Genomic DNA, 111,715 nt, shown 5'->3' with positions numbered 1-111,715 from the left:
TTCAGCGAGGCCGGCATCGACAGCCAGCTGCTGGGCGACGAGCCGGTGCAGGTGATGACCCTGGCCAATGGCTGCGTGTGCTGCAGCATCCACGGCGACCTGACCCGCGCCTTGTACCTGCTGCTCGAACGCCTGGATGCCGGCGAGATCGCCTTCGACCGCCTGGTAATCGAATGCACCGGCCTGGCCGACCCGGCGCCGGTGGCCCAAACCTTCTTCATCGACGAAGAGTTGCGTGAGTGCTACATCCTCGACGGCATCATCACCCTGGTCGATGCCGCCCACGCCGAGCTGCACCTGACCCAGACCATCGCCCAGGCCCAGGTCGGCTTTGCCGATCGCCTGCTGCTGAGCAAGACCGAGCTGGTCGAGCCCGCTGCGGTCGAGGCCCTGCGCGAGCGCCTGGCCCGCATCAATGGCAGGGCGGCGATCCGCGTGGTCGAGCATGGTCGCATCGACCTGGCCGAGCTGCTGGATGTGCGTGGTTTCAACCTCAACCCCGATCTGGGCGCGAACCTGAAGCCAGCGCTACGCCCGCTGCTCAAGCCCGCTACCCCGGACCGGATCTCCACCTTGGTGCTGCGCACGGAAAGCGCGCTGGACATCGACCGCCTCAGCGACTTCATGAACGAACTGCTGGAAACCCACGGCAAGCAGCTGCTGCGCTACAAGGGCGTGCTGAACATTGCCGGTGAAGCGCGCAAGCTGGTGTTCCAGGGTGTGCTCAAGCTCTATGGCTTCGACTGGGACGCCGAGTGGGCCGAGGGTGAAACTCGCGAGAGCGTGATGGTGTTCATCGCTGACGAATTGCCCGAAGCTACGATTCGGGCTGGGTTCGAGGCGCTGGCTGCGGGCTGAGCTGACGCGGCGTCTGGGCCTGGAACCACTGCGGCCATGAGCTGCGGTGGCGTGTCTCGAGCTCGATGCACGGGATCAGGCGCTCGGTCAGCAGCGCCGTCTGCCGCACCGCCTTGGCGGTGCGGTACTTGACGCTGTGGATGCATTCGCGGTCGCCGAACTCGCAGCGGTTCAGCGCGGTGCCGCCGCAGGGGCCGTTGGCCAGGCCCTTGGGGCAGGTTTCCGGGCAGATGTACAGGGTGTCTTCCAGGCGGCAGCGGCCACAGGTGTCGCAGCCTACCAGCGGGTGCTTCACCGCGTGTTCCACCTTGTGCAGCACCTGTGCGCCAAGGCGGGTAGCCCACATCGGTTGGCGTACGGCCCAGCCAAATGCCTTGCTCAGGCTATTGCGGCGGCTGAACAGCAGCGAATGCATGCCGTGCATCAGGTGATAGCGCGCTTTCTCCTTGAACGAGGCATCGACTCGTGACTCGCCCTGGCGCCAGCTTGCCTGCGGCGGATGGAAGCTGACTGCCGGCAGGCCGGGCATCTGCCAGCTGGCCTGCCAGGCCGGCGCCCATTGTTCCAGTGTGTGGATTTGCGCCTGCCAGTGCTCGATGCGTGCCTCCAGGGCCAGCAGTTGCTTGAGTTCATGAACCCCCGACAGATGCACGCCGGCGTAGCCCATCAGCTTCACGCCGATGATCTGCAAGGCCAGGCGGTCGACGCTGCGCGCCAGGGCAAAGGCCTTGGACTGCGCCGCTTCCGCTTCCAGCATGTCGCGCATGGACGGCGTGACGGTCACGCCGGCCACGTGCTCGAGCATCGTCGCACGCCCGTGGGTGAGGCTCATCAGGCAAGCCAGCATCGGCCTGGGCGTGGCCTGGCAGCTCATCCAGTGCATGGCTTCCTGGTGTTTGCCGGCATCGAAACCCAGTTGCAGGGTGAGAAAGTCGGCGCCCGCCGCCAGTTTTTTCTCGGCCTTGAAGTATTGGGCGCCGCCTTCTTCCTCGCAGTACTTGAACGGGTTGAGCGCCGCGCCAAGCAGCCAGTGCGGGCAGGCCTGGCGGGCGATCTGCAGGGCTGCGACCGATTCCAGGTAGCGTACCGGGCGCTGGCCGGGCTGGTGGCCGGGCAGGCGGTCGCCGGTAAGCAGCAACAGTTGGTCGAGGCCGGCGGCATCCATGCGTTGCAGTTGGGCGAGCAGGTGGTGGCGTTCGCGATCCTTGCCGGAGAAGTGCGGCAGGGCGGGTACCGGGTTGCTGAACGAGGCGAGGGCGTCCAGTGGCGACATGTCCAGCGGGCTGCCGACGCGGTCGCCGATTGCCACGGTCATCGGCCAGCCGCACAGGTGCGCACGGGCCAGGATCGCGTCCATGGCGGCGAAGCGTTCTGTGGAGGGCTTGGGGACGAACTCCATGACGCAGACGAAGGTGTTTTCGCGCAGCGCGGTTTTCAGCAGGCTCATGGGGCCGGGTACCTGGTTTGGTCAGGCTGGCATTGTGCGGCAGAAGGCGGGTGCGGTCATGTCCGGATGCGCAGGGTGGTGCTCTGAATGAGACATCCGGGTTTGCCTGTGCCGGCCCTTTCGCGGCTAAAGCCGCTCCCACAGGGTGGCGCGGTACCTGTAGGAGCGGCTTTAGCCGCGAAAGGGCCAGTACAGGCAGTACAAATTCACAAACATGAGAAAATCTTGAGTTCATCTCAAATTTAATGAGTTTGTCTCAAGATGCCGGCGCCGGGAAAATCCCCTCATTCATTTATGCATGCTGAGGGACAAGACATGGCACTGGCACACAACCTGGGCTTTCCACGTATCGGCCGCGACCGCGAGCTGAAAAAGGCCCAGGAAGCCTTCTGGAAGGGCGAACTCGACGAAGCCGGCCTGCGCGCCGTCGGCCGCGAGCTGCGTGCCCGCCACTGGCAGGTGCAGAAAGACGCCGGCATCGAACTGCTGCCGGTTGGCGACTTCGCCTGGTACGACCAGGTGCTCACCCACTCGCTGACATTCGGCGTGATCCCGCAGCGCTTCCGCAGCCACGACGCTGCCAGGCCCACTCTCCAGACCCTGTTCGCCATGGCCCGTGGCGCCGTGGGTGACAATTGCTGCGGCGGCGCGCACGCCCAGGAAATGACCAAGTGGTTCGACACCAACTACCACTACCTGGTCCCCGAATTCACTGTCGACCAACAGTTTGCCCTGAGCTGGGAGCAACTGTTCGAAGAAGTGGCAGAAGCCCAGGCCCTGGGCCATGCGGTCAAACCGGTGGTAATCGGCCCGCTGACCTACCTGTGGCTGGGCAAGACCAAAGGTGGCGATTTCGACAAGCTGGAGCTGCTCGACCGCCTGCTGCCGCTGTATGACCAGATCCTCAACCGCCTGGCTGCCCAAGGCGTGGAATGGGTGCAGATCGATGAGCCGATCCTGGCCCTGGACCTGCCTCAGGACTGGAAGAATGCCTACGAGCGCGTCTACAACATCCTTCAGCGGGCGCCACTGAAGAAGCTGATCGCCACCTACTTCGGCGGCCTGGAAGACAACCTGGGCCTGGCCGCCAACCTTCCAGTCGATGGCCTGCACATCGACCTGGTGCGGGCGCCCGAGCAGTACCCGACCATCCTCGACCGCCTGCCGGCCTACAAGGTGCTGTCGCTGGGCCTGGTCAACGGCCGCAACGTCTGGCGCTGCGACCTGGAAAAGGCGCTGGAGGTACTGCGCCATGCCCATGAGCGCCTGGGAGAGCGGCTGTGGGTGGCGCCGTCCTGCTCGCTGCTGCACAGCCCGGTGGACCTGGACCGTGAAGACCAGCTCGATGCCGAACTGCACAGCTGGCTGGCCTTCGCCGTGCAGAAGTGCCAGGAAGTTGCGCTGCTGGCCAAGGCCATCAATGCCCCGCACGCCGCCGACGTGGCCGCCGCATTGGCCCAGAGCCAGGCCGTGCAGGCCAGCCGCGCCGCTTCGCCGCGTATTCACAAGCCTGGCGTGCAGGCCCGGCTGGCAGCCATCAAGCCCGCTGACAGCCAGCGAAAATCAGCCTTTGCCCAACGTATCGTCAAGCAACGTGCGGGGCTCGACCTGCCGGCGTTCCCGACCACCACCATCGGTTCGTTCCCGCAGACCTCGGCGATTCGCCTGGCACGCCAGGCCTACAGGCAGGGCAAGCTGACCGAGGCCGATTACGTCGAGGCCATGCACAGCGAGATCCGCCATGCGGTGAAAATCCAGGAGGACCTGGGCCTGGATGTGCTGGTGCACGGCGAGGCCGAGCGCAACGACATGGTCGAGTACTTCGCCGAGCAGATCGATGGCTATGTATTCACCCGCTTCGGTTGGGTGCAGAGCTATGGTTCGCGATGTGTGAAGCCTGCGGTGATCGTTGGCGACCTGAGCCGGCCGAAGGCCATGACCGTGGAGTGGATCACTTATGCCCAGGGCCTGACCAGCAAGGTGATGAAGGGCATGCTGACCGGCCCGGTGACCATGCTGATGTGGTCGTTCCCGCGTGAAGACGTGAGCCGCGAAGTGCAGGCGCGCCAGCTGGCGCTGGCGATCCGCGACGAAGTGGTCGACCTGGAAGCGGCGGGTATCAGGATCGTGCAGATCGACGAAGCGGCGTTCCGTGAAGGCTTGCCGCTACGCCACGGCGCCTGGGCCCATTACCTGGAGTGGGCCACCGAGGCCTTCCGCCTGTGTGCCTCGGGGGTGCGTGACGAAACCCAGATTCACACCCACATGTGCTACAGCGAGTTCAACGACGTGATCGAGTCGATCGCGGCGATGGATGCCGATGTGATCACCATCGAGACCTCGCGCTCCGACATGGAGCTGCTGGCGGCTTTCGAACGGTTCGCCTACCCCAACGAGATCGGCCCGGGTGTGTATGACATTCACTCGCCACGGGTGCCGACCCGTGAGGAAATGGTCAAGCTGCTGCACAAGGCTGCCCAGCGTATCCCGGCCGAGCGCCTGTGGGTCAACCCGGATTGCGGGCTGAAGACCCGCGGCTGGCCGGAGACCGAGGCAGCGCTGGTGAACATGGTCGCAGCTGCCCGCGAGCTGCGTGCCACTGCCTGATTTTTCGCTGGCTGTACCGGCCCTTTCGCGGGTAAACCCGCTCCCACAGGGTCCCCACTGGATTCAGCTTCAGTGGGGTTCCTGTGGGAGCGGGTTTACCCGCGAAAGGGCCAGGCCTGTTCAATTCAATCTGTGATCACCGCTCGATTGCCAGGGCCACGCCTTGCCCGCCACCAATGCACAGGGTTGCCAGGCCTTTCCTGGCGTCCCGCTTGATCATCTCGTGCAGCAGGGTCACCAGCACCCGGCACCCGGACGCACCAATCGGGTGGCCAAGGGCAATCGCCCCGCCATTCACGTTGACCCGCGTGGCATCCCATTCCAGCGCCTTGCCCACGGCCAGCGCCTGCGCGGCAAAGGCTTCATTGGCTTCGATCAGGTCCAGCTCGGCCAGTTGCCAGCCGGCCTTGTCCAGGCAGCGCTGGGTGGCCGACACCGGGCCGATGCCCATGATCGCCGGATCTACACCGGCACTGGCGTAAGCCGCGATCCTGGCCAGCACCGGCAGGCCCAGAGCCTTTGCCTTGGCGGCGCTCATCAGCAGTACGGCGGCGGCACCGTCATTCAGGCTCGAGGCGTTGCCAGCGGTGACGCTGCCGTCCTTCTTGAACGCCGGGCGAAGTTTGCTCAGGGATTCAGTGGTGGTATCCGGGCGTGGCTGTTCGTCCCGCGCGAACACCTTGGGTTCTCCCTTCTTCTGCGGCAGCACGATCGGGGTGATTTCATCATCGAAGCGGCCGGCTTCCATCGCCGCCACCGCCTTGCGCTGCGACTCGGCGGCGAAGGCATCCTGCTGCTCACGGCTGAGGCCGTACTGGTCCACCAGGTTTTCGGCGGTGATACCCATGTGGTAGTCGTTGAAGGCATCCCACAGGCCGTCGCTGATCATGCTGTCGATCAGCTGGCCATGGCCCATGCGCTGGCCGGTGCGGGCCGACGGCATCACGTAGGGGGCAAGGCTCATGTTCTCCTGGCCGCCGGCGATGACCACCTCGGCATCACCGCAGCGAATGGCCTGAGCGGCCAGGTGCAGTGCCTTCAGGCCCGAGCCGCAGACCTTGTTCAGGGTCATTGCCGGCACGCTGAAGGGCAGGCCGGCCTTGATCGCGGCCTGGCGTGCCGGGTTCTGCCCGGCACCGGCGGTAAGCACCTGGCCGAGGATGACTTCGTCGACCTGCTCCGGGGCCAGCCCGGTCTGTTCCAGCAGGCGCTTGATCACGGCGGCACCGAGGTCTACTGCAGGCACAGTGGCCAAGGCGCCCTGGAAGCTGCCGATGGCGGTACGGGTTGCGGCGACGATCACCACGTCGTTCATGTTGTTGTTCTCCGTGCGATGGGCGTAATGCCTCAAGCATCGGTGGCTTTGGCTCATTTGTTAAGTTTGTTTTTCTTTGCGATTGATGTGTAAAGCAAATGAATGAGCGCGAAGCGACCTGCGGAACTATGCTCAGGGATGCGCTATTACACTCATCTGGATGGGAGCACATGCCCATGCGTATATTGATCGCCATGACCCTCCTGATCGGCAGCAGCGCTGCATTCGCCGCCACCGAATGCACCACCGCTGACAAAAGCACCTGGCAGGATCAGGAAAAATTCCAGGCGCAGCTCAAGGAGCAGGGCTACAAGATCAACAAGTTCAAGGTCACCAAGGGTAACTGCTACGAGATCTACGGTTTCGACAAGGATGGCAAGAAGGTCGAGATCTACCATGACCCAGTGACGGGCAAGGCAGTCAAGACCGAGTACCACGATTGAACAGCGACGGCACGGTACAGCTGTGGGACCCCCTACTGCGGCTGTGCCACTGGTCTATCGCCGTGGTGTTCTTCGCCAACTACTTCTTCAACGAAGAGGGTGAAGACTGGCACCAGTGGCTGGGCTACTACGCACTGGCCGTTGTGGTGGTGCGTGTGGTCTGGGGCTTTGTCGGGCCACGCAGCGCGCGCTGGGCCGATTTCTGGCCATCCCCGGCAAGCCTGGTCGGACATGCCCGTGCGCTGCTGCATGGGGGGCTTGACCATCATATGGGGCATTCGCCGATTGGCGCCCTGGTGATGGTGCTGCTGCTGACTTGCATCGCCGGCCTGGGCCTTACCGGGTGGGCGTCGCAGGAGGTGGACGCACTGTTTGGTGTCGACTGGCCGATGGACCTGCACAGCTGGCTGGCCAACGCGCTGCTGGTGCTGGTTTGCGTCCATGTGCTGGCGGCCATCTACGAGAGCGTGCGCATGCGGGAAAACCTGCCGTGGTCGATGATCACGGGGCGCCGTCGGCACCGCGATTGACGTTGGCAGCCACTTCCCGGCTGAACCTGCTCCCACAGCTGCTGCGCAGCCCTCAAGATCTGCGCGGTCCCTGTGGGCAGGTTTACCCGCGAGGAGGCCGGCAGAGGCAAACCTCGGTTTTGAATCCCTTTGATCACCCCGTAATATGTGTCGGATAACCTGCGGGGGTAGTCTCACCCTCTGATCAACCGGAATCGCCCATGGCGGCGCTTCCCCCGGCATAAACCTGACGAGGTACAGACATTGGCCATCATTCATCCTAAGGTCCGCGGTTTCATCTGCACCACGACTCACCCGAAGGGCTGCGAGCTCAACGTCCGTGACCAGATCGAAGCCACCCGCAAGCTGGGCGTGCGCGAGGATGGCCCGAAGAAGGTTCTGGTCATCGGTGCTTCCAGCGGCTACGGCCTGGCAGCCCGCATCACCGCGGCGTTCGGCTTCAAGGCCGACACCCTGGGCGTGTTCTTCGAAAAACCAGGCACCGAGACCAAGGCCGGCACCGCTGGCTGGTACAACGCTGCAGCCTTCGACAAGTTCGCCAATGCCGAGGGCCTGTACAGCAAATCGATCAATGGTGACGCCTTCTCCGACGAAGCTCGTGCCAAGGTCATCGAGCTGATCAAGAACGAAATGGGCGGCAAGGTCGACCTGGTCATCTACTCGCTGGCCTCGCCAGTACGCAAGCTGCCGCAGACCGGTGAACTGGTGCGTTCGGCCCTGAAGCCGATCGGCCAGCCGTACAAGTCGACCGCCATCGACACCAACAAGGACACCATCATCGAGGCCAGCATCGAGCCGGCTACCGAGCAGGAAATCGCCGACACCGTCACCGTCATGGGTGGCCAGGACTGGCAGTTGTGGATCGACGCCCTGGCTGGTGCCAACGTGCTGGCCGAAGGCGCCCGCACCGTGGCCTTCAGCTACATCGGCAGCGACATCACCTGGCCGATCTACTGGCACGGTGCGCTGGGCCAGGCCAAGCAGGACCTGGACGAAACCGCCCTGCGCCTGGACAAGAAGCTGGCCGATGAAGTCAAGGGCGGCGCCAACGTGGCGGTGCTGAAGTCGGTGGTTACCCAGGCCAGCTCGGCCATCCCGGTGATGCCGCTGTACCTGTCGATGGTGTTCAAGATCATGCAGGAGAAGGGTGTTCACGAAGGCACCCAGGACCAGCTGGACCGCATGTACCGCGACCGCATGTACCGTGCCGACGGCGCGCCGGCCGAGGTCGACGAGAAGGGCCGCCTGCGCCTGGACGACTGGGAACTGCGTGATGACGTGCAGGACGCTTGCAAGGCGCTGTGGCCACAGGTGACCACCGAGAACCTGTTCGAGCTGACCGACTATGCCGGTTACAAGAAGCAGTTCCTCAACCTGTTCGGCTTCGAGCGCGCTGACGTCAACTACGACGAAGACGTGGCTACCGATGTGAAGTTCGACTGCATCGAGCTGTAATCGCTGCCGGCCTGTACCGGCCCTTTCGCGGGTAAACCCGCTGCCACAGGGATCCCTTTTAACTTGAGGGGAATGGAGTACCTGTAGGAGCGGGTTTACCCGCGAAGAGGCCGGTACAGGCTATAAAATCTTTGCTAGCTTTGGCGCACAACAACAGGGAATGTGCCATGAGCAGCCTCACCCAACCCGCCACTGCCTTTCGCCACACCGCAGCCGACGGCTACAGCCTCGGCGGTTTCCGCTGGCGCCACGCCCGACCTGACCCCCAGCGCCCGCTGGTGATCATCAACGCTGCCACTTCGGTACGCTGCCACTACTACTCGCGTTTCGCCGACTACCTGTTCGCCCAAGGTTGCGATGTGCTGACATACGACTACCGTGGCATCGGCGAATCCCGCCCGGCATCGCTGCGTGGCTTCCAGGCATCATGGAGCGACTGGGGCCGGCTGGATTTCGAAGCCATGCTGGTGCATGCCGCAGAACATTTCCCCGGCCAGCCGGTGGACGTGGTGGGGCACAGTTTTGGCGGGTGCGCAGTGGGGCTGGCACCGTCGGCGAGCAAGGTTCGCCGGGTGGTGATGGTTGGCGCGCAATTCGCCTACTGGCGTGATTATGCGGCTGACCAGCGTTGGCAGCTGTTCTGCAAGTGGCATGTGGTAATGCCGCTGCTCACCCGCGTGTTCGGTTATTTTCCCGGCAAGCGCCTGGGTTGGCTGGAGGACACGCCATCCGGCGTGGTGCACGATTGGACCACCCGTACCCCGCGCTATGAGCACCGACCCAGCGGGCTTGCACTGGAGGCACTACCGTTCGCCCAGGTGCGGGCGGCGACGCTGGCCATCAGCCTGACCGATGACCCCTTTGGTACCGTGGCGGCGACCGAGCGTTTGCTGGGTTATCTGCAGGGCGCCGAGCGCCAGCACCTGCGTATTGCGCCTGTGGATATCTCGGTCGATGAAATTGGCCATTTCGCGTTCTTCCATGACCGCTTTCGCGAAAGGTTGTGGCCGGTGGCCTTGCAGTGGTTGCAGCAGGGTGGGTTGGCGGGTGAGGTCCCAGGAAGGATCATGGGTTGATGCTGTCTGCGCCGGCGAAAGGGCCGCGGAGCGGCCCCAAAATCTCAAGCCTTGCGCGCAAGCGGCAGCTCGGCGAACTTGACGCCCGCCAGCCCATGCTTGATCAGCGCCCGGATATTGCCATGGTCGCTGCCCTCGGGCGTGGCCACCACGTCACGGTAGTGCTCGCCAAAGGCCAGCAGCGCTTCCTGGTCGCTCAGCCCTTCCAGCAGCGCCAGGCCCAGGGTCTTGCACGAACCTTCGTTCTGCCCGGCTGCATTCGCCACGCCGCCATTGTCGAAGGCCTGTGGCTGGTAGCTGTAGTTGTCGGCAATGAACGCCAGGGTGTCGGCAAACACGTGTTGGCCGCTGGCCAGGCTGGCGCGCAGTGTGTTCAGGTCAGTCACGAGGTTTTCCTTTTTCGAACGCCGCTTGTTGGTCGGCGCTGGCTTCTTTCTGGTATTGGGCTTTCCACTCGGCGTAAGGCATGCCGTACACCGCTTCGCGGGCGTCATCCAGGCTCAGGTCGAGCTGGCGCTCGTCAGCCGCGGCCTTGTACCACTTGGAGAGGCAGTTGCGGCAGAAACCGGACAGGTTCATCAGGTCGATGTTCTGCACGTCGGTGCGCTTCTGCAGGTGTTCGATCAGGCGCCGGAACGCGGCGGCCTCGAGTTCGAGCTGTTGCTGTGGGGTCATGGGCTTCTCTCAGGTCATGCGGTTCTTCAGGTGGCGGCCACCGTTGATGACCACCTGGCTGCCGGTGCTGTACTGGCTGGCGAGCAGGTACTTTACCGTCTCGATCAGCGGGCCGGCGCCGGGTTCGAACTCCAGCAGGGCCTTTTTCAGGGTCTGCTGGCGGTAGGTTTCGTCACCCCCTTCCTTGAGGATCAGCAGCCCGGGCAGGATACCGTTCACACGCACCTTGGGCGCATATTTTTCGGCGAACGACAGCACCATGTTCTGCAACGCGGCCTTGGTCGCGGCGTAGCCGATGTGGCTTTTGCTGCCGCGCGAAGAGGTTTCGTCGCAAATGTGGATGATGTCGGCCTTTTCCACCTTGGCCAGCAGGTCGCCCAAGGCCAGGTTGAGGTGGTAGGGCGCTTCGACGTGAAGGCGGAACATGGTCTCGAGGTTGTCGAGGCCATCGTCGAGCCACAACGAGGCGTTGTGGATGACCGCGCGCAGGCCGTCGTAATGGTTGTGCAAGTAGTCGATCAGGGCCTGTCGATCGGCCAGCTGGCACAGGTCGGCCTGGAACTGCACGATGTTCGGGTGGGCCGCCTGTGGCTGGATGCTGCGGCTGGCACTGACCACCGTATGGCCGGCCTGTGCCAGTTCAAGGGCCAGGGCCAGCCCGACGCGCTGGCTGGCTCCGGTAACGAGAATGGGGCTGTTCATGTTCGGGGCGGTCAACTTGTCTGTCCTTTGGTTGCCGCCCAGCATACCCGAACTGTCTACCGCGTGTACGGCCTGGCCTCAGCGGCTGCGCAGGGCGCCGGCAGGGGCGGGGGACGCATGCAGCCAGCCGGCCAGCAAACGGGTGGACAGGGGGATGAACAGGTAGACCATCACCGGCGTCAGGCCCAGGGTGCTGAGCAGTACCCGTGGTACCAGGTCCAGCGCAGCGAGCCAGTGGCCGAACACCAGGTTGAACACCAGCGAGACCGGGAAGAAGGCCAGCCAGATGGCCACAGCCTGCTTCCAACGTGGTGGTTTTTGCACCATGTTGGTGCCAAACCAGTCGTCGATGCCGCTCACGCGCGCTTCCTTGGGGCGTTCGAAGAGCCCGTTCCCGCGTTGCAACCAGGCCCGACGCGAGGCGGAATGTTCCCAGGCATGCAGAGTAGGCTCGTCGCTGAAACGGAAGATGATCTGGAATTCGTCGCTGTCGTGGGGGGGCGCGAGGATGCCCGAGCCAAGGTAGCCGGGGAAGTCGGTGGCCAGCTGCTCGCCTTCATGCAGCCAGGCCAGCAAGTCCTGGTAGCGGCCATGGGCGGCGCGGCGCGACACCATCAAGGTGACGGGTGGGGTAGACATTGTGTATCTCCTGGCAACGGGGCTGGCGGGTAGCCGGCCCCTTTGGCTGAGTGGCCCGGGGTGGTGGGCGACACAGGCATGCATGCAAGAATCGGGCGCGGATTATCGCCCATCCGCGATCTTCGGCAACTGTAAGCCGGCAAACGGTTGCGCCCCAGCGTCTGGTATTGCCGTAGTAGACTAGGTGTTCAACTTGGACACACAGGGAACCCCGTGCAGATGAACGAACAGGGACTGAATCCGGTAATCGATGCGGGCCTCGCGCAGGACCTGTTTCCGATCCGTGAGGTTTCCCGCCTGACCGGCGTCAATGCCGTGACCTTGCGCGCCTGGGAGCGCCGCCACGGTCTGATCCAGCCAACCCGCACCGACAGCGGCCACCGCCTGTATTCCCAGGCCGACATCGATGACATCCGCCGCATCCTTGGCTGGCTGGAGCGCGGCGTGGCGGTAAGCAAGGTTGCCAGCATCCTCGCGCGCGACCATGCCCGTGCCGGGCAGGCAGGTGGCGCGACGGGCGCCTGGGGGCGCTGGCAGCAGCAGATTCGCCAGGCGTTACAACGTTTTGACCTTGTCGGCCTGGACCGCCTGTTCGACGAGGTATTTGCCGCCTGCACCCTGGACCAGGTATTCAGTGAAGTGTTCATGCCGGTGTGGCATGACCTGGCGGCCGGTCAGGGCGGCTACGGGCAGGCCAGCGAGTGGCTGTTCCTCGATCAGTTCCTGCGTGGCCGGGTGTATACCCGCTTGCAACTCGCCCGTGCGCCGCGCAGCCGCATGGTGCTGCTGGCGCCATTGCCGGGGCAGTGCCACGAGTTGGATTTGCTGGTGACCAGCCTGACCTTGGGCAGCGATGAAGTTGGCGTGACGCCACTGGCGAGCGGGCAGCCGCTGGCAGAACTGGCACTGGTCTGCGAACGCCTGAAACCGGATGCCCTGGTGCTGTTTTCCCATCAGCCGCCCACGGCGGAGCTCACACGGCGGCTGACGCGCCTAGTGGCAGGGCTGGAGTGCCCGTTGTTACTGGCGGGTGAAGCGGCGGAACTGGCACAGGACAGCCTGGCTGGCAGCCCGATCGCTTGCCTGGGTGCGCAGGGTAGCGTGATGCGCCAGCGTTTGCGGCAGTTTCTGGCCGGTCAGTTCGATACCTGAGTGTGTAGCTCGGGGTGGGCCCGGCGATGGGCCTGGAGGATGTAGTCGCGCAGGCGTTCGATCTCTTCGGCCGGGCTTTGGCTGAGGTCGTAGGCTGCCAGGTCCGGGCCGATGCGCCGGCCCAGCACGCCATGCAGTTCGATGGGGGGGATGCCATCAGGGGCGAAACGCAATTCGAAGTGGGCTGGTGCCGCTGGCAGGCCACGGACTTCCAGCAATGTGCCCTTGAACGAGATCTCGCGAACCCACAGGCCAGTTTCCTGCCCATGGGCATCGAGCAGTGCGCTCGGCTTCTCCATCGACAGGCGCCAGGGGCGCAGCATGGGGCCGTCCTCGTAGATTTCCGGTGAGCCCAGTTGCAGGTGCAGGGCGTGGAACTCGTCTTCCACCAGTTGCAGCGGGAAGCTGATTTGCTGGTTGTTGAACTGGGCCTGCAGAGTTACCTGCTCGTTGGCCACCAAGCGGGTGAGCAAGCTCTGGATGCGATGGTCGCCATTGACCAGCAGGCTCGACATGGGGTCGGCCAGGTTCAACTGCGGCGTATGCTGCATGTTCTGTATGAAATCCAGCTCGTCCTGGGTCAGGAGCGCTTCTGCTTGCATGATCGAACTCGATGGCGATTTCTTCAACGGGATTGACCGTGCGTGGCGAACTTGGTTCAGGTGCGTTCGTCGGGTTTCTGACGAACGCGCAGTTGTGCCAGTTCCCGCTCCAGTTCGACCTGGCGAGTGACGTCTTTCTGGATACCGATGAAATAGGTGCGCTGTTCAGTGTCGTGCCTTACCGGGGTGATCGACAGTTCGTTCCAGAAAGGGCTGCCATCCTTGCGGTAGTTGCGCAGCACTTCGCGGCACGGGCGGCCTTCGGCCAGGGCCTTGCGGATGCGGGCGCGGCCAAGCTGGTCGCGATCGTCGGCCTGCAGGAAGCGGCAATCCTGATAGAGGATTTCGTCACGGCCGTAGCCGGTCAGGCGTTCGAAGGCCGCGTTCACGTAGATGAGGATGGTGTCGTCGCCTTCCTGTTCGGCGACCACGATGCCGTCGTTGGACGCATCGACCATGGATTGCAGTAGTTGCGCATTGATCATGTTCGGGCCATTGAGTGAACAAAGGTGCGAAGCAGGGTTGAGGATGGTGACTTTGGTAGAGGCGGCCTTTTGCCAGCGCCGGATGCTAGTATCCTACGTTTTCACTCAGTTTCGGAATCCTCTACCCGATGAAAGTCGCCATTATTTCCGGATCGGTCTACGGCACCGCCGAAGAAGTCGCCCGTCACGCTGAATCGCTGCTCAAGGCTGCTGGCCTGGAGGCCTGGCATGCGGCGCGCGCCACCTTGCAGGACCTTGAAGGTTTCGCCCCCGACGCCTTGCTGGCCGTGACCTCGACCACTGGCATGGGCGAACTGCCGGACAACCTCATGCCGTTGTATTGCAGCATTCGCGATACCCTGCCTGCGGCCTGGCGTGGCCTGCCGGGTGCGGTGATTGCCTTGGGCGACAGCAGTTATGGCGATACCTATTGCGGTGGAGGCGAGCAGATGCGCGAACTTTTTGCCGAACTGGGCGTGCGCGAAGTGCAACCGATGTTGCGCCTGGATGCCAGCGAGACGGTGACTCCGGAGGCGGATGCAGAGCCTTGGTTGGCTGAGTTGGTGAGTACACTTAAAGCCTGACGGGTATTTTTCGCCTGTACCGGCCTCTTCGCGGGTGAACCCGCTCCCACAGGTACTGCACAGATTTCAGAGGCTGTGGTGTTCCTGTGGGAGCGGGTTTACCCGCGAAGAGGACGGCAAGGGCAACTCATCCCTTGCTGCCGAGCACCGGCCACCCGCTCACCAGTGCCAACCACGCCTGCGCCGCCCGTGACAGATACGCCCCGCGCCGCCAGATGAACGCGATATCCCAACGCAAATCTGCCGGCGAGCGCAGCGGCAAGCGCACCACACCGGGGCGCTCCAGCGCTTTCGCCACCACACGGGGCAGCAACACCACGCCCTGGCCCGCCGCTGCCAGCGCTGCGAGGAAATCCGCCTGGCCACTGCGCCCGCCTTCCTTGGGGGTAAAACCCTGCTGCTGGCACGCCTTCAGCAGCCGGTCATTGAGCACGAAGCTGCGTTGGTAAAGCAGGAACGGCGTATCGGCCAGCTGCCGCAGATCTACCACTTCCTGGCCTGCCAGCTCGTGCCCGGCAGGCAACAGGGCATCCATTGGCTCGTTGCAGAAGGGCTGGTAGTCGAACGCCTCGTCACTGGGCGTCAGGCTGCCACCCAGTTCCAGTTCGCCACTCCTGACCGCCTGTTCGATGCTGCGGCTGCCGCCTTCGAGCAACTGGATCGCGATGTTCGGGTGACGCCGCCGATATTCGGCGAACAACCCGGCGAACAGCGCGTCGCTGCCCAGCATCGGCAAGCCCAGGCGCAGCTCACCGCGGCCCATCTGGCTGAGGTCGTCCAGTTCGCTGAGCAGTGCCTGACGCTGGCGCAGCAAGGCTTCGCCACGCTCCAGCACGATGCGCCCGGCAGCGGTCAGGTGCAACTGCGAGGCCTGGCGCTCCAGCAGCGGCTGGCCCACATCTTGCTCCAACTGAGCCACCTGCTTGCTCACCGCCGACTGGCTGATGTGCAGGGTCTGCGCGGCCTGGGTAAAACCGCCGCGGTGGACCACTTCGATAAAGCTGCGCAGCTGTTTGAATTCCATGATCACCATTCCATTCTGGAATGGTGTTCAGTCTAACAATTCGCTTCTGGCCTAGGCAGCCAAATCTTAAAATGAGGGCCTGTAGAGGAACCCCCCATGAAACCCGCGTTGTTGAAAAAAGCCCTGCGCCTGCTCGTCGAGTTGGCGATCCTCTGTGCTCTGTTCCTGCTCGGTGGCCAGCTTGCCACTTGGCTGGGCTGGCCGATTCCTGGCGGCGTGATGGGCCTGGCATTGCTGCTGTTGCTGTTCGCCTCGGGTGTGCTCAAGCCGGCCATGCTGCAACTGGGCGCCGGCTGGCTGATGGCTGAGATGCTGCTGTTCTTCATCCCGGCGCTGATGAGCCTGCTCGATTACGGCGCCCTGATTCGTGACGAGGGCTGGCGCATCCTGCTGGTGATCGCCGTGAGCACCCTGATGGTAATGGTTGTGACCGCGTTGACCGTGGAACTGGTGTGCCGCTGGAGGTTGCGCCATGAGCCTTGAACCTATGCCGCTGTTCTGGCTGGCCCTGACCTTGCTGGCGTACCTGGGCAGCCGCTGGTTGTACCGGCGCAGCGGGCGCTACCTGCTGTCGCCGCTGATCCTGGTGCCGGTTTTGTTGCTGGCGGTGGCCGTGCCGCTGCACACCGCCTATGCCGAGTACGCCCGCAACACCCACTGGCTGATGAGCGTGCTTGGCCCGGTGACCGTGGCCTTCGCGGTGCCGATCTGGCAGCAACGGGCCATGCTGGCGCGCCACTGGCCGGCACTGATGGTGGGCATGGTCGCCGGCAGCAGCGCTTCGATCGCCAGTTCCTGGGGGTTGGCTCATATGTTGGCGCTGGACAGCGCGACCAGCCTGTCGCTGGTGCCGCGTTCGATCACCACGCCCTTTGCCATGCCATTGGCCCATGACCTGGGTGGTGTACCGGAGCTCACGGCGGTGTTCGTGATGTTCACCGGCGTGCTGGGCGCCATGTTCGGCGGTGTGCTGCTGCGCTGGTTGCCGTTGCGCACGCCGCTGGCGCGGGGCGCGCTGTTCGGCGTGGGCGCCCATGGTGCCGGTGTCAGCCGGGCACAGGAGGTAGGCCGCGAAGAGGGCTCGGTGGCCGGCCTGGTCATGGTCCTGACCGGGCTGCTGAACCTGTTCGCGGCACCGCTGCTGGCCATGCTGCTCTGACCGTTCGTGCCACTGACTCGCCAAGTCATCAAGCTGGCTGGCAACGCAAGTTCCAGCCCATGGGCTGCTGGCTAGACTCAGCCTCGACATAGAGAGCACATGTAAGTGCCGAGGTGACATGCAATGACCGCAGCCTTGCTCTATTCCGCCAACACCACTTCACCGGGACCGTTCTGATGCCCATGGCCGAAATTCCATTGTGCGTCTGGCGTACCCGGGGACAGAGTTTCAGCTTCCGGGGCCAGAGCATCCGCTACTGGACCGCAGGGCAAGGAGAGCCCCTGCTTCTGTTGCACGGTTTCCCCACCGCCAGCTGGGATTGGCACTACCTGTGGGGGCCTTTGGCCCAGCGCTTCCGGGTTATCGCCTGTGACATGCTCGGCTTTGGCGATTCGGCCAAACCGGTCGATCACGTGTATAGCCTGATGGAGCAGGCCGACCTGCAGCAGGCTTTGCTCGCCGAGCTGAAGGTCGACCAGCCGGTGCATCTGTTGGCCCATGACTACGGCGGCAGTGTGGCCCAGGAAATGCTGGCGCGGCATCATGAACAGCGCGCCAGCATTGCCAGCTGCGTGTTCCTGAACAGCGGGCTGTTCCCCGAAAGCTGCCGCATGCTGCTGGTACAGAAGCTGTTGCTCAGCCGCCTGGGCTGGCTGGTAGGGCGCTCGTTCGGTCGCGACGACCTGGTGCGCAACTTGACCCAGGTCTACGGCCCTTGCACCCACCCCAGTGAAAGTGCGCTGGATGACTGCTGGAGCCTGATAGCCGCCAACCGTGGCACGCGCATCCTGCACAAGCTGGTGGGTTACATGCCAGAGCGCAGGTTGCACCGGGACCGCTGGGTTGGCGCGATGCAGCACGAAGGCGTGCCGCTGCGCTTTATCAATGGCGTGGACGACCCGCTTTCCGGCGCACACATGGTGGAGCGCTACCGGCAACTGGTGCCGGAGCCGGACACCGTGCAGTTGCACGGCATCGGCCATTACCCGCATACCGAAGCGCCGGTGCAGGTGCTGCGCCATTACCTGGCCTTTCGTGAACAACCGTTGAGCTGTTTCCAGCAGAAAGTGGCGTGGTCCTGACAGGGCCTCATCGCCGGCAAGCTGGCTCTCATCAAACAAAATGCAACCCGCTGTTTTTTAAGCACCTTAGGCTGCCACCAATTGATATCCCAGCTTTCGGGCTTTGCGAAGCAAAGCCCGAAGCTGTCGGTCTTGGCTTTTGGCTTCGAATGCTTCGAGCCCCTGTTCAACATAAGTCTGTTTTTTTGTCAGCAGTGTGTAGACCAGTCGAGCCAGTTGGTGTGCAGTGGCTTTGATGGCGCAACTGGTGTCCATGCGAGTCAATCTGGCTCGATGCGATGCCCCGATGAAACCCTTGTCGTTGCGTGCATTTGAAGCGGCCTGCTTGAGCGCCTGTGCCGCTCGGTTAATGACCTTAGGACCGCCCCCTGATAGCTGGCGGCCGCCTGAGATACGAGTCGGCGGGGCCAACCCTAGCCAGGAGCAAAAGTGCTGGGATGATGGAAATCGTGAGAGATCAGAGCCGATCTCTCCCGCCAGCACCAGGGCGGTGTCCACGCCAATTGTTGGAATAGCGGTCAAATCGACCCCTAGCACCTGCCAGAGGGCTTGGTGTAGCGCTGCCTGTTGAGCGCTCGTCCGGTGTGGGCTTCGCAGCGCTTTCCTGGGTGGTTGTGGTTCATGCTCTAGTACGGGTAGTTGTTCCAATGCCTTTCCGATGACGGCATCGCATTCAGCGATCTGTTGCTCAAGAAAGTCATAGGCTGCGAGCTCCTGCGCCAATGCATGCAGGTGCTCTCGTCGCCAATTGCCATGCAGGCTACGCGCAATGGTGTCTTTACCTGCCTTGATGCGGCCATCGGTCAGCTCAGCCAATCGAACAGGATCTCGCTCACCCGCGATGATTGCTCGCAAAATTCTCATGCCCGTCACGCCTGAAATATCACTGATGACATTGGCCAACTGGATGTTCATTTGGCTCAGTGCCTTCTGTATCCGGTTCAAGGTTTGAGCCTGGTCTTTCACTTTGAAAGCCCGTTGCCTGACCAGTGAGCGAACGCAGCATGTTGGGTCGCTTGGGCGAAAAGCGCCTCGCAAGAGACCATGAGTCATCAGTTGCCAGATCCATTGGCAATCCAGCACGTCAGACTTGCGTCCAGTTATTTGCCGGGTAGCTCGGGCATTAACAAGATAGACCTCGAATCCCCGTTCGCTGAGGATTTCGTAAATCGGAATCCAGTAAACGCCTGTGGACTCCATGGCTACGACCTTGATGGCCAAGCTATCGAGCCAATCGGCCAGCTTGTACAAGTCGTCGGTAAAGGACGTGAATGACTGAACGGCGTTCTCGTACTGGGGATCAACCGCGACAAAGTGTTCTCGACTACCTACATCAATCGCAGCGCAGTCGGGATGAACGATGGTGAAGCGTTGCTTGGAAGGCTTGCGCGCCATGGTGAATACTCGCAGGATAAAGGGCGCGCGGGGCACACGGTGGCGAAAGGGTTCACTCTCTCATACGTGGTCACAGCTGATTCAGCTGATGCCTACAGGGACTTCACGCCGATACCGTGCGGATCACTCTCCCACGCGGGTGTGCTGACACACACCAGTGCTGGCTACGATCTCTGTCCCGCGCGCTCAAACCCTAACAAAGCGAAAGGCGGCTGGCCCTAATAGGCCAGCCGCCTTTTCTTTTTCAAAATGTCAGCGCTGCCACAGATCTGAAGTCATGCGCCTCATGTTTGCTGCGCGACAGCGCAGCCCGGAAGGGCTGGGTGATCTCCCACAGGTACAGCGCATGCCTGGAGGCCGGCGCGGTTGGTTTGGGAGCTGGCTTGCCGGCGATGGGCCGCAAAGCGGCCCCGTAACCATCGTGCTGCGTTATTGCCAGGCATTCAGCCTGCGTGAGCTTGATTGTCCACCCGCCGCTGGCGGCGGACACTCGGCCTACCTGAATCTGCCTGGAGCCATGAGCATGAGCGAGCCTGTCTGTCTGCAAGATCGCGTGGTGATAGTCACCGGAGCCGGGGGCGGCCTGGGCCGTGCCCATGCGCTGCTGTTCGCTGCCCGTGGTGCGCGGGTGGTGGTCAACGACCTCGGCGGGTCCACCCACGGTGAAGGTGCCAGCGCCTCCGCCGCCGACCGAGTTGTAGCGGAGATCCGCGCCGCTGGTGGCAGTGCCATTGCCAACCATGATTCGGTCAGCCAAGGCGCGCGTATTGTCGAGCAGGCCCTGGACAGCTTCGGCCGGGTCGATGTGCTGGTGAACAATGCCGGCATCCTGCGTGACAAAACCTTCCACAAGATGGAAGACAGCGACTGGGAGCAGGTGTATCAGGTGCATGTCGAGGGGGCTTACAAGGTCACCCGCGCCGCCTGGCCGCACCTGCGTGAGCAGAACTGGGGGCGGGTGATCTTCACCGCTTCCACATCCGGCATCTACGGCAACTTCGGCCAGGCCAACTACGGCATGGCCAAGCTGGGCCTGTATGGGCTGACACGTACCCTGGCGATCGAAGGGCGCAAGCATGGCATCCTGGTCAACGCCATCGCCCCCACGGGTGGCACCCGCATGACCGAAGGGTTGATCCCGCCCCAGGTGTTCGAGCGGCTCAAGCCTGAGCTGGTCAGCCCGCTGGTTGTGTACCTGGGCAGCGAGCAGTGCCAGGGCAGTGGTGAGTTGTTCGAAGTGGGTGGCGGTTGGGTGGGCAAGGTGCGTTGGGAGCGCAGCCTGGGGGTAGGCTTCGATCCGCGTGAAGGCTTTACTCCGGAGCAGGTGGCGGAGAACTGGGCACGGATTGGCGACTTCGACGGGGCAGTGCACCCACAGGACAGCTTGCAGGCGTTGCAGCAGATGATGGCGAACTTGCAGAAGTATCCGCTGGGCTGAAACTTGTATGCCTGTGCTGACCTCTTCGCGGGTAAACCCGCTCCCACAGGTACACCACAAGCCCCTGGGGTAGTGATATCTCTGTGGGAGCGGGTTTACCCGCGAAGAGGCCAGCACAGGCGAAGAAATTTTCAGGGCAGATAAAAAAGGCCGCTGCAAGCCGCAGCGGCCAATCGAGACGTCAGATCAAGGAGCTTCAAAATCTACGTCGGTGAACCTCGCAGGCCTGAAAGGCGGGGGGGAGAGCCCTTCATGCCGGCCAGTGAGGTAAGAATAAGCGCCTGATCCTGCAGGAAAAATAGCCGCTTATGACATTCACCTTTACGTATCGGGCAATAGTGCCGAAGGCGCTCAGTTGGCGGGCGAATAGCCCATGCGCCAGCTGGTTTCCCGTGCTGCTGCCAGCAACCGTTGCGCCGCCGGACCATGCTCGTCGGCATGGAAGATCGAGGTCGGCCCGACCACCGTCATCACCGCGGCGATCTGCCCCATGGCATTGAACACCGGGGCCGACAGCGCATCCACGCCCGGCATCAACAGCCCGTGCACATGGTGCAGGCCACGTTCACGAATGCCCGCCAGTACTGCCTGGTAGTCGGCGGCGCTGTGCTGCAGGGCGGCCAGTTCCCGGTCACGCAACTCCACGGTCTCGCGCTCGGGAAGATAGGCGGCGAACACCAGCCCGGTGGACGAAGTGAGTAGCGGCAGAACCGAGCCGATCTGCGTTACCACCGTGACCGCGCGTACTGCCGGCTCGATGCTGACCACTGTCGCGCCTTGGTTGCCCCATACGGCAACGAAGCAGCTCTCGTTCAGTTCATCGCGCAGCTGTGACAACGGCAGCGCGGCAATCTTCAGCACATCGATACTACCCAGCGCCGCCAGCCCTACCCGCAGAGCCTCGCGCCCCAGGCCGTAATGGTTGGTGGCCGCATCCTGTTCGGCAAAACCGCTGGCGATCAATGCCTGAAGGTAACGGTGCACCTTGCTCGCTGGCATCTGCACATGTTCCGCCAGGCGCGACAGAGAGGTGGACGGGGAGAGCTCGGCAAGAGCCTTCAGGATGTCGGTGCCGACCTCCGCCGAGCGGACTTTCTGCTTGCCGTTGTCGGCGGGGGAGCTGGCTTTGGCCATGGACATCTTCTTCCGGATTCGTCGAGTCGCGCCTTTATAGCTTGACGCATTGCCCGTAGCAAATTACGTTATTCGTAATCTGATTACGATAAAAACAATGCAGACGCGCTGCCACCCCGCCCCGGGCCAGCAGCCAGCTGCCAGCAACGGCTCGGCCAGAGCCCGGAGGCATCGATGAATCGCGATACGTCACCCGACCTTCACTACCTCAGCGGCTTCGGCAACGAGTTTGCCAGCGAAGCGCTGCCTGGGGCCTTGCCGGTCGGGCAGAACTCGCCGCAGAAGGCGCCCTATGGGCTGTATGCCGAGCTGCTCTCGGGCACGGCGTTCACCATGACCCGCAGCGAGCTGCGCCGCACCTGGCTGTATCGTATTCGTCCGTCTGCCTTGCACCCGCGTTTCGAGCGCCTGGCGCGTCAGCCGCTGACCGGCCCGCTGGGGCCCATCACTCCCAACCGCCTGCGCTGGAACCCCCAGCCGATCCCCGTCGAACCTACCGATTTCATCGAGGGCTGGCTGCCCATGGTGGCCAACGCCGCTGCGGAAAAACCGGCCGGCGTGAGCATCTACATCTACCGCGCCAACCGGTCGATGGAGCGGGTGTTCTTCAACGCCGACGGTGAACTACTGCTGGTGCCGCAACAGGGCCGCCTGCGCATTGCCACCGAACTGGGGGTGATGGAAGTCGAGCCGCTGGAAATCGCGGTCATCCCGCGTGGCATGAAGTTTCGCGTCGAACTGCTCGACGGCGAGGCCCGCGGCTATATCGCCGAAAACCACGGCGCACCGCTGCGCATCCCGGACCTGGGCCCGATAGGCAGCAACGGCCTGGCCAACCCGCGCGACTTCCTCACCCCTGTGGCGCACTACGAAGAGGCCGATGGCCCGGTGCAGCTGGTGCAGAAGTTCCTGGGCGAACATTGGGCCTGCGAACTGCAGCACTCGCCGCTGGACGTGGTCGCCTGGCACGGCAGCAACGTGCCGTACAAGTACGACCTGCGTCGCTTCAACACCATCGGCACGGTCAGCTTCGACCACCCGGACCCGTCGATCTTCACTGTGCTGACCTCGCCGACCAGCGTGCATGGCATGGCCAACATGGACTTCGTGATCTTCCCGCCACGCTGGATGGTGGCCGAGAACACCTTCCGTCCACCATGGTTCCACCGCAACCTGATGAACGAGTTCATGGGCCTGATCAATGGTGCCTACGACGCCAAGGCCGAGGGCTTCCTGCCGGGTGGCGCCTCGCTGCACGGGGTTATGAGCGCCCATGGCCCCGACGCCGAAACCTGCGAAAAGGCTATTGCTGCCGACCTGGCACCGCACAAGATCGACAACACCATGGCCTTCATGTTCGAGACCAGCCAGGTGCTGCGCCCGAGCCTGCAAGCCCTTGAATGCCCGCAGTTGCAGGCCGACTACGATAGTTGCTGGGCCACCTTGCCGAGCACCTTCAACCCGAACCGGAGATAACCCATGAATCAGACCGCCATTGCCCGTAGCTGGGTCGAGCACGCCAACGGGCACAGCGACTTCCCGCTGCAGAACCTGCCGTTGGGCATCTTCAGCCGGCCGGGTGAAGCCAAGCGCTGTGGCGTGGCCATCGGCGACGCGATCCTGGACCTGGAGGCGGTGCTGGCCGCCGGCCTGTTCGACGGTGCAGCCAAGGCCGCGGTCGAGGCCACCCGTGGTGGGGTCTTGAACGCATTCTTCGCCCTCGGCCGCGGTGCCCGCGTTGCCCTGCGCGAGCGCCTGCTGGTGCTGCTGGGCGAACACAGTGAACATAAGGCGGCTCTGCAGGCCGCACTGTACCCGGCAACCGCCTGCCAGCTGCATGTACCGGCGCAGATCGGTGACTACACCGACTTCTACGTGGGCATCGAGCACGCCAAGAACGTGGGCAAGCTGTTCCGCCCCGACAACCCGCTGCTGCCCAACTACAAGTACGTGCCGATCGGTTATCACGGCCGCGCCTCGACCATCCGCCCATCCGGCACCGATGTGCGCCGGCCCAAGGGCCAGACTCTGTCGGCCGGGCACACCGAGCCAAGCTTCGGCCCCTGCGCGCGCCTGGACTACGAGCTGGAGCTGGGTATCTGGATCGGCCAGGGCAACGACATTGGCCAGGCGATCCCGGTAGGCGATGCCGCCGAGCACGTGGCTGGCCTGTGCCTGCTCAACGACTGGTCGGCGCGCGATATCCAGGCCTGGGAATACCAGCCGCTGGGGCCGTTCCTGTCCAAGAGCTTCATCACCACCATCTCGCCTTGGGTAGTTACCGCCGAAGCGCTTGAGCCGTTCCGCTGTGCCCAGCCGTCACGCCCGGAGGGCGACCCGCAGCCACTGTCGTACCTGCTGGACAAGCGCGACCAGGCCGCAGGTGCATTCGATATCGAGCTTGAGGTATTGCTGCTGACCGAGCAAATGCGCGAGCAGGGCCTCGCCCCGCACCGCCTGACCCTGAGCAACACCCGCAGCATGTACTGGACCGTGGCGCAGCTGGTCGCGCACCACAGCGTCAACGGCTGCCAGCTGCAACCGGGCGACCTGTTCGGTTCGGGCACGCTGTCGGGCGCCACGCCAGGTTCGTTCGGCAGCCTGCTGGAGATAACCGAAGGTGGCAAGCACCCGGTGGAACTGGCCAGTGGCGAGGTGCGCAAGTTCCTCGAAGACGGCGACGAGATCATCCTGCGTGCCCGCTGCGTGCGTGAGGGCGTGGCCAGCATCGGTTTCGGCGAATGCCGCGGCAAGGTCGTCGCGGCCAACTGAGGAGGCAGGGGCATGGAGCTGTACACCTATTACCGTTCCACCTCGTCCTACCGGGTACGCATTGCTTTGGCACTGAAGGGGCTGGGTTACCAGTCCCTTCCGGTCAACCTGCTGCAGGGCGAACAGCGCGGCGCGGGTTATGTCGCGGTCAACCCGCAGGGGCGCGTTCCGGCGTTGCGTACCGATGGCGGTGAGCTGCTGGTGCAGTCGCCGGCGATCATCGAGTACCTGGAAGAGGTTTATCCACAACCTGCGCTGTTACCGGCCACGGCCGAGGCGCGTGCCAAGGTGCGGGGCGTGGCGGCGATCATCGGCTGCGATATCCATCCGCTGCACAACGTCAGCGTGCTCAACCGGCTGCGCCAGGCCGGCCAGGACGAAAGCCAGGTCAACCAATGGATTGGTCACTGGATCAGCCAAGGGTTGGGGGCAGTTGAGCAACTGATAGGCGATCATGGCTTCTGCTTCGGCGATGAGCCGGGCCTGGCGGATGTCTATCTGATCCCGCAGTTGTACGCGGCCGAACGTTTCAACGTCGACCTCGACAGCTTCCCGCGCATCCTTCGGGTTGCCGCCCTTGCGGCCGAGCACGCGGCGTTCGCCCAGGCCCACCCCGCCCGGCAGCCGGACAGCCCGGCTCAGTGAATGGAACGGTTCGCCGCCGGAAGCTTGCCGATACGTTCGGAAAGCTTCAGGCGCTGGACCGGGTCCTCTGTCAGCAATAACGCATGCTCCAGATCGAAGCGCTCGGCCTGCGGGCAATCCAGATGCTGGTATAGCGAAGCGCGAGTCACATAGTCGCTGACCTGCACCGGGCCCAGTTGCATGACCCGCTCGGCATCGATCAGTGCCGCCAGGTGGTTGTCGTTGCTTATATGCAACTGGCGCAGGTTGCGTGACAGGCGTTGCAGCATCTGCAGCGGGCTGGCACTGCGCATGTGCTCGGCAGTCAGCGCTACATGCGGGCCGAACTGGCGAGCCAGCAGCTCACGGCAGTCGTTGGGGTAGAGACGCCGGCCGCCACAGGGGTCAAGCAGGTGATCGGCACCCGGCACGCGCAGCAGGAAATGGCCAGGGAAGCCTACGCCCTCAAGGGGTATGGACAGACGCCGGGCCAGTTCCAGGGCGAGGATGGCAAGTGTCAGCGGTTGGCCACGTCGGCGTTGCAGCACCTTGTCCATCATCGCGGCATGCGGGCGCAGCGGGTGATATTCATCCTGCTGGAAGCCCAGGGCATTGAGTTGGCGCAACAATGGCTGTGCCAGTTCGCACAGCGGCAGCATCGGCAGATTGGTGCTTATCTCACGCTGCAGGTCATGCAGCTTGGCAAGGCTGGCCGCGGGCTCGACGCTTCGGTCGTGCTCGGCAGCAATCCATAATGCGGCTTCCAGCAGGGCGACGGGCTCGCGTTCCAGGCAGGCCAGGCAGGCTTGACGTGGCTTCATGGGGCTTCTCCACACACGCTTGAGTATTAGCCGCGGTGCGCGGTTTCGTCCAGTGGTCCGGCGGCGCTACCAGCCCAAGGGCCGTGCCTATACTGGAAAGAGCACCTCGTAGGGGAGCCTGTCGATGTTCGCGCTGATGCAAAGCACCCGTACCCAGTCGCTGCACTTGTTCACCGATCCGCCTACCGGCCTGAAGGCTGTGGTGGTGATCCACAGCGAGCAGTTGGGCCCCGCCATGGGCGGTTGCCGCTACCTGCCTTATGCCGATGATGAAAGCGCCATGACAGACGCCATTCGCCTTGCCCAGGGTATGAGCTACAAGGCGGCGCTGGCTGGCCTGCCATTGGGGGGCGGCAAGGCGGTGATCATGCGCAACCCGCATGTGGAAAACCGTGCCGCGCTGTTCGAGGCCTTCGGCCGCTTCATCGACACCTTGCAAGGGCGCTTCATCATCGCCGTGGACAGCGGCACCTCGACCCTGGACATGGACTGCATTGCCCAGAGCACACCGCATGTGACCAGCACCACGGCCTCGGGTGACCCCTCCCCGCATGCGGCGATGGGGGTTTTTGCCGGCATTCGTGCCACCACTTCGTTCCGCCTTGGCAGTGATGACCTGCAAGGGCTTCGGGTTGCGGTGCAAGGGCTGGGCAATGTCGGTTATGCGCTGGCGGAGCAACTGCATGCGGCGGGTGCTGACCTGCTGGTGAGCGACCTGGACCCCGGGCGGGTGCGGCTGGCGGTGGAGCAGTTCAATGCCCATCCGGTGACCAACGATGCGTTGATCAGCACCCCTTGCGACATCTTTGCCCCTTGCGGTGTGGGGCCGGTGTTGAACGGGCAGAGCGTGATGCAGTTGCGTTGTGCGGCCGTGGCGGGGGCGGCGAACAACCAGCTGACCACCTTGCAGGTAGCCGACCAGCTGGAGTCGCGCGGGATACTGTATGCGCCCGATTACGTGATCAATGCCGGTGGGTTGATCTACGTGGCACTTACCCATCGTGGCGAAGACCTGGGCAACATCACCGCGCACCTGGCGCGGATACCTTCACGGCTGACCGAAGTGTTTGGCCATGCACAGGCAGAGAAGCGCTCGCCGGCGCGGGTGGCGCAGATGTTGGCAGAGCGGTTGCTCTACGGCTGAGGGGCGATACCGGCTTTGCTGGCCTCTTCGCGGGCACGCCCGCTCCCACAGGGATAGCGCCCGAGCTCAGCGCTTGTGCCGTACCTGAAGCAGCAACTGTTCTGCCCAAAACTCTGAAAACCTGCGCGGTCCTTGTGGGAGCGGGCGTGCCCGCGAACACGGGCGCAGCCCGTGCCATCCACCTTGACCGCGCTGAACCTCAAGCCATGCGCAATCCTTGCAGAAGCGGCCAGTGCAGGTAATTACTCGGCCGCTGGCGCTTCGAGCAACTCGGCCAGCGCATCCGGCTGGCTCTTGAACGCCCGGGCGAACACATCGCGGTTCTTGGCCATGTAGATACCGGCTTCCTCAACCTGTTTCTCGCTCAGCGAGGGCACTGCCTTGTGCAGTACTTCGGCCAGGCGCTCGGCCAGTTCGAGCATCTTGTCGTGACGGTCTGCTTCGGCCTTATCCATGAACAAGCGCTCCGGGTCGCGGCTGCTGCGGTACACCACTTCGACGGCCATTCATCACCTCTATGCCTTTTGCTGGTTGCGTTTCGATTTACTGTATCTATATACAGTAATAGCAATGTTGATTGCTTCGCAAGCAGAAATTGTAGCGTGGTGCAGAGGGCTTACGGCTTCATGCCCAACTCAACATCATCCATCAGCGCCTTAGCCATCCGGGCCCTTTCGCGGGTGAACCCGCTCCCACAGGTACGGCATCTACCTCAAGGCCTGTGGAGATCCTGTGGGAGCGGGTTTACCCGCGAAAAGGCCAGCCCAGACAACGCAACACTCAAACCTCAGTGCAAACTCCGAGGCTCAGCGGGCATCTGCACCTGAACCAGTGCCGACTCAAGCAAAGCCCGCAACGTCTCTAGCTTATGCAACTTGCCACGCCTCAAGGTGCCTTGCGGCAATCGGTCGCCTTCCAAGGCAGGGGCCTGGCCCTTTAACTGCATGGCACAAGCGTCACACCGGTGACGCATCATCCTTCAAGACGTATCGGGGAATGGAACATCGTGAACATCAAATGGGCAGAAAAGCTGCGAAAGGGTCTGCACGGCTCGGCCGACTCGCTGGGAAACCTGTGCGTCGAGGCATTCCATTACCTGGCGCTGTTCGGCATTGGCGCGATCACCGCCTATGCGGCGGTGATGACGTTCCTCGACATGCTCGGCAAGGGCGGGGTCAGTGTCGATGACATCCTGCTGCTGTTCATCTACCTGGAGCTGGGGGCGATGGTCGGCATCTACTTCAAGACCAACCACATGCCGATCCGCTTCCTGCTGTACGTGGCCATCACCGCGCTGACCCGCCTGCTGATCGGCGACGTCTCGCACCACAAGGCGCCAGACGTAGGGCTGTTGTACCTGTGCGGTGGCATCCTGTTGCTGGCGTTCGCGATCCTGGTGGTGCGCTACGCCTCGTACCGCTACCCCTCGACCAAGGTACTGGATGCCAGCGGCAAGGAAGTGGAGGAGGGCAAGTAGCCCTCAGTTGGCGATGAAATGGCGCGGCTCGTGGCGGGCGTCACGGGTCAGCGCGGCCAGCACCTGAAGGGGGTTCTGGTTGTGCTCGATGGCCAGGCCCAGGCGGATGCTGTCGATCACCCGCTGCAGGCGCACCGGGTCATTGCGCTGGGCCTGGGTGATGAGGCGCTTGGCGACCACGCCAGCGTCGTCGGACAGGGTCAGCATGATGCTGCCGTCGAGGTTTGCAATGCTCAGGTTGACCCGGTATTCGGGGGCGAATGCAGCACTGATTCGTTCGAATGGGTTGTTCATGGTCATGCTTCTGCGGTGAATGAATGCAGAAGTTGACCGGGGAAATTACCTGTTGGTTCAGCGCCATCGATCGATACAAACGAAAACGCCCGGCATCAGGCCGGGCGTCTTGCGTTGCCGATCAGGCGTCTGGGTCACTCAGTTCCAGGGCGCCGCGCTTGCTGCGCAGTTTGCCGTAGAAGTGTTCCAGCGCGTGGTTGAGCTTGGTGGCGGCACCATCGACCGCCTGGTCCAGCGAAGTGGCGGTGTGGGTCACGGAAATCGGTTGATGGCCTTTGGGGCGAGCCTCCATCTGGCAGCGTTTGTCATGCGGTCCGGGCTTGGCGCCGTTCTCGTCGCGCAGGTGAACCTCGATGCGGGTGAGGTCGTCTTCGTAACGTTCCAGCGAGTTCTGCACTGTGCTGCGGACCCACTGGTCGAGCCGGGCGTTGCCTTCGAAATGGTTGCTGCTGTTGACCTGGATTTGCATGATTCAATCCTTATTCAGCTTGCTCGCATGGAGACGCGCCTAGGCCTCTGAGACCCTTGGTATTTCTGCGTCTCTTGACTCTAAGGTCAGGCAACGGCGAAACGAATTCAAGCCCTTTTTGAAAATAAATTTCTTGTTGCATTCAAGGCAGCAGGCGGCTCATCGCGTGGCCTTTGCTTATGAGAATTGAAATCATTATTATTGCAGCCCCGAAAACGCCCGGACCATCGCCATGACGCGCAAAACCGCCGGTCTCTCGCTCAGCTATCGCCTGGCCGTGACGTCACGCAGCCTTGCCGCGCTGCTGGGTGGCTACCTGCTGGCGTCCGTGGCCAGCGTCTGCATTTCCCTGGTAGCGCCGCTGCCACGGGTCGATGCCACGCTCACCGGCCTGCTGCTGTCATTCGTTTTCTACCTGCTGGCGTTCATCTGGTGCTTTGCCTGCCGCAGCGCTTTGCGCGCCTGGCTGGGCGTACTGGCGCCAAGCGTGCTGCTGGGGGTGATCAGCGGGTTGGCTTACTGGATGAAAACCCCATGAAAGAAGGCTTCCGCCAGGCCATGGCCTGGCTGCACACCTGGACCGGCCTGATCTTCGGCTGGCTTTTGTTCGCCATCTTCCTCACTGGCACGCTGTCGTATTTCAAGGAAGAAATCACGCACTGGACGCAACCAGAAGTACGAAGCCATGCGCTGGACCCGAGCCATAGCCTGGAGGTGGCCCAGCGTTATCTGCAGGACAATGCAGGGCATTCGGGCACCTGGCTGATTCGTATGCCCAACGCACGCGAGGCCGCCTTGAACGTGGGTTATCGCGACCCAAATGGCGGGCCACGCGGTTTCGTCACCAAGACCCTTGATACCCAGACCGGGCAGCCGGTGGCGGCACGCGACAGTCGCGGTGGCGAGTTCTTCTACCGCTTCCACTTCCAGTTGCAGATGCCACACCCTTTCGGCCGATGGCTATCGACGTTGTGCGCCTTCATCATGCTGTTGGGGCTGGTCACCGGCATCATCACCCATAAGAAAATCTTCAAGGAGTTCTTCACTTTCCGCCCAGGCAAGGGCCAGCGCTCCTGGCTGGACGGGCACAACGCCATTGGCGTGCTGGTGCTGCCCTTCCACCTGATGATCAGCTACAGCAGCCTGGTGTTGTTCATGTACATGGTGATGCCGGCTGGCATCATGGCCAGCTACGGCAATGACACCGGCAAGTACTTCAACGAACTGTTCGGCCGTAACAATGCGCCCAAGGCGGCCCATGTGGCCGCGCCGCTGGTACCGTTGCCGAGCCTCTATGCCAAGGTGCAGGACCTGCAACCGGGCGCGCGTATCGGCCGTATCCAGGTGGAAAATGCCGGCGACAGCAATGCCCGCGTTACCTTCACGCAATCGGCTGCCGACCACGTGGCTTACCGGCGTAGCGCCAACTGGACCTTCGATGGCGTCAGCGGTGTGCTGTTGAGCCAGGGCAAACCGGAGAGTGGGGCAATGATGACCGCCTTCAGCTTTGCCGGCCTGCACATGGGCAATTTCGCCGGGCCCTGGCTGCGCTGGCTGTACTTCTTCTTTGGCGTGGCCGGTACTGCGGTGATTGGCACCGGCCTGGTGATGTGGCTGGGCAAGCGCCAGCTCAAGCATGCCAGGAGCGAACGCCTGCCGGGTGAACTACGCCTGGTCGAGGTGCTCAATATCGCCAGCATGAGCGGCCTGTTGCTGGCCGTGGCGGGCTTCTTCTGGGCCAACCGCCTGATCCCGATGGGTGTCGAAGGCCGGGCCGACTGGGAGGTCAACGCCTTCTTCACCGCCTGGGGCCTGTCACTGGTGCACGCTGTGCTGCGTAGTGGGCGGCGGGCATGGGGCGAGCAACTGGCACTGGGCGCGCTGGCCTTCGCCTTGCTGCCGCTGCTTAACGGCCTGACCACCGGCCAGGGCCTGAACCATTCGCTACCTGCGGGTGACTGGGTCATGGCTGGTTTCGACCTGACAGCGCTGGGCACCGGCCTGTTCCTGGCCTGGATGGCCGGCAAGATGTTACACAGCCCGAAGGCTGTGGCCATGCGGGCCCCTCGTGCGGCAAGGAAGCCAAGCACTGAGACGGCGGAGGCGAGCTGATGCTGGGTAATGCACTGATCGCTTACGCCGGCTTCGTTGCCCTGTGCCTGGCCATGGAGAAGCACTTCGTCGACCTGCTCGGGCGCAAGCCGCGCCCCGGGCCGTTGCGCCTGTTGCGCAGTGCCGGTTGGCTGTTGCTGGTGCTGTCGCTGGTGCTCAGCGTGCACCTGCGGGGCTGGGCCCATGGCTTGGTGGAGTGGACCGCAGTGATGATGGCCGGGGTGACCCTGTGGGTGTTCGGCCTGCCATACCAGCCCCGCCTGTTGCTGGGCCTGGCCGCCGCCAGCGTGGTGCTGGGGCCGTTGCTGGCCGTGTTCGCCGAGTGACCAGGTGAGCGAACCGGGCGACATGATCGAGGCGGATGCCGAAAGCGGCGGCGGACGTGCGCGTTTCGTCCAGGTGTTCCAGGCCCAGCGGGCACGCATGGAAGCCCTGGTGAGCCGCCGGGTCGGCTGCCGGGCGACGGCATCGGACCTGGTCCAGGAGCTGTTCCTGCGCTTCTGGCGTCGCCCTGAGGTCAAGGTCGAGGCGCTGGATACCTACTTGCTGCGTTGCGCCGGGAACCTCGCCATCGACCACCTGCGCAGCGAAGGCAGCCGCGAGCGCGCAGCCGAAGCTGTGTTGCCGCTGGATGAAGCGGCCATGGCCCAGGCCCCGGAACAGGCCGTGGAGGTCGATCACGACTTGCAGCGCATCGACGCTGCCTTGCGCGCCTTGCCCGAGCGCACCCGGCAGATCTTCCTGCTCAACCGTATCCACGGCTGCAAGTACGGCGAGATCGCCAAGGCCATGCAACTGTCCCAGAGTGCGGTGGAAAAGCATATGATGCGCGCCCTCGAAGCGTGCAAGGCGAGTGTTGCCGAGCCCGCGTCCACCCCACGCCGGCCAGGGAGTGCCCGTCGATGAGCCGTTTACCGCCGATCACCGAGGCGCAGTCCCGTGCTGCACTTCAATGGCTCAGCCGCATCAACGAGCAGCCTGCGCAAGCCGAGGGCGCGGCGTTCAAGCGCTGGCTGCTGGCCGAACCTGGGCACCGTGAGGCCTACGCCCAGGCCCAGGCGCTGTGGCAGAACAGCGCCGCCCCGGCGGCGCGCCTGGCCGCTGAAGAACAGGCAAGCCTGCAACGTTACCTGGATGCGATGGCCAGGCCACCGACCAGGCACCCCTGGCGGCAGCGGGTCGCGGCGCTGGCGGTGGCTGCGTGCCTGGTACTGGCCGTGGGCGTTGCCGGTGGTTGGCACCCGGCCCTGTGGCTGCAGGACCTGCAGGCCGACTACAGCAGTGCTGGTCAAGTTCGCCAGGTGACCTTGGCCGACCAGTCGCAGGTGACGCTGGATGCGGGGAGCGCGATTGCAGTCGATTTTGTGCAGGGCGAGCGCCGCGTGCGGTTGTTGCATGGCGCGGCGCTTTTCCAGGTCACGCATACCGGCACGCCGTTCGTAGTGGAAGCTGCCGGTGGCGAGGTGCGCGTGCTTGGCACCCAGTTCGAAGTGCGCGAGCAGGTCGAGGGGGCCCAGGTCACTGTGAGCAGCGGGCGGGTGGCGGTGAGCCCGGCGCCGGGTGCAGCAGCGCGTGAACTGACGGCCAACCAGCAGGTGGCCTATGCTGCCGGCCAAGTCGGCGACACCCTGGCGGTGGATAGTGACAACCGCCTGGCCTGGCGCCAGGGCTGGCTGAATTACTACCAGGTGCCGCTGGCGCAGGTGGTCGAAGACTTGGGGCGCTACTACCCGGGGCGCATCCTGTTGCTCGAGGATGAGTTGGGGCAGCGCAAGGTCAGTGGCAGTTTCCCCGTGGCCGAGCCGTTGCTGGCGCTGGATTCGCTGGGCAAGGTGATGGGTTTTTCGCGGCAGACTGTGCTGGGGCGGTTGACCCTGATCCGGTAGTCGCCTGTGCGGGCCTCTTCGCGGGTGAACCCGCTCCCACAGGAAGGGCGCAAGTTTCAAATCCTGTGCAGTACCTGTGGGAGCGGGTTCACTCGCGAAGAGGCCCGCACAGGCAAAAATATTTTCAGATAGCGGGTGAGGTAACAGGACGTGGCATCCGTGTAATGAGTGGAAGTGCGATTCATTCGCAGTCATATCCCTCTCACAGGTCAGCGTCCATGAAGTTCACCCCGCGTTGCGTCCCTCTCTGGCTCGGCCTTTCCGCGCTCCCGGCATTCGCTGTCGCCCCCCTGGCCTGTGCCGCCGAGCAGCAGCAGGCGTATACCTTCGCCCAGCCGGCGCAACCCCTTGCCCAGGCACTCAGCGCCTTCAGCCGCACCACCGGCCAGAGCGTGGTCTACACCCTGGAACTGCCAGGTGTGCAGGCGCCGGCATTGAACGGCAGGTTCAGCGCCGAACAGGCCCTGCAACAGCTGCTGGGTACTACCGGGCTGGCCTGGCGCCGCGTCGATTCGCGCACGCTCACCCTCGAAGCGGTGGACACTTCCGGCGCCCTCAACCTGCAGGCCATCACCGTGACCTCGCAACTGGACGACTACAGCTATCAGCCCCCCGCTACCGCCTCGATCATGCGCGGGCAGGGCCCGAGCCAGGACATCCCCCAGGCCATCAATGTGGTACCGGCCCAGGTCATCCGTGACCAGGCCCCACGCAACCTTGATGACGCTCTGGCCAATGTCAGCGGCATCACCCAGGGCAACAATTTCGGTGGTACCTCCGATACCGTGATGAAGCGCGGCTTCGGCGACAACCGCGACGGCTCGATCATGCGCGATGGCATGCCCATCGTGCAGGGCCGCAGCCTCAACGCCAGCACCGAGCGGGTCGAAGTGCTCAAGGGCCCGGTCTCGCTGCTGTACGGCATCCAGGACCCGGGCGGGGTGATCAACGTGGTCAGCAAGCGCCCGCAAATCGAGCAGTACAACGCCCTGACCGTGCGCGGTTCTACCTACGGCAGCGGCAAGAACGGCAGCGGTGGCGGGTTCGACAGTACCGGCGCACTGGGCGACAGCAACTTCGCCTATCGGCTGATCGTCGACCACGAAGATGAGGACTACTGGCGCAACTACGGCGTGCACCGCGAATCGCTGGTAGCGCCGTCGCTGGCCTGGCTGGGCGAAGACACCCAGGTGGTGCTGGCCTACGAGCATCGCGAGTTTCTCTACCCCTTCGACCGTGGCACGGCGTTCGGCAACAACGGCCACCCGCTGGACATCCCAGCCACGCGGCGCCTGGACGAGCCCTTCAACGACATGGAAGGGCGCTCCGACCTTTACCGTCTGGAAGTCGACCACCAGCTGGCCGATGACTGGAAGCTGCACTTCGGCTACAGCTTCAACCGCGAAACCTATGATGCCAGCCAGGTGCGGGTGACCGGCGTGAATGAAAATAGCGGCACGCTGTCGCGCAGCATCGACGGCACCCACAACGCCATGAGCCGTGACCAGTTCGCCACCTTGAGCCTGGCCGGTAATGTGCAACTGGCCGGGATGCAGAACGACCTGCTGTTCGGCATTGATCACGAGGACCGCAAGATTTTCCGCGGTGACATGATCCGGCAGACCGCCCAATCCACCTTCAGCTATATGAACCCGGTCTACGGGCAGGAAGTGGAGGGCACCACTGTCAAAGCCAGTGACAGCGACCAGACCGACAAGCTGCGCACCGACGCGTTGTTCGTGCAGGACGCGCTGCACCTGGATGATCACTGGATCCTGGTGGCTGGTGCGCGCTTCCAGCAGTTCGACCAGTACGCTGGCCGTGGCCGCCCTTTCAAGGCCAACACCGACATCAATGGCCAGGCGTGGGTGCCGCATGCAGGTATCGTCTACAAGGTCGATGACCAACTGTCGTTTTATGGCAGCTATAGCGAGTCGTTCAAGCCCAACTCGACTATCGCGCCGCTGGTCGGCAATGTAGTGCTCGACTCGTCGGTGGCGCCGGAGGAGGGCAAATCGTGGGAACTGGGCGCCAAGCTCGACATGCCGGGCCGCCTGACAGGCACTCTGGCGTTGTTCGATATCACCAAGCGCAACGTACTGGTTTCCAACTTTGATACCAGTACTCGTGAAACGGTGTACAGCAATGCCGGGGAGGTCGGTTCACGGGGCGTTGAGCTGGACCTGACTGGCCAGCTGAGTGAGCGATGGAGCCTGATTGGCAGCTATGCCTACACCGATGCCAAGGTAACCAAGGACCCGGCCCTGCAGGGCAACCGCCTGCAGAACGTGGCCCGGCACAGTGGTTCGCTGTCGGCGGTGTATGACTATGGCAGCCTGTTCGGTGGCGACCGCTTGCGTCTCGGTGCCGGTGCAAGGTATGTCGGCGAGCGCGCGGGTAACTCGACCAACACCTTCGACCTGCCGTCCTATACCGTGGCCGATGCCTTTGCCAGCTACGAGACCAGGCTCGACGAGCACAAGGTGCTGCTGCAGCTGAACGTGAAGAACCTGTTCGACAAGGTTTACTACAGCTCGGCGGTGAACCAGTACTTTGTGGCCATTGGTGATGCGCGGCAGGTGAGCTTGTCCAGTACCTTCGAGTTCTAGGCCAGCCTGAACCGGCCTCTTCGCGGCTAAAGCCGCTCCCACAGGTACTGCACTGCCCTTGAGGGTGGCGCGATCCCTGTGGGAGCGGCTTTAGCCGCGAATGGCCGTACGGTATTCGCCTGGCGTTGCACCGACCGCCTGGCGGAACCGGTTGCTGAAATGGCTGGCACTGGCAAACCCGCACAACAGGGCAATCTCCCCCAGCGGCATCACCCCCAGCCGCAACAGCTGGCAGGCCCGATGCAGCCGTCGAGCCAGCAGGTACTGGTGCGGCGGCAGCCCGAAACTGGCGCGGAACATACGGGCAAAGTGGTATTCGGACAGGTTGCAGCGCAAGGCCAGTTCACCCAGGGTAATGGGCTGGTCCAGGTGCGCTTCGATGTAGTCGACCAGTTGCCGGCGCAGGCTCGGTGCCAGCCCGCCTTTCAGGCGCAGGCCCTGGCGCAGCCCGACCTGGTTGAGCAGCGCATGGTCGACGATCTCGTGCGCCAGGCTGCTGGCCAGCAGGCGTTCGCCAGGTTCATCCCAGTCCAGGGTTATCAGCTGGCGAAAGCGCTTGGCTTGCTGCGGGTCGTCGAGAAAGGTCGCTTCCTGCAGTTGCAGCTCACGGGGTTCACGATCGAGCAGGCGCACGCAGCCCAGGGCGAACTGCGTTTCGCTGACATACAGGTGCGCCAGGCGTATCGCACCATTGACCACCCAGTTCGATTCCTGTCCGGCTGGCATCACGCACAGCTTGTCGGGCGCCCCTTTGTCGCCGGGGCGCTGGCGGCGAAAGGTGCCAGTGCCGTCGGCGATGTAGCACGACAGGGTGTGATGGCTCGGTGCCTGGTAGTCGCGGGCATCGTCGCGGTTGCTCCACAACGCCGCCGCCAGCCCGTCGCCCAGGTGCGCGCTCAGCTCCAGCCGGGCGTGGGGCGAGGCGTGCATGGCGTTGAACACTTGCAGCTGGGTGAGTGGCGTCATGGGCGGTTCCTCTTGCCTGCCATCCTACTGCGCCTTGGGCAGGCTTACAGCAACCCGCGGGACAAATGCGCAAGTTTGTGCAAGCGCGTGGGTGTTCGACAGGAGAACACTGAAATGCCTCGGCGAGGGCTGCGCCCTCGATTCGCGGGTGAGCCCGCTCCTACAGGGACCGCGCCAGCCTCGAGAGCAGCGCGGTCCTTGTGGGAGCGGCTTTGGCCGCGAAGCGCCGGGCACCGATCTTGAAAGGCCCAAGGAACCGTCGCCATGAACCTGTCACTCTACCTGCTAACCGTCCTGATCTGGGGCACCACCTGGATCGCCCTGAAACTCCAACTGGGTGTGGTCGCCATTCCGGTCTCGATCGTCTACCGCTTCGCCCTGGCCGGGCTGATCCTGTTCGCCTTCCTGCTGCTCACCCGCCGCCTGCAGCCAATGAACCGGCGTGGCCACCAGATCTGCCTGGCCCAGGGCTTGTGCCTGTTCTGTGTCAACTTCATCTGCTTCCTCAGCGCCAGCCAGTGGATTGCCAGCGGCCTGATCGCCGTGGTGTTCTCCACCGCCACCCTGTGGAACGCACTCAACGCGCGGATCTTCTTCGGCCAGAAGATCGCCAGCAACGTGCTCGGCGGCGGCGCCTTGGGGCTACTTGGCCTGGGGCTGCTGTTCTGGCCCGAGCTGTCCCACCACGCGGCCAGCCGCGAAACCCTGTACGGCCTTGGCCTGGCCCTGCTCGGCACGCTGTGCTTCTCGGCCGGCAACATGCTGTCGAGCATGCAGCAGAAGGCCGGGCTCAAACCCATGACCACCAATGCCTGGGGCATGGTCTACGGGGCGGTGATGCTGGCGGTGTTCTGCGTGGTCAGCGGTGTGCCATTCAGCATGGAGTGGAACGTGCGGTACATAGGCTCGTTGCTGTACCTGGTGGTGCCGGGCTCGGTGATCGCCTTTACCGCCTACCTGACCCTGGTCGGGCGCATGGGGCCGGAGCGGGCAGCGTACTGCACGGTGCTGTTCCCGTTGGTGGCGCTGAATGTGTCGGCGGTGGCCGAGGGGTATCAGTGGACAGCGCCGGCCTTGTTGGGGCTGGTGGCGGTGATGGCGGGGAATGTGCTGGTGTTTCGCAAGCCGAAGGGCCGGGTCATTGAGGCAGCTGCGGTAGCGAAGTGAAGCGTACATAGTCTGCATCGGCCCCCTCTTGAGCTTGTCGAGAAGAGCCCGGTGCAGGAGGTTCCAATAGAAGATCGTTCCAGATCCTGCGACTTCGTGCCATCAACGCTGGCAGCCAGAATATCTAGTCAGCTTCAACGGTGATTAGTGAATACCCCCAAAAGTCATCATTACTCTTGTCGTTGGCAAGAATGACTGTAGTTAAAGGGTTGTCGCCAGAGCTATAGTACTCGCCATTTTTTGGGTCCACGCGACCGTTACCGGTCAATGTATACCACTCCGTACTTTCCAGAGGGATTTCTACCCATCCTTCCAATTTTCTGTTTCTGTAAAGTCGCAGCAGTTTCTGATTGTTGGAGGCTTCTAGTTCAATCTTGTACGAATCCGAAGTGAGATTGGTTGTTAGTATGGTCGCACTGTAGTACTTCCCATCTTTGAAAGCTGTCACGATGTCCTTTTTGAAATGCGAAAGGATATCGTCAGAGTCTCCGGGAATTATTTCATCTGGGGAAGTATAAATAGCATTTGCTCCCTCCTCTTTTAGTGTTCCCAGTTTTTCTCCTTCTAGCTCCCAGCGCAAGGGGGTATTCAAGGATGACTTAAGTGTGAAGCTTTGTCTCAGAGGGAGAATTAGAAAATTTGGCTTGATAGTGTCGATGGTGATTTTCATCATGCGCCTCCATGTTTTGAGGCGTTATTGTTCTATCGGTCCGCTAAAAAATGAAACTGGCAATTTTATCAGTTGCAAAGCGGCTTCAGATGCTTTTCTGCCGCTGATAGAGGGGCAATTTTTGACTTTGAGCTTTGTTCGCGGCGCTTACTGTGTTTAGACAGGTCGCGCCGTAAAGGTTACATGGCACTTTTGAAAAGAAGTGAATCTGAAGCTGTCAATTCCTCCACACCTGCGGGTTCACCAGGTCCCGCGGCCGCTCACCCAGCAGCGCCGCGCGCAGGTTGTCGATTGCCCGGTTGGCCATGGCCTCGCGGGTTTCGGCAGTGGCCGAGCCAATGTGCGGCAAGGTCAGGGCATTGGGCAGCTTGAACAGCGGCGAATCGCTCAGCGGTTCTTTTTCGTACACATCCAGGCCCGCACCGCGAATGGTGCCGTTCTGCAGTGCCTCGATCAGCGCCGCCTCGTCCACCACCGGCCCGCGGGCGATGTTGATCAGGAACGCGCTCGGCTTCATCAGTTGCAACTCACGCGCACCGATCAGCTTGCGGGTGGCATCGGACAACGGCACAACGATGCAGACGAAGTCGGCCTCGGCCAGCAGTTGCTCCAGGCTGCGGAACTGTGCGCCCAGCTCTTGCTCCAGTGCGGTCTTGCGACTGTTGCCGGAATAGATCACCGGCATGTTGAAACCGAACCGGCCGCGACGGGCAATGGCGGCACCGATGTTGCCCATGCCGACGATGCCCAAGGTCTTGCCGTGCACATCGCTGCCGAAGTGGGCCGGGCCTACGGTAGCTTGCCAGTTGCCGGCCTTGGTCCAGGCATCCAGCTCGGCGGTGCGGCGGGCGCAGCCCATGATCAGCGAAAAGCCCAGGTCGGCGGTGCTTTCGGTCAGCACGTCGGGGGTGTTGGTCAGGGCGATGCCGCGTTCGTTGAAGTAGTCCAGGTCGTAGTTGTCGTAGCCGACCGACACGCTGGATACCACCTCCAGCCTGGTCGCCCCTTCGAGTTGCGCCCGGCCGAGCTTGCGGCCAACGCCGATCAGGCCATGGGCCTCGGGCAGGGCTTCGTTGAACTGGGCATTGATGTCGCCGAGCTTGGGGTTCGGCACGATCACGTTGAAGTCTTGCTGCAGGCGTTCGGCCATGGCCGGGGTGATACGGCTGAAGGCCAGGACGGTCTTTTTCATCGGGCAACTTCTCTGCAAGGCGTGGGACGGTGGGGGCTTCTTCGCGGGCACGCCCGCTCCCACAGGTACCGCACAGATTGAAGGCCTGTGCATTACCTGTGGGAGCGGGCGTGCCCGCGAATGGCCTGACAATGGTTAGCAACCTACCATTGTCCGCCCCCGCAATGCAGCAGCTTTTTAGTTGGCAATCATCACCTGATGGGTTTTCAGGTCTGCCTCATGGGCTGCCAGAATCTCCGGCAGCGAGTTGCGCAGGTACTCGACCCAGGTCTTGATCTTGGCATCCAGGTACTGCCGCGACGGGTAGATGGCGTACAGGTTCAGCTCCTGCAGCCGGTACTCGGGCAGCACCCGTACCAGGCTGCCATCGCGCAGGCCGTCGATGGCCGAATAGATTGGCAGCACGCCCACGCCCATGCCGCTGCGGATGGCGGTCTTCATGGCATCGGCAGTATTGACCATGAACGGCGAGCTGGTGATGTTGACCATTTCCTGGCCTTCCGGCCCGTCGAACAGCCATTTTTCCAACGGGATCACCGGGCTGACCATGCGCAGGCAGGCGTGCTTGAGCAGGTCGGCAGGCTTGTGCGCCACGCCGTGGCGGGCGATGTAGGCGGGCGAGGCGCAGACGATGCTGTAGGTGATGCCCAGGCGCTGGGACACGAACCCCGAGTCGGGCAGTTCGGTGGCCAGCACGATGGACACGTCATAGCCCTCGTCGAGCAGGTCAGGCACGCGGTTGGCCATGGTCAGGTCGAAGGTCACGTCCGGGTGCGATTCGCGGTAGCGGGCGATGGCGTCGACCACGAAGTGCTGACCGACCCCGGTCATCGAGTGCACCTTCAACTGCCCGGCCGGGCGGGCATGGGCGTCGCTGGCCTCGGCTTCGGCTTCTTCGACATAGGTAAGAATCTGTTCGCAACGCATCAGGTAGCGCTTGCCGGCTTCGGTCAGCGCAATGCGGCGGGTGGTGCGGTTGAGCAGCCTTGTTTGCAGATGGGCTTCCAGGTTGGAGACCGCCCGCGACACGTTCGCGGTGGTCGTATCCAGTTGCCCGGCGGCAGCGGTAAAGCTGCCGAGTTGGGCTACGCAACTGAAAGCACGCATGTTTTGCAGGGTGTCCATGGGTCACTCTCGATGTAGAGGACAAAATTGTGTCACGAAGTAACGTAAAAGAGATGAAAAGTTGCCTTCGACCAAAGGCGGATTATCGCTGTTTTGGTAACAAAGATTCGCAGGAATCCACGCTTATCGCCAGTGCTGCCGCCCCCTAGAATTGCCCGGCCCCTTCACCTCTTCCTCGGGAAATCGCAGCTGTGCCGCGTCGCATCATCAGAACGCTCAATGCGTTCAGTGCCTGTGCCCTTGCCCTCACCTTGAGCGGCTGTATCGGAACCTGGGGCATTGCCCCGCAAAGCAAGACGCTGCAAGCCAATACCCTGACCACCGACGCGGCCATACGCGAAGCCGCGACCGACGCCCACTGGCCCGACCAGCAGTGGTGGCACGCCTATGGCGACCCACAACTGGACCGCTGGGTTGCCCTGGCCGTGGCCGGCAGCCCGAGCCTGGCCATGGCTGCGGCGCGGGTGCGCGAAGCCAAGGCCATGGCCGGCGTGGTCGAGTCGGCGGAAAAACTCCAGGGCAACGGCCAGGCCACGCTCAAGCGCCACAACTGGCCTGAAGACCAGTTCTATGGCCCGGGCGCGCTGTCCGGCGCCAATACCTGGGACAACAACGCCGCCATTGGCTTCAGCTATGCGCTCGACCTGTGGGGCCGCGAACGCAACGCCAGCGAGCAGGCCGTGGACCAGGCGCACATGAGCGTGGCCGAAGCCCGCCAGGCGCAGCTGGAGCTGCAGAACAACGTGGTGCGCGCCTACATCCAGCTGAGCCTGCACTTCGCCCAGCGCGATATCGTCAAGGCCGAGCTGGAACAGCAGGAGCAGATCCTGGCCCTGGCCAAGCGCCGCCTGGATGCCGGCATCGGCACTCACTTCGAAGTCAGCCAGGCCGAAGCACCGTTGCCGGAAACCCACCGCCAGCTCGACAGCCTGGACGAAGAAATTGCCCTGGCCCGCAACCAGCTGGCCGCCCTGGCCGGCAAGGGCCCGGGGGAGGGCGCGCAGTTGCAGCGCCCGAGCCTGGCCCTGGCCGCGCCGCTGAGGCTGCCGTCGAACCTGCCGGCCGAACTGGTCGGCCAGCGCCCCGACGTGGTCGCCAGCCGTTGGCAGGTAGCCGCCCAGGCGCGGGGCATCGATGTCGCCCACGCCGGCTTCTTCCCCAACGTCGACCTGGTCGGCAGCCTTGGCTTCATGGCAACCGGTGGTGGCCCGCTGGAATTCCTCACCGGGCGCAAGTTCAACTACAACGTTGGCCCGGCCATCAGCTTGCCGATCTTCGACGGTGGCCGCCTGCGCTCGCAGCTGGGCGTGGCCTCGGCGGGCTATGACGTGGCCGTGGCGCGCTACAACCAGACCGTGGTCGGTGCGCTGAAGAACATCTCCGACCAGCTGATTCGCCGTGAGTCGATGAAAGAGCAGTCGCACTTCGCCGCCGAGTCGGTAGCGGCCGCGCAGAAAACCTACGACATTGCCATGGTCGCCTTCCAGCGTGGCCTTACCGACTACCTCAACGTGCTCAACGCCCAGACCTTGCTGTTCCGCCAGCAGCAGGTGCAACAGCAGGTGCAGGCTGCCCGCCTGATTGCCCATGCCGAGCTGGTCACCGCCCTGGGCGGTGGCTTGCAGGCTGGTCAGGATGTGCCGAAAGAGGAGCGCCAGGCCGCACCGAAAACCCCGGCCACCCTGGCCATTCTCGACAAGAAGCCGGATAACGCCGAATGAGCACTTCCAGTTTGCCCGTGCGCTGGCTGCAGAGCCTGGAATGGCGCCGGGGCTTCTTTGCCTGGGCGCGCACCGACGGGGTGACCTGGGTGTACATCTTCAAGGTGCTGGCCGCTGCGTTCATCACCCTGTGGCTGGCCATGCGCCTGGAGCTGCCGCAACCGCGCACGGCGATGATCACCGTGTTCATCGTCATGCAGCCGCAAAGCGGGCATGTGTTCGCCAAGAGCTTCTACCGGGTGCTCGGCACCCTGGCCGGCTCGGCGATGATGGTGGCGCTGATCGCCATATTCCCGCAGAACACCGAGCTGTTCCTGCCCAGCCTGGCCCTGTGGGTAGGCCTGTGTTCGGCCGGTGCCATGCGCTACCGCACCTTCCGCGCTTATGGCTTCGTGCTGGCCGGCTACACCGCGGCGATGATCGGCCTGCCGGTGCTTGAGCACCCTGACCAGGCTTTCATGGCGGCGGTATGGCGGGTGCTGGAAATCGCCCTGGGCATTCTGGTGTCGACCTTCGTCAGCGCCGCGATCCTGCCGCAGTCGGCCAGTGCCGCCATGCGCAACGCCCTGTACCAGCGCTTTGGCGTGTTCGCCGGGGTGGTGGTCGAGGCCCTGCGCGGCGAAAGCCAGCGGGACCGCTTCGAGAGCAGCAACGTGCGCTTCGTCGCTGAAGCAGTGGGCCTCGAGAGCCTGCGCAACGTCACCGCCTTCGAAGACCCGCACATGCGCCGGCGCTCTGGTCGCCTGGTGCGCATGAACAGCGAGTTCATGGCCATCACCACGCGCTTCAATGCCCTGCACCGTTTGCTGGAACGCCTTCGCGCCCGCGGCCCGCTGCAGATCGTCGGCGCCATCGAGCCAGGCCTGAACACCCTGGTGGAGCTGTTGCAGCCTTACGTGGGCCGGGCGCTGACCGACGCCGATGCGCTGCGCCTGACCCTGGAGCTGGCCGCCTACAAGGAAGGCTTGCAGGCACAGGTGCGCGGCTTGCGCGCCGAGTACCTGGCAACCGAGCCGAGCGAGTCCGACCTGCTCGACTTCCATACTGCCTTCGAGCTGCTCTACCGCTTCGTCGACGAGATGTACAGTTATGCCGAAACCCATGCCTCGCTGGCAGCGCACCGGCACGAACGCGAGCAGTGGGATGAGCCCTACGTGGCGCAGACCAGCTGGCTGGTATCGTTGGCCGCCGGTGTGCGCGCCTCGGCGGTGCTGTTGTTGCTGGGCAGCTACTGGCTGCTCAGCGACTGGCCCAGCGGCGCCATGATGACCCTGATCGCCTCCGTCACCGTGGGCCTGTCTGCGGCCTCGCCGAACCCCAAGCGCATGTCGTTCCAGATGGCCTGCGGCACGGCGATTGGTGCCTTCGTCGGCTTCTTCGAAACCTTCTTTGTGTTCCCCTGGATCGACGGTTTCCCGCTGCTGTGCATGGTCCTGGCACCGGTGTTCGTACTGGGCGCGTTCCTCTCGTCACGGCCGGCCTATGCCGGCTACGGCATCGGCCTGCTGGTGTTCTTCGCCATCGGCTCGGTGCCGAACAACCTCACCGTGTATGACCCGTACACCTTCATCAACGACTACATCGGCATGGTCATCGGCATGTTCGTCTGTGCCGCTGCCGGGGCGATCATCCTGCCGCCCAACAGCCGCTGGCTGTGGAGCCGCCTGGAGCAGGAACTGCGCGAGCAGGTGCTGTTCGCCATCAGCGGGCGCCTGCGCGGCCTGGGTTCAGCCTTCGAAAGCCGCACCCGTGACCTGCTGCACCAGGCCTATGGCCTGGCAGCCGGCAAGCCGCAGGTACAGAGCCAGTTGATGGGCTGGATGTTCACCGTGCTGGAAATCGGCCATGCCATCATCGAGCTGCGCAAGGAGCAGGCCCGCGCACCGGTGCACCCGGCCTACGCCGAGTCGCAGCCCTGGCGCCAGGCGATCCGCGTGATGGGCCGTGCCCTGGCCCGGTTGTTCCTTCAGCCCAGCGCCAGCAACCACGAACGCGCGCTGGTGGCAGTGGACCACGCCATCGCCCGCGTGCAGGCCACCGACGAGCCCTTCGCCCGCCACTTCGACACTTCGGTGCTGCGCCGCGCGCAAAGCTACCTGCACTTCATCCGATCTACCCTGCTCGACCCACAGTCGCCGTTGGCACCGGCGAAAGGACTGCACGATGCTCCGTGAAACCATGCCCCGTGAAATCGCCTTCCATGGCGTGTACATGCCCACCATGACCTTGATGTTCCTGTTCGCCCTGGGCCTGGCCTGGGGGCTGGACCGGTACATTGCCAGCCATGATGGCTACCGCTTCTTCTGGCACCCGGCGCTGCTGCGCCTGAGCCTGTTCGTCTGCCTATTCGGCGCCCTGGCGCTGTCGCTCTACTGGTGAGAATCCTTCGATGAAAAAGTTCTTCAGCCTGATCGCCACCCTGTTGGTGCTTGCCGCTGCCGTGGTGATCGGTCGCCAGTTGTGGCTGCACTACATGACCACGCCTTGGACTCGCGACGGCCGTGTGCGTGCCGACATCATCAACGTCGCTGCCGACGTGCCTGGTTATGTGGTGGATGTGCCGGTCAAGGACAACCAGCGGGTGAAGAAGGGCGACCTGCTGATCCAGATCGACCCCGAGCATTACCAATTGGCGGTCGACCAGGCCAAGGCGCAGGTTGCATCGCGCAAGGCCACCTGGGAGATGCGCAAGGTCAACGCCAAGCGCCGTGCCGACATGGACAACCTGGTGATTTCCAAGGAAAACCGCGATGACGCCAGCAACATCGCCAACTCCGCCCAGGCGGACTACCAGCAGGCCCTTGCCGAGCTGGCTGCCGCCGAACTGAACCTCAAGCGCACCCATATCGTGGCCACGGTGGACGGCTACGTGACCAACCTGAATATCCACAAGGGTGACTATGCGCGTACCGGTGAAGCGGTGATGGCGGTGGTCGACGAGAATTCGTTCTGGGTATACGGGTTCTTCGAGGAGACCAAGCTGCCGCATGTGAAGGTGGGTGACCAGGCCGAGCTGCAGATGATGAGCGGCGAGCGCATCAAGGGCCACGTGGAGAGCATCGCCCGCGGCATCTACGACCGCGACAACCCACAAAGCCGCGAGTTGATCGCCGATGTGAACCCGACCTTCAACTGGGTGCGGCTGGCGCAGCGGGTGCCGGTGCGCATTCATATCGATGAAGTGCCGGACGGGTTTTTGCTGGCGGCGGGTACGACTTGTACGGTGGTGGTGAAGCCGAGCGAGGGCTGAGCCGGGGTGAGGTGGTGCAGCTACTGGCCTCTTCGCGGGCTTGCCCGCTCCCACAAGTGGTGCGCTGCTCTTGGGGCTGGCGCAAATCCTGTGGGAGCGGCGCAGTTAGCTTGCTGCCCCCACCAACACTGGTACCCTCACCCGATCAATCACCTTCGCGCTGATCGACGGGTCCAGCATCCGCCCCAGCCGCGACAGGTGGCGGTGGCCCATGATGATCAGTTCACAATCCAGTTCCTGCGCCTTGGCCACGATCGCCTCGACCGGCTGCCCGGCCACCATGCAGCCCCGGCTGGCGAAGCCGGCTTGCTGCAACTCGCGCACCGCCTCGGCCACGGCCTGGTCGGCCTGGTGCTGCTCTTCGCAGGCGGCGGGGTATTCTTCCAGTTCTTCTGCGGTGTAAGGCGCGGGTTGGTCGTGGACGGCGAAGGTAGAGTCGATGGCCAGCAGCACGTGCAGTTCGTGGTCGTCGGGGCGGCAGTAGCGGCGGGCGAGGGTGAGCAGGGCAGTGGATGCAGGGGAGGCGTCGATGGCGATCAGGACGGGGCTGGGCATGTGGAATCCTTGTTTCAGGCTGGCTAAGGGGTTGTCTGTTCTGGCCTCTTCGCGGGTAAACCCGCTCCCACAGGTGCGCCACAGTATTCAAAGCCTGTGCAGTCACTGTGGGAGCGGGTTCACCCGCGAAGAGGCCGAACCTGCCATTCCTCATTCTTGGCTCAATCCACCCTCAGGATAAATGCCCCACCACGCATGAGCGCATTGCGTCTGGTGCAATCCAGCAACCTGCTACCATCGCCATTCCCCACAGCTGTAACGGAAAACGGCCATGCAACTCCCGGACATGAACCTGCTCGTCGCCCTCGATGCCCTGCTCGACGAAGGTAGCGTGGTCGGCGCGGCGCAGCGCATGAACCTCAGCCCGGCGGCGATGAGCCGGACCCTGGGGCGTATCCGCGATGCGTTGGGTGACCCGATCCTGGTGCGCGCCGGTCGCGGCTTGGTGCCGACGCCGCGGGCGCTGGCCCTGCGCGAGCAGGTGGCGGCGTTGGTGGAGCAGGCCGGCGAGGTGTTCCGCAGTGGCGACGAGGTCGACCTGCCCAAGCTTGACCGGGCCTTCAACATCCGCACCAACGACCTGTTCATCGCCCTGTACGGCGCCCAGTTGCTGCGGCGCATGCACGAACAGGCACCGCGCACGGTGCTGCGCTTCGTGCCGGAAAGCCCCGGCGGCGATGACGACAGCGTGCTGCGCGACGGGCGTACCGACCTGATCATCAGCTCGACCGTGGACCTGGGGCCGGAGATCAAGGTACAGAGCCTGTTCCAGACCTACTATGTGGGCCTGGCGCGGCGCGACCACCCGATCTTCGAGCAGCCGATCACGGCGCACAGCTTTGCCAGTTATCCACAGATCAGCGTGTCACGCCGTGGACGGGCCAATGGGCCGATCGATGTGGAACTGGCCAACTTCAAGGTGCAACGGCGGGTGGCGCTGATTACCCCGAGCTTTCACTCGGCGCTGTTCTCGCTGCCGGATTCCGACCTGATCCTGCCGATGCCGGCCAACATCCTCAACAGCGTGCACAAGCTAGGGCTGCCGCTGCGCTCGTTCGAGATCCCGGTGCCGCTAGAGCGGGTCAACGTGCTGCAGGCATGGCACCCACGGTTTCACAATGACCCCGCGCATCGGTGGTTGCGGCAGACCCTGAAGGCTTGCTGCAGTGTCGACCCTTGAGTGATGTTCTGCCTGGGCCGGCCTTTTCGCGGGTGAACCCGCTCCCACAGGTACAACACACCTCTCAAGGCCTGTGATGTCCCTGTGGGAGCGGGTTCACCCGCGAAGCAGGCGACTGGGTTTTGAAGTGGATTGCGCCTGACGCAACATAAACCTACCGATAAGTCAGTTTTCGTCAGCATTCGACCTTCTTAGACTTGCTCCAGTCGCAAATTTGTTGCTGGAGATGTCTGCCCATGAGTTCCCTGTCCGCCCCGTCTGCCGTGATTGCCGCCGCCCCCGCGCCGGCCGCGCCTGCGCAGACTGCGTTCGGCCTGCAGGTAGTGGTCGGGCTGTTCGGTGTGCTGCTGGCCGTGTTGTGCGCGGGCCTCAACGAGTCGGTGACCAAGATCTCCCTGGCCGATATCCGTGGGGCCATGGGCATCGGTGCCGACGAAGGCGCCTGGCTGCTGGCGGTCTACAGCGCCGCCTCGGTTTCGGCCATGGCCTTCGCGCCATGGCTGGCCACCACGTTCTCGCTGCGGCGCTTCACCATGAGCGCGATCGGTCTGTTCGCCGTGCTCGGCCTGCTGCAACCGTTCGCCCCCAACCTGCACAGCCTGATGCTGCTGCGTGTGCTCCAGGGCTTCGCCTCTGGTGCCTTGCCGCCGATGTTGATGAGCGTGGCCCTGCGCTTCCTGCCACCGGGCATCAAGGTCTATGGCCTGGCCTGCTATGCCCTCACCGCCACCTTCGGCCCCAACCTCGGCACGCCGCTGGCAGGGCTGTGGACTGAATACGTCGGTTGGCAGTGGGCGTTCTGGCAGATCATCCTGCCCTCGGCGCTGGCCATGTTCTGCGTCGGTTGGGGCCTGCCGCAGGACCCGCTGCGCCTGGAGCGCTTCAAGCAGTTCGACTGGCGCGGCGTGCTGCTCGGCCTGCCCGCCATCAGCTGCATCGTGCTGGGCCTGTCGCTGGGTGACCGCTGGGGCTGGTTCGATTCGCCGCTGATCTGCTGGCTGCTCGGCGGTGGCCTGCTGTTGCTGGTGCTGTTCATGTACAACGAATGGTCCGAGCCGTTGCCATTCTTCCAGTTGCGCATGCTGTCGCGGCGCAACCTGAGTTTCGCTCTGGTGACCCTGGCCGGTGTGCTGATCGTGCTCTCGGGCGTCGGCAGCATTCCGTCGGCCTATCTGGCGCAGATTCAGGGCTACCGCCCGGCGCAGACCAGCCCGCTGATGATGCTGGTGGCCATGCCGCAGCTGGTCGCCCTGCCGTTGACGGCGGCGCTGTGCAATATCCGCGCAGTGGACTGCCGCTGGGTGCTGGGGATCGGCCTGGCGATGCTGGCGGTGTCCTGTGTCGGCAGCAGCCTGCTGACCAGCGAGTGGATCCGGGGTGACTTCTACCCGTTCTACCTGCTGCAGGTGCTCGGCCAGCCAATGGCAGTGCTGCCGCTGCTGATGCTGTCCACCAACGGCATGACCCCACAGGAAGGCCCGTTCGCCTCCAGCTGGTTCAACACTGTCAAAGGCCTGGCCGCAGTGATCGCCGGTGGCCTGCTGGACGCCTTGGGCACCCTGCGCCGGCACTTTCATTCCAACCACCTGGTGGACAGCCTTGGCAACGCCCCGCTGGTCGACGGTAACGCAGCCGGCCTGGCCAGGCGCATCCACGACCAGGCGCTGGTGCTGACCTCGGCCGACCTCTACCTGGTCATGGCCTGCATTGCCGTGGCCCTGATCTGCCTGATTCCTTTCGTGCCTACCCGGGTCTATCCGCCGCGCGCGGTGGCCTGAACCCTGGATGAATTCGAGAACCACTTAAATGACCAACAACCGCAAAACCCTGTTCATCGGCTCGGTGCTTGCCGTGGCCGTCCTGGCTGCCATCGTCGGCCCGTGGATGTTTGGCAGCGACCACCGCCAGAGCACCAATGACGCGTATGTTGTCGCCGACTACACCGTGGTCGCGCCCAAGATCGCCGGCTTCATCAAGGACGTGCTGGTGGAGGACAACCAGCAGGTCAAGGCCGGCCAGTTGCTGGCTACCATCGATGCCCGTGACTACCAGGCCGCGCTGGATGCTGCGCAGGCGCAGTTGCTGGTGGCCCAGGCGCAAAGCGCCGATGCCCGTGCCACCCTCGAGCGCCAGGCGTCGCTGATTGCCCAGGCTGAGGCTGCAGTGAAAGCGGCCCAGGCCGAAGCTGCGTTCGCCGACCATGAGGTCAACCGCTACAGCCGCCTGGCCGAGCAAGGTGCCGGCACCGTGCAGAACGCCCAGCAGGCACGCAGCGGGGTCGACCAGGCCCGCGCACGCCTGGCCAATGCCCAGGCGGCACTGGTAGCGGCGCGCAAGCAGGTGGATATCCTTACCGCCCAGGTGGCCAGTGCCGACGGCCAGCTGAAGCGGGCCGAGGCAGGGCTGGAAAAGGCCCAGCTCGATCTGTCCTACACCCGCATCACCGCGCCGGTGGACGGCATGGTCGGCGAGCGTGCCTTGCGTGTCGGTGCCTACGTCAACCCGGGCGCCCGCCTGCTGTCGGTGGTGCCGTTGCAGCAGGCCTACGTGGTCGGCAACTTCCAGGAAACCCAGCTGACCCACGTACAGCCTGGCCAGGCCGTGAGCATCAGCGTCGACACCTTTGCCGGTGAGAAGCTGCAAGGCCATGTGGAAAGCATCGCCCCGGCCACCGGCGTGACCTTCGCTGCGGTCAAGCCGGACAACGCTACCGGCAACTTCACCAAGGTGGTGCAGCGCATCCCGGTGAAGATCGTTTTCGATGACGGCCAGCCGCTGCTTGCCCGCCTGCGCGTGGGCATGTCGGTGGAAGCGACCATCGACACCCGTGGTGACAAGCTGGACGGCAAAGAGGTAAGTGCACGATGAAAGCGGCATTACGCTTGAGCCCGTTGCTGCTGGCCGTATTGATGGCCGGCTGCACCTTGGGCCCTGACTTCCAGCGCCCTGACAGCCAGGCCCCGCAACAGTGGGCGCCGCTGCAAGGCGAGGCGGCGGCCAGCCAGCCGCAGGCCGAACCGCTGGAACTGCGCTGGTGGGAGAGCTTTCACGACGCCGGCCTGAGTGCCTTGATCCAACGCGTTGCCGAGCGCAATCTCGACCTGCAGATGGCCAGCGCCCGCCTGCTGCAAAGCCGCGCCCTGCGCAGCACCGTGGCTGCCGACGAAGTACCGTCGGTGGATGTGAACGCTGGCTACAGCCGCTCGCGCAACAGTGCCGAAGGCCTGAGTGACCCGTCCGGCAAGGCGGGCAAGGAAGCCTTCAACCTCTGGCAGGGTGACCTTGTGGCCGGCTGGGAGCTGGACCTGTGGGGCCGTGTGCGGCGCCAGGTCGAGGCTGCCGATGCCACGGTCGAAGTGGCCGAGAACGACCGCCGCGGCGTGCTGTTGGCATTGCTTTCGGAAACCGCAGGCAACTATATCCAGCTGCGCGCTGTGCAGCACACCATCGATGTGACCCGCGACAACCTCAAGGTCGCCCAGCACAGCCTGAAGTTGTCCGAGAACCGCCAGGCCGAAGGTGTCGCCACGCGCCTGGACGTGGCTCAGGCCAGTGCCCAGGTCGCCTCGATCGAGTCGCGCCTGCCTAGCCTGGAAGCGCGGCGCGACGACTTGATCAACGCCCTCAGCCTGCTTGCCGCCGAACCGCCGCGCAGCCTGCAGGCCGAGTTGCTGCAGGGCGGCGAACTGCCTGCGCCGCAGCAGAAGTTCGCCATTGGCCTGCCGTCCGAACTGGCCGAACGCCGCCCGGACATTCGCCAGGCCGAGGCTCGTTTGCATGCTGCCACCGCCAGCATTGGCGTGGCCAAGGCCGACTTCTACCCCAGCATCCGGCTGTCGGGCAGTGTCGGGTTCCAGGCCATGCAGCTGTCCGATTTCGGCGCCTGGGATTCACGCCGCTTCGCCTTCGGGCCGCAGCTGTCGCTGCCGATCTTCGAGGGTGGCCGGCTCAAGGGCACCTTGGAGCTGCGCGAGGCGCAGCAGCAGGAAGCGGCGCTGAACTACCGCAAGGTGGTGCTGGGTGCCTGGCATGAAATCGACGATGTGCTACGCCTGTACAACGCCAGCCAGCTGCGCCGCGACCACTTGGCCGAGGCGGTGCGGCAGAACCGCATCGCCCTGGAAACTGCCCAGCGCCAGTATGTGGAAGGGGCGGTGGACTTTCTCAATGTGCTGACGGTGCAGGGGGCTTTGCTGGCCAGCGAGGAGCAGTGGATCGACAGTTCTGCGGCGGTGTCGCAGGCGCTGGTGGGGTTGTACAAGGCCCTGGGTGGTGGCTGGCAGGCGTTTGATGAGCAGCCTGTGAAGAAAGTGTGATTTTTTGGGGCTGCAAAGCAGCCCCGGCAATTGTCATGATTACCGAGGAGGCACAGATGCACATTTCCCTGAACGGCAAGCGCGCCATCGTCAGCGGCTCCACCGCCGGCATCGGCCTGGCCATCGCCATCGGCCTGGCCGAGGCGGGGGCCGAAGTGGTCCTCAACGGTCGCACCCAGGCCCGGGTCGACGAAGCCCTCAAAGTTGTGCGCGAGCGCCTGCCGCAGTCGCGCATCATCGGCATCGCTGCCGACCTGGGCACCCAGGCCGGTGCGCAGACGCTTTTCAAGCAGGTGCCGCACACCGACATCCTGGTCAACAACCTGGGCATCTTCGAGCCCAAGCCGTTCTTCGAGATCGAGGATGAGGACTGGCAGCGTTTCTTCGACGTCAATGTGCTCAGTGCCGTTCGCCTGTCGCGCCACTATGCCCCGGGCATGGCCGAGCGCAACTGGGGGCGAGTGGTGTTCCTGTCCAGTGAGTCGGCGCTGCAGATCCCGACCGAGATGATTCATTACGGCATGACCAAGACCGCATTGCTGGCGGTGTCGCGTGGGCTGGCCGAGACCCTGGCCGGCACCGGGGTGACGGTGAATTCGGTGTTGCCGGGGCCTACGCGTTCGGAAGGTGTGGGCGACTTCTTTACCAGGCTGGCCGAGGAGCAGGGGGTGTCGACTGAAGAGCTGGAAGCCAACTTCCTGGCCGAGCACCGGCCGACCTCGCTGATCAAGCGGCTGGCGACGGTGGAGGAGGTGGCGAACATGGTGGTGTACCTGGCATCGATGCAGGCCAGTGCCACTACCGGGGCTGCCTTGCGGGTGGATGGCGGGGTGCTGCGTTCCATTGCCTGATCTGTTTTGCCTGTACCGGCCTCTTCGCGGGTAAACCCGCTTCCACAGGTATCGCACAGGGCTCAAATTCTGTGGGGTACCTGTGGGAGCGGGTTTACCCGCGAAGAGGCCAGCACAGACAACCAATCAATCAGAGCGGGCGCAGCAGGCCAAACCGCTTGCGCAACGCCCAATCCAGCACCCGCCGCGGCAGTAACCGGGCCATCAACGGCAACGCCGTACTGCCGTTCCCCAACCGCACCACCGCCGGCACCGGCGACTTCCCGACCGCTGCCAACACGCCCTGGGCAAACACCGCCGCCGAGGTGGGCTTGTCCTGCGAAGCCCGTGCCCGTGCCTGCACGTGCTCGCGCAACGGCCACCACGCCGAATCCGTCGCCAGCACCTGCTCGGCCTGGCGCTGGGCATTGCTGGCGAACTGCGAGGCAATCGCTCCTGGCTGCACTTCCATTACCTGCACACCAAACGGCGCCAGTTCCAGGCGCAAGGCATCGCTCAGGGCATGCACGGCGGCTTTCGAGGCGCAGTAGGCGCCGGCGAATGGCGTGATCAGCACGCCTGATACGCTGCCGATGTTCACCACCAGGCCCCGTGAGCGGCGTAGCTGGGGGAACAATGCGCGGGTAACGCCGACCACGGCGAATACATTGGTTTCGAACTGCTGGCGCAGGGCATCCACACCACCATCGAGCAGCGGGCCCATGGCGCCGTAGCCGGCGTTGTTGATCAAGATATCGAGGTTTACCAGTTCCTCGGCCAGGCGGGCCAGCGCCTCGCTGTCGTTCACATCAAGTTGCCGCGCGGTGAAGCCGGCGGCGTTCAGTTGCTCGACATCCTCAGGTTTGCGGGCGGTAGCCCAGACGTGGTGGCCGGCATCGCGGAAGGCGTCGGCCAGGGCGCGGCCGATGCCGCTGGAACAACCGGTGATCAGGACGGTGGGCATGGTGGGGCCTGCTGTCAGGGAGGATTGGTTTTTCCTGTGCCGGCCTCTTCGCGGGTAAACCCGCTCCCACAGGTACACCACAGAATTTGAGACCTGTGTAGTCCGTGTGGGAGCGGGTTTACCCGCGAAGAGGCCGGCACAGGCGATACATTAGTTGGCAAACGTACCTTGCAGATGCTCTGCACGAAACTCCAGGGTCTGCGGCCGGTACCCGGAGCGCAGTGGCGGCAGTGGCAGGCAGTCCTTCCACTCGGCCCCTGGCTGCAGCTCACCCGGCCCACGGTAGCGCGGGGCGTTGTAGGTGTTCTCCGCCAGGTTCACGGTATCGCCCGGCGCATACGCCGCCATCCGCCAGCGCAACTCGGTCAGCGGCACGTCGTTACCGTTCTTCATGCGCACCTGCAGGGCGCGGTCGGCGGGGCAGTGTTCGGGGGCGTAGGTCAGGCGTAGGTCCAGGCGGGCCAATTGCGAGGTTTCGCGGGTGTCCTGCCAGACGACGAACAGGGCCACCAGGCCCAGGCCACAAACGGCTGCCATCGAGATCGGCAGGGCCTTGGCCGGGTAGCGCAACAGCAGCACCAGCCAGGTGAGGATGAGGAAGGCACCGATGATCATGGGACGTGCAGACCTTGATTGCGCGGGGTCTGACCATCGTAGCCCGAAATGGAGAGTGGCTCAAAAAGCGGGGCCGCAAAGCGGCCCCAGGGTTGCATTACTGCGCGATGGTCTTCACCGAAACACCCCGTTCGATCGGAGTGGAGGTACGCCCGTAAACATCCTCGAAGCGCTCGATGTCATCCTCGCCGAGGTAGCTGCCGGACTGCACTTCGATGATCTCCAGCGGGATCTTGCCCGGGTTGCGCAGGCGGTGCACCGAGGCGATCGGGATGTAGGTGGACTGGTTCTCGGTCAGCAGGAACACGTTCTCGTCACAGGTCACTTCGGCGGTGCCGGATACCACGATCCAGTGCTCGGCACGGTGGTGGTGCATCTGCAGCGACAGGCTGGCGCCCGGCTTGACGGTGATGTGCTTGACCTGGAAGCGGCCGCCCATGTCCACCGAGTCGTACGAGCCCCACGGGCGATACACTTCCAGGTGGTTCTGGGTTTCGCTGCGGCCCTGCTCGTCGAGGGTCTTGACCATCTGCTTGACGCCCTGCACCTTGTCCTTGTGGGCAATCATCATGGCGTCCTTGGTCTCGACCACCACGATGTTCTCCAGGCCGATCACCGACACCAGCTTGCCGTTGCCGTGGATCATGCAGTTGTGGCTGTCCTGCACCACCACATCGCCCTTGGTGACGTTGCCGTTGTCGTCCTTCTCGTGCACTTCCCACAGCGACGACCAGCAGCCCACGTCGCTCCAGCCAGCCGACATCGGCACCACGCAGGCGCGCTGGGTCTTTTCCATCACCGCGTAGTCGATGGAGTTGTCCGGGCAGCAGGCGAAGGTGGCTTCGTCGATGCTCAGCACATCACCGTCTTCCTGGCTGCGCTCCAGGGCCAGCACGCAGGTGTCGTAGATGTCGCCGTCGTGCTTTTTCAGCTCTTCGAGGAAGCGGCTGGCACGGAACAGGAACATGCCGCTGTTCCAGAAGTAGCCGCCGGCCTGGACGAACTCGGCGGCGCGTTTTTCGTCGGGCTTCTCGACGAACTGCGCCACGCGCGCCACGCCTTCAGGCAGCAGGGCGTCCTGGCTGGAACGGATGTAGCCGTAGCCGGTTTCCGGCTTGGTCGCCGGCACGCCGAACAGCACCATCTCGCCACGCTCGGCGGCCACGGTGGCCAGGGCCAGGGCGCGTTGCAGGGCCTTCTGGTCATCGATCACGTGGTCGGCGGGCAGCACCAGCATCAGCTCGTCGCGGCCTTCGTTGACCAGTTTCATGGCAGCCATGGCCACGGCCGGCGCGGTATTGCGGCCGAACGGTTCCATCAAAATGCCTTGGGTTTCCAGCTTCAGCGCGGCCAGTTGCTCCTGGACGATGAACTTGTGGTCCTTGTTACAGACCACGATCGGCGTGTCCATGCCTTCGAACACCAGGCGCTCGAGGGTTTGCTGGAACAGTGTGTGTTCACCGGTCAGGGCCAGGAACTGCTTGGGGAACTGCTTTCGCGACAGAGGCCACAGACGGGAACCGCTACCACCAGAAAGAATTACCGGGATCATCATGTTTCTCCAATAGTCGTTGAGAGGCAGGGGAATCAGTTGCTAGCCACGGGGCGAGTTACCCACACCGGCGACAAGGCGTTGCCGGAACCCGTTACGTACAGCACTGCGGCTTCGCCGCGCTCCAGGGCGACGGGTTTGACGTCACCCACTTTCTTGTCTCCTTGGAACAGCGCCAGGTTGACCTTGACCGGGTTGATTTCGCGTTCGCCGCGGCCGTTGGCGGCCACCGGCTTGACCACTTCGGTCTTGCCGTCGGCGGTCTTCAGGGTCAGTTGCTGGTCACTCAGGTTCTGCACGCGAACCAGGGCTTTCTGCTTGTTCTTGAACGGCGGCTCTTCGATCAACTGCGGGTTGCCGCTGGCGCTGTTGACCAGGGTGTAGTACTTGTCCGCAGCCAGCTTGACCGGCACGCTCTTGCCACCGACCTGAGCGGTGTAGTCACCCCCTGGCAGGAAGCTGAAGTCACTGCTGCCCTGTGCACCAACCTGTTTGATCTGGGTGTTGCCGACCGAAGCTGCCGCCGGTGCGCTGGAAGCGTTGTAAAGGCGCACGAAGGTCGAGCCTTTCGGCGCGCTCGGGCCATACAGCGCGGCGTCGGCGCCGGCGAAGGCCTGCATGGAGGCCAGGGACAGGCCGGCAGCGAGGGTGAGGGCTTTGGCAATGGAAGTCTTGGTAGTCATATGTATGTTCCTCTGATTAGTGGTTAGTCCGGGTGGACGACAAAGCCAGGTTTTCTTCGGATTTACGGGTGTTCTTCAGCTGGGCGATCCACTGTGGATCGAAGCTGCTGAGGTCGTTCTTCATTGGCAGATAACGTTCGGGGAATTCCCACACCACCACTTGGGGTGCGGCGTTCTTGAAGGCATCGCTTTGCAGGTACTTGAGCATCGGCAGCAGCGGGCCATGGCCGTCTTCGGCGTAGTTGGCCACATCGCTGCGCAGGGCCTGCTGCAGCGCGCCGAGGAAGTTCCAGTGCGGGTTGGCGCTGTAGCTGGTGCCCACCAGCGCAACCGGGATCTGCGTGTCGGCGAACAGTGCGTCACCGGCTTCACCTTCGGCCTCGACCGGGCGAGTGGTGCGTTGCTGCAGGTTGTCCGGGGCCGGCAGAAGGTTGCTGAACAGCGGGTCCAGTGGCAGGAAGTTGGTCAGGTCGCCCTTGTATGGCGCGGTGCTGCCGGCTTCGGTGATGAACGCCTGCGGGTCGCCGTTGAGCAGGCTCTGGCGGCTGACCGCTTCGGCCAGTGCCTGCGCAGCCACTTCGGCGCCCATCGGCGTCCAGTGGGTGTCGGTGCGCAGGAACACCTGGCCGCGCGCCTTGGCCTGCTCCATGGGTGCCATCAGGTCCGGGGCGAACACGTTGGCCTGGCGTGCCTGGGCATGGAACTGGTTGTACAGATCGTCATGCAGACTGGTCGGCAGTTCGTTGCCCAGGTATTCGGCGTACACCCGCGCCTTGGCTGGCACGATCGCCAATACAAGCTGGCTGCCGTGCTGCTGCAGGGTGTCGCGCACGCCACGGATCAGCGCCAGGTTTTCCTGCATCAGCTGCTCGGCACCGGCGGTGGGCTTGAACTCTTCGTCACTGAACAGCCACTGGTCGCGGCCCAGCACCACGCCAGGGCGGCCTTCGTTGAACAGCTTGAAGTCCATCGCCGCCCAAAGGTTGGTGCCCAGGCGCTTGATCGGGAACTGTTCGTCGTAGTGGGTCTCGGCGGCCTTGGCCAGCTTGCCGTTGAGCAGGGTCATCTGCTCGGTACGCTGGAAGCTTTGCAGGCCACCGGTGGACCAGACGCCCATGCCCACCAGCAGGCCGAGGAACGACAGCGAATAGGTAATGCGTAATGTCCGGGTCATGTCATCAACCTCAGAACTGGAAGTAAAGGAACGGCGAGTAGCTCTGCGCCGAAAGCTTGAGGATCGAGGCTACGAACAGCAGCAGCACCAGGGCGCGGGTCATCACCCGGGTCCAGTCCAGGCCGATCGAACCGTCGCTGTTGACCTCCACCGGGGTGGCCTTGGGCGTTGGCCGGGCGTTGCGGTAGAAGTCGCGCAGGCCGAAGAACGCCAGGGTGATGTAGGCGACCACCAGGGTGGCTACCTGCAGGCCGGTGAGCTGGGCACGGTTGAGTTCCGACAGCTGCCAGTCGCCGAAGCTGAACATGGCGCCGTACATGCGACCGGCCACTTCCAGGTTCTCGGCACGGAAGATTACCCAGCCGACCACCACCAGCAGGAAGGTGAATGCCCACTTCACCGGGTTGAAACGCTGTGGGTTGGTGTCGATGCCCAGCGCGCGCTCGATGGCCAGCCACATGCCGTGCCAGGCGCCCCAGATGATGTAGGTGAAGTTGGCGCCGTGCCACAGGCCACCCAGCAGCATGGTCAGGAACAGGTTACGGTAGGTGTTGAAGGTGCCTTTGCGGTTACCGCCCAGGGTGATGTACAGGTAGTCGCGCAGCCAGGTCGACAGGCTGATGTGCCAGCGCCGCCAGAACTCGGTGATCGACTGGCTGATGTACGGCTGCTTGAAGTTCTCCATGAAGCGGAAGCCCATCATCAGGCCCAGGCCGATGGCCATGTCGCTGTAGCCGCTGAAGTCGAAGTACAGCTGCGCGGTGTAGGCCAAAGCGCCGAGCCAGGCATCCCCGGTGGTCGGGTTCTGCAGGGCGAAGCAGTGGTCGGCCACTACCGCCAGGGTATCGGCGATGAACACTTTCTTGATGAAGCCCTGCATGAAGCGGGTGCAGCCTTCGGAGAACTTGTCCAGGGTGTGGGTGCGGTTGTTGAACTGGTCGACCAGGTCCTTGAAGCGCAGCACGGGGCCGGCGATCAGGTGCGGGAAGATCGCCACGAACGCCGCGAAGTCGATCAGGTTGCGGGTGGCCGGGGTGTCGCCGCGGTACACGTCGATGATGTAGCTGATCGACTCGAAGATGTAGAACGAGATACCGATCGGCAGCAGCACGTGGGTGAGGATGAACGGCTCCAGGCCGAACGAGGAGATGATCGCATTGAGGCTGTCGACACCGAAGTTGGCGTACTTGAAATAGCCGAGAATCGCCAGGTCCACACCGACGCCGAGCAGCAGCCAGCGCTGGGCCGGCTTGGTACGCACGCCGGCGGCGCCGACTTTCAGGCCGATCCAGTAGTTCCACAGGGTCACGCCGGCGAACAGGGCGAGGAAGTCGACCCGCCACCAGGCGTAGAAGATGTAGCTGGCGACCAGCAGCAGCAGGTTGCGATAGCGTTGCCCGCTCAAGTAGTACAGGCCGAGGAAGATCGGCAAGAACAGGAACAGGAACACGTTGGACGAGAAGACCATCCCGGTTCTCCTTTTTGTTCACAGCATCCGGGGCAAAGCGCCCCCCAAACCCCCCACATGTTCGTGGCGGGCTACCTAGATTCCTGTGGGAGCGGGTTTACCCGCGAAGAGGCCGGCACAGGCACCGCACATGGCAGGTCTGGCCTTTTCGCGGGTAAACCCGCTCCCACAGGGGTTTTACGTTACTTTTTCGATTCCGCGCTCGGGTCATAGACCCGGGTCAGGTCGCCGCCCAGCCGGAAGCTGTTGAACGGCTGCATACCGCGCTTGCGCTGCAGGGTGTCGCCACTGCACGCATACAGGCTGCAATAGGGCTCCATCCACGAATACTTGCTGTCGATCTTCAGGTCTTTCATGTCCTGTTTCTCGCCATTGCGGGCCTTGAACGCGCTTGGGTCCTTCGAACCGTTCAGTACCCGCTGCGCCAGGCGCTGCAGGGCGTTGTTGTTCTCGCCGCGCACGTCCACGCCATTGACCTGGGCGAAGCTGGCGATCATCGTCAACGGCGGCAGGGCGTAGTTGTGGTAGGCCAGGGCGCGTTGCTTGCGCTTCAGTTCGTTGGGCAGGAAGCCCTGCTCGTCTACCTGGTTGGCGCCAACCCTGTATTCCTTCACGGCCCAGTCGAACAGGTCGCGACGGTCGGTGGCCACGGCGGTGGCCATTACCGCCCAGGCCGCCCAGTAGCTGTGGTTGTTGATCTTCTCCAGTGGCAGGTCGCTCCAGTCGCGCACGGTCTGCTCGGCCAGGCGGGCGAACCATTTTTCGATCAGCTCGGCCTCGGCCTGGTGCGCGGCCAACGGCTGCGAATTGGAGAACTTCAGGCGCAGCCACGAACCACTCATGCTGCCCAGCGCCCATTTGCGCATCGACTTGCCGGTGTGGTTGTAGTCGGTGGACATCAGCGCATCGGCGCGTGCCCAGCTGCCCAGCCAGGCCAGGGTGCAGTCGAGCTGCGCCGGGCGGCCGTCACGCATGTACTGGCCGATCATCTTGCTCACGCCTTTCTCAAGGGTGGTGATGTCTTCGGTGGACTTGCGAAAGGCCTTTTCCGAGTCGGCGTTGAGTGTTGCCCGCGCCTTGTCCGAGCCTTCGTACTTGCTGCGGAACTGCAGGGCACCGGTATACGGTTTGGGGGCAGCTTCGCAGCGGAAGTTACCGTCGCCGGTCTTGAGCTTTTCGATCCCCTCGTAGTAACCCTGGGGCGGTACCAGCGCGGCGTGCGCGGCACCGCCGCACAACGCCAGGGCGAGCAGGGCGGGGCGGGAAATTCGCTTGAACGGGATCATGGTCGCCTCACTGGCCGGCCTGCGCGGTCTGCGCAGGCACGGCGAAGTTGTTGCGTTTGCAAAGCTTGGCTTCGACCTTCTGGGTACCGCTTTCCGGTCCCTGCACCTCGAACGCCAGCAGGCTCTGGCTGGCCCAGTCCTCGTCTTCGCGCATCTGGAAGACGAAGCGGCCGTCGGTGTCGGAGGTTTCCGGTTTTTCCAGCTTGATGTCCTCGTGGCGGCCGTTGAGGTACCAGAGGGTCGCTTGCAGCACCTTCACCGACGGGTCTTCGAACTTGATGTCCATCTGCATGTTGCGGTTGATCAGGTCTTTGATCACGCCGCCCTTGCCATTGACCATCAGCTCGTTCTTGCCGGGCTTGAGGGTGGCGCTGGCGCTCATCAGGGCCGGGCGGTCATCGCAGCCGTCGTCGAGCAGGCCAAGGATTTGCCGCCAGATGGTTTCCTGGTCCAGGCGATACAGCGGGGAGAATTCCCAGATCAGGATCTTCGGCGGGTTCTTCTGGAATTCTTCGCTGCCCAGGTACTGGATCATCGAACCTTCCAGGCCACCACCAGGGAAGGCCACGTTGAGCACGTCGGCGCCGATGTACTGCTCGAGGAAGCCGGAGAAGTTGTAGTTCTTGCCACTGTGGCTGGTGCCGACCAGGGTGATCTGCGCGTTGCCGCCGTCACCGAACAGGTCGTCGCCGCCGCCGGTGGAACCTTTCGGCTCGGTGGCGAACTGGTCCATGTATTGGACGGCATAGCTGGTGCCGCACAGCTGGCCGGCCACGTTATGCAGGGTGCCGGTCTTGCCCATGCGCCCGGACTTTTTCGTTTCGAATTCCTTGCGCGGGATGCCTTCGAAAGCCGGCATCTTGTGCACGGTATCGGCCACGATCCTGGCCGCGCGCTCGGCGCCGTAGGGCGTCCAGTGCTGGTCGCCGCGGAAGTAGAAGTCCTTGCCCTGGTCGGCAGCGGCCAGCTGTTCGTTGGTCAGCGGCGACAGGTCGGGCACGTTGTAGCCCATGCTGGCAAAGCGTTTGAGCATGGCCTGGTAGTTGCCCAGGGCCTTCTGGTAGTCGAAGGCAGCCTTTTCCGCCGGGTTGAGCATGTTGCGGTTCACCAGGCCGCGGGTCGGCTGGTACACCACCACCAGTTCCACGCCGCGCTTCTTGAATGCGTCGTGCACTTGCTGCAGGCGCTTGTAGCCGGCCGGGGTGGTATTGAACTCGGTGCGCAGGTCTTCGCGGGTACGGAACAGCCAGTCGCCCTTCGCCTGCACCAGCGTGGTGAAGTTCTGCTGGTAACGGGTGGTGTAGCGGCTTGGGTCATGCGCTTCAGGGCACAGCTGGCAGCAAGGCTCGGCGCTGAAGGTGGGGGCCTTGACGTCTTCGGCGCGCACGCCCTGGCTGATCGCCAGAAGGGCGGCGGACAGGCCCAGCAGTTTCATCAGATGTGGAGTCATGGTCTGGGCTTCCTTAATCGATCATTTCGGTCTGGCGTTCGACCGGGTCGATCAGCACAGCCTTTTGCTGGCGTACCAGCAGGTCGAGGATTTCGTCCTGGCGTTCGCCGAGGATGCCGTTGAGGCTGATGCCGTTGGCCTTGCGCGGGGCGAGCATGGATACCTTGTACAGCTCGACCGACAGCGGCGAGTCGATCGACAGCGGGCCCGAGCCGTTGGCCGCCAGTTCGCCACCGACCAGGATCAGCGACACCTTGGTGTCGAACGGGTCGAGGGCGATGTCGCGGTCGGTGTTGGACAGGTCCTTGATGTGGCCGTACACGCCGACCAGGCCGTTGGCCATTGCGACGTTCTCGTACAGGCGGATGTTCACGCTGTTACGCACGCGGATGCCGTGGCGGCGGTTGTTGATCAGCTTGTTGCCCCAGATCAGGTTGTCGCCACTTTCGTACAGGGTGATGCCGTCGGTGTGGTTGCGGTAGATCTCGTTGTAGGCAATCAGGTTGTTGACGCTGTTACGGTCGATCACCACGCCCGAGAGCTTGTTGTCGAAGCTCTTGTTGTTGATGATCCAGCTGTCGTTGACCTCACGCGAGACGATGATGCCGTGCTTTTTCTTGGTGCCGTACACCGTGTTGCCGGCGATGATCAGCCGGTGCGAGCGGTCGTGCGGGTCGATGCCGTAGACGATGTTGTCGCGGTAGGTGCTGTCCTTGACCACGAAGTCCTGGGTTTCGTAGCAGTAGAAGCCGTACCACATGTCGCTGAACTCGGAGCCGATGATCCAGCCGGTGGGTTCCGGGCGGCCCATGCGCTTGGCCATGTTCGGCGTGTACTGCGAGATGCTCACGCCGTACGACTTGGACTTGGCGTAGCCGAAGCTGGCCATCTTGGTATTGACGATGTAGGTCTCGGTGCCGCCCCACGACAGCAGGAACGGGCGGAATTCCTTGGGCGAACGGAAGGTCGCCGGGCCGTTTTCCTTTTCCCGCCAGCCGGTCACCTGGGTGTCGGTGACGAACAGCTTGCCGTCGTTGACCAGGAACGAACCGCCTTCCTGGGACAGGCGCAGTTGCTTGACCTTGCCGTCGATCTCGAGGATGCCCTTCTGCCCGACCACGATCGGCAGGCGCGCCAGGTATACGCCCGGCTCGACTTCGCTGAGGTACTGCTTGGGTACCTTCTTGCTCAACTCGAGCAGGTCGACATGGCCGTCATCGACGAAGATCGCCTGCGGAATGCCATGCTGGCGCTGGACCCACTCGGCCGCCTTGTTGTCGCCGCCGACGAATTCCTTGAGGGTATCCTCCTGGAACATGCGGCGCAGGCTGACCTTGCCTTTGTGGCGACGGTCGATTTTCTTCTGCACCGCCTCGGCGGTGTAGCCGGTCAGGTCAGGCAGCTTCGGCGGGTCCATGTGCAGCGGCTCGACCGGTGCACTGGAGACCGTGTAGGTCTTGGCCTGCTGCAGTTCCTTGGCGATCACCTGGGGCTCTGCGGCAGCCACCAGGCCGCTGGCCAGCAGCAAGGCGCTGGCCAGCAGGCTGTGACGTAAGTGCGGGTGAAGGTTCATAACGGTAAGTCCTCTACCGGCCTCAGAAGCGCCAGATCACGTCGACGAAGGCGCGGTGCATGTACGAGTCCGCTTCCTTGCCGTAGGCGTCACCCGGCTTGAACACACCGGCGCGCAGGCGCACCAGGGCAGATGGCTCGTCGATGGCCTGGCTCATCGAAGCCGGCAGCAGGCCTTGCTTGAAGTACTTGGTCACGACCACGTCCATTTCCTGGCCAAGGTCTTTTTCGCCATCGACCAGCGGGCGGTTCACACCGTTGTCGTTGACCACCGCGTTGATGCCGCTGGAACCGATGTTCTGGTTGCCATCGACACGCCAGAACTTGTGGTAGATGAAGCTGGCGTCGTAGTCGTCGCGCAGTTGCCAGGAGGCGAACAGGGTGGCCGCCTGCAGGTTGCCCAGCTCGCCACGGAAGGCTTCACCGAAGCGGTGCACGCGCGAACGGGTGCCGGTGTAGTTGGAGCGGTTGCTCTCCAGGCCGGTCTGCTCGTAGTTGCTCGAACCGTCGTCGCCACCGCCGCCGCTGCCACGGGCATAGGCCGCACCGACCTGCCATTGCGGGTCGAGGCGCAGGCGGATGCCGAGGTCGGTGGCCCAGGCGTTGACGTCACCGCTCTGCTTGCCGGTGGCCACGGTTTCGTCACCGACGACCTGGCTGCTGAGGGTGTCGCGGTCACCGGTCAGCCAGGTGACGCTGCCCCAGTAGTTGACGGTGTGGTCGTTGCGCCAGTTGTAGGCGTCGCTGTTCGCTTCCAGGCCCAGCCAGGTGAGGTCGCCGGTGCGGGTCTTGTCCAGCGCATCGACGGTTTCGCCCGGGTTCTTCAGGCTGCCGCCATCGTGGGTATGGTGGGCGCGAACGCCGACCCAGTGGCCAGGGGTCCACTGCGTGGCGACGTTGCCGTAGAGGTGTGTGCGGTCCTTGTCTTCCGGGGCCAGCTCGGTGAGGTCGGTGCGGTATTCGCTGAAGCGCTGGGCCACGCCCAGGTCGGCCTTGAGCAGGGTGGTGTCGAAGGTCCAGTTCAGCGCCTCGATATTGGTGTCACGCCACATGCCATCGTCGCTGCGCAGGCGCTGGCGACCGAAACGCAGCTGTTCGCCGGGGTAGGCGGTGAGGCCGCTGTAGCCGACCCAGAATTCGCGCATGGCCAGGTAGCTCTTGTCCTGTTCACGGCCGTCGGCGGCGGTGTCGGTGCTGGTGCCGTCGTCGTTCTGGCGCAAGGTATCGGTTTCAATGGTGTCGGTCGCGGTGACGGCTTGGCCCATGGCATAGGCGCTCCAGTTGCCACGCTCGCCATATACCCAAGGGCGCAGATCGAGACCGAGGCCGTTGACGTCACCGCCGGAGCGGGTGCCAAGGTCACGGTCGTCTTCCGACTGGCCGGTGATTTTCACATCCAGGCCGAAGTTCTTTTCAGCGGTCATTTCCGCCAGGGTCGGGCAGGACCACAGCAGGGCGAAGCTCAGGCCGATGCCAGCTTTCACGAAGGGATTGAGCGTCATAGCGAGTCCTCACCGGTTACTTCTTTTTCGTCGTCTTGCAGGGCTTCGATGGCCAGGGTGCTGTTGGCACCTTGCGCCATGCTGCCGCGCGCCTGCTTCTCTTGTGCCAGCAGTTGCTGGGCCTGGCTGCGCTGGTCAGGCGTAAGTTGCTGGTCGAGCTGCTGCAGCAGTTCAGCGGATTGCGGCGACGGGTTGGCCTGGGCGAGCTGGGCGAATACCCAGGCGTTGCCCGGTTGCGGGCGAATGCCGTGACCTTCGCTGAACAGCTGGGCCAGGGCATAGTCGGCGCTGTTCTGCCCGCCACGGGCGGCGGCCAGCAGGTGGTCGACGGCCTTCTGCGGCTCGACATTGCCCAGGTAGCCGCGGCGGTACAGCTGGCCCAGGTAGTAATGGGCGCTGACTTCGCCGGCGTCGGCGGCAGCCTGCAGGAGTTCTTCGGCTTTGGCCGCGTCCGCAGGCACGGTCTTGCCTTCGTAGTACAGGCGGCCCAGCAACAGTTCGGCGCGTGGCTGTTCGGCTTCGCGGCCCTTGTCGATGTAGGCCATCAGCTGGTCGGTATCGCCCAGCTCGGGGAAGTCGTACACCAGTTGCGCCAGGCTGACCCAGGACGCCGGGTTGGCCGGGGCCACCTGCTCGAGCAGGTCCTTGGCGGTTTTTTCGTCGGTCTGGCCGAGGCTGCGGTCAGCCAGTACCCGGGCAACGCTATCGACCCGGGTGGCCGGCACTGCGCCCTGGGCGTAGGCAGCCTTGAGCTGGCCGAGGAGGGCAGCCTGCTGGTCGGCCTGGCCGCGCTTCTGGTACACGGTGGCCAGTTCGACGTAGCAGATGTCGGTGGTGTTCAGCGCGGCCTTGCAGATTTTCTCCACTTCGCCCAGGTGCTGGTCGTAGGTGCCCTGGGTGCGGTACAGCAGCACCTGGGCCAGGCCCGCTTCCGGGTTACCGGCGGCGCGCCACTGGTCGATCTGCTGCTGCGCATTGACCTTGGGGAAGCTCTGCGGGTAGGTCAGGTAGAGCATCGCCAGCGGGATCAGAGTGTTGCTTTCGCCCTGCTTGGCGGCTTGCTTGAGCAGGGTTTCGGCTTCTTCGCGCTCGGCCTGGGTGCTGTCGGGCTTGGCCACCAGCAGGCGGCCAAGGCGCGCCTGGGCACGCGGCGAGATGGCGGCCGCGGCGCGGTAGGTGGCCTCGGCTTCCTTGATTTTCGCCGGGTCGCGGGTGGCGACCTTGATGTCGGCCAGGCCCACTTGCGCTTCGCTGTAGCCCAGGTCGGCCAGCGCCTTGTAGTTGCGCTCGGCCAGTGCCGTGTCACCGCGCTTCATGGCTTCGTTGGCCAGGCGCTGGTCGGGCAGGCCTGCACAGCCGGCCAGGGTGATGGCTGCAGCCAGGGCACACAGGCCCAGGCTGGCGCTTTTCTTGTGGGGAATCATGTTGTGGTCCTCTTACAGCCCACGGGCCATGGCTTTGTCGATCAGCCAGTTCAGCGATGGGCCACGGTCGCTGTTGACCGAAGCCGGGCGACCGGCGAGTTCGGCGGGCAGGGCGCTGTCGGGCTTGATCTGCACGCGGATGTCGGCGGCCAGGTCTTCGCTGTTGAGGCTGGCGCTGCTGACGATCTGGCCGGTACGCACTTCGTCTTCGCCGGCTACCTGGAAGTTGACGCGGGTGCCTGGCTTGACCTCGTCGAACTGGCGGTAGGTGAAGCGCGCCTCGACCATCGGGTTGGTGGTGCGCGGGATCAGCTGGAAGATCGGCTGGCCCTTGGCGGCGTACTGGCCGTTGTCCACCAGCTGGCGGGCAACCACGCAATCACACGGGCTGGTGAGGGTGCCGGACAGCTGCTTGCCGAACAGTTCCTCGATCTTCGCCGGCTCCAGCTGTGCGTCTTCCAGGTTGCCCTTGAGCATGTCCAGCATGCTGGTGGTGAAACTGGCCAGTGGCGCGCCCTTGGCGATCTGCCCACCGCTTTCGACCAGGCTGTTCACGGTGCCGTCGCGCGGCATGGTGACGTTGGTGGTGGGTACCGCGACCACGCCGGCTTCGGCATGGCTGACGAAGTACATGCCGTACAGCGACTTGGCGATGAAGCCGAAGGCGGCGACACCGACCACGAACACGCCTAGGGTGACGGTGACCGCCTTGAGACGGCCGAACGCGCTCAGGCCGGCACCGCCGTCCTTCTGCTTGCGCGCCTTGGTGAAGTTGTCGCGCTGCAGGGTGCTGAGCACATCGCCGGCAGTGATCAGCTCACCCGACAGGTGCGAGGTGATGATGTGGCGCAGCGTGGCGATGTCGCGGAGCTCGAGGTTCTGAAACTGCGCGCCGGTACGGCCACTGCCCGGATTGTAGGAGCGCACCTGGAACTCGATGTCCATCGACAGGCCGAGGTTGTCGACCGTGAACTGCAGCCGCCCGCGGAGCACGTCGCCAACCGACAGTTGTTGCTTGGTGTGGAAACTCAGGCCACCGGCGGAGAGGTCGTCGACCTTCACATCGTGGGCCTGGCGCTGAGGGTCGAGGAACCGCAGCTTGGCGGGGATGCGTACCCGGGCATGCTGGCGCTGGGCTTCGGACTCATGCACGACGTTGACGTTCACGGCGGTATTCATGTGGTTTGTTCCTGTTAGTTCCGATCCGGGTTGGGCTCACACGACCATGAACAGCACAGCAACGAAGATGCTGGCAGCCGAGAAGGTCATGGTCCGCGAGGACCAGGTGTTGAACCATTGTTGAAAGCTGGCGAGGTCACGCTTGAGGGCAGTGGGCTGACGCGTCCAGGACTGCTTGTCGAGGCGGAAGAACACGTAGATCTTCATCAGTGCGCCGATGATCTGGTTGTAATAGAGAATCAGCGGGTAGGCCGGGCCTACGTTGTGGCCGGAGCACAGCAGCATGATGGTGAGGATCAAGCGGGTGATGCCGATCCACAGCAGATACACCAGCAGGAAGCCCAGGCCGAACTTGAGGCTGGCGATCACCGCCACGGTCAGGCCCAGCAGGCTGGTCCACATCGACACGCGCTGGTCGAACAGCACGATGCTGGTGAACAGCCCCAGGCGGCGCAGGCCCAGGCCAAGCGCGCGGGAGTTCTGCCGCAGGTTGTTGCCGTACCAGCGGTACATCAGCTTGCGGCTGGCCTTGAGGAAGCTCTTCTCCGGCGGGTGCTCGACCGTGTTGATGGCGGCGTCCGGCACGTAGAAAGTGTCGTAGCCCAGGCGCATCAGGCTGAACCAGCTGGACTTGTCGTCACCGGTGAGGAACTTGAAGCGGCCCAGGCGCCAGTGCATCAGCGAGTCGCTTTCGACGTCGGCGATGAACTCGGGGTTGGTCACCACGCTGGCGCGGAACATCGACATGCGTCCGGTCATGGTCAGCACGCGCTTAGACAGGGCCATCGAGCACATGTTGATGTGGCGCTGGGCGAAGCGCAGCTTGTGCCACTCGCTCATGATGTAGCCGCCACGCACTTCGCAGAACTCGTTGGTGGTCAGGCCGCCGACATTGGGGAACAGCTTGAACCACGGCACGGTCTTGCGTACCACGCCATCGCCCAGCACGGTGTCACCGTCGATTACCGCCACCACGGCGTTCTCGTCCGGCAGCATGCGCGAGATCGCACGGAAACCGTAGGCCAGGCCGTCACGCTTGCCGGTACCGGCGATGCGCACGATGTCCAGCTTCACGTGGGCTGGCGGGTTGTATTTGGCCCACAGGCTTTTCACCAGCAGTTCGTCCGACATCTCCACCAGCGAGCAGACCACGGTGGTGGGGAAGCCACAGTTGATCGCCTCGCGGATCACCGAGCTGTACACCTGGGCGGTGGTGAGAGCTTCGATGCGAAAGCTGGTCACCATCAGATACACATGGGACGGGTCGGCGTCCTTGCCCATTTTCTGAACCTTGCGGCGCAGGTACGGGTATACGCCGTAGAGGAAGATCATGCCGCGGATGAAATGGGTGGCGCCCATGGAGTAGCGCCAGATGCCGACTGCGCCGACCAGGAAGATGAAGTGCTTCGACTGCGAGTCGAAGATATCGGCTGGCAGGGCCAGGGCGATCAGCATGAGCAGACTCACGTAGAGCAGCCAACCGGCGCACTGCAACAGCACTGTCTGGATCCTTTGCATGTTCAGCATCCGTCGAGAATTCGGGAAAAGGTGGGCAGCGGGGGTGGGGAGGCCCCCGCTGCCCGGCCAGCACTTACCAGCAGATGCCTTCGGTGCGGCTGGTGGCGCAGGTCGGTTTGCTCATGAAACCGACCAGGTCGATCACGTGCTTGCCGGCCGGTGCTTGTTGGGCCAGTGCACGGAACTGCTCGTCACGGTTGCCCAGGACGATGACGTCGGCGTTGTCGATCACCTTCTGGAAGTCGGCGTTGAGCAGCGACGACACGTGCGGGATCTTCGATTCGATGTAGTCCTTGTTGGCGCCGTGGACGCGGGCGTACTGGACGTTGTCGTCGTAGATATCCAGCTGGTAGCCCTTGCCGATCAGGCGTTCGGCCAGTTCCACCAGCGGGCTTTCACGAAGGTCGTCGGTGCCGGCCTTGAAGCTCAGGCCGAGCAGGGCGACCTTGCGCTTGTCGTGGGCTTCGATCAGCTCGAAGGCGTTCTGCACCTGCGATTCGTTGCTGCGCATCAGCGAGTCGAGCAGCGGTGCGCATACATCGAGGCTGGCGGCGCGATAGGTGAGGGCGCGCACATCCTTGGGCAGGCACGAGCCGCCGAAGGCGAAGCCAGGGCGCATGTAGTACTGGGACAGGTTCAGCACTTTGTCCTGGCAGACCACGTCCATCACGTCACGGCCATCCACGCCTACGGCCTTGGCAATGTTGCCGATCTCGTTGGCGAAGGTGACCTTGGTGGCGTGCCACACGTTGCAGGTGTACTTGATCATCTCGGCCACTTCGATCGGCTTGCGGATGATCGGCGCGTCGAGCTCTTCGTACAGGGCCTGCAAGATGTCGCCGCTGGCGCTGTCCAGTTCGCCGATGACGGTCATCGGTGGCTGGTCGTAGTCCTTGATCGCGGTGCTTTCACGCAGGAATTCCGGGTTGACCGCGACGCCGAAGTCGACGCCGGCTTTCTTGCCCGAGCAGTCTTCGAGGATCGGGATCACCACGTTCTTCACGGTGCCCGGCAGCACGGTGCTGCGTACCACGATGGTGTGGCGGCGCTCGCTGTCACGCAGCACGTAGCCGATTTCGCGGCACACCGACTCGATGTACTCAAGGCCCAGGTCGCCGTTCTTCTTGCTTGGGGTTCCCACGCAGATCATCGATACGTCGCTGGCACGAATGGCTTCGGCGAAATCGGTAGTACCGCGCAGGCGGCCGTTGGCGATGCCCTGTTGCAGCAGTGCTTCCAGGCCAGGTTCGACGATGGGCGACTTGCCCTGATTGATCAGGTCGATCTTGGTGCTGGATACATCCACACCGATCACTTCATGGCCTCGCGCCGTCAGGCAGCCAGCACAGACTGCACCCACATAACCCAAACCAAAGATGCTGATACGCATCGCTATCACCTCATGTGTTTATCACGCCGGCACCTCCGGAGAGAGCCGGACTGGGTTGATTAACAACAGTTTTCGGGCGCACGGATCCATGGCGAAATGCACACTTCGCCGAGCGCAGGCAAAATAAATCCGGAGCGCAAAAAGTTATGCACTCAAATGTGGCAGTAAAAAGCCATTAATTAAAAAACGTGCCCTGGAATGCAGCCGTCTTTATTGCAATGCGCTACGTGGCGCTTTGCTGTGCTTGTTTTTTCAAGTGGAAAAATCCTTTGAAATCAACCACTAGGACGAATTGAAAGGGACGCTTCTCTCCTGCATGGACAGGGTTTTCGGGGGTTCCCGTCATACCTGTCGAAGTTGTTGGGGCGGGTAGTGGATACCTGCCGTTGTCATCTGTAAGTCATCTCTCACAGCCCAAGGGCAGGAAAATCGTTACGGCACTATGAGCGATTCGTCGTAGCAGAAGTTCCGGGGTGGGTTCGGCGTGGATGAAAGATTTCTAAATATTTTTTCAGTGGCGGACAATTTCAATCTGATAGCACTCGGGGGTTTTTCCCCGATATATAAAGGGCGAAACTGTTGCGAGATATTTTTATGCCAGCATCGAAAAATATTTTGAAAAATTCGTCAAAAAAGCTACGAACGGTCTTATGGCGTTTGGCTATAAGTAATGGTGTGTCGATTTTTTGGCGTCGGATTTGTGGCGTGATGGCGATATGAAGCGTGCCCTGTTGCAGGGCAGGGGAGGTGCGTAATGGCTGCTGGCCTCTTCGCGGCTAAAGCCGCTCCCACAGGTTTTGCACTGATCTTGAGTTCAGTGAAGTACATGTGGGAGCGGCTTTAGCCGCGAAGGGGGCGTGACAGGATCACTCGGAAGGATGATCCCGCAGGAACACCAGGTGGTCCGGCTTCGACTGCTCGGCACTGTAGTAGTACCCCTGCACATCGAACTGCTTGAGCTGCTCCGGGTCGCTGATGCGCTGCTGGATCACGAAGCGGCTCATCATGCCGCGGGCTTTCTTGGCGTAGAAGCTGATGATCTTGTATTGGCCGTTCTTCAGGTCCTTGAAGTCGACGTTGATCACCCGGGCCTTGAGCGCACTGCGTTTCACCGCGCTGAAATACTCGTTGCTGGCCAGGTTCAGCAGCACGTCATCGCCCTGTTCGGCCAAGGCCTGGTTCAGCCATTCGCTGATGCGTGTGCCCCAGAAAGCGTACAGGTCCTTGCCGCGGGCGTTGGCCAGCTTGGTGCCCATTTCCAGGCGGTAAGGTTGCATCAGGTCGAGCGGGCGCAGCAGGCCATACAGGCCCGAAAGCATGCGCAAGTGCTGCTGGGCATAGCTGAAATCGTCCTCGCCCAGGCTTTCGGCGTCGAGGCCGGTATACACGTCACCCTTGAACGCCAGCAGCGCTTGCTTGGCATTGGCCGGGGTGAAGTCCGGGGTCCAGCTGCCGAAGCGCGCGGCATTCAGGCCGGCGAGCTTGTCGGACAGGTGCATCAGTTCGCTGATCTGCGCTGGCGACAGGTCGCGCAACTGCTGGATCAGCTCCTGAGAGTCGTCCAGGTACTGGGGCAGGGTGAAACGCTCGGTCACCGGCGGGGTTTCGTAGTCGAGGGTCTTGGCGGGTGATATCACCGTCAGCATCGGGTCGGCTCCTGGCATCGTAGGCCGGGAATTCTACGGGCTGGGCGGTGCAAGTCCAAACTATGGCGACGATAGTCACAGACCATGGCCAGTGCAGAGGCTATAGTGCGCGTTTCGCCGTTGCGGAGCTTCAACCGTGCGTATTGCCTCTGCCTTGCTGGCCGCTCTGCTGAGCCTGGCCGCGCAAGCCGCCCCTTCAACCCAGGTGAGCCTGGACCGCAGCCTGTGGCCCGAAAAGCTGGACAGCCCGGCGTTGTTCGATGTGGCCTCGCGGGCCGAGATCCTCTCGTTCGCCCAGGTGCTGCATGAAAGCGAACTGCTGGACGACGCGGCGCTGGCGGCACGCTTGGGGCTACGGCAGGTCAACCTGCAGAAGGTGCGCCTGGTGCGGGCGCGCATGTGGCAGCGGTTGTGGGAAGGTTATCAACAGGCGCAGCGCAGTTGCGAACAGGATGCGTCGTTCTGCTATCCGGTTACGTCGATGGCGGAGTTGCGCACACAGGCAGCGACGTTCGCCGCCGATGTCGGCACGTTCTACACGGGCTGGATCGAGCCGAGCCACCAGTTCCATGCGCGGTACCTGGACGAACAACTGCGCAAGGCTGCGTTGCTGCCACAGACCAGCAGCGAGGTGGAGCGGTTGTCCTCACGCGAGCGCAATGGGGATGAACTGAACGACCGCATGTTCCTGCTGACCTTCGTCGGCGGGCCCGGGCCGGATGGCGGCAGTACCGATCTGCTGGCTGATTATCTGCGCCGGCAAAAGCTTGAAGGCACGTTCTTCGTGCTCGGCAACCGCCTGCAGCAACGCCGCGACGCCGGTGCGGCAGATGCCTTGCGCCAGCTCTATCGTGGGCATTGCGTGGGGGTTCAGGGTTGGGAGTACCGCTCCCATGCGCAGTGGACAGACTGGCAGGATTCATTGCGGCGCAGCCAGGCTCGGGTGCAGGCCGACTTGCCGGAGCAGTATGTACCGTTGTTTCGGCCGCCCTACGGGCAGCGCCGGGCCGATGGCGAGGCGTTCATGGCCAGCCAGCAGTTGCAAGTGTCGTTGTGGGACATCGATGCCCAGGATGATGGCGCACTGAGCGCCGAGGCCTCTGCCCAGCGGGTGCTGACCTTGATGCTGCTGTGGCGCAAGGGCGTGATCCAGTTCCATGACAGCCTGCCCAAGGCGCAGCCGGCGGTGGAGTGGTTGTTGCGCAATACGGCGCAGAGCGGGATTGGTTGGGGAGACTGCCAGGGATATGCCAACCGGGAGTGAGAGGGGGCTGCTGCGCCGCCCATCGCCGGCAAGCCGGCTCCCACAGGTACCGTGCATGGCTTGCTGGCGATAGCCCCTGCAATGGCAGCCTGATTTTTGACTGTAGTCCTCACGCGCCCCCTCGCCAACCCCTGTTCGTCATTTGGAAAAATAAACTTCACCTACGCGTAAAAAGACTTTTTTTAGTCATCATTTTTGCGGTATGAAGAAACCAGACAGCCGATTCCTGCAGCACAGGTGGCGTCATCCAGGCCCACCTAGCCAGGTTCGCTTCCCGCCCGTAACAACGCGGATACGGGGACAGCGGCAGTCACTCTGCGGCGTAACAGACCACGCCGTGTGGCTTCGACATAAGGTGACCGAGTATGGATGACCAAGGACGCAACCCTTCCTCCAGCAAGCCTATCCTGTATGTGCTCGATACCAACGTCCTGATTCACGACCCCAACGCGTTACTGAACTTCGAGGAGCACCATGTCGCCATCCCGATGACGGTGCTGGAGGAACTCGACAAGCTCAAGACCGGCAAACAGACCATCGCCGCCGAATGCCGCCAGGCCATTCGCCTGATCGACCAGACCCTTGGTGACGCCTCGCCCAGCGATGTCGAGCAGGGTGTGCCGATCCAGCGTGGCAAGAGCGGGCCCAAGGGCTTCCTGTCCATCCTGATGACTCCGCGCAACGAGCCGAACAAGCTGCTGCCGGAAAACCTCAACGACAACATCATCATCAACCAGCTGCTCGAAGTACGGGCCCGGCGCACCGACCTGGATGTTGTGCTGGTCACCAAAGACATCAACATGCGCCTGAAGGCACGTGCCTGTGGCATCGCGGCCGAGGACTACAGCACCGACCAACTGGTCGATGACGTGTCCTTGCTGTCCAAGGGCTACCATTCGGTCACCGGCTCGTTCTGGGACCGGGTGAGCAAGGTCGATACCCGCCAGGAGCGCGGCCGCACCTGGCACCGCGTGCAATTGATCGACAACCTGCCGGCGGTTCACGTCAACGAGTTCATCATCGATGAACAGGGCTTCGTCGGCTGGATCAAGGGTATCCGAAACGACGAACTGCTGTTGCTGGACCTGCACCAGGAACCGCTGCTGCATCAGGAAGCCTGGGGCTTGAAACCGCGGGACATCCACCAGAGCCTGGCGTTGTTCGCCCTGCTTGACCCGGATATCCACCTGGTCAACCTGACCGGCGCCGCCGGTTCCGGCAAGACCATCCTGGCCCTGGCCGCAGCCATCGAACAGACCATGGTAAGCAAGCGCTACCGGCGCATCATCGCCACCCGCAGTGTGCAGGGGCTGGACCAGGAGATCGGCTTCCTGCCGGGCACCGAGGCCGAGAAGATGGAACCTTGGCTGGGCGCCATCACCGACAACCTCGAAGCCTTGCACATGGATGACGAAAGCACCCATGGCAGCGTCGAGTACATCCTCGAGCGCGTGCCGTTGCAGTTCAAGTCGCTGAACTACATCCGTGGCCGTAGCTTCCAGCAGAGCCTGATCCTGATCGACGAGTGCCAGAACCTGACGCCGCACCAGATGAAAACCATCATCACCCGTGCCGGCTCCGGGTCCAAGGTGGTCTGCCTGGGCAACCTGGCGCAGATCGATACCCCCTACCTGTCCGCGACCAGCTCTGGCCTGACCTACCTGACCGAGCGCTTCAAGGACTTCCCCCATGGCGTGCACATCACCCTGCAGGGCGTGCCACGCTCGGTGCTGGCCGAGTACGCCGAGTCGCATCTGTAACCCTCTCCGCCGGGCGGTCCGCCGCCCGGCTTTTTCGCGGGCACGGTTGACGCCCCTCTGCTCAAACCTGACTCACAGGTTTACACTGCGAGTTCCCTTCACAGGAGCAGAGCAGTGCTGACACATCTTGATTCCCAGGGGCGGGCCAACATGGTCGACGTCACTGAAAAGGCCGTGACCGAGCGTGAGGCCACCGCCGAGGCGCGGGTGCGCATGTTGCCGCAGACCTTGCAGATGATCGTCGACGGTGAACACCCCAAGGGCGACGTGTTCGCCGTGGCGCGCATTGCCGGGATCCAGGCGGCGAAGAAGACCAGCGAACTGATCCCGCTGTGCCACCCGCTGATGCTGACCAGTGTCAAGGTCGAGCTGAGTGCCGAGGGGCAGGACGCCGTGCGTATCGTCGCCCGCTGCAAGCTGGCCGGGCAGACCGGCGTGGAGATGGAGGCGCTGACCGCCGCCAGCGTGGCTGCGCTGACGATCTATGACATGTGCAAGGCTGTGGATAAAGGTATGGTCATCGAGCAGGTGCGCCTGCTGGAAAAACTCGGCGGCAAGAGTGGCCACTACAAGGTGGAGGCGTGATGAAGGTCAAGGTGATGTACTTCGCCCGTTACCGCGAATTGTTGGGCGTGGATGCCGAGCGGGTGGAGGGTGCGTTCAAGGTGCTCGACGATGTGCGCCAGGCCTTGGTGGCCAAGGGTGGGCAGTATGAAGTGCTGGCCGAGCAGAACCTGATGTGTGCGCGCAACGAAGAACTGTGCAAGCTCGATGAGCCGCTGGAAGAGGGCGATGAAGTGGCGTTCTTCCCGCCGGTGACCGGAGGCTGAACATGGCTGTGCGAGTCCAGGAAGGTGCGTTCGACCCGGGAGCCGAGACCAATGCCATGCACGCGGCCAATGTCGGTGTGGGCGCGGTGGTCGGTTTTGTCGGCTACGTGCGGGATTTCAACGATGGCCGCGAGGTGGCGGGGATGTTCCTCGAGCACTATCCGGGCATGACCGAAAAGGCCTTGGCCAAGATCGTGGTGGAGGCAGAGCAGCGCTGGCCGTTGCTCAAGGTGGAGGTGCTGCACCGCATCGGTGCGCTCGAGCCGGGTGAGCCGATCGTGTTCGTCGGCGTGGCCAGTGCCCATCGGCAGGCGGCGTTCGATGCCTGCAACTTCATCATGGACTATCTGAAGACGCGGGCGCCGTTCTGGAAGAAGGAAAATACCCAGGAAGGGGCACGGTGGGTGGAAGGGAAACAGAGTGATCAGGATGCGGCGGAGCGCTGGTAGATCCTTGTTTGATGGCCGGGGCGAAGCCCCGGTTCGCGGGTGAACCCGCTCCCACAGGTGCATCACAGGTTTTGAAAGCTGTGCAGTACCTGTGGGAGCGGGTTCACCCGCGAAGAGGCCGGCACAGGTCAATGATGCTTGCGCGGCACCGGCTTCAGCAGCTCATCCGGCGGCATTTCACACTTGATCTTGCGCCCCAGCAGCTCTTCGATCGCTGGCAGCTGGTACGAGTCATCCTCACCGGCAAAGCTGATCGACACACCACTGGTGCCAGCACGGCCTGTCCGGCCAATGCGGTGCACGTAGTCGTCCGGGTCTTCCGGCAGGGTGAAGTTGATCACGTGGCTGATGCCATCGATATGAATGCCCCGCCCCGCCACGTCGGTGGCCACCAGCACGGTGATGCGCCCTTCGCGGAAGTTCTCCAGGGTACGGATACGCTTGTGCTGCGGCACGTCACCCGACAACTGCGCGGCATTGATGCCGTCGCGCACCAGTTTTTCCTCGATGCGCCGCACTTCGTCCTTGCGGTTGGCGAACACCATCACCCGTTCCCACTTGTTCTGGGTCACCAGGTTGTACAGCAGCTTGTACTTGTCGCTGCCGGCCACCGCATAGACGTGCTGCTCCACCGTTTCGCTGGCAACGTTCTCCGGCTCGATCTCGACGATGGCCGGGTTGGTGGTCCACTGCTTGGCCAGGTTCATCACGTCGTCGGTGAAGGTGGCGGAGAACAGCAGGGTCTGGCGCTCGCTTTTCGGCGGCGTCTGGCGAATGATCTGGCGCACCTGGGGGATGAAGCCCATGTCGAGCATGCGGTCGGCTTCGTCCAGCACCATCACTTCGACCATGTCCAGGTGCACCTCACCGCGCTGGTTGAAGTCCAGCAGGCGCCCCGGAGTGGCCACCAGGATGTCGCAATGGCGCGCTTCCAGGGCCTTGAGCTGCTTGTCGAAGTCCATTCCGCCGACGAAGCTCATCACGTTCAGGCCGGTGTACTTGGTCAGGGCGATGGCGTCCTTGGCGATCTGTACCACCAGCTCACGGGTGGGCGCGATGATCAGCGCACGTGGCTCGCCCATGTAGCGTTCCTTCGGCGGCGGCGTCTGCTGCAGCTGGGAAATGATCGAGATCAGGAACGCCGCAGTCTTGCCGGTACCGGTCTGGGCCCGGCCGATGGCGTCCTGACCGCGCAGGGTGTAACCCAGCACCTGTGCCTGGATAGGCGTGCAGTACGGGAAGCCCAGGTCGTGGATGGCATGCATCAGTTCGTTGGACAGCTTGAAGTCGTGGAAGCGGGTCTTGCCTTCCTGTGGCTCGACCACGAAGTCTTCCGGTTTCCACAGGCTGGCCTGCGGCTTGGGCTTGCGCTCGCGACGCGGTTTGTCCTTGGCCGGCTTGTCGGCGGCTGGCGTAACGGCGGCAGGCTGTTCGGCCTGGGGAGTGGGGGTGGCGCGTGGTGCGGCCGGTTTTTCCGCAGGCCGGGCCTCGCTGGCGGGTGCGGGCGCAGGGGGCGTCACGCTGGCAGCAGGAGCGACGGCCTGTGGCGCGGCGTCTCCCTTGCCGAAAATTTTCTTGAGTGCCTTGAGCACGATCGTCTCATCAACTGGTTAAGGAATGTACGCCGGGCAGTGTAATGCAAGATTCAGGCGCGGCGTAGTGGAATAGCCTTACAACTACAGACAGCCCTGGCTTATTGCAATTGCTTGCTCAGCCAGTCGTGGATGTCGCTCAACTCTTCCACCACCACTTCGTGTTCCATCGGGTATTCGTGCCAGCGGGCGGCAACGCCCCAGGTATTGAGGTACTCGAAGGCGGTGCGGCCCATGGAAGGGATCACCACCGGGTCGTGCACACCATGCAGGCACAGGGCCGGGGTGCGTTGCTGGCAGGCGCTCAACTGATGCTGGTCGTTGAAGGTGGGGGCGTAGGTGGACAAGGCGATCACGCCACCCAGCGCTTCTTGCCACTTTATATAGGCAGTGTGCAGAACCACCGCGCCACCCTGGGAGAAGCCAGCCAGGAAAATCCGCGACAGGCTGATGCCTTTGGCCTGCTCGGCCTTGATCAGGCTAATGACCTGTTCGGCCGATTCCTCCAGCTGCGCCTCGTCGATGGCGCGGGCCGGGGTCATGGCCTTGATGTCGTACCAGCTGGGCATGGCGTAGCCGCCGTTGATGGTTACCGGGCGGGTGGGAGCCTGGGGCATGACGAAACGGGTGCTGAGCAGGCGTTCCTGCATGAATTCGGCCACTGGTAGGAAGTCGTAACGGTCGGCACCCAGGCCGTGCAACCAGATCACACAGGCGTCTGCGGTTTTCTGCGGTTCGAGAATCAGTGGGTTGGTCATGACTGCTCCGAAAGTGTGCGGGTCTTGTTATGGCGTGCGTGAAAAGAAGGCGCTGGAAATGATTGTCGGAAAAAGAATGTCGCAACGATACAACTTTCCCTACTTGACGAGCGCTTAAACGCTACAGCCGCAAATTTTGGTACGCGCTTTGCAATTCACCCAATGATGCAAAGGGCAGGCCGTGACGGTAACACCCTTTGCACGCGAAGGCTGTCACAGAACAGTCCATTGCGCCATTGACCCAATAACAAGCCAATACGGGTCGGATACGCCTCAAAAGGGTGCGGTGCAATTCCGGCTCGATACAACAAGAGCGATTTGGAGGTTGTGAATGAAGATGTTGAAAACCACCCTGGCAGTCCTGACCGCTGCCGCCGCGCTGGGCGCCGTGAGCAACGCCCAGGCCGGCGCCACCCTGGATGCGGTAAAGAAGAAGGGCTTCGTCCAGTGTGGTGTGAGCGACGGTCTTCCAGGCTTCTCGGTACCTGATGCGCAGGGCAAGATCGTTGGCATCGACGCCGACGTGTGTCGCGCTGTGGCCGCCGCCGTGTTCGGCGACGCCACCAAGGTCAAGTTCAGCCAGCTCAACGCCAAGGAACGTTTCACCGCCCTGCAGTCGGGCGAAGTCGACGTGCTGTCGCGCAACACCACCTGGACCAGCTCGCGTGATGCCGGCATGGGCCTGGTATTCGCCGGTGTTACCTACTACGACGGCGTTGGCTTCCTGGCCAACAAAAAGCTGGGTGTATCCAGCGCCAAGGAACTCGATGGCGCGACCATCTGCATCCAGGCCGGTACCACCACCGAGCTGAATGTGTCGGACTACTTCCGCGCCAATGGCCTGAAGTACACCCCGATCACCTTCGACACCTCGGATGAAAGTGCCAAGTCGCTGGAATCGGGCCGTTGCGACGTGCTGACCTCCGACAAGTCGCAGTTGTTCGCCCAGCGCTCCAAGTTGGCCGCGCCGACCGAGTACGTGGTACTGCCGGAAACCATCTCCAAGGAACCGCTGGGCCCGGTGGTGCGTAAAGGCGACGAAGAATGGTTCAGCATCGTCAAGTGGACCCTGTTCGCCATGCTCAACGCCGAAGAGGCGGGCATCACCTCGAAGAATGTCGAGGCCGAAGCCAAAAGCACCAAGAACCCGGACGTCGCCCGCCTGCTGGGCGCGGATGGCGAGTACGGCAAGGACCTCAAGCTGCCCAAGGACTGGGTAGTGCAAATCGTGAAGCAAGTCGGTAACTACGGCGAAGTGTTCGAGAAGAACCTGGGCCAGAGCACCGACCTGAAGATCGACCGTGGCATGAACGCCCTGTGGAACAACGGCGGCATCCAGTACGCGCCACCTGTGCGCTGATGGCTGCACCCTGCGGCGGCATCCCGCCGCCGCAGGCTGTTCGGAACCCTACTTTCCGGGGCACTTCATGCAAAATCGAATCGGCGCACAAAAGGGTTTATCCCTGAGCGATCCACGTGTGCGCGCGTGGCTGTTCCAGATTCTCACGATAGTCTTCGTGGTCGGTCTGGGCTGGTATCTGTTCCACAACACGCAAGCCAACCTGCAACACCGGGGTATCACCTCGGGCTTCGACTTTCTCGACCGCAGTGCCGGCTTCGGCATCGCCCAGCACCTGATCCCCTACGTGGAATCAGACAGCTATGCGCGGGTGTTCGTCATCGGCCTGCTCAACACCTTGCTGGTGACGTTCATCGGCGTGGTGCTGGCGACCATCCTTGGCTTCATCATCGGTGTGGCGCGGTTGTCGCCGAACTGGATGATCAACAAGCTGGCGACCGTGTATGTGGAAACCTTCCGCAACATTCCGCCGTTGTTGCAGATCCTGTTCTGGTACTTCGCCGTGTTCCTGACCCTGCCGGGACCGCGGGGCAGCATCAATATCGACGACACCTTCTTCATCAGCAACCGGGGCCTGAACATGCCCGGCGCGTCCATGGCCGAAGGCTTCTGGCCGTTCGTCGTGGCCCTGGTCCTGGCGCTGCTGGCCATCGTGGTGATGGTGCGTTATGCCAACAAGCGCTTCGACGAGACGGGCGAGCCATTCCACAAGTTCTGGGTGGGGCTGGCGCTGTTCATCGCCATCCCAGGCGTTTGCGCACTGCTGTTCGGCAGCCCGGTGCACTGGGAAGTGCCGCAATTGAAAGGATTCAACTTCGTCGGTGGCTGGGTACTGATTCCCGAGCTGCTGGCGCTGACCCTGGCGTTGACCATCTACACCGCTGCGTTCATCGCCGAGATCGTGCGCTCCGGTATCCGTTCGGTCAGCCATGGCCAGACCGAGGCCGCGCGTTCGCTGGGCCTGCGCGAGGGGCCGACCCTGCGCAAGGTGATCATCCCCCAGGCACTGCGGGTGATCATTCCGCCGCTGACCAGCCAGTACCTGAACCTGGCGAAGAACTCGTCGCTGGCGGCCGGTATCGGCTACCCGGAGATGGTCTCGCTGTTCGCCGGTACCGTGCTCAACCAGACCGGCCAGGCCATCGAGGTGATCGCCATCACCATGAGTGTCTATCTCGCCATCAGCATCAGCATTTCGCTGCTGATGAACTGGTACAACAAGCGCATTGCGCTGATCGAGCGGTGAGGATACGCCAGTGAATGCCCATGTTTTCAAACCCGACATGCCGCCACCGGTGAAAACCGTCGGCGTGCTCGCATGGATGCGTGCCAATCTGTTCTCCAGCTGGCTCAATACGCTGCTGACCCTGTTTGCCATCTACCTGGTTTGGCTGATCGTGCCGCCGCTGCTGCAGTGGGCGTTGCTTGATGCCAACTGGGTCGGCACCACCCGCGCCGACTGCACCAAGGAGGGCGCCTGCTGGGTGTTCGTGCAGCAGCGTTTCGGCCAGTTCATGTACGGCTACTACCCGGCCGAGTTGCGCTGGCGCGTGGACCTGACCGTGTGGCTTGCCGTGCTTGGCGCCGCCCCGCTGTTCATCAAACGCTTCCCACGCAAGGCCTTCTACGGCCTTGGCTTCCTGGTGGTGTACCCGCTGCTTGCCTACACCCTGCTGCACGGGGGCATGCTGGGCCTGGAAAGCGTACCTACCAGCCAGTGGGGCGGGCTGATGCTGACCCTGGTGATTGCCACCGTGGGCATTGTCGGCGCATTGCCGCTGGGAATCCTGCTGGCCCTGGGGCGGCGCTCGAAAATGCCTGCGGTGAAGGTGGTGTGCGTGACCTTCATCGAGTTCTGGCGCGGCGTGCCGCTGATCACCGTGCTGTTCATGTCATCGGTGATGCTGCCGTTGTTCCTGCCTGAGGGCATGAGCTTCGACAAGCTGCTGCGGGCGATGATCGGCGTGATCCTGTTCCAGTCGGCGTATATCGCCGAGGTGGTGCGTGGCGGCCTCCAGGCCATCCCCAAGGGCCAGTACGAAGCTGCCGCGGCCATGGGCCTTGGCTACTGGCGGGCGATGGGCCTGGTGATTCTGCCGCAGGCGCTCAAGCTGGTGATCCCCGGCATCGTCAACACCTTCATTGCCCTGTTCAAGGACACCAGCCTGGTGATCATCATCGGGCTGTTCGACCTGCTGAACAGCGTCAAGCAAGCTGCTGCCGACCCGGCCTGGCTGGGCATGGCTACCGAGGGCTACGTGTTCGCCGCCCTGGTGTTCTGGATTTTCTGTTTCGGTATGTCCCGCTACTCCATGCATCTGGAGCGCAAGCTGGACACTGGCCACAAGCGTTAGGAGTTTCGAAATGAGTGAAGCGATCAAGCAGCCTGCCGGCCCCGAAGGCATCATCCAGATGCAGGGCGTGAACAAGTGGTACGGCCAGTTCCATGTGCTCAAGGACATCAACCTGAACGTGCGCCAGGGCGAGCGCATCGTGCTGTGCGGGCCGTCCGGCTCTGGCAAGTCCACCACCATCCGTTGCCTCAACCGCCTGGAAGAGCACCAGCAGGGGCGCATCGTGGTCGATGGTGTGGAGCTGACCAACGACCTCAAGCAGATCGAGGCCATCCGCCGCGAAGTGGGCATGGTGTTCCAGCACTTTAACCTGTTCCCGCACCTGAGCATCCTGGAGAACTGCACCCTGGCGCCGATGTGGGTGCGCAAGATGCCGCGGCGCAAGGCCGAGGAAATCGCCATGCACTACCTGGAGCGGGTGCGTATTCCGGAGCAGGCGCACAAGTACCCGGGGCAGTTGTCCGGTGGTCAGCAGCAGCGTGTGGCGATTGCCCGCGCGTTGTGCATGAAACCGAAGATCATGCTGTTCGACGAACCGACCTCGGCGCTGGACCCGGAAATGGTCAAGGAAGTGCTCGATACCATGGTGGGCCTGGCCGAGGATGGCATGACCATGCTCTGCGTGACCCACGAGATGGGCTTTGCCCGGACCGTGGCGAACCGGGTGATCTTCATGGACAAGGGCGAGATCGTCGAGCAGGCAGCGCCGGATGACTTCTTCGACCGGCCACGCAGTGACCGGACCAAGTTGTTCCTGAGCCAGATCCTGCATTGATGTAGCCGGGGGCCGCTTTGCGGCCCATTCGCAGCACAAGGCTGCTCCTACAAGGGAAATGCGATCTCCTGTAGGAGCAGCCTTGTGCTGCGAATGGGCTGCGAAGCAGCCCCCCAGAGACCAGATCGCAGCCTTACTTCTCTTCTTTGGCGACTGCCGGCGCCGGTGGCGGCCGCAGGCCCACCTCGGCGATCAGCTTCAACTGCTGCCCATTGCGCATCACCTCGATGGTGATCTTCTCGTTGGGCTTGATCCGCGCCACCTGGTTCATCGACTTGCGCCCATCACCGGCCGGCTCGCCGTTGATGCTCAGGATCACGTCACCCAGCTGCAGCCCGGCCTTTGCCGCCGGCCCTTCGCGGAAGATGCCCGCCACCACGATGCCCGGGCGGTCCTTCATGCCGAACGATTCGGCCAGTTCCTGGCTCAGTGGCTGTACTTCGATGCCCAGCCAGCCACGGATCACCTGGCCGTGCTCGATGATCGACTTCATCACCTCCAGTGCCAGTTTCACCGGGATGGCGAAGCCGATACCTTGCGAACCGCCGGACTTGGAGAAGATCGCCGTGTTGATGCCGATCAGGTTGCCGTTGGCATCCACAAGCGCACCGCCGGAGTTACCCGGGTTGATCGCCGCGTCGGTCTGGATGAAATCTTCGTAGTTGTTCAGGCCCAGCTGGTTGCGGCCAGTGGCGCTGATAATACCCATGGTCACGGTCTGGCCGACCCCGAACGGGTTGCCGATGGCCAGCGACACGTCGCCGATGTGAATGTTGTCGGAGCGGCCGATGGTGATCGCCGGCAGGCTCTTCAGGTCGATTTTCAGCACCGCCAGGTCGGTTTCCGGGTCGCTGCCGATGACCCGGGCCAATGTCTCGCGGCCATCCTTCAGGGCCACGACGATCTGGTCGGCGCCGCTGGTGACGTGGTTATTGGTCAGCAGGTAACCCTCGGGGCTCATGATCACCGCCGAGCCCAGGCTCGACTCCCAGCGGCGCTGCTTGGGCAGGTTGTCGCCGAAGAAACGGCGGAACTGCGGGTCCTCGAACAGCGGGTGGGCGCTCTTGTTCACCACCTTGGTGGTGTACAGGTTGACCACCGCCGGGGCGGCCAGGGTTACCGCGTCGGCATAGGATACCGGGCCCTGCATGATCCGCGTGGTCTGCGGTGCCTGTTGCAGGTTGACGTCCTGGCTGGGCAGGCCGACCCACTCCGGGAAGCGCTGGATGATCAGCATGGCGATCAGTACGCCGGTAAGCAGGGGCCAGCCAAAATAACGCAAAGCCTTGAACATGAATGAATCCTGGAAAGAGCCGGGGATGGTGACCGTGCGGTGGGCATGAGCGCGCGCGATCATACACCGGTTCCCCCAGTGCCGGCGACGGCCCATAATGGCCGGCATTATACGGGCGTTGCATGGGCGTTGTGCCCGAGAAAAACGCAGATTTCGAGGAGATTTTCATGGCCGTCGCTCTGAACACCCTGGTCGAGGAAGCCGAGCGTTACCTGGGCAGCGCGAAGATCCAGGATTATTGCCCCAACGGCCTGCAGGTCGAAGGCCGGCCGCAGGTCAGCCGCATCGTCAGCGGCGTTACCGCCAGCCAGGCGTTGCTGGATGCGGCAGTCGAAGCCGAGGCCGACCTGGTGCTGGTGCACCATGGCTACTTCTGGAAGGGAGAGAACCCTTGCATCACCGGTATCCGGCAGCGCCGGCTGAAAACGCTGCTGAACAACGATATCAGCCTGCTCGCGTTTCATCTGCCGCTGGACGCTCACCCGGATGTGGGCAACAACGTGCAGCTGGCACGGCAGTTGGACATCACCGTCGAAGGGCCGCTGGACCCGGAGAACCCCAAGGTGGTCGGCCTGGTCGGCTCGCTGGCCGAGCCGATGACCGCGCTCGATTTCGCCCGGCGGGTGCGGGAGGTGCTGGGGCGTGAGCCTCTGCTGGTCGAAGGTGAGCAGATGATCCGGCGGGTCGGCTGGTGTACCGGGGGCGGGCAGGGCTACATCGACACGGCGATTGCGGCCGGGGTGGACCTGTACCTGACCGGCGAGGCGTCGGAACAGACCTACCATAGCGCCCGCGAGAATGGCGTCAGCTTCATTGCCGCCGGGCACCATGCCACCGAGCGGTATGGGGTGCAGGCGCTGGGTGAATACCTGGCGCGGCGCTTTGCCGTGGAGCACCTGTTCATCGATTGCCCGAACCCGATCTGACATCGGCGTCGCCTTCTTCGCGGGTAAACCCGCTCCCACAGGGACAGTGTTGATCCCAGGCCTGCGGGATCCCTGTGGGAGCGGGTTTACCCGCGAATAGGCCAGGCCTGCTGGCCCAAACCCGCAGTCATATCGTTAGACTTTTTCGATCTAGCCGGCCTCCTAAATAGAAGCAGCCGCTGTGATAAAGTGGCTCGCTCGAACACGGCCCGCAGGCCGTCCATAAGATCGTTTTTCGTGAGTAGCCATGGTCGACAAACTGACGCACTTGAAACAGCTGGAGGCGGAGAGCATCCACATCATCCGCGAGGTGGCCGCCGAGTTCGACAACCCGGTGATGCTGTACTCGATCGGCAAGGATTCCGCCGTGATGCTGCACCTGGCGCGCAAGGCCTTTTTCCCAGGCAAGTTGCCGTTCCCGGTGATGCACGTCGACACCCAGTGGAAATTCCAGGAGATGTACAGCTTCCGCGACAAGATGGTCGAGGAAATGGGCCTGGAGCTGATCACCCACGTCAACCCCGAGGGTGTGGCGCAGGGCATCAACCCGTTCACCCATGGCAGCTCCAAGCACACCGACATCATGAAGACCCAGGGCCTGAAGCAGGCGCTGGACAAGCATGGTTTCGATGCCGCCTTCGGTGGTGCGCGCCGCGACGAAGAGAAGTCGCGGGCCAAAGAGCGCGTTTACTCGTTCCGTGACAGCAAGCACCGCTGGGACCCGAAGAACCAGCGCCCGGAACTGTGGAACGTGTACAACGGCAAGGTCAACAAGGGCGAGTCGATCCGCGTCTTCCCGCTGTCGAACTGGACCGAGCTGGACATCTGGCAGTACATCTACCTCGAAGGCATCCCGATCGTGCCGCTGTACTTCGCCGCCGAGCGTGAAGTCATCGAGAAGAACGGCACCCTGATCATGATCGACGACGAGCGCATCCTCGAACATCTCACCGATGAAGAGAAAGCGCGCATCGTCAAGAAAAAGGTGCGTTTCCGTACCCTTGGCTGCTACCCGCTCACGGGCGCTGTCGAGTCGGAAGCCGAGACGCTCACCGACATCATTCAGGAAATGCTCCTGACGCGCACTTCCGAGCGCCAGGGCCGAGTCATCGACCACGATGGCGCCGGTTCCATGGAAGACAAGAAACGTCAGGGCTACTTCTAATTTTCAGGGTTACTCCATGTCGCACCAATCCGATTTGATCAGCGAAGACATCCTCGCTTATCTGGCTCAGCACGAGCGCAAAGAACTGCTGCGTTTTCTCACCTGCGGCAACGTGGATGACGGCAAGAGCACCCTGATCGGGCGCCTGCTGCACGACTCGAAGATGATCTACGAGGACCACCTCGAGGCTATCACCCGCGATTCGAAAAAGGTCGGCACCACCGGCGAGGAAGTCGACCTGGCGCTGCTGGTCGACGGTCTGCAGGCCGAGCGCGAGCAGGGCATCACCATCGATGTCGCCTACCGCTATTTCTCCACCGCCAAGCGCAAGTTCATCATTGCCGACACCCCGGGCCACGAGCAGTACACCCGCAACATGGCTACCGGCGCGTCCACCTGCGACCTGGCGATCATCCTGGTCGATGCCCGCTACGGCGTGCAGACCCAGACCCGCCGCCACAGCTACATTGCCTCGCTGCTGGGCATCAAGCACATCGTCGTCGCGGTCAACAAGATGGACCTCAAGGGCTTCGATCAGGACGTCTTCGAGTCGATCAAGGCCGACTACCTGAAGTTCGCCGAAGCCATCAACCTTACCCCGAGCAGCCTGCACTTCGTGCCGATGTCGGCGCTCAAGGGTGACAACGTGGTCAACCACAGCGAGCGTTCGCCGTGGTACGCCGGCCCGACGCTGATGGAAATCCTCGAAACCGTCGAAGTGTCGGCCGACCGCAACTTCACCGACCTGCGCTTCCCGGTGCAGTATGTCAACCGTCCGAACCTGAACTTCCGCGGTTTCGCTGGCACCATCGCCAGCGGCGTGGTGCACAAGGGCGATGAAATCGTCGTGCTGCCGTCGGGCAAGAGCAGCCGCGTCAAGTCCATCGTCACCTACGAAGGCGAGCTGGAAAACGCAGGCCCTGGCCAGGCCGTGACCCTGACCATGGAAGACGAGATCGACATCTCCCGTGGTGACCTGCTGGTGCATGCCGACAACGTCCCGCCGGTCACCGACCAGTTCGACGCCATGCTGGTGTGGATGGCCGAGGAGCCGATGCTCCCAGGCAAGAAATACGACATCAAGCGCGCCACCAGCTACGTGCCGGGCTCGATTGCCAGCATCACCCACAAGGTCGATGTGAACACCCTGGAGCAGGGCGCTGCCAGCGCGCTGCAGCTGAACGAGATCGGCCGCGTCAAGGTGTCCCTGGACGCCTCGATCGCCCTGGACGGTTACGAAAGCAACCGCACCACCGGTGCGTTCATCGTCATCGACCGGCTGACCAACGGCACGGTCGGCGCCGGCATGATCATCGCCCCGCCAGTCCTGCCGCACGGCAGCACCGGCCATCATGGCAAGCTGTGCCATGTGGCCACCGAAGAGCGCGCCCTGCGCTTCGGCCAGCAGCCTGCCACCGTGCTGTTCAGTGGCCTGTCCGGCGCTGGCAAGAGCACCCTGGCCTACGCCGTGGAGCGCAAGCTGTTCGACATGGGCCGTGCAGTGTACGTGCTCGACGGCCAGAACCTGCGCCATGACCTGAACAAGGGCTTGCCGCAGGACCGCGCAGGTCGCACCGAGAACTGGCGCCGCGCCGCCCACGTGGCGCGCCAGTTCAACGAAGCCGGTCTGCTGACTCTGGCCGCGTTCGTGGCCCCGGATGCAGAAGGCCGCGAACAGGCCAAGGCATTGATCGGCAAGGAGCGCCTGGTGACCGTTTACGTCCAGGCCTCGCCGCTGGCCTGCCGTGAGCGTGACCCGCAAGGCTTGTACGCTGCTGGTGGCGACAACATCCCGGGCGAAAGCTTCCCGTACGATGTGCCGCTGGATGCCGACCTTGTGATCGATACTCAGGCCACGAGCGTGGATGAGGGCGTGAAGCAGGTGCTGGACGTGCTGCGTCAGCGTGGCGCGATCTAAGCGCTAGCCTGCAAGGAAAACCCCGCCTCGGCGGGGTTTTTTGTTTCTACGCCCGGCATACATGCGCGGGTCTCCTGTGGGAGCGGCCTTGTGTCGCGAAAGGGCTGCACAGCAGCCCCCGGGTCTCAGCACTGATGCACAAATTGCTGGGGCTGCTGCGCAGCCCTTTCGCGACACAAGGCCGCTCCCACAAAGGATTGCGTGAGCTTTGGATTTTGAGCAAGGCAGTTGTTCCCGCACGGACTGTGCATTTCGTTCAGATGTGTTTTTCCGAAACCGGTATCACCCGCCGTTCCTTCACTGCCTTGTAGGAAAAACTCGAGTAGATCTCCTTCACCCCCGGCAACCGCTGCAGCACTTCCCGGGTGAACTCGCCAAACGACTCCAGATCCCGCGCCAGGATCTCAAGCAAGAAGTCGTAGCGCCCGGAGATGTTGTGGCAGGCGACAATCTCGGGAATTTCCATCAGCCGCTGTTCGAATGCCAGTGCCATGTCCTTGGTGTGCGAGTCCATCATGATGCTGACGAACGCGGTGACGCCAAACCCCAGTGACTTGGGCGAGAGAATGGCCTGGTAGCCGGTGATGTAGCCGTTGTCCTCCAGCAACTTGACCCGCCGCCAGCACGGCGAAGTGGTTAGCGCTACCTGGTCGGCAAGTTCGGCAACGGTGAGGCGGGCGTTGTCCTGCAGGGCAGCGAGCAGGGCGCGGTCGGTACGGTCGAGGCGTGAAGGCATGTTTTACCCTTCTGGTCCGGTAATTATTGTTTTTGTTCCAACAAGCACGCGTATGCGTGGGCCATTTTGGAAAAAATCGGGCAGCTCGGTGGCATAAGCTTATAGCAAACCACAAGAGGCTGTTGCCATGCGCGACTCCCATAACAACACCGGTTTTTCCACGCGGGCCATTCACCATGGCTACGATCCGCTTTCCCACGGTGGCGCCCTGGTGCCGCCGGTGTACCAGACCGCTACTTATGCCTTCCCCACAGTCGAATACGGTGCTGCTTGCTTCGCCGGGGAGGAGCCGGGGCATTTCTACAGCCGCATTTCCAACCCTACCTTGGCCCTGCTGGAACAGCGCATGGCCTCGCTGGAGGGCGGCGAGGCGGGGCTGGCATTGGCGTCGGGCATGGGGGCCATCACCTCGACGATCTGGACCCTGTTGCGCCCTGGTGATGAGCTGATCGTCGGGCGTACATTGTACGGCTGCACTTTTTCTTTCCTGCACCATGGCATTGGCGAATTCGGGGTGAAGATCCGCCATGTCGACCTGAACGATGCCAAGGCCCTGAAAGCGGCGATCAACAGCAAAACGCGGATGATCTACTTCGAAACGCCGGCCAACCCCAACATGCAGTTGGTGGATATCGCCGCGGTGGCCGAAGCGGTGCGCGGGCATGATGTGCATGTGGTGGTCGACAACACCTACTGCACGCCTTACCTGCAGCGGCCGCTGGAGCTGGGGGCGGACCTGGTGGTGCATTCGGCGACCAAGTACCTGAGTGGCCACGGCGATATCACTGCCGGTCTGGTGGTGGGGCGCAAGGCGCTGGTCGACCGCATTCGCCTGGAAGGGCTGAAGGACATGACCGGGGCGGTGCTGTCACCCCACGATGCGTCGCTGCTGATGCGCGGTATCAAGACCTTGGCCCTGCGCATGGACCGCCATTGCGCAAATGCCCAGCAGGTGGCCGAGGCTCTGGCGCGGCAGCCGCAGGTGGAGCTGATTCACTACCCGGGTTTGCCGTCGTTTGCCCAGTACGAGCTGGCGCAGCGGCAGATGCGTTTGCCGGGCGGGATGATCGCGTTCGAGCTCAAGGGGGGGATCGAGGCCGGGCGCAGATTCATGAATGCCCTGCAACTGTTTGCGCGGGCGGTGAGCCTGGGCGATGCCGAGTCGCTGGCGCAGCATCCGGCGAGCATGACGCACTCAAGCTATACCGCGAAGGAGCGGGCCCATCACGGGATATCGGAGGGGCTGGTGCGCCTGTCGGTGGGGCTGGAGGACGTGGAGGACCTGCTAGCGGATGTCGAGCAGGCATTGCAGGCCTGCAGCTAGGTTGCCTGGGCCGACCTCTTCGCGGGTAAACCCGCTTACAGGTCAGGCGCAGTATTTGAAACCTGCGCCGCCCCTGTGGGAGCGGGTTCACCCGCGAAGAGCCCAGTGAATCCAGCCCATGAAAAAGGCCTCTTGCGAGGCCTTTGTCATTTTCTGCAGATCAGCGCTTGAGCCCGTAGCTCTCGTCGAGCATGCCCGGCGAGTTCGGTGCTTTCGGCGCGTAGTCGCGTGGCACTTCGGCGTCCTTCGGCGGGGTCAAACGGTCGCGTGGGCCTTGCGCTGCCTCGGAGTGCAGGGCTGCCAGCAAGCGTTGGCGAGTGACGTCGTCCAGGGCCAGGCTGTTGGCGCCTTCGGCCAGGTGGTCCTGCACGTCCTGATAGCTTTGGGTCAGTTTCTTGACCAGCACGGCAGTGCTGTTGAAATGAGTAACCACTTCGTTCTGATAGCTGTCGAAGCGCTTCTGGATATCATCCAGTTGACGCTGGGTGCTGCTCGGCGCGGCATTGGGCAGCAGGCGAGCGACGACGAACCCAACCACCACACCGATGACCAGGGCCAGGGTCGGCAACAACCAAACAAGGAGCGAGAGTTCCACGAGTCCTTCCTCTATAAACGGCTTTGCTTTACGTTAACGGCTCAGACCTGCGCTGTATACCGCGAGCGATCGCAAATCAGAACAGAATTCCTCATCTAGACGAATCGACCCCTCCCGAGGTCACGGAGTAGTGCCTTGCTTGTCCGCGAAACCCCCTTGTTCATCGATGGCCCCAGCGGCCAGCTGGAAGCCTTGTACCTGGACGTGGCCAATGCACGTGGCGCGGTGCTGATCTGCCACCCCAACCCGGTCCAGGGCGGCACCATGCTCAACAAGGTGGTCTCGACCTTGCAACGCACCGCCCGTGACGCCGGCTACGTGACCTTGCGGTTCAACTACCGTGGCGTCGGGCAGAGCGCAGGTACCCATGACATGGGCGCTGGCGAGGTGGCCGATGCCGAAGCCGCTGCGGCCTGGCTGCGCGAAAAGCATCTGGGCCTGCCGCTGGTGCTGATGGGCTTCTCGTTCGGTGGTTTTGTCGCCGCCAGCCTGGCCGGCCGCCTGGAGGCCATTGGAGTAGAGCTGCAGCAGCTGTTCATGATCGCCCCGGCGGTCATGCGCCTGACGGCGGATTTCCCGCTGCCGCAGCGCTGCCCGATCACCGTGGTGCAGCCGGACGCCGACGAAGTCGTCGCGCCGCAGCTGGTTTACGAATGGTCCGACAGCCTGTCGCGCCCCCATGAGCTGCTGAAAGTGGCAGAATGCGGACACTTCTTCCATGGCAAGCTGACCGATCTGAAGGATCTGCTGCTGCCGCGCCTTTCGAACTGAGCCAAGCCTGAATAAGCGAACACCCATGACCACGCGCATTCTCACCGGTATCACCACCACCGGCACTCCGCACCTGGGCAACTACGCCGGCGCCATCCGCCCGGCGATCCGTGCCAGCCAGCAGCCCGGTGTCGACTCGTTCTACTTCCTGGCCGACTACCACGCCCTGATCAAGTGCGACGACCCGCTGCGCATCCAGCGTTCGCGTCTGGAAATTGCCGCCACCTGGCTGGCCGGCGGTCTCGATCCGGACAAGGTGACCTTCTACCGCCAGTCCGATATCCCGGAAATCCCCGAGCTGACCTGGCTGCTGACCTGCGTCAGCGCCAAGGGCCTGCTCAACCGTGCACACGCCTACAAGGCCTCGGTGGACAAGAACCTGGAAAATGGCGAGGACCCGGATGCCGGCGTGACCATGGGCCTGTACAGCTACCCGGTGCTGATGGCTGCGGACATCCTGATGTTCAACGCCAACAAGGTGCCGGTCGGTCGTGACCAGATCCAGCACGTGGAAATGGCCCGCGACATCGGTCAGCGCTTCAACCACCTGTTCGGCCAGGGCAAGGACTTCTTCGCCCTGCCGGAAGCGGTGATCGAGGAGAGCGTGGCGACCCTGCCGGGCCTGGACGGGCGCAAGATGTCCAAGAGCTACGACAACACCATCCCGCTATTCACCAGCGCCAAGGAGATGAAAGACGCCATCTCGCGCATCGTCACCGACTCGCGTGCGCCTGGCGAGGCGAAAGACCCGGACAACGCTCACCTGTTCACCCTGTTCCAGGCCTTCTCGACGCCGGCGCAGTGCGCCGAGTTCCGTGAAGAGCTGCTGCAGGGCCTGGGCTGGGGCGAGGCCAAGCAGCGGCTGTTCCAGCTGCTGGACGGCCAGCTGGCCGAGAAGCGCGAGTACTACCACCAGCTGATCGCCCGCCCGGCGGACTTGGAAGACATCCTGCTGGCCGGCGCTGCCAAGGCTCGCAAGATCGCCACGCCATTCCTCGAGCAGCTGCGCGAGGCTGTTGGCCTGCGTTCGTTCCGTAGCAGCGTGCAGGCCAGCACCGAAGTGAAGAAGAAGGCCGCCAAGAGTGCGCGTTTCGTCAGCTTCCGCGATGAAGACGGCAGCTTCCGCTTCCGCCTGCTTGCCGCTGATGGCGAGCAACTGCTGCTGTCGCGCAGCTTCGCCGACGGCAAGAGCGCCGGCGCCGTGAGCAAGCAGCTGCAGCAAGGTGGCGAGGCGGATGTACGCGTCGAAGGCCTGGGTTTCGGTCTGTGGCTGAACGGTGAACAGGTTGCCGAGGGGCCGCAGTTCGACAGCGCCGAAGCCCGTGATTCGGCCATCGAAAGCCTGCGTGCAGCGCTTGCGCCACAACCGGACTGAGGCATTTCGCCTGTAGGAGCGGTTTTGCCCGCGAACACCGGCAAAGCCGGTGCCATCCAGCACTTAGTTGGTCTGGATGAGGCATATTGACGCAAGTCTGATTGCCATTAAGCGGGCCTGTCGCTACAGTGACGGCCCGTTTTTTGTTGCCTCGCTAACGAATCATGACGCCCCTAGAACGATATCAAGCAGATCTGAAACGTCCCGACTTCTTCCATGACGCGGCGCAGGAAACTGCGGTGCGTCACCTGCAGCGCCTGTACGATGACCTGGTACACGCGCAGAACAACAAGCCGGGTGTGTTCGGCAAGCTGTTCGGCAAGAAGGAGCAGACCCCGGTCAAGGGCCTGTACTTCTGGGGTGGGGTAGGGCGCGGCAAGACCTACCTGGTCGATACCTTCTTCGAGGCGCTGCCGTTCAAGCAGAAGATGCGCACGCACTTCCACCGCTTCATGAAGCGTGTGCACGAGGAGATGAAAACCCTCAAGGGCGAGAAGAACCCGCTGACCATCATTGCCAAGCGCTTCAGCGAAGAAGCCAAGGTCATCTGTTTCGACGAATTCTTCGTGTCGGACATTACCGACGCGATGATTCTCGGCACCCTGATGGAAGAGTTGTTCAAGAACGGCGTATCGCTGGTGGCTACCTCCAACATCGTGCCGGACGGCCTGTACAAGGACGGCCTGCAGCGCGCGCGTTTCCTGCCGGCCATCGCCATGATCAAGCAGTACACCGAGGTGGTGAACGTCGACAGCGGGGTCGACTACCGCCTGCGTCACCTGGAGCAGGCCGAGCTTTACCATTACCCGCTCGATGAAGCGGCTCACCAGAGCCTGCGCGCAAGCTTCAAGGCACTGACCCCCGAGTGCACCCAGGCGGTCCAGAACGACGTGCTGATGATCGAGAATCGCCCGATCAATGCCCTGCTTACCTGTGACGACGTGGCCTGGTTCGACTTCCGCGCCCTGTGCGACGGCCCCCGCAGCCAGAACGACTACATCGAACTGGGCAAGATCTTCCATGCCGTGCTGTTGAGCAACGTGGAGCAGATGGGTGTCACCACCGACGACATCGCCCGCCGCTTCATCAACATGGTGGACGAGTTCTACGACCGCAACGTCAAACTGATCATCTCGGCCGAGGTGGAGCTGAAGGACCTGTATACCGGTGGGCGCTTGGCCTTCGAGTTCCAGCGTACCCTGAGCCGTTTGCTGGAGATGCAGTCGCACGAGTTTCTGGCGCGGGCGCACAAGCCTTGAAATTACCGGGGCCGCTTTGCGGCCCTTTCGCGACACAAGGCCGCTCCTACAGGATTACGCGATTCCCTGTAGGAGCGGCCTTGTGTCGCGATGGGCTGCAGAGCAGCCCCATTGGCCTCAAGCCTCTTGCATGAACTGTTGCCGATACTGGTTCGGCGACAACTCGGTATGCTGGCGGAACAGCCGCGCAAAGAAACTGGCATCGTCATAGCCCACCTCATAACTGATGGTCTTGATGCTCTTGCGCGTGCTCGACAACAAGCCCTTGGCCGTCTCGATCCTCAACCGTTGCAGGTAGTGCAGCGGCTTGTCACCCGTAGCGCTCTGGAAACGCCGCATGAAATTGCGAATGCTCATGCCGTGGTTGCGAGCCACGTCCTCGAAGCGGAACTTGTCGGCGAAGTGTTCTTCCAGCCAGTGCTGTATCTGCAGGATGATCAGGTCCTGGTGCAGCTTCTGCCCGCCAAAGCCCATGCGTCCCGGGGTGTAGTTGCGCTGCACTTCGTAGAGGATGTCGCGGGACACGGCGCGGGCCACGTTGGCGCCGCAGAAGCGTTCGATCAGATAGATGTACAGGTCGCAGGCTGAAGTGGTCCCGCCGGCACAATAGAGGTTGTCTGCATCGGTCAGGTGCTTGTCCTGGTTCAGCCGGATCTTCGGGAAGCGTTCGGCAAAGCTGTTGAAGAAGCGCCAGTAGGTGGTCGCTTCCTTGCCATCGAGCAGGCCGGACTCGGCCAGCCAGAATACGCCACTGGCCTCGGCGCACAGCACCGAGCCGCGGGCATGCTGTTCACGCAGCCAAGGCAGTACCTGTGGATAACGTTGCAGCAGGTTGTCGAAGTCATCCCAGAAGGCCGGGAGGATGATCACGTCGGCGTCGTCTAGGCCGCCTTCGACCGGCAACTGCACATTGCTGAAGCTGTCCACGGGCTGGCCGTCCGGGCTCACCAGGCGAATCTCGAACATTGGCTGCAGTCCCAGGCCCAGTTGCTTGCTGTAGCGCAAGCTGGCGAGGTGGAAGAAATCCTTGGCCTGCATCAAGGTCGAAGCGAACACCTTGTCAATGGCCAGGATGCTGACGCGCCGCAGCGACGCGGAGGGTTGGGTAAACATCATTGTCATTGTTCTTATAGGGTAGAGTGGTCAATCACCGGCTGGATCGTCTTATTTTTTGGCGATTGTGTCTAGCCTGCTACACCGCGCTGGTTTCTTCGCGGGCTTGCCCGCTCCCACAGGTAACCCGCAGGCCTGAGGGGCAGGGAGCGGGCGAGCCCGCGAAGAAACCAGCACAGGGTCCGGCTCAAGGCGCCGGGTTCGGTTGCTCCTGGTGAATCGCCTCGATCGCCGCCAGCAGTTCATCACTCAGGCTCAGCTCGAGGCTGGCAAGGTTGCTGTCCAACTGCTCGAGGCTGGTCGCGCCAATGATGTTGCTGGTCACGAACGGCTGCCGGGTGACAAATGCCAGGGCCATCTGCGCCGGGTCCAGGCCGTGCTCGCGGGCCAGCTGCACATAGCGGCTGCAGGCCGCCACGGTCTGTGGGTTGGAATAGCGGGCAAAGCGGCTGAACAGGGTCAGGCGTGCGTTTTCCGGGCGTGCGCCGTTCTCGTATTTGCCGGAGAGCATGCCGAACGCCAGCGGCGAATAGGCCAGCAGGCCGCACTGCTCGCGGATGGCCACTTCCGCCAGGCCCACCTCGAAGCTGCGGTTGAGCAGGTTGTAAGGGTTCTGGATCGATACTGCTCGCGGCCAGCCGCGGCTTTCAGCCAGTAGCAGGAACTTCATGGTGCCCCACGGCGTTTCGTTGGACAGGCCGACGTGGCGGATCTTGCCTGCGCGCACCTGCTCGTCGAGTACTTCAAGGGTTTCTTCCAGCGGGGTGAAGTGGTCCTGTGGCAAATGCTGGTAGCCCAGCTTGCCAAAGAAGTTGGTGCTGCGCTCGGGCCAGTGCAGCTGGTACAGGTCGATGCGGTCGGTCTGCAGGCGCTTGAGACTCTCGTCCAGCGCGGCGACGATGTGCTGGCGGTTGTGCTTGAGCTGGCCGTCGCGGATGTGGCTGATGCCGTTGCCGGGGCCGGCGACCTTGCTGGCCAGCACCCAGTCATCGCGATCGCCATTGGCGCGGAACCAGTTGCCGATGATGCGCTCGGTGGCGGCGTAGGTTTCGGGGCGGGGCGGCACCGGGTACATCTCGGCGGTGTCGATGAAGTTGACCCCGGCGGCCTTGGCCCGGGCAATCTGCTCGAAGGCCTCGGCCTGAACGTTCTGCTCGCCCCAGGTCATGGTTCCAAGGCACAGGGCACTGACATTGAGGTCGGTACGGCCGAGCTGGCGGTATTCCATCGGATAGACACTCCTTGGCAAAGAAGCCCATCAAAGCAGGTTGAAATTTTTCGCGCAATCTGGATAATTCGGCACCTCTCCGTGTGGCGGAAGTGATGCACCACCACGCAGGAAGAACCCCGTCGAACATTGGCGTGCCTGACCCGAGCCCCCAAAAGCGTCAGCGTTCGGCTGCGCGCTTGCCCTTGGCAAGCTGTGCACTATCCAGTAAGATTCGCCGTCTATTTTTCGCTGGGCGGCCTCTGAGGCTTTAGAGAATGAAAACTTTTACTGCTAAACCGGAAACAGTAAAGCGCGAGTGGTTCGTAGTCGACGCCGCTGGCCAGACCCTGGGTCGTCTGGCTACCGAAATCGCTAGCCGTCTGCGTGGCAAACACAAGCCAGAATACACCCCTCACGTTGACACCGGCGACTACATCGTCGTTATCAACGCCGAGCAGGTTCGTGTGACTGGTGCCAAGTCTTCCGACAAGATGTACTACTCCCACTCCGGTTTCCCGGGCGGTATCAAGGAAATCAACTTCGAGAAGTTGATCGCCAAGGCCCCTGAGCGTGTTATCGAAACTGCGGTCAAAGGCATGCTGCCGAAGAACCCGCTGGGTCGCGACATGTACCGCAAGCTGAAAGTGTACGCGGGTGCTGCTCACCCACACACTGCTCAGCAGCCTCAAGAACTGAAGATCTAACGGGATAGTTCATTATGTCGGCGACTCAAAACTACGGCACTGGCCGTCGCAAGACCGCAACCGCTCGCGTATTCCTGCGTCCGGGTACTGGTAACATTTCCATCAACAACCGTTCTCTGGACGTGTTCTTCGGTCGCGAAACCGCTCGCATGGTTGTTCGTCAGCCGCTCGAGCTGACCGAAACCGTTGAGAAGTTCGACATCTACGTCACCGTTTCCGGTGGTGGTGTCAGCGGTCAAGCCGGTGCGATCCGTCACGGTATCACCCGCGCTCTGATGGAATACGACGAAACCCTGCGTGGCGCTCTGCGTCGTGCTGGCTACGTCACCCGCGACGCTCGTGAAGTCGAGCGTAAGAAAGTGGGTCTGCGTAAAGCGCGTAAGCGTCCTCAGTACTCCAAGCGTTAATACCGCTTCGGCAGTCGAAAAAAGCCCGGTTCTTTGGAACCGGGCTTTTTTTATGTCTTGAACTAACCTGTCAGCATGTCCGTGACGACTTGCCGCATAGACGCAGATCAAGCAAAGCGAGGGTTGTAGCCCGTTCCCCGGGTAATCACCTTGTCAGTGTGTGGATTTGTTTCTTACCATGGCGGCCAATTTTTAGTGCCACAGACATTACCTAAGTACAGGCCAGGTCCAACTGGTCAAGCAAGCTGATGGGAGAGGACTGAATGAGCAATGACGGCGTCAACGCAGGCCGGCGCCGCTTCCTCGTAGCCGCGACATCCGTAGTCGGGGCGGCGGGGGCAGTGGGGGCTGCGGTACCGTTCGTGGGGTCATGGTTTCCCAGTGCCAAGGCGAAAGCCGCGGGTGCACCGGTGAAGGTCAATATCGCCAAGGTCGAGGCCGGGCAGCAGATGGTGGCCGAGTGGCGCGGTCAGCCAGTGTTCATCGTGCGGCGAACGGACGAGATCCTCGGTAACCTGAAAAAGGTCGTAGGTGATCTGGCTGACCCCGAGTCCAAGGCCTCGGTGCAGCCCACCTACGTCGATCCGCAGGTTCGTTCGATCAAGCCGGAAATCCTCATCCTTGTTGGCCTGTGCACACACCTGGGCTGCTCGCCCACCTTCCGCCCGGAAGTCGCACCCGCCGACCTTGGCCCGAAATGGGTCGGTGGCTATTTCTGCCCGTGCCACGGTTCCCACTACGACCTGGCCGGCCGTGTCTACAAGTCGCAGCCGGCGCCACTCAACCTGCCCGTGCCACCGCACTCTTACGAGTCGGACGAGATCGTCGTCATCGGCGTTGACCAGGAGAACGCATGATGAGCAAGTTCATGGACTGGATTGATGCTCGCTTCCCCGCGACCAAGATGTGGGAAGACCACCTGAGCAAGTATTACGCACCCAAGAACTTCAACTTCCTGTACTTCTTCGGCTCGCTGGCGTTGCTGGTGCTGGTCAACCAGATCGTCACCGGTGTGTGGCTGACCATGAGCTTCACGCCCTCGGCAGAAGAGGCGTTCGCCTCGGTCGAGTACATCATGCGGGATGTGGAATACGGCTGGATCCTGCGCTACCTGCACTCCACCGGTGCATCGGCGTTCTTCATCGTCGTCTACCTGCACATGTTCCGCGGCCTGCTCTACGGTTCCTACCAGAAGCCGCGTGAACTGGTGTGGCTGTTCGGCATGCTGATCTACCTGGCGCTGATGGCCGAAGCCTTCATGGGCTACCTGCTGCCGTGGGGCCAGATGTCGTACTGGGGTGCCCAGGTGATCATCTCGCTGTTCGGTGCCATTCCGGTGATCGGTGGCGACCTCACCCAATGGATCCGTGGTGACTACCTGATCTCGGGTATCACTCTGAACCGCTTCTTCGCCCTGCACGTGGTTGCCTTGCCGATCGTGATTCTCGGCCTGGTGGTCCTGCACATCCTCGCCCTTCATGAAGTGGGTTCGAACAACCCCGATGGCGTCGACATCAAGAAGAAAAAGGACGAAAACGGTATCCCGCTGGACGGTATCCCGTTCCACCCGTACTACACCGTCAAGGATATTGTCGGCGTGGTGGTGTTCCTGTTCGTGTTCTGCGCCGTGGTGTTCTTCTTCCCGGAAATGGGCGGTTACTTCCTGGAGAAACCTAACTTCGAGCAGGCGAACGCCTTCAAGACCCCCGAGCACATTGCGCCTGTGTGGTACTTCACGCCGTTCTACGCGATCCTGCGTGCGGTGCCTGACAAGCTGATGGGCGTCATTGCCATGGGTGCGGCCATTGCCGTGTTGTTCGTCTTGCCCTGGCTCGACCGCAGCCCGGTCCGCTCCATGCGCTACAAGGGCTGGATCAGCAAGCTCTTCCTGCTGGTGTTCTGTGTGGCCTTCGTCATCCTCGGCATACTGGGCGTGCTGGCGCCGACACCTGGGCGTACCTTGCTGTCGCAGGTGTGCACGGTGTTGTACTTCGCCTACTTCCTGCTGATGCCGTTCTACACAAGGCTCGAGAAGACCAAACCGGTTCCGGAAAGGGTGACTGGCTGATGAAAAAGTTGATTGCAGTATTTTTGCTGGCAGTGATGCCTGCCTTTTCCTTCGCTGCCGAAACGGGCCTGGAGCTGGACAAGGTCGACATCGACCTGAGCGACAAGGCCGCCATGCAGGACGGTGCGCGTACCTTTGCCAACTATTGCATGGGTTGCCACAGTGCGAAGTTCCAGCGTTACGAGCGGGTTGCTGATGACCTGGGCATCCCCCACGAGCTGATGCTCGAGAAGCTGGTGTTCACCGGTGCCAAGATCGGTGACCACATGCAGATCGGCATGAAGCCCAGTGACGCCAAGACCTGGTTCGGCGCTGCACCGCCCGACCTGACCCTGGTGGCCCGAGTGCGTGGTACCGACTGGTTGTACACCTACCTGCGCAGCTTCTATGAGGACCCGTCGCGGCCTTATGGGGTGAACAACAAGGTGTTCCCGAACGTCGGCATGCCTAACGTGCTGGTCGGCTTGCAGGGTAACCAGGTGGTTGGCTGCAAGCAGGTGCAGACCGTAACCGATGGCAAGAAGCAATTCGACCCACTGACTGGTAGCCCGCTGACCCATGAAGCCTGCGACCAGCTGACCATTACGCCGAATTCCGGTACCCTGACGACCGAGCAGTTCGACGAGAAGGTCAAGAACCTGGTGACCTTCCTGGCCTATTCGGCCAACCCGGTCAAACTGGAAAGCCAGCGCATCGGTACCTACGTGTTGCTGTACCTGGCTTTCTTCTTCGTATTCGCCTATTTGCTCAAGCGTGAATACTGGAAGGACGTGCACTGATCACGCAGTAGTTTCTGGTTGTTGAACGCGCCCGTGGTGGCCTGGCAGATCTGCCAGGTCCCCACGGGCGCGTTTTCATTTACAGTTTTACAAGCATCCCGTGCGAGGAGGCGCTACATGGGCGTAACCAACAGGTTAGCCTGCTATTCCGACCCCGCTGATCACTATTCTCATCGGGTACGCCTCGTGCTCGCCGAGAAGGGTATCAGCGTGCAGGTCATCGATGTCGACCCCAGTCGCCTGCCGCCCAAGCTGGCCGAGGTGAACCCTTACGGCAGCGTGCCGACCCTGGTCGACCGTGACCTGGCGCTGTATGAATCGACCGTGGTGATGGAATACCTCGAGGAGCGTTATCCACATCCGCCGCTGATGCCGGTGTACCCGGTTGCGCGGGGGAACAGTCGCTTGCTGATGCACCGCATCCAGCGCGACTGGTGCTCCCTGGCCGATACCGTGCTCGATCCGCGCAGCAGCGAGGCTGACCGAGCCGAAGCGCGCAAGGCGTTGCGTGAGAGCCTGACCGGGGTCTCGCCGTTGTTCGGCGAGTTCGCCTGCTTCATGAGTGAGGAGCAAAGCCTGGTCGATTGTTGTCTACTGCCCATACTCTGGCGTCTGCCGGTGTTGGGCATCGAGTTGCCGCGGCAAGCCAAGCCGCTGCTGGAATACATGGAGCGGCAGTTTGCCCGCGAGCCTTTCCAGGCGAGCCTGTCCTCCGTAGAACGTGAAATGCGCAAGCTTTAAGGAGCCGTTGATGAACTCCAGTCGCCCCTATCTGGTTCGAGCACTGTACGAGTGGATCGTCGACAACGATTGCACGCCCCATATGCTGGTCAATGCCGAATTCCCGAAGGTCCAGGTGCCGGACGGTTTCGCCAGTGATGGCCAGATCGTGTTGAACATCTCGCCAAGTGCCGTGCGCAGCCTGCACATGGACAACGAGGCGGTCAGCTTCGAGGGCCGCTTCGGTGGCGTGGCCCACTCGCTGTACGTGCCGGTTGGCGCCATCCTGGGTATTTACGCCCGCGAGAATGGCCAAGGTATGGTCTTCGAGCTGGAGTCGTCCATGATGGATGACGATGAGCAGGAAGATGATGATGTGCAGCCGGATGACGATGGCCCGCCAGAGGGTGGTGGCCAGCCGCCACGCCCGACTGGTCGACCAAGTCTGAAAGTGGTCAAGTAATAAAAAAGGCGATCCAACCGGGTCGCCTTTTCTTTACTGCCAGCCCTGCTTACAGGTCGCTGATGGTGCGTACCTGGTTCTTGTTGATGCGGGTACGCTTGCCATCGAGTTGCTGGAACTCGTAGAAGCCGGCGTCACGGTCGAACTTCGGTACGTCGACGGCCTGGAATTCACGGCCATCGTTGAGGGTGATCAGGCTTGGTGTAGAGCAGCCGGCCAGGGTGGCGAAAGTGCCGAACAGCAGGGCAGGCAGCAGAAGCTTTTTCATGCGGTGTTTCCTGGTTTTTCTGAAGCGTGGGGCAGTGTTGTTGCTTGTGCTGGCCTTTTCGCGGGTAAACCCGCTCCCACAGGAATACAACAAGCCTCGAAAGCTGTGAGATTCGTGTGGGAGCGGGTTTACCCGCGAAGAGGCCGGTGCAGGTAATCAGTGAATCAGTCGATGTACTCGAACAGCTTGACGATCTTCTGCACGCCCGAAACGCCCTGTACCACGGCAGTGGCCGAGTTGGCCTCCTGTTGGGTCACCAGGCCAAGCAGGTAAACGATGCCGTTCTCGGTAATTACCTTGATGCGCGAGCTGGGCACGGCATTGTCGGTCAGCATCTGGGTCTTGATCTTGGTGGTCAGCCAGGCGTCGTTGTTGCGCGCCAGGATGGAGGAGGGCTGCATCACCTGCAGCTCGTTGTGCACTTTCTTGACGCGCTGTACCTGGCTGGCAGTCTGCTCGGCGAGGCTCTTGAGGTCGGCGCGCGGTGTTTGGCCGGCCAGCAGGACGATGCCGTTGTAGCTGCTGACAACGATGTGCGAACCTTTGTCCAGGTCAGGGCTGGCCTTGGCGATGTTGACCGAGGCCTTGGTTTCGATCAGCGAGTCGTCGATCTTGCTGCCGATGGTGCGCGTTCCGCGATCGTCCTCGATTGGCGAATTGCGGGTAGAGGTCAGCACCGAGCTGCAACCAGTGACGCTCAGGCATAGGGTCAGGGCCATAAGGCCGAGGCGCGTAGGGGTCATTCTTCACTCCCGAACAGTTGGCTGTCGATCAGATCACACAGGCAGTGGATCGCCAGCAGGTGGACTTCCTGGATACGCGCGGTAACCGTCGAAGGCACGCGGATTTCCACGTCTTCGGGCAGCAGCAGCGAAGCCATGCCGCCGCCATCGCGACCAGTCAATGCTACGACAATCATTTCGCGGTCATGTGCGGCCTGGATCGCCTGAATCACGTTGGCCGAATTGCCGCTGGTGGAGATCGCCAGCAGAACGTCACCGGGCTGGCCCAGCGCGCGGATCTGCTTGGAAAAGACTTCGTTGTAGCTGTAGTCGTTGGCGATCGAGGTCAGGGTCGAGCTGTCGGTGGTCAGCGCGATGGCCGGCAGGCTCGGGCGTTCGCGCTCGAAGCGATTGAGCAGCTCGGAGGAAAAGTGCTGGGCATCGCCGGCCGAGCCGCCGTTGCCACAGGCGAGCATCTTGCCCTCGTTGAGCAGCGCGTTGACCATGACCAGGCTGGCCTGCTCGATGTGCGGTGCCAGGATGTCCATTGCCTGTTGCTTGGTATCGATGCTGGCCTGGAATAGCCGGCGAATTCGGGATTGCATGTCCATCTGGTGACCTTAAGTGGGGCGGTGGCCTTTGCTACGCGCAACAACGACCAGCCCGCGAAACATAGAGCAAAAAAATCGGAATGGGTTCAGCATTCGAAGGCGTTTTTCAGCCATTGAAGCGGTCTGCCTGCATGGTGGCTGCCCTGCAGGGCGACTACGTCGAAGCGGCAGGGGTGGTTGCCCCAGTGGGGCTCCTTCTGCAGGAACAGGCTGGCGGCGAGCACCAACCGTTTCTGCTTGCGCCCGTCGATACTGCCGAGGGCGCCACCGAAGCCCGCGTGCAACCGGTAGCGGACTTCGACGAATACTACTGTATCGGCGTCGAGCATGACCAGATCAAGCTCACCGCCTTTGCATCGCCAGTTGCGCGCCAGCAGTTGCAGGCCTTGCCCTTGAAGGTACTCAAGGGCCTGGGTTTCCGCTGCCTGCCCGGCGCTGGTGGGCGACGCTGCTGCCATCAGCGGGCGGTATCAGGCAGGCGCTGGACCTGGCCGCGGACGAACTCGGCCCAAGGCAGCTGGCGCTCGACACGCTGGTTGGCGTTCATGCTCAGGCTGCCTGAAAGGCCCAGTACGCGGTTGTCCGGCAGTGCTTTCAGCTGGCCCAGGCGCGGCGCGAGGCTGTAGGCGTCGACGCCCATGGCATACAGGCGGCCAAGGCTGCCGGCCGCTTGCGGCCACTGCTGCACGACCTGCTGGCGCAGGCTGTTGCTGGTGTCCAGCAGCCACGGGGTTTCGCAGAAGCGGATACCGTTCATGTCGTTGTACTGGTTGACGTCACCACTGGCGCTGTACAGGTTCGAGGTGGCGTAGACCGGTACGTCACCGGCGTACTGGAAGTTCAGGGTCGGCTTGATCTGCTGGGCCTGTTGCGGGGTCGAGGCGAGGAAGATGAAGTCGATGTCCTGGCGGCGCGACGGCTGCGCGGCGATGCTGCCACCTACCGTGCTCTGCAGGCTCTTGGCGCGGCCTTCGCTCTGGCGCAGCTGGAACAGGTCGGCAATCTGCTGGGCCAGTGCGACGGGCTGGGCAATGCGCTCGGCGGCGAGCAGAGTGCCACCGTTGCCTTCCCAGTCCTGGCGGAAGGCGGCAAGCACGCGATCGCCCCATTCGCCGCTCGGTACCAGGGCAACTGCGCGGACCATGCCATCGGCGCGGGCGCGGCGGGCTACTTCACGGGCTTCGTCTTCGGCAGCCAGGCCGAACTGGAACAGCTGCGGTGGAGCCTTCTGGCCGGCGTCGGCGTAGTTCAGGGCCAGGGTGGTGATCGGCAGTTGTTGCTTGGCAGCCAGTTGCTTGACCAGCGGTTTTTCCAGCGGGCCGATGACCAGCTGTACGCCTGCGGCCTGGGCCTGGCGATAGAAGTCGTCGAGCGAGCCAATGCGAGAGCTGTCGAATACCTGCACGGCTGGCGCCTGCTGGCCGGCTTGTTGGGCCTGGAAGTGTGCAGCCATGAAGCCGTCACGCAGGGCGCGGGCAACACCAGCAAGCGGGCCTTCCTGAGGCAGCAGCAGTGCAATCTTGGTCAGCGGTTGGCTGGCCAGCTCCTTGAGCTTGGTCAGAGCCTGCGGCAGTTGCTGGGCGGCCGGGTGGTCCGGGTGCTGCTTGACCCAGGCGTCGATCGCCGCTTGCTGCTGCTCCAGGGTGCCGGCGCTTTTTACCGCGAAGGCCAGGCTGGTCCAGCCGGCAAGGGTCTGGTCGTTGCCTGGCTGCTGCAGTTGCTCTGCCGGCAGCGAGGCGACCAGTGCCCAGATGGCGTCATTGTTGGCGCTGGCGGCCTGACCGCTGAGCAGCGGGCCCAGCAGCACGCGCTGTTGCGCGGCGGCGAGGGCCTGGCCATCGGCTTCGAGGGCGGCCGCGTGCACGCTGTAGGTGCGCGCTTGCTGTTCTTCCGGCAGTTCGGCGACGCGCTGCAGGCTGGGGTGGGCCAGGGCGGCCAGGGCAGCCTTGGGCTGGTTGCGGCTCATGGCCAGCTCGGCACCGAGGGTGCTGGCGAACACTTGCTGGGCCGGCTTGAGCGTGTCCAGCGGCACCTGCTCGAGGATGCGTGCGGCGCGTGGGAAGTCCTTCTGCCTGTAGGCCAGGTCGGCTGCGCTCAGGCGCAGCAGCGCGGCGTCTTCCGCGGACTTGCTGGAAGCAGCCTTTTCGAGCAGTTGCTCGATGCTGGCGTCCGGGGTGCGTGGCAGTTCGCCCAGGCTGGATGAGGGCGAGCTGGCGCAGGCTGCCAGCAAGGCAGCAAGGCAGAGGGCTGTGAACAGCCGCAGGCAAGCGATCATGTAAAGGTCCTGTTACTCGATCAAGGTGGCCGGCAATTGTACCCAAGCGCTGGCCGGGGCGCGATGTTGCCGTGTCGATCCTTCACTATAGGAGGCCTGCCATCGGTCGTCGGCGAAGTTCTTTGCGCCCTGTTGCAGGCGCTCGGGCTACAATGGCGCCTTTGATCCGAACGACAGGTGTGCGCAGTGACTGATGTGGCAGGGGCTTCGAAATCCACGGTGGGGACGCTGTATGTGGTCGCAACCCCTATCGGCAACCTCGACGACATGAGTGCCCGGGCGCTGAAGGTGCTGGCGGACGTGGCCCTGATCGCGGCGGAAGATACCCGTCATTCGATCCGTCTGCTGCAGCACTTCGGCATCGACACGCCGCTGGCGGCATGCCATGAGCACAACGAGCGTGACGAGGGCGGGCGTTTTCTCACCAAGCTGCTGGCGGGCGAGAACGTTGCGTTGGTTTCCGATGCCGGCACGCCGCTGATTTCCGATCCGGGTTACCACCTGGTGCGCCAGGCGCGTGCTGCGGGGGTAAATGTGGTGCCGGTGCCGGGCGCCTGCGCTCTGATCGCCGCGCTGTCGGCAGCCGGCCTGCCGTCGGACCGCTTCATCTTCGAAGGCTTCCTGCCGGCCAAGGCGGCGGGACGGCGAGCGCGCCTGGAGCAGGTAAAGGAAGAGCCGCGCACGCTGATCTTCTACGAGGCCCCGCACCGTATCCTGGAATGCCTTGAAGACATGGAGGCGGTATTCGGTGGCGAGCGCCCGGCGCTATTGGCGCGTGAACTGACCAAGACCTTCGAGACCCTCAAGGGCCTGCCCCTGGCCGAGCTTCGCGCGTTCGTTGCTGGTGACAGCAACCAGCAGCGCGGTGAGTGCGTGGTACTGGTCGGTGGCTGGAGTGCGCCGGAGGGCGAACAGGCGGTCAGTGCCGAGGCGCAACGGGTGCTCGACCTGCTGCTGGCCGAGCTGCCACTCAAGCGGGCGGCGGCGCTGGCTGCGGAAATTACCGGGGTGCGCAAGAACCTGCTGTATCAACTTGCACTGGAAAAGCAGAAAGCCGAATAGTGGCATATTGATATAAATGCCGGTATTGCTTGTTCTTGGGCGCGCGTGCCGTTAATCTTGGCGGCGGAGAGTCGATCGGACAGTCGCTGCCTGCTTTTGTTCCGCAACAGCAGGGGGAGGAAAGTCCGGGCTCCATAGGGCAGAGTGCCAGGTAACGCCTGGGAGGCGCGAGCCTACGGAAAGTGCCACAGAAAATAACCGCCTAAGCACTTCGGTGCCGGTAAGGGTGAAAAGGTGCGGTAAGAGCGCACCGCACGGCTGGCAACAGTTCGTGGCTAGGTAAACCCCACTCGGAGCAAGACCAAATAGGGTTCCATCAGGCGTGGCCCGCGTCGGAACCGGGTAGGTTGCTAGAGGCGTCCAGTGATGGCCGTCGTAGAGGAATGACTGTCCTCGACAAAACCCGGCTTACAGATCGACTCTCCACCTTTCCCTCCCTGCTTTATTCGATAGCAGATGTCCTCTGGTAATACCGAAAAAATCTTACTCTTAATAATTCACTTTAACTTCGAACTCCATTCGCCTGCGTGGGTTTGATTTTTCTCGTGTTTTTTTCTGCTCGGTAGTCCTTCCGCATTCCTTTATTGCGCTAAATCTCGGTCCTGTAAGGCTTTTCCTTCCGAACGTGCCTTGACGGTGCTGCGGGCGGATTCCTATAGTGTGCGCAAGTGGCAGAAAGTGGGATGAAGTGGGTTTTCTGACACAAAAAAGCTAACATTGTGGGGAATCGCAGCCGTGTTCCGCGGAGCCAACGCCGTCAGCCTCGATGCCAAGGGCCGTCTCGCCATGCCGAGCCGGTACCGTGACGAGCTCGATTCGCGTTGCAATGGTCAGCTGATCGTGACCATCGACGCCGTTGACCCCTGCTTGTGTGTTTATCCCCTCGATGAGTGGGAACAGATAGAAGCCAAGTTGCGTGCCTTGCCATCGTTGCGTGAGGAAAACCGCCGCCTTCAGCGTTTGCTGATCGGTAACGCGGTTGACCTGGAGCTCGATGGCAGTGGGCGTTTCCTGGTGCCGCCCCGTCTGCGTGAGTACGCCAAGCTCGACAAGAAGGCGATGCTGGTGGGGCAACTGAACAAATTCCAGCTGTGGGATGAAGATGCCTGGAACGCGGTTTCGGCAGCAGACCTTGCAGCTATTCAACAACCGGGCGCCATGCCCGACGAATTGCGTGACCTGATCCTGTGACCATAGATAGCGGCTTCAACCACATTACCGTCCTGCTCGACGAAGCTGTCGAGGCATTGGCCCTGCGCGCCGACGGTTGCTATCTGGACGGCACCTTTGGCCGTGGCGGGCACAGCCGGCTGATTCTCAGCAAGCTCGGGCCGCAAGGGCGGCTGCTGGGTTTCGACAAAGATCCACAGGCGATTGCCACGGGGCAAGCGCTGGCGGCCGAAGACGGCCGCTTTGTCATTGTGCAGCGCAGCTTTGCCGAGCTGGGGGCGGAAGTGGCCGAGCGTGGCCTGGATGGCAAGGTCAGCGGCGTATTGCTGGACCTGGGCGTTTCCTCGCCGCAGCTGGATGACCCCGAGCGGGGCTTCAGCTTCCTCAATGATGGCCCGCTCGACATGCGCATGAACCCGGACCAGGGCATCAGCGCCGCCGAGTTCATCGCCACTGCACCTGAAGAAGAAATAGCCCGTGTGTTCAAGGAGTACGGCGAAGAGCGTTTCGCCAAGCGCATGGCTCGCGCCGTGGTGCAGCGCCGCGAACAGCAACCGTTCACCCGCACCGGCGACCTCGCCGAGGTGCTGAAGGTGGCCAACCCGGCCTGGGAGAAGGGCAAGAACCCGGCGACCCGCGCCTTCCAGGGCCTGCGCATTCACGTCAACAACGAACTGGGTGATCTCGAGGCAGGCCTGGAGGCCGCGATCGATGCGCTGGAAGTGGGCGGCCGCCTGGCAGTGATCAGCTTCCATTCGCTGGAAGACCGCATCGTCAAGCTGTTCATGCGCAAGCTGGCCAAGGGCGAGGCTGACAACCTGCCGCGCAACCTGCCGGTACAGCACAAGGTCTTCGAGCCGAAAATCAAGCTCATCGGCAAGGCTCAGTTCGCTTCCGACGCCGAGCTCAAGGCCAACCCGCGGGCGCGCAGCGCCGTTATGCGGGTGGCGGAGAAGCTGCGGTGAGCAGGCTGTTTGCCAAACCTTTGCCAGGCGGAAGCTTCCTGATGCTTCTGCTGTTCGTTGCCGTGCTGGTTTCGGCCATCGCCGTGTCCTACAGCGCGCACTGGAACCGTCAGTTGCTCAACACGCTGTACGGCGAATTGAACGAACGTGACAAGGCCCAGGCCGAATGGGGCCGGCTGATTCTCGAACAAAGCACCTGGACCGCCGCCAGTCGCATCGAGAACCTGGCTTCCGAGCAACTGAAGATGCGCGTACCTTCGGCTGACGAAGTGCGGATGGTGGCGCCATGATGAAGCTCGAAGGCGCACTCTACCCCTGGCGCTTCCGCGTGGTGATCGGCTTGCTGGCGCTGATGGTCGGTGCCATCTGCTGGCGCATCATCGACCTGCAGGTAGTCGACCGTGACTTCCTCAAGGGGCAGGGCGATGCGCGCAGCCTGCGTCACATCCCTATCCCGGCTCACCGCGGCCTGATCACCGACCGTAACGGTGAACCGTTGGCGGTCAGTACCCCGGTCACCACCCTGTGGGCCAACCCCAAGGAAATGCAGGCCTCCAAGGACCGCTGGCCGCAGCTGGCAGCAGCACTGGGGCAGAACCCGCAGCAGCTGACCGAGCGCCTGACCCAGCAGGCCAGCAAAGAGTTCATCTACCTGGTCCGCGGCCTGACCCCGGAGCAGGGCCAGCATGTGCTCGACCTGAAAGTGCCGGGCGTGTATGGCCTGGAAGAATTCCGCCGCTTCTACCCGGCCGGTGATGTCACCGCGCACATGGTCGGCTTCACCGACCTCGACGACCACGGTCGCGAAGGGGTGGAGCTGGCCTATGACGAATGGCTGGCTGGCGTACCCGGCAAGCGGCAGGTGATCAAGGACCGGCGCGGCCGGCTGATCAAGGACATCCAGGTAACCAAGAACGCCAAGGCCGGGAAGACCTTGGCGTTGTCGATAGACCTGCGCCTGCAGTACCTGGCCACCCGCGAGCTGCGCAACGCCATTGCCGAACAGGACGCCAAGGCCGGCAGCCTGGTGATCATGGACGTCAAGACCGGTGAGGTCCTGGCCATGGTCAACCAGCCGACCTACAACCCCAACAACCGCCGCAGCATGTTCCCGGCCGCCATGCGTAACCGCGCGATCATCGACGTGTTCGAGCCGGGCTCCACGGTCAAGCCGATCTCCATGAGCGCGGCGCTGCAAAGTGGTCGCTGGAAGCCGACCGACAAGGTCGAGGTGTACCCGGGCAGCCTGCAAATTGGTCGCTACACCATCAAGGACGTGTCCAAGAGCGAAGGCCCGATCCTCGACCTGACCGGTATCCTGATCAACTCCAGTAACGTCGGCATGAGCAAGATCGCCTTCGACATCGGCGGCGAGGCCATCTACCGGGTCATGTCCCAGGTCGGCCTGGGCCAGTACACCGGCCTTGGCTTCCCCGGCGAGCGCGTCGGCAACCTGCCCAACCATCGCGAGTGGCGCAAGGCCGAGACTGCGACCCTGTCTTATGGCTATGGCGTGTCGGTGACCGCTCTGCAGCTGGTGCATGCATACGCGGCGCTGGCCAACGACGGCAAGATGGTGCCGCTGTCGATCCTCAAGGTCGACAAGGCCCCGGAAGCGGTGCAGGCCATTCCGAAGGAAACCGCCGAAACCATTCAGGGCATGCTGCAACAGGTGATCGAAGCACCGCGCGGCGTGTTCCGCGCCCAGGTGCCGTTCTACCACGTGGCCGGCAAGTCCGGTACCGCGCGTAAAGCCACCGTGGGCTCCAAGGGCTACACCGAAAACGCCTACCGCTCGCTGTTCGCCGGCTTCGGGCCGATGAGCGACCCGCGCTACGCCATCGTCGTGGTGATCGATGAGCCTGGCAAGGGCGGTTACTTCGGTGGCTTGGTTTCGGCACCGGTATTCAGCAAGGTCATGTCCGGCACCCTGCGCCTGATGAACGTTCCGCCAGACAACCTGCCGACACCGGCACCCGTCGAACAATCGCAAGTCAATGCAGCTGCAACCGCCAAGGGAGGGCGTGGATGATGACAATGCCATTGAGCAAGCTTTTCGCTCACGCCAGCCGTGACCCGTTGATCCGTGAACTGACGCTGGACAGCCGCAATGTGCGCCCGGGTGATCTGTTCCTGGCTGTTCCGGGTGCCAAGGTCGATGGCCGCGAGCATATCGCCGATGCCCTGGCGCGTGGCGCTGCCGCCGTAGCCTATGAAGAGCAGGGCGCGAGCGTCCTGCCAATCACCGATGTGCCGCTCATCCCGGTC

Annotated in this window: 110 protein-coding genes and 1 other RNA gene (2 of these 111 only partly in view); 63 read left to right on the top strand and 48 right to left on the bottom strand. The window is 63.0% G+C overall.

What is annotated here, in order from left to right:
* Positions 1-858, top strand: partial view of a GTPase gene (yjiA, locus tag NY023_RS23420; RefSeq protein ID WP_044047287.1) — the 3' portion only. 120 nt of this gene lie to the left of the window's left edge; only the last 858 of its 978 coding nucleotides appear in the window; its start codon lies off the left edge, out of view; its stop codon occupies positions 856-858.
* Here yjiA and NY023_RS23415 read toward each other — a convergent pair.
* Positions 818-2,305: a methylenetetrahydrofolate reductase C-terminal domain-containing protein gene (locus NY023_RS23415; protein WP_013974208.1), complete on the bottom strand. Its 1,488-nt coding sequence runs from the start codon at positions 2,303-2,305 to the stop codon at positions 818-820. The genes yjiA and NY023_RS23415 overlap by 41 nt on opposite strands.
* A gap of 315 nt (positions 2,306-2,620) precedes the next feature.
* On the opposite strand from NY023_RS23415, the gene metE reads away from it, so the two are divergent.
* Complete coding sequence (gene metE / locus NY023_RS23410; protein WP_013974207.1) at positions 2,621-4,912, top strand: 5-methyltetrahydropteroyltriglutamate--homocysteine S-methyltransferase; 2,292 nt, start codon at positions 2,621-2,623, stop codon at positions 4,910-4,912.
* Between the two features lie 136 nt (positions 4,913-5,048).
* On the opposite strand, the gene NY023_RS23405 is transcribed toward metE, so the two are convergent.
* The gene (locus NY023_RS23405) at positions 5,049-6,227 is read right to left on the bottom strand and encodes an acetyl-CoA C-acetyltransferase (RefSeq protein WP_013974206.1); all 1,179 of its coding nucleotides are present in this window, start codon (positions 6,225-6,227) and stop codon (positions 5,049-5,051) included.
* A gap of 176 nt (positions 6,228-6,403) precedes the next feature.
* Between NY023_RS23405 and NY023_RS23400 the strand changes: the two genes are divergently transcribed.
* The 4 genes from NY023_RS23400 to NY023_RS23385 all read left to right on the top strand — a co-directional run bounded on the left by NY023_RS23400 (position 6,404) and on the right by NY023_RS23385 (position 9,731).
* Complete coding sequence (locus tag NY023_RS23400; RefSeq protein WP_024087737.1) at positions 6,404-6,670, top strand: PepSY domain-containing protein; 267 nt, start codon at positions 6,404-6,406, stop codon at positions 6,668-6,670.
* Positions 6,667-7,200, top strand: coding sequence for a cytochrome b/b6 domain-containing protein (locus NY023_RS23395; protein ID WP_044047158.1), 534 nt, complete (start codon positions 6,667-6,669; stop codon positions 7,198-7,200). The genes NY023_RS23400 and NY023_RS23395 overlap by 4 nt, the downstream gene beginning before the upstream one ends.
* Before the next feature lie 243 nt (positions 7,201-7,443).
* On the top strand, positions 7,444-8,655 hold the full coding sequence (gene fabV / locus NY023_RS23390; protein WP_013974203.1) for an enoyl-ACP reductase FabV: 1,212 nt from the start codon (positions 7,444-7,446) through the stop codon (positions 8,653-8,655).
* A 167-nt stretch (positions 8,656-8,822) separates the two neighbouring features.
* The gene (locus NY023_RS23385) at positions 8,823-9,731 is read left to right on the top strand and encodes an alpha/beta fold hydrolase (RefSeq protein ID WP_013974202.1); all 909 of its coding nucleotides are present in this window, start codon (positions 8,823-8,825) and stop codon (positions 9,729-9,731) included.
* Between the two features lie 44 nt (positions 9,732-9,775).
* Here the strand turns inward: NY023_RS23385 and NY023_RS23380 are convergent, their stop codons facing one another.
* From NY023_RS23380 to NY023_RS23365, 4 genes are read right to left on the bottom strand one after another with little or no spacing between them, the layout of a single operon-like run.
* Positions 9,776-10,117, bottom strand: a complete 342-nt coding sequence (locus NY023_RS23380) for a HopJ type III effector protein (protein WP_003260709.1) — start codon at positions 10,115-10,117, stop codon at positions 9,776-9,778.
* Positions 10,110-10,406 (bottom strand): DUF1244 domain-containing protein, encoded by a 297-nt coding sequence (locus NY023_RS23375; protein WP_013974201.1) that lies wholly within the window; start codon positions 10,404-10,406, stop codon positions 10,110-10,112. Before NY023_RS23375 ends, NY023_RS23380 begins: the two co-directional genes overlap by 8 nt.
* Positions 10,407-10,415: 9 nt before the next feature.
* The gene (folM, locus tag NY023_RS23370; protein ID WP_013974200.1) at positions 10,416-11,153 is read right to left on the bottom strand and encodes a dihydromonapterin reductase; all 738 of its coding nucleotides are present in this window, start codon (positions 11,151-11,153) and stop codon (positions 10,416-10,418) included.
* Between the two features lie 33 nt (positions 11,154-11,186).
* Positions 11,187-11,747 carry an antibiotic biosynthesis monooxygenase gene (locus NY023_RS23365; RefSeq protein WP_023661194.1) on the bottom strand — a complete coding sequence of 187 codons (561 nt, stop codon included), beginning with the start codon at positions 11,745-11,747 and terminating at the stop codon, positions 11,187-11,189.
* Between the two features lie 219 nt (positions 11,748-11,966).
* Between NY023_RS23365 and NY023_RS23360 the strand changes: the two genes are divergently transcribed.
* The gene (locus NY023_RS23360) at positions 11,967-12,899 is read left to right on the top strand and encodes a MerR family transcriptional regulator (protein ID WP_024087735.1); all 933 of its coding nucleotides are present in this window, start codon (positions 11,967-11,969) and stop codon (positions 12,897-12,899) included.
* Here NY023_RS23360 and NY023_RS23355 read toward each other — a convergent pair.
* Together NY023_RS23355 and NY023_RS23350 are read right to left on the bottom strand one after the other, a co-directional pair.
* The gene (locus tag NY023_RS23355) at positions 12,884-13,501 is read right to left on the bottom strand and encodes a hypothetical protein (RefSeq protein WP_038410142.1); all 618 of its coding nucleotides are present in this window, start codon (positions 13,499-13,501) and stop codon (positions 12,884-12,886) included. The two genes, NY023_RS23360 and NY023_RS23355, sit on opposite strands and share 16 nt — an antisense overlap.
* A 56-nt stretch (positions 13,502-13,557) precedes the next feature.
* Positions 13,558-13,986, bottom strand: coding sequence for a PAS domain S-box protein (locus NY023_RS23350; RefSeq protein ID WP_013974196.1), 429 nt, complete (start codon positions 13,984-13,986; stop codon positions 13,558-13,560).
* Between the two features lie 128 nt (positions 13,987-14,114).
* Here NY023_RS23350 and NY023_RS23345 point away from each other — a divergent pair, with 128 nt between their 5' ends.
* Positions 14,115-14,570 (top strand): flavodoxin, encoded by a 456-nt coding sequence (locus tag NY023_RS23345; RefSeq protein WP_013974195.1) that lies wholly within the window; start codon positions 14,115-14,117, stop codon positions 14,568-14,570.
* 127 nt (positions 14,571-14,697) lie between these two features.
* On the opposite strand, the gene NY023_RS23340 is transcribed toward NY023_RS23345, so the two are convergent.
* On the bottom strand, positions 14,698-15,594 hold the full coding sequence (locus NY023_RS23340; protein WP_024087733.1) for a LysR family transcriptional regulator: 897 nt from the start codon (positions 15,592-15,594) through the stop codon (positions 14,698-14,700).
* Between the two features lie 96 nt (positions 15,595-15,690).
* Between NY023_RS23340 and NY023_RS23335 the strand changes: the two genes are divergently transcribed.
* The 3 genes from NY023_RS23335 to NY023_RS23325 all read left to right on the top strand — a co-directional run bounded on the left by NY023_RS23335 (position 15,691) and on the right by NY023_RS23325 (position 17,835).
* Positions 15,691-16,077: a CidA/LrgA family protein gene (locus NY023_RS23335; RefSeq protein ID WP_013974193.1), complete on the top strand. Its 387-nt coding sequence runs from the start codon at positions 15,691-15,693 to the stop codon at positions 16,075-16,077.
* Positions 16,067-16,753, top strand: coding sequence for an LrgB family protein (locus NY023_RS23330; RefSeq protein WP_024087732.1), 687 nt, complete (start codon positions 16,067-16,069; stop codon positions 16,751-16,753). The genes NY023_RS23335 and NY023_RS23330 overlap by 11 nt, the downstream gene beginning before the upstream one ends.
* Positions 16,754-16,929: 176 nt before the next feature.
* The gene (locus NY023_RS23325) at positions 16,930-17,835 is read left to right on the top strand and encodes an alpha/beta fold hydrolase (RefSeq protein WP_024087731.1); all 906 of its coding nucleotides are present in this window, start codon (positions 16,930-16,932) and stop codon (positions 17,833-17,835) included.
* A 66-nt stretch (positions 17,836-17,901) separates the two neighbouring features.
* On the opposite strand, the gene NY023_RS23320 is transcribed toward NY023_RS23325, so the two are convergent.
* Both NY023_RS23320 and NY023_RS23315 read right to left on the bottom strand, forming a co-directional pair.
* Positions 17,902-19,230, bottom strand: coding sequence for an IS110 family transposase (locus NY023_RS23320; protein ID WP_038410380.1), 1,329 nt, complete (start codon positions 19,228-19,230; stop codon positions 17,902-17,904).
* A gap of 244 nt (positions 19,231-19,474) precedes the next feature.
* Positions 19,475-19,720: a hypothetical protein gene (locus tag NY023_RS23315; RefSeq protein WP_044047157.1), complete on the bottom strand. Its 246-nt coding sequence runs from the start codon at positions 19,718-19,720 to the stop codon at positions 19,475-19,477.
* 33 nt (positions 19,721-19,753) lie between these two features.
* Between NY023_RS23315 and NY023_RS23310 the strand changes: the two genes are divergently transcribed.
* Entirely contained in the window at positions 19,754-20,668 is a 915-nt protein-coding gene (locus NY023_RS23310; RefSeq protein ID WP_024087730.1) for an SDR family oxidoreductase, read from the top strand.
* Positions 20,669-21,019: 351 nt separating this feature from the next.
* On the opposite strand, the gene NY023_RS23305 is transcribed toward NY023_RS23310, so the two are convergent.
* Positions 21,020-21,802, bottom strand: a complete 783-nt coding sequence (locus tag NY023_RS23305; RefSeq protein ID WP_023661854.1) for an IclR family transcriptional regulator — start codon at positions 21,800-21,802, stop codon at positions 21,020-21,022.
* Positions 21,803-21,976: 174 nt separating this feature from the next.
* Between NY023_RS23305 and hmgA the strand changes: the two genes are divergently transcribed.
* From hmgA to maiA, 3 genes are read left to right on the top strand one after another with little or no spacing between them, the layout of a single operon-like run.
* On the top strand, positions 21,977-23,278 hold the full coding sequence (hmgA, locus tag NY023_RS23300) for a homogentisate 1,2-dioxygenase (protein WP_013974188.1): 1,302 nt from the start codon (positions 21,977-21,979) through the stop codon (positions 23,276-23,278).
* A 3-nt stretch (positions 23,279-23,281) separates the two neighbouring features.
* Positions 23,282-24,574: a fumarylacetoacetase gene (gene fahA / locus NY023_RS23295; RefSeq protein WP_013974187.1), complete on the top strand. Its 1,293-nt coding sequence runs from the start codon at positions 23,282-23,284 to the stop codon at positions 24,572-24,574.
* Positions 24,575-24,586: 12 nt separating this feature from the next.
* On the top strand, positions 24,587-25,219 hold the full coding sequence (maiA, locus tag NY023_RS23290) for a maleylacetoacetate isomerase (RefSeq protein WP_013974186.1): 633 nt from the start codon (positions 24,587-24,589) through the stop codon (positions 25,217-25,219).
* Here maiA and NY023_RS23285 read toward each other — a convergent pair.
* On the bottom strand, positions 25,213-26,019 hold the full coding sequence (locus tag NY023_RS23285) for a SirB1 family protein (RefSeq protein ID WP_013974185.1): 807 nt from the start codon (positions 26,017-26,019) through the stop codon (positions 25,213-25,215). The two genes, maiA and NY023_RS23285, sit on opposite strands and share 7 nt — an antisense overlap.
* Positions 26,020-26,143: 124 nt before the next feature.
* Between NY023_RS23285 and NY023_RS23280 the strand changes: the two genes are divergently transcribed.
* A complete protein-coding gene (locus NY023_RS23280) occupies positions 26,144-27,163 on the top strand; it encodes a Leu/Phe/Val dehydrogenase (RefSeq protein WP_013974184.1) in 1,020 nt (339 codons plus the stop codon).
* Positions 27,164-27,405: 242 nt separating this feature from the next.
* Here NY023_RS23280 and NY023_RS23275 read toward each other — a convergent pair whose 3' ends face one another.
* A complete protein-coding gene (locus NY023_RS23275; protein ID WP_003260692.1) occupies positions 27,406-27,669 on the bottom strand; it encodes a YebG family protein in 264 nt (87 codons plus the stop codon).
* Positions 27,670-28,169: 500 nt separating this feature from the next.
* Between NY023_RS23275 and NY023_RS23270 the strand changes: the two genes are divergently transcribed.
* Positions 28,170-28,640 (top strand): phosphate-starvation-inducible protein PsiE, encoded by a 471-nt coding sequence (locus NY023_RS23270; protein ID WP_013974183.1) that lies wholly within the window; start codon positions 28,170-28,172, stop codon positions 28,638-28,640.
* 3 nt (positions 28,641-28,643) lie between these two features.
* Here the strand turns inward: NY023_RS23270 and NY023_RS23265 are convergent, their stop codons facing one another.
* Together NY023_RS23265 and NY023_RS23260 are read right to left on the bottom strand one after the other, a co-directional pair.
* Entirely contained in the window at positions 28,644-28,934 is a 291-nt protein-coding gene (locus tag NY023_RS23265) for a DUF3509 domain-containing protein (RefSeq protein WP_024087728.1), read from the bottom strand.
* Positions 28,935-29,055: 121 nt separating this feature from the next.
* Positions 29,056-29,403, bottom strand: coding sequence for an HPF/RaiA family ribosome-associated protein (locus NY023_RS23260; RefSeq protein ID WP_013974182.1), 348 nt, complete (start codon positions 29,401-29,403; stop codon positions 29,056-29,058).
* A 232-nt stretch (positions 29,404-29,635) separates the two neighbouring features.
* Here NY023_RS23260 and NY023_RS23255 point away from each other — a divergent pair, with 232 nt between their 5' ends.
* The 6 genes from NY023_RS23255 (at position 29,636) to NY023_RS23230 (ending at position 36,010) form a co-directional block, all read left to right on the top strand.
* Positions 29,636-29,941 (top strand): DUF3649 domain-containing protein, encoded by a 306-nt coding sequence (locus NY023_RS23255; protein ID WP_013974181.1) that lies wholly within the window; start codon positions 29,636-29,638, stop codon positions 29,939-29,941.
* A complete protein-coding gene (locus tag NY023_RS23250; RefSeq protein ID WP_013974180.1) occupies positions 29,938-31,515 on the top strand; it encodes a PepSY-associated TM helix domain-containing protein in 1,578 nt (525 codons plus the stop codon). The genes NY023_RS23255 and NY023_RS23250 overlap by 4 nt, the downstream gene beginning before the upstream one ends.
* The gene (locus tag NY023_RS23245; RefSeq protein ID WP_013974179.1) at positions 31,515-31,841 is read left to right on the top strand and encodes a DUF3325 domain-containing protein; all 327 of its coding nucleotides are present in this window, start codon (positions 31,515-31,517) and stop codon (positions 31,839-31,841) included. Before NY023_RS23250 ends, NY023_RS23245 begins: the two co-directional genes overlap by 1 nt.
* Positions 31,842-31,863: 22 nt before the next feature.
* Positions 31,864-32,421 (top strand): RNA polymerase sigma factor, encoded by a 558-nt coding sequence (locus tag NY023_RS23240; RefSeq protein WP_015271766.1) that lies wholly within the window; start codon positions 31,864-31,866, stop codon positions 32,419-32,421.
* On the top strand, positions 32,418-33,401 hold the full coding sequence (locus NY023_RS23235; RefSeq protein ID WP_013974177.1) for a FecR family protein: 984 nt from the start codon (positions 32,418-32,420) through the stop codon (positions 33,399-33,401). The genes NY023_RS23240 and NY023_RS23235 overlap by 4 nt, the downstream gene beginning before the upstream one ends.
* Before the next feature lie 218 nt (positions 33,402-33,619).
* Positions 33,620-36,010: a TonB-dependent siderophore receptor gene (locus NY023_RS23230; protein ID WP_013974176.1), complete on the top strand. Its 2,391-nt coding sequence runs from the start codon at positions 33,620-33,622 to the stop codon at positions 36,008-36,010.
* A gap of 90 nt (positions 36,011-36,100) precedes the next feature.
* On the opposite strand, the gene NY023_RS23225 is transcribed toward NY023_RS23230, so the two are convergent.
* Positions 36,101-36,976, bottom strand: coding sequence for a helix-turn-helix transcriptional regulator (locus NY023_RS23225; protein WP_013974175.1), 876 nt, complete (start codon positions 36,974-36,976; stop codon positions 36,101-36,103).
* Between the two features lie 264 nt (positions 36,977-37,240).
* Between NY023_RS23225 and NY023_RS23220 the strand changes: the two genes are divergently transcribed.
* Positions 37,241-38,143 (top strand): DMT family transporter, encoded by a 903-nt coding sequence (locus NY023_RS23220; protein ID WP_013974174.1) that lies wholly within the window; start codon positions 37,241-37,243, stop codon positions 38,141-38,143.
* Between the two features lie 124 nt (positions 38,144-38,267).
* Here NY023_RS23220 and NY023_RS23215 read toward each other — a convergent pair whose 3' ends face one another.
* From NY023_RS23215 to NY023_RS23205, 3 genes are all read right to left on the bottom strand, one after another.
* Positions 38,268-38,813 (bottom strand): hypothetical protein, encoded by a 546-nt coding sequence (locus NY023_RS23215; protein ID WP_023662765.1) that lies wholly within the window; start codon positions 38,811-38,813, stop codon positions 38,268-38,270.
* A gap of 217 nt (positions 38,814-39,030) precedes the next feature.
* A complete protein-coding gene (locus NY023_RS23210) occupies positions 39,031-40,005 on the bottom strand; it encodes a 2-hydroxyacid dehydrogenase (RefSeq protein ID WP_013974173.1) in 975 nt (324 codons plus the stop codon).
* A gap of 177 nt (positions 40,006-40,182) precedes the next feature.
* Complete coding sequence (locus NY023_RS23205; protein ID WP_013974172.1) at positions 40,183-41,130, bottom strand: LysR family transcriptional regulator; 948 nt, start codon at positions 41,128-41,130, stop codon at positions 40,183-40,185.
* A 191-nt stretch (positions 41,131-41,321) separates the two neighbouring features.
* Between NY023_RS23205 and NY023_RS23200 the strand changes: the two genes are divergently transcribed.
* The 4 genes from NY023_RS23200 to NY023_RS23185 are packed head-to-tail and all read left to right on the top strand — an operon-like array spanning position 41,322 to position 46,101.
* Complete coding sequence (locus NY023_RS23200; protein ID WP_013974171.1) at positions 41,322-42,851, top strand: efflux transporter outer membrane subunit; 1,530 nt, start codon at positions 41,322-41,324, stop codon at positions 42,849-42,851.
* Positions 42,848-45,025 (top strand): FUSC family protein, encoded by a 2,178-nt coding sequence (locus NY023_RS23195; RefSeq protein ID WP_024087723.1) that lies wholly within the window; start codon positions 42,848-42,850, stop codon positions 45,023-45,025. Before NY023_RS23200 ends, NY023_RS23195 begins: the two co-directional genes overlap by 4 nt.
* A gap of 4 nt (positions 45,026-45,029) precedes the next feature.
* Positions 45,030-45,230, top strand: a complete 201-nt coding sequence (locus NY023_RS23190) for a DUF1656 domain-containing protein (protein WP_003257154.1) — start codon at positions 45,030-45,032, stop codon at positions 45,228-45,230.
* 10 nt (positions 45,231-45,240) lie between these two features.
* The gene (locus NY023_RS23185; protein WP_013974168.1) at positions 45,241-46,101 is read left to right on the top strand and encodes an HlyD family secretion protein; all 861 of its coding nucleotides are present in this window, start codon (positions 45,241-45,243) and stop codon (positions 46,099-46,101) included.
* Between the two features lie 105 nt (positions 46,102-46,206).
* Here the strand turns inward: NY023_RS23185 and NY023_RS23180 are convergent, their stop codons facing one another.
* A complete protein-coding gene (locus tag NY023_RS23180; protein ID WP_013974167.1) occupies positions 46,207-46,656 on the bottom strand; it encodes a universal stress protein in 450 nt (149 codons plus the stop codon).
* Between the two features lie 271 nt (positions 46,657-46,927).
* Here NY023_RS23180 and NY023_RS23175 point away from each other — a divergent pair, with 271 nt between their 5' ends.
* The 5 genes from NY023_RS23175 (at position 46,928) to NY023_RS23155 (ending at position 53,003) form a co-directional block, all read left to right on the top strand.
* Positions 46,928-47,836 (top strand): LysR family transcriptional regulator, encoded by a 909-nt coding sequence (locus NY023_RS23175; protein WP_024087722.1) that lies wholly within the window; start codon positions 46,928-46,930, stop codon positions 47,834-47,836.
* A gap of 236 nt (positions 47,837-48,072) precedes the next feature.
* Positions 48,073-49,614 carry an MFS transporter gene (locus tag NY023_RS23170; protein ID WP_024087721.1) on the top strand — a complete coding sequence of 514 codons (1,542 nt, stop codon included), beginning with the start codon at positions 48,073-48,075 and terminating at the stop codon, positions 49,612-49,614.
* 28 nt (positions 49,615-49,642) lie between these two features.
* A complete protein-coding gene (locus NY023_RS23165) occupies positions 49,643-50,704 on the top strand; it encodes an HlyD family secretion protein (protein ID WP_013974164.1) in 1,062 nt (353 codons plus the stop codon).
* Positions 50,701-52,152 carry an efflux transporter outer membrane subunit gene (locus NY023_RS23160; protein WP_013974163.1) on the top strand — a complete coding sequence of 484 codons (1,452 nt, stop codon included), beginning with the start codon at positions 50,701-50,703 and terminating at the stop codon, positions 52,150-52,152. Before NY023_RS23165 ends, NY023_RS23160 begins: the two co-directional genes overlap by 4 nt.
* 56 nt (positions 52,153-52,208) lie before the next feature.
* On the top strand, positions 52,209-53,003 hold the full coding sequence (locus tag NY023_RS23155) for an SDR family NAD(P)-dependent oxidoreductase (protein WP_024087720.1): 795 nt from the start codon (positions 52,209-52,211) through the stop codon (positions 53,001-53,003).
* Between the two features lie 130 nt (positions 53,004-53,133).
* On the opposite strand, the gene NY023_RS23150 is transcribed toward NY023_RS23155, so the two are convergent.
* From NY023_RS23150 to yaaA, 15 genes are all read right to left on the bottom strand, one after another.
* Positions 53,134-53,946: an SDR family oxidoreductase gene (locus NY023_RS23150; RefSeq protein ID WP_024087719.1), complete on the bottom strand. Its 813-nt coding sequence runs from the start codon at positions 53,944-53,946 to the stop codon at positions 53,134-53,136.
* Between the two features lie 150 nt (positions 53,947-54,096).
* Positions 54,097-54,561: a hypothetical protein gene (locus NY023_RS23145; protein WP_013974160.1), complete on the bottom strand. Its 465-nt coding sequence runs from the start codon at positions 54,559-54,561 to the stop codon at positions 54,097-54,099.
* A 97-nt stretch (positions 54,562-54,658) separates the two neighbouring features.
* Positions 54,659-56,113: a mannose-1-phosphate guanylyltransferase/mannose-6-phosphate isomerase gene (locus tag NY023_RS23140; protein WP_024087718.1), complete on the bottom strand. Its 1,455-nt coding sequence runs from the start codon at positions 56,111-56,113 to the stop codon at positions 54,659-54,661.
* A gap of 35 nt (positions 56,114-56,148) precedes the next feature.
* Positions 56,149-56,796 (bottom strand): alginate O-acetyltransferase AlgF, encoded by a 648-nt coding sequence (locus NY023_RS23135; protein WP_013974158.1) that lies wholly within the window; start codon positions 56,794-56,796, stop codon positions 56,149-56,151.
* Positions 56,797-56,812: 16 nt separating this feature from the next.
* Entirely contained in the window at positions 56,813-57,970 is a 1,158-nt protein-coding gene (locus NY023_RS23130; RefSeq protein WP_047595807.1) for an alginate O-acetyltransferase, read from the bottom strand.
* 10 nt (positions 57,971-57,980) lie between these two features.
* Entirely contained in the window at positions 57,981-59,438 is a 1,458-nt protein-coding gene (locus NY023_RS23125; protein ID WP_013974157.1) for an MBOAT family O-acyltransferase, read from the bottom strand.
* A 182-nt stretch (positions 59,439-59,620) separates the two neighbouring features.
* Positions 59,621-60,724 carry a mannuronate-specific alginate lyase gene (locus tag NY023_RS23120; RefSeq protein WP_013974156.1) on the bottom strand — a complete coding sequence of 368 codons (1,104 nt, stop codon included), beginning with the start codon at positions 60,722-60,724 and terminating at the stop codon, positions 59,621-59,623.
* Positions 60,725-60,731: 7 nt separating this feature from the next.
* Entirely contained in the window at positions 60,732-62,174 is a 1,443-nt protein-coding gene (locus tag NY023_RS23115; RefSeq protein ID WP_013974155.1) for an alginate O-acetyltransferase, read from the bottom strand.
* A 13-nt stretch (positions 62,175-62,187) separates the two neighbouring features.
* A complete protein-coding gene (algG, locus tag NY023_RS23110; protein WP_013974154.1) occupies positions 62,188-63,747 on the bottom strand; it encodes a mannuronan 5-epimerase AlgG in 1,560 nt (519 codons plus the stop codon).
* Positions 63,748-63,769: 22 nt separating this feature from the next.
* The gene (locus tag NY023_RS23105; protein WP_013974153.1) at positions 63,770-65,248 is read right to left on the bottom strand and encodes an alginate export family protein; all 1,479 of its coding nucleotides are present in this window, start codon (positions 65,246-65,248) and stop codon (positions 63,770-63,772) included.
* Complete coding sequence (algK, locus tag NY023_RS23100; RefSeq protein ID WP_013974152.1) at positions 65,245-66,672, bottom strand: alginate biosynthesis TPR repeat lipoprotein AlgK; 1,428 nt, start codon at positions 66,670-66,672, stop codon at positions 65,245-65,247. Before algK ends, NY023_RS23105 begins: the two co-directional genes overlap by 4 nt.
* Positions 66,673-66,684: 12 nt before the next feature.
* Positions 66,685-67,851, bottom strand: a complete 1,167-nt coding sequence (locus tag NY023_RS23095; protein ID WP_013974151.1) for an alginate biosynthesis protein Alg44 — start codon at positions 67,849-67,851, stop codon at positions 66,685-66,687.
* Positions 67,852-67,887: 36 nt separating this feature from the next.
* A complete protein-coding gene (locus NY023_RS23090) occupies positions 67,888-69,369 on the bottom strand; it encodes a glycosyltransferase family 2 protein (protein ID WP_031324250.1) in 1,482 nt (493 codons plus the stop codon).
* 73 nt (positions 69,370-69,442) lie between these two features.
* Positions 69,443-70,759, bottom strand: a complete 1,317-nt coding sequence (locus tag NY023_RS23085) for a nucleotide sugar dehydrogenase (protein WP_044047156.1) — start codon at positions 70,757-70,759, stop codon at positions 69,443-69,445.
* A gap of 866 nt (positions 70,760-71,625) precedes the next feature.
* Entirely contained in the window at positions 71,626-72,405 is a 780-nt protein-coding gene (yaaA, locus tag NY023_RS23080; protein ID WP_013974148.1) for a peroxide stress protein YaaA, read from the bottom strand.
* A gap of 136 nt (positions 72,406-72,541) precedes the next feature.
* Between yaaA and NY023_RS23075 the strand changes: the two genes are divergently transcribed.
* The 5 genes from NY023_RS23075 to moaE all read left to right on the top strand — a co-directional run bounded on the left by NY023_RS23075 (position 72,542) and on the right by moaE (position 76,708).
* The gene (locus NY023_RS23075) at positions 72,542-73,669 is read left to right on the top strand and encodes a polysaccharide deacetylase family protein (protein WP_013974147.1); all 1,128 of its coding nucleotides are present in this window, start codon (positions 72,542-72,544) and stop codon (positions 73,667-73,669) included.
* Between the two features lie 365 nt (positions 73,670-74,034).
* Positions 74,035-75,429, top strand: a complete 1,395-nt coding sequence (locus tag NY023_RS23070; protein WP_013974146.1) for a PhoH family protein — start codon at positions 74,035-74,037, stop codon at positions 75,427-75,429.
* Positions 75,430-75,543: 114 nt separating this feature from the next.
* Positions 75,544-76,014, top strand: a complete 471-nt coding sequence (gene moaC / locus NY023_RS23065; RefSeq protein ID WP_013974145.1) for a cyclic pyranopterin monophosphate synthase MoaC — start codon at positions 75,544-75,546, stop codon at positions 76,012-76,014.
* Entirely contained in the window at positions 76,014-76,259 is a 246-nt protein-coding gene (gene moaD, locus NY023_RS23060) for a molybdopterin converting factor subunit 1 (protein WP_003251777.1), read from the top strand. Before moaC ends, moaD begins: the two co-directional genes overlap by 1 nt.
* Before the next feature lie 2 nt (positions 76,260-76,261).
* Positions 76,262-76,708: a molybdopterin synthase catalytic subunit MoaE gene (gene moaE, locus NY023_RS23055; protein WP_013974144.1), complete on the top strand. Its 447-nt coding sequence runs from the start codon at positions 76,262-76,264 to the stop codon at positions 76,706-76,708.
* A gap of 128 nt (positions 76,709-76,836) precedes the next feature.
* Here the strand turns inward: moaE and rhlB are convergent, their stop codons facing one another.
* Together rhlB and NY023_RS23045 are read right to left on the bottom strand one after the other, a co-directional pair.
* Positions 76,837-78,300 (bottom strand): ATP-dependent RNA helicase RhlB, encoded by a 1,464-nt coding sequence (gene rhlB, locus NY023_RS23050; RefSeq protein ID WP_013974143.1) that lies wholly within the window; start codon positions 78,298-78,300, stop codon positions 76,837-76,839.
* Between the two features lie 101 nt (positions 78,301-78,401).
* Positions 78,402-79,058 (bottom strand): alpha/beta hydrolase, encoded by a 657-nt coding sequence (locus NY023_RS23045; protein ID WP_013974142.1) that lies wholly within the window; start codon positions 79,056-79,058, stop codon positions 78,402-78,404.
* Between the two features lie 331 nt (positions 79,059-79,389).
* Between NY023_RS23045 and NY023_RS23040 the strand changes: the two genes are divergently transcribed.
* From NY023_RS23040 to NY023_RS23025, 4 genes are all read left to right on the top strand, one after another.
* The gene (locus tag NY023_RS23040; protein ID WP_013974141.1) at positions 79,390-80,418 is read left to right on the top strand and encodes an amino acid ABC transporter substrate-binding protein; all 1,029 of its coding nucleotides are present in this window, start codon (positions 79,390-79,392) and stop codon (positions 80,416-80,418) included.
* Between the two features lie 67 nt (positions 80,419-80,485).
* Positions 80,486-81,664: an amino acid ABC transporter permease gene (locus NY023_RS23035; RefSeq protein WP_023661812.1), complete on the top strand. Its 1,179-nt coding sequence runs from the start codon at positions 80,486-80,488 to the stop codon at positions 81,662-81,664.
* A gap of 10 nt (positions 81,665-81,674) precedes the next feature.
* On the top strand, positions 81,675-82,772 hold the full coding sequence (locus NY023_RS23030; RefSeq protein WP_013974139.1) for an amino acid ABC transporter permease: 1,098 nt from the start codon (positions 81,675-81,677) through the stop codon (positions 82,770-82,772).
* A 10-nt stretch (positions 82,773-82,782) separates the two neighbouring features.
* A complete protein-coding gene (locus NY023_RS23025; RefSeq protein WP_003251792.1) occupies positions 82,783-83,547 on the top strand; it encodes an amino acid ABC transporter ATP-binding protein in 765 nt (254 codons plus the stop codon).
* A gap of 133 nt (positions 83,548-83,680) precedes the next feature.
* Here the strand turns inward: NY023_RS23025 and algW are convergent, their stop codons facing one another.
* Complete coding sequence (gene algW, locus NY023_RS23020; protein WP_015271734.1) at positions 83,681-84,841, bottom strand: Do family serine endopeptidase AlgW; 1,161 nt, start codon at positions 84,839-84,841, stop codon at positions 83,681-83,683.
* A 167-nt stretch (positions 84,842-85,008) separates the two neighbouring features.
* Here algW and NY023_RS23015 point away from each other — a divergent pair, with 167 nt between their 5' ends.
* From NY023_RS23015 to cysN, 3 genes are all read left to right on the top strand, one after another.
* Positions 85,009-85,767 carry a Nif3-like dinuclear metal center hexameric protein gene (locus tag NY023_RS23015; RefSeq protein WP_023661811.1) on the top strand — a complete coding sequence of 253 codons (759 nt, stop codon included), beginning with the start codon at positions 85,009-85,011 and terminating at the stop codon, positions 85,765-85,767.
* A 247-nt stretch (positions 85,768-86,014) separates the two neighbouring features.
* The gene (gene cysD / locus NY023_RS23010; protein WP_013974136.1) at positions 86,015-86,932 is read left to right on the top strand and encodes a sulfate adenylyltransferase subunit CysD; all 918 of its coding nucleotides are present in this window, start codon (positions 86,015-86,017) and stop codon (positions 86,930-86,932) included.
* Between the two features lie 16 nt (positions 86,933-86,948).
* The gene (gene cysN, locus NY023_RS23005) at positions 86,949-88,850 is read left to right on the top strand and encodes a sulfate adenylyltransferase subunit CysN (protein WP_023661810.1); all 1,902 of its coding nucleotides are present in this window, start codon (positions 86,949-86,951) and stop codon (positions 88,848-88,850) included.
* Positions 88,851-89,106: 256 nt separating this feature from the next.
* Here the strand turns inward: cysN and NY023_RS23000 are convergent, their stop codons facing one another.
* A complete protein-coding gene (locus NY023_RS23000; protein ID WP_013974134.1) occupies positions 89,107-89,586 on the bottom strand; it encodes an Lrp/AsnC family transcriptional regulator in 480 nt (159 codons plus the stop codon).
* A gap of 127 nt (positions 89,587-89,713) precedes the next feature.
* Here NY023_RS23000 and NY023_RS22995 point away from each other — a divergent pair, with 127 nt between their 5' ends.
* Positions 89,714-90,910, top strand: coding sequence for a methionine gamma-lyase (locus tag NY023_RS22995; RefSeq protein ID WP_013974133.1), 1,197 nt, complete (start codon positions 89,714-89,716; stop codon positions 90,908-90,910).
* A 160-nt stretch (positions 90,911-91,070) separates the two neighbouring features.
* On the opposite strand, the gene NY023_RS22990 is transcribed toward NY023_RS22995, so the two are convergent.
* Positions 91,071-91,505 (bottom strand): YhcB family protein, encoded by a 435-nt coding sequence (locus tag NY023_RS22990; protein ID WP_003257164.1) that lies wholly within the window; start codon positions 91,503-91,505, stop codon positions 91,071-91,073.
* 135 nt (positions 91,506-91,640) lie between these two features.
* Here NY023_RS22990 and NY023_RS22985 point away from each other — a divergent pair, with 135 nt between their 5' ends.
* The 3 genes from NY023_RS22985 (at position 91,641) to zapE (ending at position 94,910) form a co-directional block, all read left to right on the top strand.
* The gene (locus NY023_RS22985; RefSeq protein ID WP_013974131.1) at positions 91,641-92,276 is read left to right on the top strand and encodes an alpha/beta hydrolase; all 636 of its coding nucleotides are present in this window, start codon (positions 91,641-91,643) and stop codon (positions 92,274-92,276) included.
* A gap of 25 nt (positions 92,277-92,301) precedes the next feature.
* Complete coding sequence (locus tag NY023_RS22980) at positions 92,302-93,651, top strand: tryptophan--tRNA ligase (RefSeq protein WP_003257163.1); 1,350 nt, start codon at positions 92,302-92,304, stop codon at positions 93,649-93,651.
* A gap of 164 nt (positions 93,652-93,815) precedes the next feature.
* Positions 93,816-94,910, top strand: coding sequence for a cell division protein ZapE (zapE, locus tag NY023_RS22975; protein ID WP_013974130.1), 1,095 nt, complete (start codon positions 93,816-93,818; stop codon positions 94,908-94,910).
* A 117-nt stretch (positions 94,911-95,027) separates the two neighbouring features.
* Here the strand turns inward: zapE and NY023_RS22970 are convergent, their stop codons facing one another.
* Entirely contained in the window at positions 95,028-95,948 is a 921-nt protein-coding gene (locus NY023_RS22970; RefSeq protein WP_169774643.1) for a GlxA family transcriptional regulator, read from the bottom strand.
* 262 nt (positions 95,949-96,210) lie between these two features.
* Positions 96,211-97,251, bottom strand: a complete 1,041-nt coding sequence (locus tag NY023_RS22965) for an NADP(H)-dependent aldo-keto reductase (protein WP_013974128.1) — start codon at positions 97,249-97,251, stop codon at positions 96,211-96,213.
* A 257-nt stretch (positions 97,252-97,508) separates the two neighbouring features.
* Between NY023_RS22965 and rplM the strand changes: the two genes are divergently transcribed.
* The 7 genes from rplM to NY023_RS22930 all read left to right on the top strand — a co-directional run bounded on the left by rplM (position 97,509) and on the right by NY023_RS22930 (position 102,374).
* Positions 97,509-97,937, top strand: a complete 429-nt coding sequence (rplM, locus tag NY023_RS22960; RefSeq protein ID WP_003260798.1) for a 50S ribosomal protein L13 — start codon at positions 97,509-97,511, stop codon at positions 97,935-97,937.
* Positions 97,938-97,951: 14 nt separating this feature from the next.
* Positions 97,952-98,344: a 30S ribosomal protein S9 gene (gene rpsI / locus NY023_RS22955; protein WP_003260797.1), complete on the top strand. Its 393-nt coding sequence runs from the start codon at positions 97,952-97,954 to the stop codon at positions 98,342-98,344.
* A 263-nt stretch (positions 98,345-98,607) separates the two neighbouring features.
* Entirely contained in the window at positions 98,608-99,201 is a 594-nt protein-coding gene (gene petA, locus NY023_RS22950; RefSeq protein WP_015271723.1) for a ubiquinol-cytochrome c reductase iron-sulfur subunit, read from the top strand.
* Entirely contained in the window at positions 99,201-100,412 is a 1,212-nt protein-coding gene (locus NY023_RS22945; RefSeq protein ID WP_003260795.1) for a cytochrome b, read from the top strand. The genes petA and NY023_RS22945 overlap by 1 nt, the downstream gene beginning before the upstream one ends.
* The gene (locus tag NY023_RS22940; protein ID WP_013974125.1) at positions 100,412-101,191 is read left to right on the top strand and encodes a cytochrome c1; all 780 of its coding nucleotides are present in this window, start codon (positions 100,412-100,414) and stop codon (positions 101,189-101,191) included. Before NY023_RS22945 ends, NY023_RS22940 begins: the two co-directional genes overlap by 1 nt.
* 117 nt (positions 101,192-101,308) lie before the next feature.
* Positions 101,309-101,932: a glutathione S-transferase N-terminal domain-containing protein gene (locus tag NY023_RS22935; protein WP_023662824.1), complete on the top strand. Its 624-nt coding sequence runs from the start codon at positions 101,309-101,311 to the stop codon at positions 101,930-101,932.
* A gap of 10 nt (positions 101,933-101,942) precedes the next feature.
* Entirely contained in the window at positions 101,943-102,374 is a 432-nt protein-coding gene (locus NY023_RS22930) for a ClpXP protease specificity-enhancing factor (RefSeq protein WP_024087709.1), read from the top strand.
* 49 nt (positions 102,375-102,423) lie between these two features.
* Here NY023_RS22930 and NY023_RS22925 read toward each other — a convergent pair whose 3' ends face one another.
* The 5 genes from NY023_RS22925 to NY023_RS22905 form a co-directional block, all read right to left on the bottom strand.
* On the bottom strand, positions 102,424-102,642 hold the full coding sequence (locus tag NY023_RS22925) for a YgdI/YgdR family lipoprotein (RefSeq protein ID WP_013974122.1): 219 nt from the start codon (positions 102,640-102,642) through the stop codon (positions 102,424-102,426).
* Positions 102,643-102,806: 164 nt separating this feature from the next.
* The gene (locus NY023_RS22920; protein ID WP_023662826.1) at positions 102,807-103,385 is read right to left on the bottom strand and encodes a BON domain-containing protein; all 579 of its coding nucleotides are present in this window, start codon (positions 103,383-103,385) and stop codon (positions 102,807-102,809) included.
* Entirely contained in the window at positions 103,382-103,975 is a 594-nt protein-coding gene (locus NY023_RS22915) for a phosphoheptose isomerase (RefSeq protein WP_012274070.1), read from the bottom strand. The genes NY023_RS22920 and NY023_RS22915 overlap by 4 nt, the downstream gene beginning before the upstream one ends.
* Positions 103,976-104,061: 86 nt before the next feature.
* On the bottom strand, positions 104,062-104,433 hold the full coding sequence (locus NY023_RS22910; RefSeq protein ID WP_013974121.1) for a YraN family protein: 372 nt from the start codon (positions 104,431-104,433) through the stop codon (positions 104,062-104,064).
* A complete protein-coding gene (locus tag NY023_RS22905; protein WP_013974120.1) occupies positions 104,433-106,250 on the bottom strand; it encodes a penicillin-binding protein activator in 1,818 nt (605 codons plus the stop codon). Before NY023_RS22905 ends, NY023_RS22910 begins: the two co-directional genes overlap by 1 nt.
* Positions 106,251-106,517: 267 nt before the next feature.
* Here NY023_RS22905 and rsmI point away from each other — a divergent pair, with 267 nt between their 5' ends.
* From rsmI to NY023_RS22870, 7 genes are all read left to right on the top strand, one after another.
* On the top strand, positions 106,518-107,312 hold the full coding sequence (rsmI, locus tag NY023_RS22900) for a 16S rRNA (cytidine(1402)-2'-O)-methyltransferase (RefSeq protein ID WP_230397085.1): 795 nt from the start codon (positions 106,518-106,520) through the stop codon (positions 107,310-107,312).
* A 67-nt stretch (positions 107,313-107,379) separates the two neighbouring features.
* Positions 107,380-107,739, top strand: an RNA gene (rnpB, locus tag NY023_RS22895) — RNase P RNA component class A.
* A gap of 308 nt (positions 107,740-108,047) precedes the next feature.
* A complete protein-coding gene (gene mraZ / locus NY023_RS22890) occupies positions 108,048-108,503 on the top strand; it encodes a division/cell wall cluster transcriptional repressor MraZ (RefSeq protein WP_004575120.1) in 456 nt (151 codons plus the stop codon).
* Positions 108,500-109,447: a 16S rRNA (cytosine(1402)-N(4))-methyltransferase RsmH gene (rsmH, locus tag NY023_RS22885; protein ID WP_013974118.1), complete on the top strand. Its 948-nt coding sequence runs from the start codon at positions 108,500-108,502 to the stop codon at positions 109,445-109,447. The genes mraZ and rsmH overlap by 4 nt, the downstream gene beginning before the upstream one ends.
* On the top strand, positions 109,444-109,737 hold the full coding sequence (gene ftsL / locus NY023_RS22880; protein WP_003260787.1) for a cell division protein FtsL: 294 nt from the start codon (positions 109,444-109,446) through the stop codon (positions 109,735-109,737). The genes rsmH and ftsL overlap by 4 nt, the downstream gene beginning before the upstream one ends.
* A complete protein-coding gene (locus tag NY023_RS22875) occupies positions 109,737-111,479 on the top strand; it encodes a peptidoglycan D,D-transpeptidase FtsI family protein (protein WP_162097117.1) in 1,743 nt (580 codons plus the stop codon). Before ftsL ends, NY023_RS22875 begins: the two co-directional genes overlap by 1 nt.
* Positions 111,476-111,715 carry the beginning of a UDP-N-acetylmuramoyl-L-alanyl-D-glutamate--2,6-diaminopimelate ligase gene (locus tag NY023_RS22870; protein ID WP_013974116.1) on the top strand. It continues 1,251 nt past the right edge of the window, so only the first 240 of its 1,491 coding nucleotides appear in the window; the start codon lies at positions 111,476-111,478; its stop codon lies off the right edge, out of view. Before NY023_RS22875 ends, NY023_RS22870 begins: the two co-directional genes overlap by 4 nt.

Source organism: Pseudomonas sp. NBB, from assembly GCF_032701105.1.
Taxonomy (GTDB): Bacteria; Pseudomonadota; Gammaproteobacteria; order Pseudomonadales; family Pseudomonadaceae; genus Aquipseudomonas; species Aquipseudomonas asiatica.
This window is presented reverse-complemented; position numbering and strand designations above follow the sequence as displayed.

Coding starts and splice junctions, on each gene's coding strand:
- algK (WP_013974152.1), bottom strand. CDS start 66,672: ATGATTCCCCACAAGAAAAGCGCCAGCCTGGGCCTGTGTGCCCTGGCT.
- NY023_RS23195 (WP_024087723.1), top strand. CDS start 42,848: ATGAGCACTTCCAGTTTGCCCGTGCGCTGGCTGCAGAGCCTGGAATGG.
- NY023_RS23365 (WP_023661194.1), bottom strand. CDS start 11,747: ATGTCTACCCCACCCGTCACCTTGATGGTGTCGCGCCGCGCCGCCCAT.
- NY023_RS23040 (WP_013974141.1), top strand. CDS start 79,390: ATGAAGATGTTGAAAACCACCCTGGCAGTCCTGACCGCTGCCGCCGCG.
- maiA (WP_013974186.1), top strand. CDS start 24,587: ATGGAGCTGTACACCTATTACCGTTCCACCTCGTCCTACCGGGTACGC.
- NY023_RS23220 (WP_013974174.1), top strand. CDS start 37,241: ATGAACCTGTCACTCTACCTGCTAACCGTCCTGATCTGGGGCACCACC.
- NY023_RS23335 (WP_013974193.1), top strand. CDS start 15,691: ATGAAACCCGCGTTGTTGAAAAAAGCCCTGCGCCTGCTCGTCGAGTTG.
- NY023_RS23265 (WP_024087728.1), bottom strand. CDS start 28,934: ATGAACAACCCATTCGAACGAATCAGTGCTGCATTCGCCCCCGAATAC.
- NY023_RS23230 (WP_013974176.1), top strand. CDS start 33,620: ATGAAGTTCACCCCGCGTTGCGTCCCTCTCTGGCTCGGCCTTTCCGCG.
- NY023_RS23085 (WP_044047156.1), bottom strand. CDS start 70,759: ATGCGTATCAGCATCTTTGGTTTGGGTTATGTGGGTGCAGTCTGTGCT.
- algG (WP_013974154.1), bottom strand. CDS start 63,747: ATGAACCTTCACCCGCACTTACGTCACAGCCTGCTGGCCAGCGCCTTG.
- NY023_RS23255 (WP_013974181.1), top strand. CDS start 29,636: ATGACGCGCAAAACCGCCGGTCTCTCGCTCAGCTATCGCCTGGCCGTG.
- NY023_RS23140 (WP_024087718.1), bottom strand. CDS start 56,113: ATGATCCCGGTAATTCTTTCTGGTGGTAGCGGTTCCCGTCTGTGGCCT.
- NY023_RS23325 (WP_024087731.1), top strand. CDS start 16,930: ATGCCCATGGCCGAAATTCCATTGTGCGTCTGGCGTACCCGGGGACAG.
- NY023_RS23320 (WP_038410380.1), bottom strand. CDS start 19,230: ATGGCGCGCAAGCCTTCCAAGCAACGCTTCACCATCGTTCATCCCGAC.
- NY023_RS23095 (WP_013974151.1), bottom strand. CDS start 67,851: ATGAATACCGCCGTGAACGTCAACGTCGTGCATGAGTCCGAAGCCCAG.
- NY023_RS23160 (WP_013974163.1), top strand. CDS start 50,701: ATGAAAGCGGCATTACGCTTGAGCCCGTTGCTGCTGGCCGTATTGATG.
- NY023_RS23355 (WP_038410142.1), bottom strand. CDS start 13,501: ATGCAAGCAGAAGCGCTCCTGACCCAGGACGAGCTGGATTTCATACAG.
- NY023_RS23180 (WP_013974167.1), bottom strand. CDS start 46,656: ATGCCCAGCCCCGTCCTGATCGCCATCGACGCCTCCCCTGCATCCACT.
- algW (WP_015271734.1), bottom strand. CDS start 84,841: ATGTTCAAGGCTTTGCGTTATTTTGGCTGGCCCCTGCTTACCGGCGTA.
- NY023_RS23165 (WP_013974164.1), top strand. CDS start 49,643: ATGACCAACAACCGCAAAACCCTGTTCATCGGCTCGGTGCTTGCCGTG.
- NY023_RS23090 (WP_031324250.1), bottom strand. CDS start 69,369: ATGCAAAGGATCCAGACAGTGCTGTTGCAGTGCGCCGGTTGGCTGCTC.
- NY023_RS22930 (WP_024087709.1), top strand. CDS start 101,943: ATGAACTCCAGTCGCCCCTATCTGGTTCGAGCACTGTACGAGTGGATC.
- NY023_RS23285 (WP_013974185.1), bottom strand. CDS start 26,019: ATGAAGCCACGTCAAGCCTGCCTGGCCTGCCTGGAACGCGAGCCCGTC.
- NY023_RS23260 (WP_013974182.1), bottom strand. CDS start 29,403: ATGCAAATCCAGGTCAACAGCAGCAACCATTTCGAAGGCAACGCCCGG.
- folM (WP_013974200.1), bottom strand. CDS start 11,153: ATGCTGGGCGGCAACCAAAGGACAGACAAGTTGACCGCCCCGAACATG.
- NY023_RS22980 (WP_003257163.1), top strand. CDS start 92,302: ATGACCACGCGCATTCTCACCGGTATCACCACCACCGGCACTCCGCAC.
- NY023_RS22910 (WP_013974121.1), bottom strand. CDS start 104,433: ATGGCAGCAGCGTCGCCCACCAGCGCCGGGCAGGCAGCGGAAACCCAG.
- NY023_RS23025 (WP_003251792.1), top strand. CDS start 82,783: ATGAGTGAAGCGATCAAGCAGCCTGCCGGCCCCGAAGGCATCATCCAG.
- NY023_RS23340 (WP_024087733.1), bottom strand. CDS start 15,594: ATGGAATTCAAACAGCTGCGCAGCTTTATCGAAGTGGTCCACCGCGGC.
- NY023_RS22965 (WP_013974128.1), bottom strand. CDS start 97,251: ATGGAATACCGCCAGCTCGGCCGTACCGACCTCAATGTCAGTGCCCTG.
- NY023_RS23105 (WP_013974153.1), bottom strand. CDS start 65,248: ATGACGCTCAATCCCTTCGTGAAAGCTGGCATCGGCCTGAGCTTCGCC.
- NY023_RS23215 (WP_023662765.1), bottom strand. CDS start 38,813: ATGAAAATCACCATCGACACTATCAAGCCAAATTTTCTAATTCTCCCT.
- NY023_RS23275 (WP_003260692.1), bottom strand. CDS start 27,669: ATGGCCGTCGAAGTGGTGTACCGCAGCAGCCGCGACCCGGAGCGCTTG.
- zapE (WP_013974130.1), top strand. CDS start 93,816: ATGACGCCCCTAGAACGATATCAAGCAGATCTGAAACGTCCCGACTTC.
- NY023_RS22915 (WP_012274070.1), bottom strand. CDS start 103,975: ATGGACATGCAATCCCGAATTCGCCGGCTATTCCAGGCCAGCATCGAT.
- NY023_RS23375 (WP_013974201.1), bottom strand. CDS start 10,406: ATGACCCCACAGCAACAGCTCGAACTCGAGGCCGCCGCGTTCCGGCGC.
- NY023_RS23120 (WP_013974156.1), bottom strand. CDS start 60,724: ATGATCCCGTTCAAGCGAATTTCCCGCCCCGCCCTGCTCGCCCTGGCG.
- NY023_RS23280 (WP_013974184.1), top strand. CDS start 26,144: ATGTTCGCGCTGATGCAAAGCACCCGTACCCAGTCGCTGCACTTGTTC.
- NY023_RS23190 (WP_003257154.1), top strand. CDS start 45,030: ATGCCCCGTGAAATCGCCTTCCATGGCGTGTACATGCCCACCATGACC.
- NY023_RS23305 (WP_023661854.1), bottom strand. CDS start 21,802: ATGGCCAAAGCCAGCTCCCCCGCCGACAACGGCAAGCAGAAAGTCCGC.
- NY023_RS22905 (WP_013974120.1), bottom strand. CDS start 106,250: ATGATCGCTTGCCTGCGGCTGTTCACAGCCCTCTGCCTTGCTGCCTTG.
- petA (WP_015271723.1), top strand. CDS start 98,608: ATGAGCAATGACGGCGTCAACGCAGGCCGGCGCCGCTTCCTCGTAGCC.
- NY023_RS23070 (WP_013974146.1), top strand. CDS start 74,035: ATGGATGACCAAGGACGCAACCCTTCCTCCAGCAAGCCTATCCTGTAT.
- NY023_RS22935 (WP_023662824.1), top strand. CDS start 101,309: ATGGGCGTAACCAACAGGTTAGCCTGCTATTCCGACCCCGCTGATCAC.
- fahA (WP_013974187.1), top strand. CDS start 23,282: ATGAATCAGACCGCCATTGCCCGTAGCTGGGTCGAGCACGCCAACGGG.
- rpsI (WP_003260797.1), top strand. CDS start 97,952: ATGTCGGCGACTCAAAACTACGGCACTGGCCGTCGCAAGACCGCAACC.
- NY023_RS23415 (WP_013974208.1), bottom strand. CDS start 2,305: ATGAGCCTGCTGAAAACCGCGCTGCGCGAAAACACCTTCGTCTGCGTC.
- NY023_RS23135 (WP_013974158.1), bottom strand. CDS start 56,796: ATGACTACCAAGACTTCCATTGCCAAAGCCCTCACCCTCGCTGCCGGC.
- hmgA (WP_013974188.1), top strand. CDS start 21,977: ATGAATCGCGATACGTCACCCGACCTTCACTACCTCAGCGGCTTCGGC.
- NY023_RS23235 (WP_013974177.1), top strand. CDS start 32,418: ATGAGCCGTTTACCGCCGATCACCGAGGCGCAGTCCCGTGCTGCACTT.
- NY023_RS23130 (WP_047595807.1), bottom strand. CDS start 57,970: ATGACCCGGACATTACGCATTACCTATTCGCTGTCGTTCCTCGGCCTG.
- NY023_RS23185 (WP_013974168.1), top strand. CDS start 45,241: ATGAAAAAGTTCTTCAGCCTGATCGCCACCCTGTTGGTGCTTGCCGCT.
- NY023_RS23150 (WP_024087719.1), bottom strand. CDS start 53,946: ATGCCCACCGTCCTGATCACCGGTTGTTCCAGCGGCATCGGCCGCGCC.
- NY023_RS23145 (WP_013974160.1), bottom strand. CDS start 54,561: ATGATCATCGGTGCCTTCCTCATCCTCACCTGGCTGGTGCTGCTGTTG.
- NY023_RS23250 (WP_013974180.1), top strand. CDS start 29,938: ATGAAAGAAGGCTTCCGCCAGGCCATGGCCTGGCTGCACACCTGGACC.
- NY023_RS23350 (WP_013974196.1), bottom strand. CDS start 13,986: ATGATCAATGCGCAACTACTGCAATCCATGGTCGATGCGTCCAACGAC.
- NY023_RS22920 (WP_023662826.1), bottom strand. CDS start 103,385: ATGACCCCTACGCGCCTCGGCCTTATGGCCCTGACCCTATGCCTGAGC.
- NY023_RS22970 (WP_169774643.1), bottom strand. CDS start 95,948: ATGCAGGCCAAGGATTTCTTCCACCTCGCCAGCTTGCGCTACAGCAAG.
- NY023_RS23225 (WP_013974175.1), bottom strand. CDS start 36,976: ATGACGCCACTCACCCAGCTGCAAGTGTTCAACGCCATGCACGCCTCG.
- NY023_RS23015 (WP_023661811.1), top strand. CDS start 85,009: ATGGCCGTCGCTCTGAACACCCTGGTCGAGGAAGCCGAGCGTTACCTG.
- NY023_RS22940 (WP_013974125.1), top strand. CDS start 100,412: ATGAAAAAGTTGATTGCAGTATTTTTGCTGGCAGTGATGCCTGCCTTT.
- NY023_RS23330 (WP_024087732.1), top strand. CDS start 16,067: ATGAGCCTTGAACCTATGCCGCTGTTCTGGCTGGCCCTGACCTTGCTG.
- NY023_RS23310 (WP_024087730.1), top strand. CDS start 19,754: ATGAGCGAGCCTGTCTGTCTGCAAGATCGCGTGGTGATAGTCACCGGA.
- NY023_RS23175 (WP_024087722.1), top strand. CDS start 46,928: ATGCAACTCCCGGACATGAACCTGCTCGTCGCCCTCGATGCCCTGCTC.
- cysN (WP_023661810.1), top strand. CDS start 86,949: ATGTCGCACCAATCCGATTTGATCAGCGAAGACATCCTCGCTTATCTG.
- rsmI (WP_230397085.1), top strand. CDS start 106,518: ATGAGTGCCCGGGCGCTGAAGGTGCTGGCGGACGTGGCCCTGATCGCG.
- NY023_RS22945 (WP_003260795.1), top strand. CDS start 99,201: ATGAGCAAGTTCATGGACTGGATTGATGCTCGCTTCCCCGCGACCAAG.
- NY023_RS23360 (WP_024087735.1), top strand. CDS start 11,967: ATGAACGAACAGGGACTGAATCCGGTAATCGATGCGGGCCTCGCGCAG.
- NY023_RS23170 (WP_024087721.1), top strand. CDS start 48,073: ATGAGTTCCCTGTCCGCCCCGTCTGCCGTGATTGCCGCCGCCCCCGCG.
- cysD (WP_013974136.1), top strand. CDS start 86,015: ATGGTCGACAAACTGACGCACTTGAAACAGCTGGAGGCGGAGAGCATC.
- NY023_RS23115 (WP_013974155.1), bottom strand. CDS start 62,174: ATGACTCCACATCTGATGAAACTGCTGGGCCTGTCCGCCGCCCTTCTG.
- NY023_RS23405 (WP_013974206.1), bottom strand. CDS start 6,227: ATGAACGACGTGGTGATCGTCGCCGCAACCCGTACCGCCATCGGCAGC.
- NY023_RS23210 (WP_013974173.1), bottom strand. CDS start 40,005: ATGAAAAAGACCGTCCTGGCCTTCAGCCGTATCACCCCGGCCATGGCC.
- moaE (WP_013974144.1), top strand. CDS start 76,262: ATGGCTGTGCGAGTCCAGGAAGGTGCGTTCGACCCGGGAGCCGAGACC.
- metE (WP_013974207.1), top strand. CDS start 2,621: ATGGCACTGGCACACAACCTGGGCTTTCCACGTATCGGCCGCGACCGC.
- NY023_RS23345 (WP_013974195.1), top strand. CDS start 14,115: ATGAAAGTCGCCATTATTTCCGGATCGGTCTACGGCACCGCCGAAGAA.
- NY023_RS23155 (WP_024087720.1), top strand. CDS start 52,209: ATGCACATTTCCCTGAACGGCAAGCGCGCCATCGTCAGCGGCTCCACC.
- NY023_RS23045 (WP_013974142.1), bottom strand. CDS start 79,058: ATGACCAACCCACTGATTCTCGAACCGCAGAAAACCGCAGACGCCTGT.
- NY023_RS23000 (WP_013974134.1), bottom strand. CDS start 89,586: ATGCCTTCACGCCTCGACCGTACCGACCGCGCCCTGCTCGCTGCCCTG.
- NY023_RS23125 (WP_013974157.1), bottom strand. CDS start 59,438: ATGGTCTTCTCGTCCAACGTGTTCCTGTTCCTGTTCTTGCCGATCTTC.
- NY023_RS23245 (WP_013974179.1), top strand. CDS start 31,515: ATGCTGGGTAATGCACTGATCGCTTACGCCGGCTTCGTTGCCCTGTGC.
- yaaA (WP_013974148.1), bottom strand. CDS start 72,405: ATGCTGACGGTGATATCACCCGCCAAGACCCTCGACTACGAAACCCCG.
- NY023_RS23035 (WP_023661812.1), top strand. CDS start 80,486: ATGCAAAATCGAATCGGCGCACAAAAGGGTTTATCCCTGAGCGATCCA.
- NY023_RS22995 (WP_013974133.1), top strand. CDS start 89,714: ATGCGCGACTCCCATAACAACACCGGTTTTTCCACGCGGGCCATTCAC.
- NY023_RS23240 (WP_015271766.1), top strand. CDS start 31,864: ATGATCGAGGCGGATGCCGAAAGCGGCGGCGGACGTGCGCGTTTCGTC.
- rplM (WP_003260798.1), top strand. CDS start 97,509: ATGAAAACTTTTACTGCTAAACCGGAAACAGTAAAGCGCGAGTGGTTC.
- NY023_RS22925 (WP_013974122.1), bottom strand. CDS start 102,642: ATGAAAAAGCTTCTGCTGCCTGCCCTGCTGTTCGGCACTTTCGCCACC.
- NY023_RS23385 (WP_013974202.1), top strand. CDS start 8,823: ATGAGCAGCCTCACCCAACCCGCCACTGCCTTTCGCCACACCGCAGCC.
- moaD (WP_003251777.1), top strand. CDS start 76,014: ATGAAGGTCAAGGTGATGTACTTCGCCCGTTACCGCGAATTGTTGGGC.
- NY023_RS23205 (WP_013974172.1), bottom strand. CDS start 41,130: ATGGACACCCTGCAAAACATGCGTGCTTTCAGTTGCGTAGCCCAACTC.
- NY023_RS22875 (WP_162097117.1), top strand. CDS start 109,737: ATGAAGCTCGAAGGCGCACTCTACCCCTGGCGCTTCCGCGTGGTGATC.
- NY023_RS23400 (WP_024087737.1), top strand. CDS start 6,404: ATGCGTATATTGATCGCCATGACCCTCCTGATCGGCAGCAGCGCTGCA.